This window comes from Streptomyces sp. NPDC049627 (assembly GCF_044465645.1).
Classification (GTDB): Bacteria; Actinomycetota; Actinomycetes; order Streptomycetales; family Streptomycetaceae; genus Streptomyces.
In genome coordinates this window covers 256,309-370,220 of the sequence record NZ_JBITLW010000012.1, presented here as the reverse complement: position 1 = coordinate 370,220, position 113,912 = coordinate 256,309, and the positions used below count along the sequence as shown (strand labels likewise).

The window sequence follows — 113,912 nt, the reverse complement described above, 5'->3', positions numbered from 1 at the left end:
GGGTGTGGCCGGCGCCGCCCGTCACGGAGACGGCCATGACCACGGTGCCCAGCCGGGCGACCATCCAGAGGTACTGCTGTCCTGCTCATGGGCGCGGAAGGGGGTACCCAGCGACATCAGACCCGTGATCCGCTCGTTCGACCGGGGCCGCTGCTCGGGGCAGCGCAGCACCTCCTCGACGGACTCGGACAGAGAGGCCTCGTCCGTCGAGGACTCGGGGGCGAGGGAGGCGTCGGGTGTGAGGACGGACGAAGCGGCGGACGAGCCGCTCGACGGTGTCGTCGCACTGCTCGCGCTCGGAGAGGCACCGGCCGAGGGCGAACCGCTCTGCCGGAAAGGCCCGGCGTCCGCCCCCTTGCGCCGAACACCCGGTCAGTAAGGCCCCCGCAGCCAGCAGGACCGCCCAACACCCCCTATTCCCTGGGCCTTGTCTGTCACTCGGTCCCCTCGACACCGTTCGATCCGTCCAACTCGTCGAACCTAGACGGCCGAGACGAAATGGACCTCAGTGGAAACACGTATCTGCACACTTACTCGGCTGTCGGAAGCACGGCCACGGCGACCGGCACCAGCGTGCCCGCGAAGACGCCCATCACCCGCTCGGAGAAGACGATCGGGACGTGCCTGTCGGTGACCAGCGCGGAGGCGGCGACGCCGACAAGATGGTCCTGTACCAGCGATGACGCGCCCGCCCCAGCACCCCGCACTCGCGCCACCACCCCGGCAGAGGGGCGGCGGACAGGAGCCGAGGGGAGTCGACCCTGGAGGGGCTTGCCACCGCGACCCGCAAGGGCCGGCACGGCGGTCGGTCACCGGTCGTCGTCGACGACATGCCCCACACCGTGCTTGGGCACGGCCAGGAGCTGGTCGAGGGCGATGGCGAAAGCAGTGCTCGCCACTTGCGTGGGGGCTTGTGAGCGTGCATGGCAGTGCTTCAGTGCGGACTCGATGGTGGACGAGATGTCCTCGAAGATCGACTCGTCGGAGATTTCCAGGTTGCCCTGCATCAGGAGGGCGAAGGTGCGTGCCATGCCGCAGTTGGCGATGAAGTCCGGAACGACGGCGACGCTGTGGTCCGCGTGTTCGTAGACGGGGCCGTAGAAGATCTCGGGGTCGGCAAACGGCACGTTGGCGCCGCTGGCGATGACTTCGAGGCCGTTCGCTGTCAGACGGTCGACCTGTTCGCGTGTGACCAGACGTGACGCCGCGCACGGGAGGAAGACCTCCGCGCCGGTGTCCCAGATGGTCTCGTTGACCCGGTCGAAGGGCACGAGGTCATCGGCCCGCAACGTGTTGCCCTGCTTGGCGAGGAACAGTTCGCGGACCTCGTCGGCGCTGTATCCGGCAGGGTTGATGAGTCCACCACTGCGGTCGATCACGCCGACCACTCGTGCACCGGACTGTGCCGCGTAGTAGGCGGCCGCGGCCCCGACGTTGCCCCACCCCTGGACGATGACGCGCTTGCCGGCGAAGTCACCGCCGTAGGTGGCGTAGTAGTGTCGCGCCGATTCCGTCACGCCCCATCCTGTGATCAGGTCGGCGACGGTGTACTTGCCGTTCGGGTCGGGGGTGTAGCGGGGATCTTCCACGATCTTGGACACGCCCTGCCGGAGTTGTCCGACCCGCTGGACGAGATGCTTGGCGCCGGCATCACCGTAGTGGCCGTTGACCACGCCTTCCTGCGGATGCCACAGGCCGTGGCTCTCGGTGATGGGCGCGACTTCGTGTCTGTCGTCGATGTTGAGGTCACCACCGGTGCCGTAGTAGGACTTCAGCAATGGGGTGACGGCCTTGTACCAGCGGCGCAGCACCTCGTGTTTCCGGGGATCCTGGGGGTCGAAGTCGATGCCGGACTTCGCCCCTCCGATGAGCGGGCCGGACACCGTGAACTTGATCTCCATGGTCTTCGCCAGCGACTCGACCTCGTTGCGGTCGAGTCCTTGGCGCATACGGGTTCCGCCGCCTGCGGCGCCTCCCCGCAGGGAGTTGATCACCACCCATCCCCTGGCGGACGTCTCCGTGTCGTTCCACTCGAAGACGATCTCCGGAGCCTTCTTCTCGAACTGGGCAAGCAGGGTTTTCATCACGTTCCTTGAAAGGGGTTTCGGCGCCAGGGCGACGCAAAGAGGGTTGGGCGGCCGTCAGGCGAGGTCGACGGCGAAGTCCGGTTCCGTCCTCGCCCGCACCTGCTCCAGCGTCACGTCCGGTGCTAGTTCGCGCAGGACCAGGCCCGATGCGGTGATGTCAAGGACAGCGAGGTCGGTGATGATCCGCTGGACCACTCGGCGTCCGGTGTAGGGCAGAGAGCACTTCCGCACGATCTTGCAGGCGCCGTCCTTGGCGTTGTGCTCCATGAGCACGATGACCTTCCTGGCGCCATGGACGAGGTCCATCGCCCCGCCCATTCCCTTGACCATCGAGCCGGGGATCATCCAGTTGGCGATGTCGCCATCGGCGGACACCTGCATCGCGCCGAGAATCGCCGCGTCGATCTTCCCGCCGCGGATCATCCCGAAGGACGTCGCGGAGTCGAAGAAGGAGGCGCCCTTGCGTACGGTCACGGTCTCCTTTCCGGCGTTGATGAGGTCCGGGTCCTCGTCTCCCGCGGGGGGATAGGCACCGATGCCGAGGATGCCGTTCTCGGACTGCAGCACGATCTCGACGTCGTCGGGAATGTGGTTCGGCACCAGCGTGGGCAGTCCGATGCCGAGGTTGACGTAGTCGCCGTCGCGCAGTTCCGCCGCGGCGCGGGCGGCCATCTGATCACGGGTCAGGGACATGGTTCACGCCTTCTGGTGTCAGCGGCCGCGGGGACCTTCCGGCCGTCGGCGGTTACCGCGTCAGGTCGGGGGCGGGTGGTGCGGCGTTCGATGCGCTTGGCGGCGGCCTGATCGGGCGTCAGGGGCAGCACGCGGTGGACGTAGATTCCGGGCACGTGGATCGCGTCGGGGTTGAGGTCGCCGGGCTCGACCAGGTGCTCGATCTCGGCGACCGTGATCCGCCCGGCCATGGCGCACAGGGGGTTGAAGTTCCGCGAGCTCCGGCGGAAGACCAGGTTGCCGTGCCGGTCGCCTTTCCATGCTCGGACCAAGCCGAAGTCGGCGGTGATCGCTTCCTCGAGGATGTAGGTGCGGGTGACCCCGTCGACGTGGAAGTCCCTGGTCTTCTTCGGTGGCGAGGCCACCGCGACGCTGCCGTCCGGGTGATAGCGCCATGGCAGGCCCCCTTCGGCGACCTGTGTGCCGGTGCCCGTGACGGTGTAGAAGCCCGGGATGCCGGCCCCGCCGGCCCGCAGCCGCTCGGCGAGTGTCCCCTGCGGGGTGAGCTCGACCTCCAGTTCGCCCGCCAGGTACTGCCGCGCGAACTCCTTGTTCTCACCCACGTACGAGGCGACGATCCGGCGGATCCGCCTGTCGTGCAGGAGGATTCCCAGACCCCAGTCGTCCACGCCGCAGTTGTTGGAGACGATCTCCAGATCGCTCACCCGCGCCTGGTGGAGCGCGGCGATCAGGGCACTGGGGATGCCGCAGAGCCCGAATCCGCCGACCGCCACGCGCGCCCCGTCGCCGACACCGGCGATCGCTTCGGACGCGGAGGAGACAACCTTGTCCACTACCTCTGCCTTTCACTGTGTCGTGGTTCCCGCGGCGCGGCGCCCCGGCCACCGCCCGGCGCCACCCTGCCTCTTACTTCGCCCAGACCCACGACGGTCCCGGCCGGACCCGGGGCGGTCGCCGTGATGACCACCTCGTCGCCGTCTTCGAGGAAGGTGCGCCGACCGCCGTCGATCTCCAGCGGTTCCCGGCCGTTCCACGTGAGTTCGATGAGCGATCCCCGGCTCTGCTCGGTGGGGCCGCTGATCGTTCCCGAGGCGAAGAGGTCCCCTGTTCGCAGGCTCGCGCCATTGAAGGTCATGTGGGCCAGTTGCTGGGCGGCGGTCCAGTACATGTCCGCGAAGCACGGCTCGCTGACCTTGGTGCCGTTGACGCTGACCTGGAGCCGTACATCCAGCCCCCAGGGGGCCTCACCGCTGTCGTCGAGATAGGCGACCGGGCGCGGGGAACGCGGCGGAGGCGCGGTACGTGCCTCCTGCAGGGCGGCCAGAGGCACGATCCACGGCGAGACGGAGGTTGCGAACGACTTGCCCAGGAACGGCCCGAGCGGGACGTACTCCCATGCCTGGATGTCGCGTGCGGACCAGTCGTTGACCAGGCAGACACCGAAGACGTACTGGTCGAAGGCGCTGAGGGAGACCTGCTCGCCCATGGTGGTGGGCACTCCTACGACGAAGCCGAGTTCGGCCTCGATGTCGAGCCGCAGGCTGGGGCCGACCGTGACGGCGCCTTCCGCGGTGCGCCGCTGGCCACGGGGACGGGGGACGGGGGTTCCGGAGACGACGACGGTCCCCGCGCGTCCGTGGTATCCGATCGGCATGTGCTTCCAGTTCGCCGTCAGGGGATCGGTGCCGGGCCGGAACATCCTCCCCAGGTTCGCGGCATGGTGCTCGGAGGCGTAGAAGTCGACGTAGTCGGCGACCGTGAAGGGCAGGAGCATGGCCGCTTCCGCCGCGGGCAGCAGGAAGCCGTGGACGTGCTCACGTTCGCGCTCGTCGCTGAGCCACCTGCTGACGGTGGATCGGACGCGGTCCCACGACGAGGGGCCCGCGGCGAGGAACCGGTCCAGCGATCCTGTGGAGAAGAGGTCCTCCTCAGCGGGGGCCAGCGCAGGCCAGGCCGCCGACAGGTCGAGGACGTGGTCTCCGATCGCGACACCGACCCGAGCGCGGCCGTCCGATCGCGTGAACGACCCGTAGGGCAGCGTCTGGATGCCGAAGGGGTGGTCCTGTCGCATCGGCACCCAGGACCGTGCGGGTCGCGGTATGGAGTGAGACGGCATGTCAGTTCCTTCCCAGCAACCGCAGGGCGCTGAGGTCGGCCAGGGGTTCGTCGATACTGCAGGTTCCGAAAGAGGTGAACCAGGCTCGGGCTACGGCCCGTTGGTGCGGCGTGCACCAACGCGCCACGCTCTCCGGTTCCCTGCAGGCCAATGCGGAGGCGATGGTCTCCTCGTCCGCTCCGTCGTGAGCCGCGGCGACGGCGGCCAGCACGTTGAGGAAACCGTGGTGCTCGAAGCCGCTGCCGGACGCGGTGTGGCGAACGGCGTGGTGCAGACCGGCAGTGAGCTTGAACGGGACCCGGAGCCGCATGGCGCACACCAGTCCCTCGGCGAGCCGTGTCTCGTCGGGGAAGGCATCCGCCCGCGTTCCGCCCGTCCGGAACTTGACCCGGAAACCGGCCTGGGCCACAGCCTGCACGGCCTGGTGGACACCGGGGCCGAGCCCCACCTCGGCGTAGACCGTCACGGCCCGGGGCACGGCCGCGGCGACGGTCTGGAGCAGTGCCTCCAGCCCACCGGGCGCGCTGCCTGTGACGGGCAGCTCCACCGCCCTGAGGCGAACGCGTGGGTGCGCCTGTGCGCGGGCCATGCCGGCGGCAAGAGATTCCGGACCGCCGCCGACGACCAGGGACAGGTCGAGCACGGGCCCCCCACCGTCCAGTTGGCCGATGAGCTCGTCCCAGCGCCGATCGGGGCAGACGAAGGTCCCCACCGCCGGCCCGTACCACGCGTCGAGATGCTCCCAGTGGCGGGCCACCGCCGTGGCCATGGGGGCGTTGCCCGGGGGGAACAGCGCGGCGTCGTCGAAGAATCCGCCGAACTCCTCCACCCACGGCATGCTCAGCCCGCCGGCACCTGTGCGTGACGGCAGCACGGTCACGATGCGGCCCCCCGCCCGGCCCACGACCAGGCATAGGTCCCGTCGTCGACCGCCTGTCCGCCTTCGCCGAGTTCCAGCGGCCGGAAGGTGTCGACCATCACCGCCAGCTCGTCGAAGAACTCCGCTCCCAGGCTGCGTTCGACGGCGCCCGGCTGCGGCCCGTGCGCATGACCGCCGGGGTGAAGGGAGACCGAGCCCTGAGTGATACCGGAGCCCTTGCGTGCCTCGTAGTCACCGCCGACGTAGAACATGACCTCGTCGGAGTCCACATTGGCGTGGTAGTACGGGACCGGTACGGCCAGGGGGTGGTAATCCACCTTGCGGGGAACGAAGTTGCAGATGACGAAGTTGTTGCCCTCGAACACCTGGTGCGCTGGGGGTGGTTGGTGGATACGCCCGGTGATCGGCTCGTAGTCCGAGATGTTGAAGACGTACGGGTACAGGCACCCGTCCCATGCCACCACGTCGAAGGGGTGCCGCGGCAGGACATGGACCGTACCCGCGAGCCCACCGGCACCAGGGCCGCGGTGCTTGATGTAGACCTCGACGTCCTGCTCGTCGACCACCCGAGGTGCCGTCGGCACGCGCAGGTCACGCTCACAGTAGGGGGAGTGTTCCAGGAACTGCCCGTAGCGGGACAGGAAGCGCCGGGGCGGGGTGATGTGGCTGTTCGCCTCGATGAAGTACAGCCGCAGCGGTACGTCGCCGCCCGGCACCCATCGGTGGGTGGTGGCCCGGGGCAGGACGACGTAGTCGCCCTGCCCCACTGTCAGGTCACCGAAGACCGTCTCGACGACCCCTGAGCCGGATTCGACATAGACGCACTCGTCGCCGGTGGCGTTCCGGTACAGCGGTGAGGGCCGGCCGACCGAGGCGTAGCCGAGCCGCACATCGGTGTTGCCCAGCACCAGACGCCGCCCGGTCACCGCATCGGTGGTCGTCCAGTCCTGGCTCGGGAACAGGTCGTGGAGCCTGAGATGACGGGGCTTCAGGGGGTGGTTCGCCACAGTGCTCTGGTCCGGAAGATCCCAGTTCCGCGCGCCCAGGACGGCCGACGGTATATGGGCGTGGTAGAGCAGGGAGGAGTCCGAGGAGAACCCCTCCTCGCCCATCAACTCCTCGTAGTACAACCCGCCCGTGGGAGTGCGGTGCTGGGTGTGACGCTTGGGCGGGACGTGCCCGACGCTGAGGTAGTGAGCCATCTCTCGCTCCTTCGATGATGGTGGCCCGGGCGCAGACGGCCGTCAGAGGTTCCCCCGCCGTTCCTGCTCGCGCTCCAGTGCCTCGAAGAGCGCCTTGAAGTTGCCCTTGCCGAAGCCGAGGGAGCCGTGACGTTCGATGAACTCGAAGAAGACGGTGGGACGGTCCCCGATCGGCTTGGTGAAGATCTGCAGGAGGTAGCCGTCCTCGTCACGGTCGACCAGGATGCCGCGCTTGTGCAGTTCCTCGATGGGGACGCGGACCTCGCCGATGCGGGCGCGCAGCTCCGGGTCCTCGTAGTAGGAGTCCGGGGTGGCGAGGAACTCGACGCCTTCCTCCCGGAGGCAGTCCACGGTGCGGAGGATGTCGTTCGTCGCCAGGGCCAGGTGCTGCGCCCCCGGTCCCTGGTAGAACTCGAGGTACTCGTCGATCTGCGACTTCTTCTTGGCTACGGCCGGCTCGTTGAGCGGGAACTTCACCCGGTGGTTGCCGTTGGCCACCACCTTCGACATGAGGGCCGAGTAATCGGTCGCGATGTCGTCGCCGATGAACTCCGCCATGTTCGTGAAGCCCATGACGCGGTTGTAGAAGTCCACCCATTCGTCCATGCGGCCGAGTTCCACGTTGCCCACGACGTGGTCCAGAGCCTGGAACAGGCGCTTCGGCGCGCCCGGACGCTTGACGTACGACGAGGCCAGCTCGACATAGCCGGGCCGGTACACGCCTTCGTAGCGCGAGCGGTCCACCAGGCTGTGCCGGGTCTCGCCATAGGTGGCGATGGCCGCGACGCGAAGCACCCCGTGCTCGTCCGCGACGTCGTGAGGCTCCTCCAGTACCGTCGCACCCTGGCTGCGGGCGTGCTCGATGCAGCGATCCACATCCGGCACCTCCAGAGCGATGTCGACGACGCCGTCGCCGTGCTTGCGATGGTGGTCGTGCAGCGGGCTGTTGGGGGACACGCCACCCTTGACGACGAACCGGACGGCGCCGCTCCTGAGGACGTAGGCGTGGTGATCGCGATTGCCGTGCTCGGGACCGGAGTAGGCCACAAGCTCCATTCCCAGGGCGGACTGGAAGAAGTGCGACGTCTGCTTGGCGTTGCCGACAACCCACTCGACGGCATCCCAACCGGTCACCGGAAAGGGGTCAGTGGTGTCGTCGTAGGAGACCAGGCCGACCAGCTGCTTCAGCTGGTCGAGACCGAGGTCGGCCAGTCGTTCCTGGTCGGTGAGGGAGTGCTCGAGGCTCATGGTTCTCTCCGCTGGCTCGATGTCGCCGGGCGACACGGGTTGGCAAGCGGGAGTATGAGCGGGCAGCCCCGCAACTGCGCAACATACCCAGCATTCGCTAGTCGATCTGCTAAGCCAGCCTGGCAATGGGGCACGTTTGCTATACGCTGCGCCTACTTACGGCGCTTGATCCTGGCACTGGCGAAAGGTAGCTGCATGAGCGGTCTCGACGAACTGGACGTCGCCCTGCTGAACGCCCTCCAGGGCCACCCCCGCGCGGGCCACCTGGAGCTGTCCAGACTGACCGGCGTAGCGCGAGCGACGGTCCAGTCCCGGATCGAGAAGATGGAGTCCGCCGGCGTGATCACCGGATACGGGCCCGACATCGATCTGCATGCCGCGGGCTACACCGTCCAGGCCTTTGTGACGCTTGAGATCGCACAGGGCGCGCTGCACGAGGTCCGTGACGTACTCGAGCGCCATCCAGCCGTGCTGGACGCCTTCGCGACCACCGGAACCGGCGATGTGCTCTGTCGCATGGCCGCCCGGAACCAGGAGGAACTGCAGGAGGCTCTCCTGGAAGTCACCCGTTCCCCGCACATCGCACGCTCGACCAGCGTCGTGGTCCTCTCCACGGTGGTGGAGCCCCGTACGCTGCCGCTGTTGGCGACGCACGCGCGGGGCGGCGGCAGGGCTCCGGCGTACCGCGACGGGAAGAACAGCCGGCGGAAAAGCTGACAGCCCGCTTCTGCTCGGTACAGGCCGCGGCGACGAGCCAGAGCGCTGGGCAGATGTGCAGACAGGTCGGCCCCCGTAGAGCGGCTCAGCAGCCAGACCTCCACTCCCGACTTCCCGTGCGCCACGGCCTTCACGCTACGAGGAGAGGGACCCTGGCGTTACTGCTCGACGTCGTAGTCAGGTGGGCCGACAGGGTGCCAGAGGGTGCGGACAGGCGATGACTCGCTGTTCGGCGGTCAGCTTCCGGCCCGTCGTGAGCCAGCCGACACCAGTGAGTTGTGGGCTGGCACGGCGTCGGGTCGAAAGCGACTACCGGGCGCGAAGCCCCACGAGACGCAGGCCACCTTGGGGCACAGCCACTTCGACACGGCGATGTCGGTCTACACTCATGCTGCCCTCCAGGCGCAGCGTGAGGCGTTGGACAGGGTCGGGTCGCTACTGCGAGCCGACGAAACTGATGTCTAGAATTGCTGTCACCGAGCCGTTCGAGGCCGCTGACCTGGGGAGGGCGGAGCCGCGCATGAAGATCTCCGTCTCCTCCGACATGGACGAACCCGTGGCCCGCTTCCTCGTCGCCGAGCTGCGCGAGCGCGGCCACGAGGTGGTCGCCCACGGCGCACTGAGCCCCGGCGACAACCCCCAGTGGGCGCCCTGCTCGGAGGCCGCCGCACGCGAAGTCGCCGCCGGGACGGCGGACCAGGCGGTGGTGTGCTGCTGGACCGGCACGGGCGCGTCCATCGCCGCGAACAAGGTGCCGGGCGTACGGGCGGCCCTGTGCACCGACGCCTACACCGCGGACGGCGCCCGCCGCTGGAACGACGCCAACGTGCTCGCGCTCAGCCTGCGCCTCACCTCCGAGCCGCTGCTCAAGGAGATCCTCGACGCCTGGTTCGCGGCCGAGGCGAGCACGGACGCCGAGGACCGGGGGAACGTGGCCCACATCGGACGGCTGGACGACAGCAGGCTCTAGCCATCCGCCGACTGTCTGGCTGACGTCGGACTCCAGAGGGCTCCGGCGCCGGACCGCCGGGAATCACAGCGTCGTCGACCTGGGCCCACGTCGGCGACGAGGTGTTCGACGGAGGCCCCGGATCGCTCTTCCACATCCCCGAGGGGACGCTGGAGCGGTTCGAACCCACCAGCACGGTGCGCCTCGTCGTCACCTACACGTCGGGAGGCCTGGACAAGTTCTTCGCCGAGGCCGGTGAACCGGCGCAGAGCCACGAGCTGCCGCCGAAGTCGGACACCCCACCGGACGTCGACCGCTTCATCGAGATCGCCGCACGGCACGGTGTCGACATGCGGCCCATGCCCGGCAGCTAGGACAACGCTCCGCCGGGGGCAGGGGAGTCGGCGGGGACCGGGCGCTCGGCGTACTGGGCCACTCCCTCGCCGAAGGACCAGTCGATCGGTTCGTTCTCGGTCAGCGTGACGAACACATTGCGAGGCTCGGTCCCCGCGTAGGCGTGGGCGAGTTCGGCGATCCGCCGGAACAGCGCCTGCTTCTGCGCGGGGGTCCGTCCGGAGCGCATCGTGATCGCCACGTACACGAGGTCGTCGTCCCGGCGCACGCCGAGGTAGCCGTCGTCGTAGCGCAGGGTGCTGCGGCTGCCGTCGTGCCCGACCAGCACCTGGAACCGGTCGTCGGACGGGATGCCGACGGCCTCCACGAGGGCGTCGTGCACGGCACGGCCGAGGGCGTCCAGCCGCTCGGGGTCGGAGCCGAGGGCGTCGATGCGGACGAAAGGCATGGGTGGGGTCCTCCTTGTCAGGAGCGGCGAGGTCTGGGGACCAGCTCGCCACCGCAGTTGGGACAGACGTCCCGCATCGCCTCGCTGCACGGCACACAGAAGGTGCACTCGTACGAGCAGATGCGGGCGGGCGCGTCGAGCGGCAGAGCCGCCGTCTCGCAGCGCTCACAGCGATCGCGCATCTCCAGTGCCATGTCCTCGCCTTTCGTCGTACCGGCAGACCACGGCGGTCTGTCACCTCCCATCCTCTGCATGGCCGCCGGGGCCGAAAGCGGCCGCCGGGTCAAAGATCAACACGATCGGGCCAGCCGGTCGCGCTCCGGCGCGGACATGTGCAGCACCTCGAACACATCGCCCTCGGCCTTGGGCGTGCCGTGTTCCCAGAGGGAGAAGTGGACGAGCTCCCAGCGGCCCGTGTCCACGGCGGCCGCCGCCAGCACCGCACCGTCCTCGCCGGCCAGCCGCCCGGTCTCCCGCGCCGCGTCCGCCATGACCTCGCTCAACAGCCCGCCGGCGGGAACAGGTTGACGCCGCCGCACCGCAAGCCGTGCGGAAGAGCGGGCGGCGCCGCCCTCCTCGTACGCCAGCCCGGACCACTGCCGGACCGACGGCCGCCCGAAGTCGTCGGCAACGCCCTGGAAGGGGCCTCCCCAGAGGAAGGAGTTCATGCCCGCCAAGGTGTGCCACAGATAGAACGGCGCGTACTGGTTGACCGGCGAGCCGTGCACCCCTCGCTCGCGCATCAGATACGTCTTGAGGCCCAGGCCCCGCCACTCGTCGAGCAGATGCCCCTTGTGCGCCACGCGCCGACGGATGATCTCCATGTCGTAGTCGGCGGGCAGGGTGATTTCGTACTGCATCGCGTGCATCGGGTGTCGCCTTCCTGGCGCGGAGAGGGAACCGCCTTCTCGGCGGGGTGAGATCTCAGCGAGGTGAGAGAAGAGAGAGCAGACCCCGCACGCCCGCATCGAAGGCGGCGGGCGAACCGGATGCGCGGGCTAGGACATAGCCGCCCTGGACGGTCGCGACGATCGTCGCCGCGATGGCCTCGCCGTCGAGCCCGGGCGCGAACTGGCCCTGCTCCTTGCCCTCCTCGACGATCCAGGCCAGCCGCTCCCGCAGCCAGTCCAGCGTCTCGTCGACGGGCGCGCGCAGCTCGTCGCTCGCGATGACGTCCGGGTCCATCGTCAGCCGCCCGACCGGACAGCCGCGCAGCACATCGCGCTCGCGCCGCAGATACGCCTCGATGCGCTCGTACGGTGTCCCCGGACCGTCGAGTACTCCCGCGGCGGTAGCCCGCATCTCCTCGGCGGTCCGCCGGATCGCGGCCAGTGCGAGATCCGGCTTGCCCTTGAAGTGGTGGTACATGCTGCCCTGCCCGGCGCCCGCCCGCTCCAGGATGGCCCTGGGGCTGGTCCCCACATAGCCGCGCTCCCACAACAGCTCCCGGGTGGACTCGATCAGTCGGTCCGAGGTGCTCATGCCGCTACTGTACATACTAGTAGTTACAGAAGTCGAGCCAGTCCGGAGCAGCGGAACCGGCGCTGCGTACTCCCCCCGAGGTACGCGCACTGCCGCTGGCCGTACGACGACCCGGACCCCTCCCCGGGGCGAGTCTCGAGACATCACCGAAAAGCCTCATCCGACCGACTCGGGAGATGACTCGAGATGCAGACGCTGGCACACTTCGCCGACGGCGGCCCCGGCCCGTGGATCCTCTTCTTCCCGCTCATCTGGGCGGCCGTCGTGATCGGCGGCATCACGCTGCTGCGCCGCACCGTGTGGCGCGGACGCCGTGGCCCCGGGCGGCCGGCCCCCGACGACAAATCGCCGATCACCGTGCTCGGCCACCGCTTCGCCTCCGGCGAGATCGACGAGGACGAGTACTGGCGCCGCCTGTCCGTCCTGGACGAGCAGTTCGGCCGTACGGCGGGCAAGGGCGGTGCGGCATGACCACCACCACGACCGTCACCCGTACCGCCGCCCGCGTGGTCGATGCCGTGAAGGTGTACGGCACCGGCGACACCAGCGTGAGGGCCCTGGACGGGGTGAGCGTCGACTTCCCGGTCGGCCGCTTCACCGCGATCATGGGGCCCTCGGGCTCCGGCAAATCCACCCTCATGCACTGCGCGGCAGGCCTCGACACGCTCACCTCGGGCACCGCCCACATCGGCGACACCGAGCTGAGCACCCTCGACGACCGCCGCCTGACCCTCCTGCGGCGCGACCGCGTCGGCTTCGTCTTCCAGGCGTTCAACCTGGTGCCGACGCTGACCGTCGCGGAGAACATCACGCTGCCCCTGGACCTGGCGGGCGGCAAGGGCGACGCAGGCGACAAGGAATGGATCGACGCGCTGATCGACGTCGTCGGCCTGCGCGACCGCCTCCACCACCGCCCTTCCGAACTCTCCGGCGGCCAGCAGCAACGCGTCGCCGTGGCACGGGCGTTCGCGGGGCGGCCCGACGTCGTCTTCGCCGACGAGCCCACCGGAAACCTCGACTCCCGCTCCGGCGAGGAGGTCCTCGGCCTGCTCGGCCGCGCGGTGCGCCAGACGGCCCGCACGGTGGTCATGGTCACCCACGACCCCGTGGCCGCCGCCCACGCCGACGAGGTCGTCTTCCTCGCCGACGGGCGCCTGGTGGACCGTATGACCTCCCCGACCCCCGACAAGGTCCTGGACCGCATGAAAGCCTTCGAGGTGCCGTCATGACCGCCAGGAATGCCATGAGCGCCTCCGTCCGCCTGAGCGTGTCCTCCCTGCGCGCCCACAAGCGCCGCTTCGCCGGTACGTTCCTGGCGGTCTTCCTAGGTGTCGCCTTCCTGGCCGGAACCCTGGTCATGGGCGACACGCTCCGCGCCAGCTTCGACACCATGTTCGGCAACGCGACCAGCGGCACGGACGCCGTCGTCCGCAGCGCCGACGCCATCACCACGCCCGGCGAGAGCGAGGGCGTCCGCGAACCGGTCGACACGGACCTGGCAGGCACGATCGAGAAGATCCCCGGCGTCGCGGCCGCCGCCCCCAGCATCCAGGGCGCCGGCCAACTCGTCGGCAAGAACGGCGACCCCATCGGCGGCCAGGGCCCGCCCACCCTCGCCGGCAACTGGATCACCGACCCCGACCTCAACCCCTACCGCCTGGCCGAGGGCCGCGCCCCGCAGAAGACCGGCGAGGTCGTGGTCAACCGGGGCACGGCCGAGAAGGGCCACCTGAAGATCGGCGACACCACGACCCTGCGCACACCCGACCCCGTCAAGGTCACCATCGTCGGCCTCGCGACCTTCGGCGGCGAGGACGGCATGGCCCAGGTGACCTTCACCGGCATGACCCAGGCCGACGCCGAGAAGTACCTCACCGCCCGACCGGGCGAGGCGGCGAGCATCCAGGTGCGGGCAGTCCCCGGGGTGAGCCAGCAGGAACTGGTCGACGACCTGACCCCCGCCCTTCCCAAGGGAGTTGAGGCCATCACCGGCCAGGAGTCGGCCGAGGAGAACACCGACATGATCGCCAGCCAGTTCCTGACGATCTTCACCACCTTCCTCCTCGTCTTCTCCGGCGTGGCCCTCCTGGTGGCGACCTTCTCCATCCACAACACCTTCGCGATCGTCGTGGCCCAACGCACCCGCGAGAACGCCCTGTTGCGCGCCCTCGGCGCCGCACGCCGCCAAGTGACGGCATCCGCCCTCGTCGAGGCGACCGCCGTGGCCGTCACCGCGTCGGCGGCCGGCCTCGCGGGCGGCATCGGCATCGCGGCCGGCCTTCAGGCACTCTTCCCGGCGATCGGATTCCCGTTCCCCGAGGGCGACCTGGTGGTGAAGACGCTGTCCATGGCCCTGCCCCTCGCGGTCGGCATCGTGGTCTGCCTCGGCTCCGCACTGCTGCCCGCCGTACGCGCAGGCCGCACCGCACCGCTGGCCGCCCTGCGCGAAACGGCAGTCGACACTTCCGGCGCCTCCCGCACCCGCGCCGTCACCGGCCTGAGCCTCCTCGCCCTCGCGCTCGGCGTGACCCTCACCGGCGTCCTGGCATCCCCGTCCCTCTGGTCGGCGGGCACCGGCGCCGTCCTCGCCCTGGTCGCCTTCGTGGTCCTCGGCCCGGTCGCGTCGACCACGGCCATACGCATCCTCGGCGGCCCCCTCGACCGGCTGCGCGGCGTCACCGGCGGCCTCGCCCGGCGCAACGCCCTGCGCAGCCCGAAGCGGACGGCCGCGACCGCGAGCGCCCTGATGATCGGCGTGGCAGTCGTCTCCCTCTTCACCGTCTTCGGCGCCTCGCTGAAGGCGACGATGGACCAGACGGTGTCCCGCTCGTTCGCCGGCGACGTCGCCGTGAGCACACCGTCGTTCGGCGCGGGCGGCAGCGGACTGAGCCCCCGGCTCGCCGACGCCGTACAACGGCTGCCCGAGGTGGACACGGCCGTGGGCCTGGGCCGAGGCGTCGCCCAGGTCGACGGCAAGGGACGGGCCCTGACGGTCACCGACCCGGTCGCCCTGGAACGCACCTTCGACCTCGGCGAGGTCCGGGGCTCCCTGCACGACCTGGGAACCGACGGAATCGCCATCACCGAGATGGAGGCCGACAAGCAACACCTCACCACCGGCGACAAGGCCCGCCTCACCTTCACCGACGGCCAGCAGCAGACCTTCACGATCCGCGCCGTCTATGGCCAGTCCGAACTCGCCGGCGACTACGTCATCACCCGCGACGCCTGGGCCCCGCACCGCACCCAGGACGCCGACACCCTGCTCGCCGTCTCCTTCAAGGACGGAGTGAGCACGGACGCGGGCAAGGCGGCGGTCCAGAAGATCGCGGCTCAGTACGGCAACCCGGAAGTCCAGACCCGGGACGAGTACGCGCAGTCCTCGGCCGGTGGCATCGACATGATGCTCACCCTCGTCTACGCCCTGCTCGCCCTCGCGGTACTCATCGCACTCCTCGGCATCGCCAACACCCTCACCCTGGCCATCCACGAACGCACCCGCGAACTGGGCCTCCTGCGAGCCGTCGGCCAGACGCGCTCCCAGCTGCGCGCGATGGTCCGCTGGGAGTCGGTCCTGGTCGCCGCCTTCGGCACGGCGGGCGGCCTCACCCTCGGCGCCTTCCTCGGCTGGGTACTGGTGAAGGCCTCCGACGGAGCAAGCGACAGCGCCTTCGCCTTCGCGATGCCACCCCTGCAACTCACGGTGGTGGCCCTGGTAGGCCTGACAGCAGGAGCCCTGGCGGGCCTGCGCCCGGCACGCCGCGCAGCACGCCTGGACGTGTTGAGGGCCATCGCCACGGAGTGACCTCACCGACGGGCGGCCCTTTACACCAACGGCCGCCCAAGGCCCAGCAGGGCCAAGGGCAAGTGCCCACCGACCCACACTGGGCCGACGACACCGGCCGTGAGGGAGCCGGAGGGGCGCGCCGGTGTCGAGAGGGCGAACGCGCGCAGGCGCGAAGCGCCGAGCACGATCGCCCTCTCGACACCGGCATGTGGCGCCCCGCAGGCGACCGAACCATTCAAAGCGTGAGGCCGCCTGGAGTCACCGCCCGAACCCTGGAAACGCCAACGTTTCCCGCGCCCACCACAGCCCCAGCCCCTCACCGCCCGATCAGCCGACAACGGCCGACCGGGCGGGAGCATGTTCCGGCCTGCGCAGATCAACCCGTGCCCCGACCTCAGCAAACCGCCGCACAGGCTTCTCCACGTCCACCTCAACAGCCGCCCGCTGAGGTGGCCGCGAGGCCCCGGCCACCCCGGCCCGTGCCGCGGCAACGGGCGCCGGCAGGGTGAACCACACGACCTTGCCGGAGTCGCCGTCCGGCCGCACGCCCCAGCTCTCGCTGACGGCGGCCACCATCGCCAGCCCGCGCCCGCACGTGGCGAGCGTATCGGCGTCCTTGGCGTCGGCCGCGACCGGCAGTCGCGGGTCGTGGTCGCGTACCGAGACCATGAGCCGGTCGAGCAGCAGCTCGATCTCGACGGTGCACATCTTGTCCGGCTGCGCGTGCTGGTGGACGTTGGTCAACAGCTCGGTCAGACCGAGTGCGGCGCGGTCTATCAAGGGATCCAGATGCCAGTAGCGCAACTGCGCTGAAAGGATTCTGCGGACCTGGCCGATCCGCGACGGCAGGGCTTGGAGCTCCACCGTGCAGTGCCTGCTTGGGTAACTGATCACGGCTGCGACTCCCCGACTGAAGAGGTCCGGAAGAACACGGAGTACGGATCCAGCAGGGTGCTTGAAGGAAACGGCCGCCTGCTGTCGTGGCCGGCGGGCTGGTTCGCAGCGTTATCGCCGGTAAACCCAGAGTGACGTGAGACCAGAGTGACGCAAGGGACGCGGTACCGCAACTCCCCGTCACTCAGCCCTTACGCCCCGCAGCCTTCCGTACGGCCTCGATGAACCGCCGCGCCGCAGGCGGACCCGGCTCCCCCGGAGCGGGGTCATGGTCGCCCAGCGTCAGGGAGTAGCGCTTGCCGTTGAGGTCGGCCAGCGCCTTGTCGTCCGGCGCGAACCAGGGCTTGGACGCCCGCACCGCCTGCACCGGCGCGCTGTCTATCTCGCTGCCGTAACTGGTGAGCAACTGCACCCTGCCGTCGCTGATCCGCACCTGCCCGGCCCGGGTCAGCGAGCGCAGCCGCTTCCCGATCCGCACGCCCGTGGCCGTGAACTCCGGCTCCGCCATGCCCCGCCCCCTTGTGCGCGTCGGTGTGCCGGCTCCTTCTGTGTCGGTGTGGCCGGCCCTGGTCGTGATCCAGTGTGCCCCTGTTCGGGATCGTCGTCCCGTCCGGAGCAGTGTGCCCGCGTCCCGCGTCGAGCACCAGTACACACGTCATGCCTGACCGGGGGCGCTCGGAGCACTCGCGTGAATGCGCCCCCACGGGCCGGTGAGACCAACGGTCCAGGGATGCCTTTGAGGCTCTCAAAGGTGTGTTTATGCAGGTGAGAAGCGTGCGGAAGATGTTTATGCTCGAATCGACGGCCGCGCGAGTCGCCGCTGCCGCACAGCACGAGGAGCAGCGCCGTGAGCACCATCCAGCAGACCCCGTCCGGCGTGACCCTCGACGTCGACCACAGCGACGTCGCCTACCGCGCCTGGCTGAAAGAAGCCGTGCGCAAGGTCCAGGCGGACGCGAACCGCTCGGCCGACACGCACCTGCTCCGCTTCCCCCTGCCGGAGCACTGGGGCATCGACCTGTACCTCAAGGACGAGTCGACCCACCCGACCGGCAGCCTCAAGCACCGGCTCGCACGCTCGCTCTTCCTCTACGGCCTGTGCAATGGCTGGATCCGGCCGGACCGCCCCGTGATCGAGGCGTCCAGCGGCTCGACGGCCGTGTCCGAGGCGTACTTCGCGAAGCTGATCGGCGTGCCCTTCATCGCGGTCATGCCGCGCACGACGAGCGCCGAGAAGTGCCGCCTGATCGAGTTCCACGGCGGGCAGTGCCACTTCGTGGACGACTCACGCAAGATGTACGAGGAGTCCGCCCGCCTCGCGGTGGAGACCGGCGGCCACTACATGGACCAGTTCACCTACGCCGAACGGGCCACGGACTGGCGCGGCAACAACAACATCGCCGAATCCATCTTCCGGCAGCTCCGTCTGGAACGGTTCCCGGAGCCCGCGTGGGTCGTCGCCACCGCCGGCACGGGCGGCACCTCCGCGACCATCGCCCGCTACGTCCACTACATGCAGCACGACACCCGCATCTGTGTCGCCGATCCGGAGAACTCGTGTTTCTTCGAGGGCTGGACCACCGGCGATCCGGACGTCACCTGTGACTGCGGCTCCCGCATCGAGGGCATCGGCCGGCCCCGCATGGAACCCAGCTTCGTGCCGGGCGCCGTCGACCGGATGATGAAGGTGCCGGACGCGGCGAGCGTGGCCGCCGTACGGGCCCTGGAGCAGGCCATCGGGCGCAAGGCGGGCGGCTCGACGGGCACCGGTCTGTGGAGCGCGCTGAAGATCGTCGCCGAGATGGTGGCCGAGGGACGGCGGGGGAGCGTGGTGACGCTGCTGTGCGACCCGGGGGACCGCTACCTCGACAAGTACTACTCGGACGCGTGGCTGGCGGAGCAGGGCCTGGACATCGCACCGTACGCGGCAGCCATCGAGCAGCTCCTGGCGACGGGCGTGTGGCCCGAGTGACCTGCGGGGCGTGGGCCTTGGGTCCTCTCAGCGCTCGTGATCAGTGCTCTTGAGCAGCGCTCAGTTCACCTGGCGCGTCCCGACGTCAGCCGTCGGTCCAGTGAGGTCACCGCGTCCCGGAACGCCCGGCCGAGGCCGGCCCGGGCGAGGCCGACGGTGAACCGGAAGGGTGCCGTGCCGTCCGCGGCGAACGTCCACTGCACGCGCGTGCCCGTGCCCGCCGGGGCCAGCCGCCACTCCTCGACCAGGGTTCGCGCTCCCGGCGCGTTGGTGACGTCGACACGGTAGGCGTACAGCTCGGGGCTCTTGGCCGCGAGGATCGTCTCCTCGAAGCGCGCACCGCCCTTGAGCCGGACCTCACGCCGGGCCCCGTCGTCCAGCGGCCGGGCCAGCGTCACCGCCGAGAACCACTCGGCCCAGCCGGGCACGTCCTCGGCGAGTGCCCGGAAGACCGGCTCCGGGGGAGCGGAGATCTCCCGCGCGAAGACATGCCGTACGGGCGCGCTTGCGACGAAGTCGAGCGTCACCTCACGCAACAGGTGAGCCATGGACGAAACCCCCTATGCCGACGCCGCTCCGGGCAGCGTCACCATAGCTGGCGCTCCGTCAGATGTCTGCACCGCCCGACGGCGCCGGCTCGGACGCCTGCACCGTCGACTCGGATGCCTGCACGCCGTCCGGCGCCGGACTCAGATGTCCTCGACCTCGTCGGGCTCGCCCGCCACCACCAGCCGCCGCAGGTGATCGGAGATGTCCGAGCGTGCGTCCGTCGGCAGCCCGGCGTCCGTCACCAGCGTGTCGACCTGCTCCAGCGCCGCGAACGAACTCAGCCCCACCACGCCCCACTTGGTGTGGTCGGCGACCACCACGACGCGGCGCGCCGACTGCACCAGGCGCCGGTTGGTCTCGGCCTCCGCGAGGTTCGGCGTGGACAGGCCGGCCTCGACCGATATCCCGTGCACACCGAGGAACAGCACGTCGAAGTGGAGCGTCCCGATGGCCTGGTCGGCGACCGGGCCCACCAGCGAGTCGGACGGGGTGCGCACCCCACCGGTCAGCACGACCGTGGCCGCGCCCTGCCGCGGGCCCGTCGTGCGCTGCGCGGCGTGGAAGACGTCGGCGACCCGCACCGAATTCGTGACGACGGTCAGGTCCGGCACGTCGACCAGCTGATGCGCCAGCGCGAACGTCGTGGTGCCGCCCGACAGCGCGATCGCGGAACCCGGCGCGACCAGTTCGGCCGCGGCCCGCGCGATGTCCTCCTTGGCCGTCAGCTCCAGACCCGACTTGGCCTCGAAGCCCGGCTCGTGCGTGCTCGCCTCGACCACCGGGACCGCACCGCCGTGCACCTTCTCCAGCACGCCCTGCCGAGCGAGCGCGTCCAGATCGCGGCGCACCGTCATGTCCGACACGCCGAGCTTGCGGGTCAGCTCGTTGACGCGCACCCCGCCACGGCGCCGTACCTCGTCCAGGATCAGGGCGCGCCGCTGCTCCGCGAGGAGGTTCTGATTCTCACTCACGTACGCTCCGGTCCTTTCGCCTCAAGCCGTCCGACAGGCCTGCCCACCTGCTGCGACGAGGCCATTCTCGCAGTCCCGGTGTGCGGGCGTCCCATCCTCGCACGGCTTCACCCCCCTCGTACCACCGGCCCGACGCGGGCATGTCATCCACAGGCCATGCGTTGCTCCCCCGTCACTCGCATCGGGGAGATTCGGTGAGAGGAGGTGTGCGCCGCCGCTGGAACGGAGATCCTTCCACCCGCACGGACACATATCTACCGCGCGTCACGGGGGAAGTGCGAACAGTGGAACGTGCCTCAGCCAAGAGAACGGCGCTGGAACTCCTGGTCCACGGAGTCGGCGGCACCACACCTCAAGAGATGCTCGACGATCCGCGCACCGTGCGGATCACCGGCGACGACACGGCCGCCGTCTTCCGGCGCGCCGACGACGTCGACGCCGAATCCAGACCGGACGACTACCGGGGCAAGCCGGTGCCCGAAGCGTACGTCTGGTGCAACCTGACCTCGGGAAACAGCGCCCGCGCCCTGTGGCTGCTGTTACTGCCGTTCATGGTGGTCAACCTCGCCCACTGGATGCGCCCCACCGCACCGGGCCGTGCGCGCACCGTGCGCCTCTACGGCCTGCTCGTGCGGCTGGCCGGCCTGACCCTGACGGTCCTGCTCGTCGCGGCGGCCTGCGAGGTCGCCCTGGACCTCACGGCCTGGCAGTGCGCGGGCACGCGCGCGTGCGCCGACCGGCACAGCTGGCTGGGCTTCCTGTCACCCGAGGTCTCGCACGGCGGCTGGTGGAGCCGCCCCGGCCGCAGGCTCGCTCTCGCCGCCCTGGTGCCCGCCGCACTGACCGGGCTGCTGTGGTACCTCTCGCGCCGCACTTGGAGCGCATACGAGTCCCAGCAGCCGATGTCCCGCGAGCCCGAGCCCGACGAGGAGCCCGGCCGCACTTCCCTGGGCCGCCCCGGCTTCTGGTACGGCCGTCGCCTGGTCGCCCGGCTGCGCGCCGCGCACACCGCTGCCGGCCTGCTCACGGTCGCCGCGGCGGTCGCCTCGGCCGCCGCACGCTTCGACCGCCGCTCAGGCGGACCCGTACTGCTGAACGCGCTCGGATGGCTGCTGGATGCGGCGATCGTCGCCGGGGCGGCCGTCGTGGTGTGGGTGGTCTGCCGCCGGGGCCGCAGCGAGAACCGCCTCGATCAGGAACTCGACCAGCACCTCGTACGACGCCTGCCGCTCGCCTCCCTGGCCCTGCTGGTGCTCGCCCTCGTGTACGCCGGATGGGAGCGCCCGGGCTGGCAGTCCGAGGGCCGCCTGCCGGGCGACGCGACCTTCGGCGCCATCGCCTTCCTCCAGGGCCTGCTCGTGATCGTCCTCGGCGTCGTCGCCCACGTCCTCCACCGCACCGATCCCGACCCGCGCGCCGCGATGCGGGGCCTGGGCGGACCGGCCGTGGCGATGCTGGCCTGCGCGCTCGGAGGCGTGATGTCCGGCGGGGTGTCCCAGCGGGTGGCCGACTGGCTGGACGGCACGGGCGCCTCCATCGACGGCCCACCGGTCCTGCTGACCTGGCAGGCCTCCGTCATCCCGCCGCTGCTGATCCTCCTGCTGCTGCTCTGCGGCTGGCTGGCATGGCGGGCCTGGCTGCTGCGCCGCACCGAACTCGGCACGGTGGAGCTCGACTACGCCGGAGAACCCCGGGACACGGCACGCACCCGTCGTATCGCCGGCACGCGCGCGATGGCCACGCTCACCGACCGCGCCCCTCTCGTCGTCGCCGTCACCGCCGCCGCCACCCTCCTCCTGGGCGCCGGAGCCCTGATCGGTGCCCTGACCAGCGACAAGACACCGAGCCAGGCCGCCGAGGGAACGTACGCCTTCGTCCACGGCGGCGCGCAGACCGCGCAGGCGCTGGGCTCCTGGCTGATCGGCGTCGGCTTCGTCCTGTTCGTCACCTGGGGGCGGCGCGCCTACAAGGACGCCTCCGCACGGCGCACCATCGGCATCCTCTGGGACGTCGGCACGTTCTGGCCGCGCGCCGCGCACCCCTTCGCGCCACCCTGCTACGCCGAGCGCGCCGTGCCCGACCTGACCTGGCGGATGGCGACCTGGACGCGCGCCGAGGACGGCCGCCGCCTCGTCATCTCCGGGCACTCCCAGGGCAGTGTGCTCGCGGCCGCCGCGGCCTGGCAGCTGACGCCCGCCGACCGCAAGCGCGTCGCCCTTCTGACCTACGGCTCACCCCTGGAGCGCCTCTACGGCCGCTGGTTCCCGGCCCACTTCGGCCCGGCCGCCCTCTCCTCGCTGCATGCCGAGGTCGACTGCTGGCGCAACCTGTACCGGCTCACCGACCCCATCGGCGGCCCCGTCCACCTGTCCGGCGACTGCGGTCCCGCGGTGGACCGCGCGCCGCTCAAGGATCCCCTGGCGTACGGCCGGACACCTGAACATCCTCTGCCTGCGCCGATTCTCGGCCACGGCGACTACCAGGCGGACCCGGCGTTCGCCGAGGAGCGAGCGCGGCTGCTGGCGCGGCTGCGGCCCGGGGAGGTGCCGGAGCAGCGGGCGGAGGCGGGGGTGGAGAGGTGAGGGGCACCGTCGGCTGAGCAGTGCCTTTGGCTCAGGGAAGCTCGGGGAGGTCCTCCGCGTACAGCAGGGTCAGGTCGTCGGTGCTCGGCTCGTCGAGCTGGGCGACCCGGCCCGCGTGCCGCTCCACCATCGCCTCGAAGGTCTGGCGTGCCGTGCGGCCGTTGCCGAACGCCGGGCCCTTGGGGATCGCCGTGAAGTACTTCAGCAGGGCCTCGGCGAGGCCGGGGCCGAGCTGGTACTCGTGTTCCTCGGCCTGCTGCTCGACGATGCGCAGGAGTTCCTCGGGGCCGTAGTCGCTGAAGGTGATCGTCCGTGAGAAGCGGGACGCCACACCCGGGTTGACCGACAGGAAGCGCTCCATCTCGGCGGTGTAGCCCGCGACGATCACCACGACCGCGTCCCGGTGGTCCTCCATCAGCTTCACCAGTGTGTCGATGGCCTCCTTGCCGAAGTCCCGGCCCGAGTCCTCCGGCGACAGCGCGTACGCCTCGTCGATGAACAGCACGCCGCCGCGCGCCTTGTCGAAGGCCTCCTGCGTGCGGATCGCCGTGGAGCCGATGTGCTCGCCGACCAGGTCGACGCGGGACACCTCGACCAGGTGGCCCTTCTCCAGGACGCCCAGGGAGGCGAGGATCTCGCCGTAGAGGCGGGCGACCGTCGTCTTGCCGGTGCCGGGGGAGCCGGTGAAGACCAGGTGGCGCTTGACCGAAGCCGCCTTCAGGCCCGCCTGCTGACGGCGCCGGCCCACCTCGATCATGTCGGTGAGGGCGCGCACCTCGCGCTTGACGCTCTCCAGGCCCACCAGCGCGTCCAGTTCACCGAGGACGGCCTTGGAGGTCCGCGTCGGCGTCTCGGGCTGCGTGGCGGCGATCAGCGCTTCCTGCTCGGTGGTGCGCTGGCCGGGGATCGCGCCGAGGAGGCCGGGGGACTGGCTCACTGTCTGCACGGCGGGCTCCGGCGCCGGGGTCGGCTGCCTGAGGCCCGCGCTCTCGTCGCTGGTGCAGTCCTCCACATCGGGGCCCACCCCGGAGGCTGAGTCGGGGCCGCCGTCCGCGAACTCGTACCCGCCGCGTGCGCACCGCTCCGTGCGGCACTTCTTCAGCGTCGTACGGCAGCCGTCGATCACATGGAAGCCATAACCGGAGCTGCCTCTGACCCGGCAGTTCAGGAAGGTGCCGCGGCCGCCTGCCGAGACGTAGAACCCGGCCTCCGCCGGCGACTCGACGGTGCAGCGCTCGATGGTGGGGTCGGCGCCCTTGGTGACGATCACGCCGGTCTGGGTGCCGTCCAGGGTGCAGTTGTTGAGGGTGCCGCCGCTGCCGTGGTCCCGGAACCAGGCGCCCGTCGCCGCGTCCCGGATCCGGCAGTCGTCGAGCTGTGCGGTGGCGCCGTCACTCACCGACACGGCGGTGTTGCGCACCTGGGACAGGTCGCTGTCGACGACGTCCGCGCGGGAGCCTCGGTCGAGGACGAACAGCGCGTCCGGCACGTCGTGGACCCGGCAGGAGTCCAGTACGGCGGTGGCGCCGTCACTGACCCACACCGCCGGATAGTCGCCGGTGCTGTCGAAGATCTCGCACTGGTTGGCGTCCACGCGCGTGCCCGGATCCCACACCGACAGGCCGTTGCGCCCGAACTGACGCACCGTCGTGCGGGTCAGCGTGAGCACGGAGCGCGAGCGCAGGTCGACGGCGTTCTCCGGGATGTCGTGGATACGGCAGTCGGCCAGGGTCAGCACGGCGTCCGTGTCGAGCGTGACGCCGTCGGCGGTGGTGCGGTGCACATCGCAGTCGGTGAGGTGGGCGGTGGCACGGCCGGTGACCTGGATGCCGGAGCCGCGGACCTCGTAGACCTCGCAACCCACCGCCTCCAGGGCGGAGTTCTCACCGGTCGCCGTCAGCCCGGAGCCCGCGGCATGGTGGACACGGCAGCGCTCCAGTCGGGGGTGGGCGCCGCCGCGTACGGCGATACCCGCCTGGCCGGCCGCGACGACCTCGCACTCCTCGAACACCCCGCCCCCGCCGTCGAGTACGGCGATGCCGATGCCCGCGGGATTGTCGACGGTGCACCGCCGCACGGTCGGCCGCGCGCCTCCGCGTACCTCGATGCCGGTCGCGGACCGTGTGACGATCCGGACGTCCGACAGCTCCGGGGCGCCCTCCTCGACCAGCAGCGCGGGCGCCGCCGCGTCCTGGCCCTCGACATGCAGGTCCTGAACCACCGCCGACGCGCGCACCGTCAGCGGCACACCGTCCACGGGCGCGATGCGCACCGAGCCCGGTGAGCCCTCGGGGCCGCGCAGGGTCACCGCCCGCTGGACGACGAGGTTCTCCCGGTAGGTGCCGGGCGCGACGGTGAGGACGTCACCGTCGGCCGCGGCCTCCAGGGCGGCGGCGAGCGATGCGTACTCACCCGTGCGGCGCCGCCACCGCGACGTGCCGGTGTGCGTCACCTGGACCGTGCCCTGTGCCATGGCGTTGATGTGCCCCCACCTCGTCGTACGCGGGTTGTGCTGCCGAAGAGTTCGGCCGGTCCACCGTAGCGTGCGCGCGCTCGGTGGGTTGACCAGAGCCGGAAGGCCGTCAACTGCCGGTGCCGGTCCGGCCCCAGTCCGGACCCGCCTTGTCCCACGCCTGGTCCCAACGCGCGTACCGGCGGAGGACCATGCGCCAGACGATCAGCCGTCTGCTGCCCTCGACGAGCCCGGCGGCGATCACTGCCGCGCCGAAGCCGGCGAGCACGGCGTGCGTGGCCGCGGTGGCGGAGTCCAACGGGCGGGCCACCGTGCGGCCCTGGCGGTCCGTCCATATCGTGAAGCGGTCGCCGGGATGGGGGGTGTCGATGCTCGTCATGACCGGCGCGCGGTGCGTGGTGCCGTCCGGTGCGGTCCAGTCGGCCACGACCCGGGTGCGCATGTCCCGGCCGGTGGAGGTCTCGGGGTCGGCGTCCAGCGGGGAGCCGTCCGCCTTGCGGACCACGGTCGCGGTCACCAGGTGCCGGGACGCCCGCTGTTCACGCACGGACTCCTGCAGGGCGTCCTGGGCCAGGCCGCCGGTCAGGGACCCAACCAAGGGCGTGACGACCAGGATCAGCAGCAGGGCCGCGAGAGCGAGCCAGGCCTCGACCAGATCGGTCGGACGGCGCAGCGGGTTGTGCCGCCAGCGCCAGAGTCCGCTGATCGCCCGCATCGAACTGCCACCCCCTTCCCGCTCCGTGATAACCCCTCGCAGAGCCGCTCACCCGCGGGCCCGGCGAAGAGAGAGCGAAATCACCTGCGCCCAGGGCCTTTCATGAACTTCTCACGAACACCCCAACGCGCGGACCCCGGCCCCGGTTCCCCTACGCCGTCCTCCGGCGGGATCTTTTCCGGCCGGGCTTCCCGGCCTGGCTCGACCGCGGGTCCACAGCGGGCTCAGTCGAGGACGGTGACCGGGTCACCGACTCGGATCGTGCCACGGGACAGGGGCACGAGGTTCTGGCCGAACACCAGCTTGCCGTCGAGGCGTCGGTGCCTGCCCAGGGTGTGCAGGGGCTCCCTGCCGCGCTCGGCGGTGGCCTGGTCGGTCGTGGTCACCACGCAGCGCCCGCACTTCTTCGGGACGCGGAAGGTGACGTCGCCGATGGCGAGGTGCGACCAGTCGTCCTCCGCCCAGGCCGCGGTGCCCGACACGACCACGTTGGGCCGGAAGCGGTTCATGGGCAGCGGACCCTCGTCGGCGTGCTCGCCCTGCGCGATCAGGGAGTTGAGGGCGTCGAGCGAGGCAGCGGTGGTGAGCAGCAGCGGGTAGCCGTCGGCGAAGGAGACCGTCTCGCCCGGCAGCGCGTGCTCCGGGTCGACGGGGCGGCGTGTGGCGGGGTCGTCCATGTGCGCGAGGCGTATGTCGGCGCCGAGATAGGCGCTGCACCAGGCGTGGGCGGCATCGTCCTCGGCGAGCACCGCCTCGACCTTGTCCCGGAAGATCTCCACCGGCACCGTGTCGGCCGGCCGGGGCACGGGCACCGTCAGCGGATCCATGCCGGGCGCGGACAGCCGGACGCCGCCGCCGGGCAGCAGCTCGGCGGCGACCAGCGCGAGGCGCGCTCGCTGGCGCTGCGTGACGACCTTTCCCCCGTCGTCGATCAGTACCCAGCGTCGGTCTCCGGCCAGCCCCCAGGGCTCCACGACGGCCTCCCGGGGCGCGAGGCCCCGGCATGCCTTGACCGGATGCAGGTGAATCGACTGCAACTGCGCATACCCCATGGGGCCATCGTGCCAGGTGGCACCGACAGCCCTGGGGGACGGGTCAGTAGCCGCGGTACTGCTGGTTGTTGTACGGGTCCTGGTAGGGAGCCGGGGCGGGACGCGGAGCCGCGGGGCGCATCGCCTCGTAGCCCATGCCGCCGGGCGCCACCGGACGAGGCTGCTGCGCCTGCGGACCCGGGTAGCCACGCGGCGCGGCCGCCTGCTGAGGGATGTACGCCGCGGGCGCCTGCTGCAGCGGAGCGGGCTGCTGCGCCTGCGGATAACCGTAGGAGGGCTGGGACGGTCCCGACGGGAGGGCGGGCAGTGCCGAAGGCAGCGCGGGCAGGTTGCTGCCCGGCATGTCGTACGCGGCGGGGACCCGGATCGGGGCGATCTGCGGGGTGCCCCGCTCGGCCACGAGCGAGTCGTAGATCGGAGTGTCCGGGAAGGAGGCGGAGTAGTAGCCGCCGCCATAAGTGGAGCGGGGGGAGGTCATGGCGCATACGTTAAGCCCACGATGTGCTGGTTGGGGAGACCGATAAGAGGGTTGTTTTATGTGTCCGCAGTGACGCCGGATCCCCAATGCGAGCGAACTTGGCAAAAAGGGACGCCAATCCGCGTGCGGATCGTGTAAATGCCGAGTTCCGAGCGGGTTACCGGGGGTTGGCCCCCACGTTCCTGTGCTCCACGTGGGAGTTCGGCGGCGCGGAGAATAGGTTGGTCCTGTAGAAGAACCCGATGAGCTGCCGGGACATGCCTGGCGCGGTGACCCGTGATGGGGGCGGACATGTCAATGCCGAAAGGATCGAATGCTCCGGTGCCGACGACGGCGCTGCGGGTCGAATTGGGCTGGCGCTCCGGGCCGGGCGTGCCCGACGCGGACGCCTCGGCGCTGCTGCTGGTCGGCGGGAAGGTCCGCTCCGACGGCGACTTCGTCTTCTACAACCAGCCCGAGCACTCCTCCGGCGCCGTCCGGCACGAGGGCAAGCGGGACGCCGGCGGGCGGGTGACCGACAGCCTGCTCGTCGACCTCGCGCGCGTGGAGCCCGCGATCGAGACCGTGATCCTCGCCGCCTCCGCGGACGGCGGTGCGTTCGGCCAGGTGCCGGACCTCGCCATCGAGGTCAAGGACGCCGCCCAGGGCACGGTCGTCGCCCGTTTCGACAGCATGGGGGCCACCGTCGAAACCGCTTTCGTCCTGGGTGAGTTCTACCGCCGACAGGGCGCCTGGAAGTTCCGCGCCGTCGGCCAGGGCTACAGCAGCGGCCTGGAGGGCCTGGCCACCGACTACGGCATCACGGTCGACGAACCCCAGCAGCCGGCCCCCGCCGCGCCACCCGCGGCCCCGCCGCTCGCGCCGTCGGTGACCGCGCCCGCTACCGTGGCGCCGCCCGCCATGCCGCCGGTTCCCCCGCCCACGCCCCCGACGGCACCGATCAGCCTGAGCAAGGTGACGCTGACCAAGGCGTCGCCCTCGGTCTCGCTGACGAAGCAGGGCGGCACCTCGGGCGCCATGCGCGTGAACCTCAACTGGCAGGTGCGCAAGCAGTTCTCCGGCTGGGCGAGCAAACTGGGCCGCCCCGTCGCCATGCACAACGACCTCGACCTCGACCTGTGCGCCCTGTACGAGCTCACCGACGGCAGGAAGGGAGTCATCCAGTCCCTCGGCAACGCCTACGGCGCCCTGCACCAGCCGCCGTACATCCACCTCGACGGCGACGACCGCACCGGCGCCGTGGCCAGCGGCGAGAACCTCACCATCAACCTCGATCACCAGCGGGACTTCCGGCGCATCCTGGTCTTCGTGACCATCTACGAAGGGGCACGCTCCTTCGCCGACCTGCACGCCACGGTCACCCTCACGCCCCAGCACGGAGCCTCGGTCGACTTCTCGCTCGACGAGTGCACGGTCCCCTCGACCGTGTGCGCGCTCGCCCTGATCACCAACACCGGCAGCGACCTGATCGTCCAGCGCGAGGCCCGTTACCTCGTGCCCGAGCGCGGAGTGAGCCCGCAGCGCACGGTCGACTACGCCTACGGATGGGGCATGAACTGGACGCCCGGCCGCAAGTAGTCAGCCCTCGTCGGGCACGGCGTCGGGCCGCGCATAAGTGCGCCCCTTCCAGGCCGCGCCGCGCCCCCGGTAGTGCTGCACCGCGGAATCGACTGTCATCAGGAGGTAGAGGAACGCGGTGAACGGCAGCAGTGGAGCGAGCCACAGTGGCTGGCGGTAGTAGCGGAGCATCGGCACATAGGTTCCAGTCATCACCAGCCACGCGAGACCGCCGGAGGCCGCCGTCGCCGTATCCCCGACGACCGCGCCCGCGACCACGGCCACGGGCGGCGTGAGATACACCAGCGCGAGCCCGGCGACCGTCCCGGCCAGCACCAGCGGGTTGTGCCGCAACTGTGCGTACGCGCTGCGCGAGACCATCCGCCACAGGTCGCGCAGCCGCGGATACGGGCGCACGCTGTCCACTCGCTCGGCCAGGCCCAGCCAGATGTGGCCGCCGCCGGCCTTGACGGCCCGCGCGAGCGCCACGTCGTCGATGACGGCGTGCCGGATGGCGTCCGGGATCCGTGCCCGCTCGGCGGCCTCGGCGCGCATCAGGACGCAGCCGCCCGCCGCGGCCGCCGTCCGTGCCCCCCTCCTGCCGATCCGGCGGAACGGATACAGCTGCGAGAAGAAGTACACGAAGGCCGGCACGACCAGCCGCTCCCACAGGCTCTCCACCCGCAGCCGGGCCATCTGCGAGACGACGTCGAAGCCTCCCGTGCGCGCCGCCGCGACCAGCTCGCGCAGGCTGTCGGGCGCATGCGCGATGTCGGCGTCCGTCAGCAACAGATACTCGGGGGCACGCACGCGTGCCAGGCCGATGCCGTGCCGCACCGCCCAGAGCTTGCCGGTCCAGCCCGCGGGCGGCTCGCCGGGGGAGTCCACGGTCAGCGGGAGCCCACCGTGCCGCCGTGCGAGCTCGCGCGCCAGGTCTCCGGTGCCGTCCGAACTGCCGTCGTCGACCAGGAAGACCTCCGCGTGCCCCGGGTAGTCCTGGGCGAGCAGGGACGGCAGGCTCGAGCCGAGCACCGCGGCCTCGTCGCGTGCCGGTACGACGACGCAGACGGACGGCCACGCGTCCGGTTCGAGGCGCTGCGGAAGTCTGACGTCGGTGCGCCAGAAGAAGCCCTGGCAGAGCAGCAGCCACAGCCAGGCGGCGAGTGATCCGGCAGCGGTCCACGCGAAGGCGCTCACGCGCGCAGTCTGCCCCACCCGACCGGCCCGTAAGGGGCCATCGTCTATCGTGGCCGGGTGAAGATCGCGCTGATGGACTCCGGAATCGGCTTGCTCGCGGCCACCGCCACGGTACGGCGACTGCGGCCCGACGCAGATCTCGTGCTCTCCCTCGACCCGGACGGCATGCCCTGGGGCCCGAGGACTCCCGAGGACCTCACACAGCGCGCACTGGCCGTGGCGCAGGCCGCCGCCGCGCACCGCCCCGACGCGCTGATCGTCGGCTGCAACACCGCGAGCGTGCACGCCCTGCCCACTCTGCGCGCCCATCTCGAGCCCGGCATTCCGGTCATCGGCACGGTACCGGCGATCAAGCCGGCCGCGGCCGGCGGCGGCCCCTTCGCGATCTGGGCCACGCCCGCCACCACCGGCAGTCCCTACCAGAGGGGCCTCATAAAGGACTTCGCCGACGGTGTGTCGGTCACCGAAGTGCCGTGTTTCGGGCTGGCCGAAGCGGTCGAGCACGCGGACGAGGCGGCGATCGAGGCCGCCGTCGCCGCGGCCGCGGCGCTGACCCCCAAGGACGTCACGACCGTCGTCCTGGGCTGCACGCACTACGAGCTCGTCGCCGAGCGCATCCGCACCGCCGTCCAGCGCCCCGGCTTCCCGCCCCTCGTTCTGCACGGCTCCGCCGGAGCCGTCGCCGCACAGGCGCTGCGCCGGCTCGGCGAGCAGCCCGCCCCCGAGGCCGAGGCGAGCGGCACCCTGACCGTGCTGCTCAGCGGACGCGAGGGCCCGCTCCCCGAGCCCGCCCTCGCCTACGACGAAGGCCGTCTCCTGCAGGAGGTCAGCCCCGCACGGTGACCGCCGGTCACCGACAGAGGCTTTCGCGAGGACCCGGTCCGGTCGGCGCAGTCACCCTCCGCAGCGCAGTACCAGCGCAGCGAAACCTGAGTAACCTCATAGGCATGAGGGACCACCCCCACGGCAGGAAGTCGCACCCCGATGTCTGGACCGGGCGGGCGACCAACCGGGTCCAGTGGCTGCTGGCACTCGCCGGTGCCGCCTGCATGGCGCTCGGGGTCGAGCTGGCCGTCGACTCACCGTGGACGGACGGCGTCGCCCCGCTCGTCATGGCCGTCGTCGGCTGCATCGCCGCCGGGCTGCTGGTCCTGTTCGGCACGCTGGCGTTCGTGCACGTCGCCCTGAAGGTCGACCAGGAGTGCCTCGAGGTGCGCTGCGGCCACATCGGTGTTCCGCGCCGGCGCATTCCCCTGTCCGAGGTCGTGGGCGCCGACTTCGTCCCGCACGTCACTCCGCGTCACTGGGGCGGCTGGGGCTACCGGTGGCGGCCCGAGAAGGGCACTGCGGTCGTCGTACGGCGCGGCGAGGGCCTCATCCTGCGGATGTGGGACGGTCATACGTTCACGATCACCGTGGACGACGCGGAGGCGGCCGTAGGGGTCATCAGGGACCGGCTGCGGACACGGGCGCCCGGCACGGCGCGCTGACCGGCATCGCCCGGCCCGGCGGATCCAGGGCGATGCCGGTCCGGCCGGTCGACGCGGGGGAGGGCTTTCGGAATCATGGGTGGGTTCGAAACCCGTACGCCGCGCGTCGGATCATGGGACCTTCCGCTCGCCACGCGCGCGTACGTCGATCTCGCGCTCCGCTGATCCACCGGCCAGCGGGCGTGCCGTGGCCAGACCCGCCAGAAGGCCCGCGCCCACCGACACCGAGGTGAAGCTGAGCGCGTTGCCGACCGCCGCGATCGCCGCCACCGCGGTCAGGGCAGCACCCGCGGTCAGCGCGACGGGAGTGGGGCGGGCGGTGCGCCACAGTGCGAACAGGATCCAGCAGAACGCCGCCGCCAGCAGGATCACCCCCGTGACTCCCTGTTCCGCCGCCTGCTGCAGGGGCGCCGAATGCGGCTTGCCGTCGGACAGCAGCGTCCCGGTCGCCGTGGTGCTGAGTTCGCCGAACCGTTCCGGTCCCACGCCCAGGGCCAGGTCGTCGTGCGCCAGGTGCAGGGCGTCCTGCCACAGCTCGATGCGGTGCTCGGTCAGCCGGCCTTCGAGCCAGGACGCGACACCGTCGGGCAGTACGTTCCCGGCGGCCGCCCAGATCAGGCCGGTGACCGCGGTGGCGGTCAGGGCCAGGGCGGCGATGCCCACGCCGCGACGGCGGAGGTGGCCGGCGGCGAGCGAGCACAGCACGACGGCGGTGCAGGTGACGAAGCCCGTCGTCGAGCCGAGGGCGGCCGCTGTCCCCGCGATACCGGCGGCCAGCGCACGCAGGGCCAGTCGCAGGGCGGGTGCCGAGGCGGCCCAGGCGGCGCAGCACGCGGCGCCCGCGGAGAGGGTCAGCACGGCGGCGGTGGCCCCGGCATGGCCCAGCGGGGTGACGATCTGCGGCCCGGGGGCCAGGTGCGGGACGGTCAGCGTCAGGCTCACTCCGCCGAGTGCTCCGGCGCAGGGGGCGGCGACCGGCAGGAGCGCCCCGCCGATCCGCCCTGCGGCATAGCCGGCGGCCACGGCGAGGATCGCGAGCAGCACACCCTCGGGGCGGCCGGCGTGCACGGCGGCCGAGATCAGCGACCAGGCGGCGCAGGATCCCAGCACCACCACACCCGCAGCATCAGAAACGTTTCGTCTGTCGCCGGTCTCATCCGCACCCACCGCAGACGCCATCCCCGTGACACCCACCCCGCCCCCCGAACCCGGTCCCCCGACCTTGTGACGGACCTCGCGCCCGGACCTGACCGGCCACTACGACTGAGGCTCGGGCATACCGTAACGGCTGATGGCCGATTTGTGGACGTCTTGTGCGGGAGGGGTGCGTCACCTGCGCGCGGAGGGGCCGGCCAGGCCATCCGCGCAAATTCGGGGCCGGCGGGGTGTCGCTGCGCCCGCCCGTACGGTCGCGCCGCGGCCGGTACGCCGAGGTCGCCGCGGACCGGACCGCGCTGTCAGTGCCGAGGTCAACCGCCGTACACTCCCGGAGTGACCGTCACCGCAACGTCCGCCGGCGAGTCGGACCAGCTGCAGCCGCAGATCGCGCCCGCCTCGCGCACGGCACGGCTCCTGCGCCTGGTTCCGGCCCTCGCCGCGGCGCTCTCCGGAGTCCTGCTCTACATCAGCTTCCCGCCGCGCACCCTGTGGTGGCTGGCCCTGCCGGCCTTCGCCGTCCTCGGCTGGGCGCTGCGCGGCCGCAGCTGGAAGGCGGGCCTCGGCCTCGGCTACCTCTTCGGCCTCGGGTTCCTGCTGCCCCTGCTGGTGTGGACCGGAGTGGAGGTCGGGCCCGGACCTTGGATCGCGCTCGTCGCGATCGAGGCGGTCTTCGTCGCGCTGGTCGGTGCCGGAATCGCCGCCGTGTCGAAGCTGCCCGGCTCGCCGGTGTGGGCGGCGGCCCTGTGGGTCGCCGGAGAGGCGGCACGCGCGCGTGCGCCCTTCAACGGTTTCCCCTGGGGAAAGATCGCTTTCGGTCAGGCCGACGGTGTCTTCCTGCCCCTGGCCGCGGTGGGCGGCACGCCGGTGCTGGGCTTCGCGGTCGTCCTGTGCGGCTTCGGCCTGTACGAGGTCGTACGCCTGGCCGTGGAGGGGCGCCGCACCCGGGCCGTCCAGCGGTCCGCCGCGACCGTGGCCCTGCTGAGCGTGGCCGTGCCGGTCGTGGCCGCCGTGGCCGCCCGGCCGCTGGTCAGCGACAAGGCCGAGAACGGCACCGCCACCGTCGCCGTCATCCAGGGCAACGTTCCGCGCGCGGGGCTGGACTTCAACGCCCAGCGGCGCGCCGTGCTGGACTACCACGCGCGTGAAACCGAGCGCCTGGCCGCCCAGGTCAAGGCGGGCAAGGTGGCACAGCCCGACTTCGTGCTGTGGCCCGAGAACTCCTCCGACATCGACCCCTTCGCCAACGCCGACGCCCGTGCCGTCATCGACGGGGCCGCCAAGGCGATCGGCGTGCCCATCTCCGTCGGTGGTGTCGTCGCGCGCGACGGCAAGCTGTTCAACGAGCAGATCCTGTGGGACCCCGCCAAGGGGCCGGTCGACGCCTACGACAAGCGGCAGATCCAGCCCTTCGGCGAGTATCTTCCGCTGCGCTCGCTCGTCGGGGCGATCAACGAGAACTGGACCTCGATGGTCCGCCAGGACTTCAGCCGGGGTACCGAGCCGGGCGTGTTCACCATGGACGGCGCCAAGGTCGGCCTTGTCACCTGTTATGAGGCGGCCTTCGACTGGACGGTGCGCTCCGAGGTCACCGACGGTGCGCAGATGATCTCCGTACCGAGCAACAACGCCACCTTCGACCGCAGCGAGATGACCTACCAGCAGCTCGCCATGTCCCGCATCCGTGCCGTGGAGCACAGCAGGACCGTCACCGTGCCGGTGACCAGCGGCGTGAGCGCGATCATCATGCCGGACGGCAGGATCACGCAGAAGACCGGCATGTTCGTCGCCGACTCGCTGGTCCAGAAGGTGCCGCTGCGTTCCAGCGAGACCCCCGCCACGCGGCTCGGCATCCTGCCGGAGATCGCCCTGGTGCTGGTCGCCGCGAGCGGTCTGGGCTGGGCCATCGGGGCGGGGATGCGCGGGCGGCGCGCCGCTGAGGTGTAGCCGTCACCGGTCGCACGCCCCCGGAATTCCGCCGGGGGCGCCGCCATGCGCCCGTTAGGGTCGGGGCCATGGCTACTCCTGACTTCATCCGTACGATCCGGGCCTCCGCCGGCCACCAGCTCCTGTGGCTTCCCGGGGTCAGCGCCGTCGTCTTCGACGACGAGGGGCGGGTCCTGCTGGGGCAGCGTGCGGACAACCGCAAGTGGACCGTCATCAACGGCATCCCGGACCCGGGGGAGCAGCCGGCGGCCTGCGCCGTGCGGGAGGTGTACGAGGAGACGGGCGTCCGCTGTGTCGCCGAACGGGTCGTCCTCGTCCGGTCCGGCCATGAGGTCACCTATCCCAACGGCGACATGTGCCAGTTCATGGACATCACCTTCCGCTGCCGGGCCGTCGGCGGCGAGGCGCGGGTGAACGACGACGAGTCCCTGCAGGTGGGCTGGTTCGAGGTGGACGCGCTGCCCGTGATGGACGAACGCCAGCTGTTCCGGATCAAGCAGGCCCTGTCCGATGAACCCACGTGGTTCGAACCTATGAGTTCGCACTGAACTATGGGCCGTGACCATATGTGGGCCGGCGAGGCTGCTGCCTAGGGTCGAGCCATGACCCCGCCCAGCGCTCTCCCGGCCCACGCCTCCTCCCGGCCCTCCTCGCTCGACCTCGGCGGCCGCACCGCCCTCGTCACCGGCGCCGCCGGTGGCATCGGCCGTACCTGTGTGCTGAGGCTCGCCGCCGCGGGGGCCAAGGTGAGAGCGGTCGACCGGGACGGCGCGGGCCTGGAGGCGCTCGCCGAGGAGGCGCGAACCCTCCCGGGAGCGGTCGAGCCGCACGTCCTCGACCTCACCGATCTGGACGCCGCCGAACTCGCCGCCGCCGGCACCGACGTCCTCGTCAACAACGCCGGGCTGCAGCTGGTGCGTCCCCTCGAGGAGTTCCCACCCGACGTCTTCCACACGGTGCTCACCGTGATGCTGGAGGCGCCCTTCCGGCTCATCCGTGGCGCCCTGCCCCATATGTACGGGCAGGGCTGGGGCCGGATCGTCAATGTGTCCTCCGTCCATGGGCTGCGCGCATCTGCGTTCAAGTCGGCCTATGTGGCCGCGAAACATGGACTCGAAGGACTCTCCAAGACCGCCGCCCTGGAGGGCGCACCCCATGGCGTCACCTCGAACTGTGTGAACCCCGCCTATGTGCGCACCCCACTGGTCGAGAAGCAGCTCGCCGACCAGGCCCGGGCCCACGGCATACCGGAGGAGCGGGTGCTGTCCGAGGTGCTGCTGCAGGACAGTGCGGTCAAGCGGCTCATCGAACCGGAGGAGGTCGCGGAGGCCGTCGCGTATCTGTGCAGCCCGCACGCATCCTTCGTGACCGGTACGTCGCTCGTGCTCGACGGTGGCTGGACCGCGCACTGATCGGTGCGGGCTGGCGGGATTCCGAGTTATCCACAGGGCTGACGGAGTGGCAGTGCGATGAGCAATCCTGTGGGCATGTCCCGCGATCACGTGCAGTCCGCCGAGCGATCCGCCACCGCTGCCGGAGCGCCCCTGAACAGCACCGAGACGCCGTTCCTCGAGCTGCTGGCCCGGGGCGCGTCCGCCGACGCCTACGAGCAGCCGGCGCTGCTCGCCCGCGCCGAGGGCAGACCGACCGAGCAGATCGTCGCCCTGGAGCAGGCCAGGCTGCTCGCGCTGCGTGTGCGCTCCGAGCTGGAAGGACGGCGCAGACGCGAGGCCGAGCTGTCGGCCCTCTTCGAGACGGCCCACGACCTGGCCGGCCTTCGGGACCTGGACGCCGTACTGCAGGCGATCGTGCAGCGCGCCCGGTCGCTGCTCGGCACGGACGTCGCCTATCTCAGCCTGAACGACCCGGCCAGGGGCGACACCTACATGCGGGTGACCGAGGGCTCGGTCGCCGCGCGGTTCCAGCAGCTGCGGCTCGGCATGGGCGAGGGCCTCGGCGGCCTCGTCGCGCAGACCGCCCGCCCCTATGTCACCGACGACTACTTCAAGGACGACCGCTTCCAGCACACCCTCGCCATCGACGCCGGAGTGCGCGACGAGGGGCTGGTCGCCATCCTCGGCGTCCCCCTGATGCTGGGACACCACGTGATCGGGGTCCTCTTCGCGGCGGACCGGCGTGCCCGGGTCTTCGAGCGGGAGCAGATCGCGCTGCTCGGCTCCTTCGCCGCTCTGGCCGCGGCCGCCATCGACACCGCCAACCTGCTCACCGAGACCCGTTCGGCACTCGCCGACCTGGAGCGCGCCAACGAGATCATCCGGGACCGCAGCGGAGTCATCGAGCGGGCCTCGGACGTGCACGACCGGCTCGCCGAACTCGTGCTGCGCGGCGGCGGGGTGCACGACGTGGCCGCCGCGGTCTCCGAAGTCCTGGACGGTACGGTCGAGTTCGCGGAGGCCGCGGACACACCGGCCAGGGCCCTGGAGGCCTCCCGCGCCGAAGGCCACGCGGTACGGCACGCCGACGACTGGATCGCCGCGGTGGCCGCGGGCGGCGAACTGCTCGGCGCGCTCGTGCTCCGGGGCCACCCCGGCCTCGACCCCGTCGACCAGCGCACGCTGGAGCGGGCCGCGATGGTCACCTCCCTGCTGCTCCTCGCCCGGCGCTCCGCCGCCGAGGCCGAACAGCGTGTGAGGGGCGAGCTGCTGGACGACCTGCTCGACGCCCGCGACCGCGACCCGCGTCTGCTGCGCGAGCGCGCCTCACGGCTGGACGCCGACCTCGACGCCACCCACGTCGTCCTCGCCGCTCGCCTCGGCGCCGCCGCTGCCGACGCCGACCAGGAGGCGGCCGCCCGCCGACGCCTGTGGTCCGCCGCGTCCCACCTCGCCGCGACCCGGCACGGGCTGGCCGCCGCCCGCGACGGCGGCACGGTGCTGCTCCTGCCCCTCGAAACGGGCGACACGGCCACCGCCCTCGCCCGCCGGACCGCCCGGCACCTCGGCACGGCCGTCCACGAAGCGGTCACCGTCGGCGCCTCCGCCCCGGTCGAGGACCTGGCCGCCCACCCCGACGCCGTGGCCGCCGCCTACGAGGAGGGCCGGCGCTGCCTCGACGCCCTGCGTCTGCTCGGCCGCTCCGGAGACGGGGCCGCCGCCGAGGACTTCGGGTTCCTGGGACTGCTGCTGGCAGGCGACCGGGACATCGCGGGCTTCGTCGGCCGTACGATCGGCCAGGTCGTCGCGTACGACGAACGCCGCGGCACCGACCTGCTGCGCACGCTCGACGCGTACTTCGCCTGCGGAATGAGTCCGGCCCGCACCAAGGACGAACTGCACGTCCATGTGAACACGGTTGCCCAGCGCCTCGAGCGCGTCGGTCGACTCCTCGGCGACGACTGGCAGAGCCCCGCCCGCGCGCTGGAGATCCAACTGGCCCTGCGGCTGCACCGCTTGTCGGCACCGGCACAACCCTGACCCCCGTACGCACGGGGCATACGGGGGCGGGTTGCACAGGGCTCGGCCGTGACGGCCAGGGGCCGGTCAGACGGTGTGCGCGTCCGCCGCACGGGCCGTAGCGGTCTCCGCGTCGTCGGGCGACTCGATGTCGGCCAGATCCCGGTGGCGGGTCTCCTTGGCGGCGCCCACCGCGATCACCGTGAGGAGGGCCGCGGCGATGACGTAGAGGGCGATCGGGGTGGAGCTGCCGTAGTCGGACAGCAGCGCCGTGGCGATCAACGGCGCGGGGGCGCCCGCCGCGACCGAGGCGAACTGGGCGCCGATCGAGGCACCGGAGTAGCGCATCCGGGTCGCGAACATCTCGGAGAAGAAGGCGGCCTGCGGCGCGTACATGGCACCGTGCAGCACCAGGCCCACGGTCACGGCGAGGATCAGGTTGCCGAAGCCGCCTGTGTCGATCAGTGAGAAGAACGGGAACATCCACAGTCCGACGCCGGCCGCGCCCAGCAGGTAGACGGGACGCCGGCCGACGCGGTCGGACAGCGCGCCCCAGGCAGGGATGACGGCGAAGTGCACGGCGGAGGCGATCAGCACGGCGTTGAGGGCGGTCTGCTTGGAGACGCCGACCGAGGTGGTGGCGTAGACGAGGATGAACGCGGTGATGACGTAGTAACTGATGTTCTCCGCCATACGCGCACCCATCGCCACCAGGACGTCCCGCCAGTGGTGCCGCAGCACGGAGACCAGCGGCAGCCGCTCCGCAGCGCCCTTGCGCGCCGCCTTTCGGGCCTCGGCCTGCGCCAACGCCTGCCGGAAGACGGGCGATTCATCGACAGACAGACGAATCCACAAACCGACGATCACCAGCACACCGGAGAGCAGGAACGGGATCCGCCAGCCCCATGCGCCGAACGCGCTGTCCGACAGCACGGCCGTCAGCAGCGACAGCACACCGGTCGCCAGCAGCTGCCCAGCGGGCGCGCCGGTCTGCGGCCACGAGGCCCAGAAGCCGCGCCGCCGCGCGTCCCCGTGCTCGGACACGAGCAGTACGGCCCCGCCCCACTCGCCGCCCAGCGCGAAGCCCTGCACCAGACGCAGCACGGTCAGCAGCACGGGCGCCGCGGACCCGATCGTCGTGTACGTCGGCAGCAGCCCGATCGCGAAGGTCGCCCCGCCCATCATCAGCAGGCTCAGCACCAGCAGCTTCTTGCGGCCGAGCCGGTCACCGTAGTGCCCGAACACCAGCGCGCCCAGCGGCCGGGCGGCGAAACCGACGGCGTACGTCAGGAAGGACAGGAGGGTGCCGACGAGCGGGTCGGTGTTCGGGAAGAACAGCTTGTTGAAGACGAGGGCGGCGGCGGAGCCGTAGAGGAAGAAGTCGTACCACTCGATGGTGGTGCCGATGAGGCTGGCGGCGACGATGCGACGGAGGTTCGCGGGTGGTGGGGGAGCGGTTGCTGCGGAGGCCATGTGCGCCACTTCCTCGTGTGCGGTGGGGACGGGTACGTGTTGGCACACCGTAGAAACGTGCAGGTCAGGCGCACATGTGGTGGGGCAACATAGTTCGGGGCGCGGCTATGCGTGCGGCCACCATGCGACCCAGCGGAGCAGCGGCTCGGAGGCTCGATGAGAGGCGTGCTGACTCCCGTGCTGACTTGGTGCTGACTACGCTCCGTAGGAAGTCGGGCTCGGTCTCTGTTCAGGTGAGCCCGTGCCTCGGGGGGCCTTACCGGTCGGCTTGGGTGCCGAGTTCCGCGAGGCGGGTCAGGGCGGGGAGAGCCGCGGCGATCGCCTGTCGTTCCGCGGGCGTCAGCTGGGTGATCAGCGGGCGCAGGTGACGGCCCCGGTCCTCGAGGCGGGCCTGGCCGATCTTTCGCCCGTTGTCGGTGATGTGGACGAGGACGGCGCGTCCATCCGCCGGGTCGGGGCGGCGTTCCACGAGACCGTCGCGCTCCAGTCGGGTGACCAGCTGAGTGAGCCCCGGCTGGCTGATCTGCTCGGTCTTGACGAGTTCGGTCAGCCGTTTCGGACCGCTGACGGCCAGTGTGTCCAGCACGGACAGCGTCGTGAACGACAGCTTCTGCACCACGGAAAGCCGGATGTAGTAGCGGTTGAAGTTCTCGATCGCCTTGGTGAAGTCACCGACATCCAAGTCGGTGTTGCTGTCGGCAGGCTGAGCAGATGTCACCCTGGAAGTGTATCGCAGATTTATATAAGCTTGTGATTGATTGCTCGCCGGCGCCTCGTCCAGGCGCACGGTTTGCATTGCACCTGGGCGCAACGGCGCGTCAATGGACTTGTAGAGCGCTAGGTGAGGAGCACACCAATGACTGTGCGAATCGGCATCAACGGCTTCGGGCGCATCGGTCGCAACGTCTTCCGTGCGGCGGCCGCGCGGACTTCGGAGCTGGAGATCGTCGCCGTCAACGACCTGGGTGACGTGCCCACGATGGCCCACCTGCTCGCTTATGACTCGATTCTGGGGCGCTTCCCCGAGGAGATCACCGCCGAGCCGGGCGCGATCCGCGTGGGTGACCGGACGATCAAGGTCCTCGCCGAGCGCGACCCCGGCGCGCTGCCCTGGGGCGACCTTGGAGTGGACATCGTGATCGAGTCCACCGGCATCTTCACCGACGCCGCGAAGGCGCGCTCACACGTCGAAGGCGGAGCGAAGAAGGTCATCATCGCCGCTCCGGCCAGCGGCGAGGACATCACGGTGGTGCTGGGCGTCAACGACGGTGCCTACGATCCCGAGCACCACACGATCATCTCCAATGCCTCCTGCACCACCAACTGTCTCGCCGTACTCGCCAAGGTGCTGCACGACGCCGTCGGCATCGACTCCGGCATGATGACCACGGTCCACGCCTACACACAGGACCAGAACCTCCAGGACGCCCCGCACAAGGACCTGCGCCGGGCCAGGGCCGCGGGCCTGAACATCGTGCCCACCTCCAGCGGCGCCGCCAAGGCCATCGGCCTCGTCCTGCCGGAACTCGCCGGCCGCCTGGACGCCTTCGCCCTGCGGGTGCCCGTTCCCACCGGCTCGGTCACCGACCTCACGGTCACCACCCGCCGCGGCACCACGGTGGACGAGGTGAAGGAGGCGTACGCAGCGGCGGCATCGGGACCGTACAAGGGCCTGCTGTCCTATGTGGACGCGCCGTTGGTCAGCACCGACATCGTGGGTGACCCGGCCTCCTGTGTCTTCGACGCCGGGCTCACCCGGGTGTCCGGCCCGCAGGTCAAGGTCGTCGGCTGGTACGACAACGAGTGGGGCTACTCCAACCGCCTCATCGACCTGGCACTGCTCGTCGGGTCGTCCCTGTAGGTTTCGCCGACCCGGCGTCTGCTCCACCCGCACGTCAACAACGGTCGTCCGCCGAAGCGGTGGCCGCCACCGATGTCGACGTCACCGTTCGACAACCCACCACCTGAGCCCGGCAGTGGCGTACGCAGTCGGCACGCTCGCCTACGCCGACCCTCACTACCTTCCTCTGCCGTCGCGCCGGCCGGTTGACGCGCTCCCCGCTCGGCGACGGCGAACTCCTCCGACTCGGAGCGCACCTTCCGGAGCTGTCGGCTCAACTGGGGGCCCGGATCCGCACGCCGAGGGTGCCGACGACGCCGTGCCCCCGCCCGCCTGACCCACGCTGAAGGACCGGCGAAGAGCGGTATTCCGCTGACGCCACTTCGAACGCGTGGGGCAGGTTCTGTGAAGTCGGTTGCGGCAGTGGTGATGCCGGGCGATGTTGACCGACATGGTGGTTGATGGGCGGTTACTGCGCGGGTTGCCCGCGTTGGCGGGGGAATCGCTGAGCTCACTGGAGCTGGCCGAAGCCGTGTCTCAGGCGGTCGCACCGGTCGTGGCGCACGACGCCCTGCGGTTGATGGGCAACAACCCGGACGGTGCCGGGCACACCGTGTTCAGTTTCTGGCACAACTTCGAAGAGGAGTTCGGGTGCCAGTTCATGCGGGGCTACCTGGCCGGCGACGATCCGTGCCTGCCGACCGATCTGGCCAGGCAGCCGATGCCGGCCGGTCTGGTGGGCACAGGCCGTGGCCCGCGGGATCGGTCGGTCCGGCGGTTGTTCGACGACCACGGGGTCGGTGGTGAACTGCGGGTGCTGCTGCGAGACGCGCACGGCGTGTGGGGTTCGCTGGCCCTGCTGCGATCGGCCGGTGGCCGAGCCTTCGACCGAGCGGATGCCGAGCGGCTGCTGGAGCTGACACCCGTGCTGATCGCGGCGTTGTGGCAGTACGTACTCAGCGGCCCGGTGCAGCCGGTCGCGCCGGAGCAGGCGCCAGGCGTGTTCGTTGTGGACGCGGCCGGCAAGGTCACCGGCGCCACGCCGATGGCCGCGTGGTGGGCGGAGCGGCTGCGCGAGCATCACCCGGCAAGCTGGGTGGACGCGCTGGTGTCCGGCATCGCCGCCCAGACGCGGCTGACCCTGCGTGAGCCCGGGATCCCGGCGCCGGTGATGCACTGCCCGGCGGCCCGGTTCGGCCGGTGGATCTCGGCGGAAGGCCAGCCTCTGGACCAGGACGGGGCGGTGGCCGTGCTGGTACGGGCCGTGCCGGCACGCGAGTTGCTGGTCTCCCTCGGCTCCTGGTACGGCGTCACCGCCCGCGAGCGACAGGTGATCGAGCACCTGCTGGACGGGGCGGCGGCCAAGCAGATCGCCCGCGGCCTCGACATGTCGGTCCACACCGTCAACGGTCACCTCAAGGCCGTCTACCGCAAGCTCGGCGTCAATGGCCGGGCGGAGCTGCTCACGGCCCTGAACACCTAGCCGCGGCCCGTCATCACACGGGCCGACCGCACAAGCGCAATCACCAATTCTAGGGATATCCGGTTCGATCACCTGATTCCTACTCTGATCAGCGGTGCGCGACGGCGCATGTGTCACCAGCCGGACCAGCTGGTGGGCGCCCCATTGATCCGCGAACCGAACACACATCGGCTGCAATACATGAACGGGGAACAGGCATGGCTGACGACGTGGTGGTGTGGCAGCAGCGGGTCGCCGAGGCCCGGGCGCGACTGGCCGAGAAGCCGGACGATCCCGAGCGGCAGAACGCGCTGGGGTCGGCGTTGTGCGACGGGCTCGCTCCTCGGCTGAAGGCCGCCGCGCGGGACGGTGAGGCGGCCGAGGCCGCCCGGGAGGGCATCGCGCTCACCCGGGTTCTGCTGGCAGACACCGGGCGGGCCGACCGACAGGGGCTCGCCAAACGGATCGCCGAGGCCGCCGAGTACCTGCCCGGCGAGGAGTCCGTCACCGAGACCGAGGTGGCGGTCGCCGTGTACCGGGAGTTCGTGGCGGCCGCCCCGGACTCCACCGACGCGCTCGGCTGGCTGGCCTGGGCGCTGTCCGACCGGCTGGCCCACCGGCAGTGGCGGGTGGGGCGCCAGGAGCACACCCGGGACACCGTCCGGGAGTCCCTGACCATCACCGCCACACTCGTCGAGCGGTCGCCGCTCGATCTGCTCCCCGGCCTCGCCCGCCGCTACCTCGTCGCCTCGGTCTATCTGCCGCTCGACGAGATGCTCACGCACACCCGGACCGCCATCGAGCTGTACCGCCGTGTCGCCGCCGCCGATCCCGCGAACGAGGGCAGGCGCAACAACCTGGTGTGGGCGATGACCACCCTGGCCAAGCGTCTGACGCAGGGCGGACGGACGGTCGAGGGCGAGGCCGCACAGGCCGAGGCCGATCGTGTCACCCGGTACGGCGCTCTGTCGCTCTTCGGCCGGGACTACCGGTTCCCGCGGCAGGCGCCGATCGCCTGCGTGTCCCGTAACCCGTCGCAGCTCGACCTCTTCGCCGTCGGCGAGGACGGGCGGGCCTACAGCGTGTGGCGCAACCAGCGGTGGGAGGACTACTTCCAGGTCGGCACCAAGAGCTTCCCCCCGCTCACACCGATCGCCGGCCAGTCCCGCAACGACGACCAGTTGGACCTCTTCGCGGTCGGTGAGGACGGCGGCCTGTGGAGCGCCTGGTGGCACGGTGAGTGGCACGACTGGTTCCGGATCGGCCAGGAGGTCCTGCCGGCCCGCGCCCATGTCGCCACCCTCACCCGCAGCCCGGACTACATGGACGTGTTCGTGGTCGGTCACGACGGCGTCGTACGCAGTGTGTGGTGGCACGGTGAGTGGCGGGACTGGTTCGCGCTGCCCGGGGCCGTGTTCCCCAAGGGCGCGCCGCTCGCGGCGCTGTGCCGGAACTCGGACCACATGGAGGTGTGGGCCGTCGGCGGGGACGGCGTGGTGCGGGGCGCGTGGTGGAACGGCGAGTGGCACAACTGGTACGAGCTGCCCGGCAAGACGTTCCCGCCCGGCACCCGGATCACCGCCGTCAGCCGCAACGACGACGCGATGGAGATCTGGGCCGTGGACGGCGACGGCCAGGTGTGGGGCGCCTGGTGGGACGGCGACTGGCACGACTGGTACCACCTGGAGGGCCACACCTTCCCGGGCGGCGCGCCCGTCACGGCGGTCTCCCGCGAGTCCTCGCACATGGAGGTCTTCGGAGTCGACACGAACGGCGAACTGTGGGGCCGGTGGTGGGACGGCCAGTGGCGGGACTGGTTCCGGATCGGTGACGGCACACTGCCGCAGGGCACGCCGCTTGCCGCGGTCGCCCGGGCCCCCTTCCCGATCGGCGGGGTGTACTTCATGGACGTCTTCGGCGTGGGCGCCGACGCGGGGATCCACACCGCCCAGTGGGTGCCCGGCGGTTGGCGGCGGTGGCATCGCATCCCGGTCGCCGTCCTGAAGTTCCAGCAGCCCATCGAGAGCGGCGGTGCGGCCGCGCTCGGCGGCTGGGCCGGCGTCAACATCAGCTACGACGGGCAGATCCAGTGGTACGGCCACGCCCATGACAGCGGCGCGGACGGCTACGACTTCGGTGTCGCCTTCTACGTACGCTCCGGCGACCAGCTGATCGCGCTGTCGCACAACGGCAGCGTCGGCGGCACCGTCACTTCGGGCAGCCGCGACCACGACTGGGAGGAGATCCACCCCCGCAACGACCTGGTGCTGTCCCACCTGGCGAACTTCGCCACCGCCCAGGCCTCGATGAACATGCAGTACACCAGCCACATCGGCCAGACCCTGGAAGGCGTTGTCTCTCTCGCGCTGAAGTGGTTCATCGGCGGCTCGGTCGCCGGGTCCGTCACCGGCGTGGTCGTGTTCATCGGCGTCGAGATCGGCTCCCTCATCGCCACCGGCTCCCTCGAACCCGGCGCCGTCGCACTGGAGGGAATCCTGTGGATGGCCGGGCCCAGCAACTCCCTGCTCGCCATCGCCGCGGGCGCCATCGCCGAGGTGGGCCACCGCTACCGCGAACTGCACCAGGAGGAGTACGACTTCGCCAACGCGACCGTCTTCGGCGGCACGCTGCCGCCGCGCGAGGACATCCTGCTCACCGACACCGTCGGCACGCGGGGCAGCTCCGGCTACCCCAGGCCCTTCACCGTGCCCGGAGTACACGGCAAGGTCCTCGTCAACATGGGCGAGGAGGGCTTCGACGACCCGCTCTCCTTCGGCGTCGGCAAGGTCGCGCACGACCAGGGCCGGCCGAACGCGAGCGTCCCCCGCGGCGAGATCTTCATCCACGAACTCGTGCACGCCTGGCAGATCCACCACAGCGCGTTCTCGGTCTCCCTGCTCCTCGACGCCCTGTCCGCCCAGTGGTCCAACGAGACCGGCGGCCACCCGTACCAATACGGCCCCGCCGGACCCGCTTTCGCCGACCTCGGCATCGAGCAGCAGGCCCAGATCGTCTGCGACTGGTACGGCCGCAACGTCACCTGGGCCCAACCCTCCGGCTACCAGGCAACCGGCCTCGACTCACAGAGCGCCCTCAACGACCCCTACTTCCGCTACATCGCCGGCAACATCCGCATCGGGAAGTTCTGAAACCGGTCGACGGACAACTTCCTGGTCGGCGACAACTACCGACCACCTCGGCGTCGGCCCGGAGGAACGCCTCGTCTTCCGGGCCGTAACCAGGTCACAGGCGTACGGCGTGAGCGCACGTGGGCACCTTGGACGTGGCCGAAGGTGGTCCGGCGTTCGGCGCACTCCCGCTGATATCCGGCCGGTCTTCAGTCCACTCCCAGGTAGTGGTACTGCGGTCGCCCTTGTGGCCTTGCCGAGGCGGACTCGCTCCTCCGCCGCCCCACTCCTGCCTCAAGGCCTCGCGCACGCCGACGCGGCGCCCTCGTGCCGGTACCAGACGCTGTCCAGCTCACGGCCGTCCGGCAGGGTGTGGCGGGCCGGGCCGGGGGCCGGGACGAAGCCGGCGCGTTCCAGGGCGCGGCGGCACGCGAGGTTCTCCGTCGCCGTGCCCGCCCGTACCGTCGGCAGACCGGCGTGGCCATGGGCGAACTCCACGCCCGCCAGGAACAGTTCAGCGCCGAGGCCCTGGCCTCGATGGTCGGGGGCGAGAGTGCCGCCGATCTCACCCCTGTCGTGGTCGAGTTCGAGGTAGCCGGCGTAGCGCCCGGTGTCGCGGCGTACACAGACCAGGAACCCGGGCATCTCGGGGCTGGGTTCGAAGGGCTCGGCCAGCTCGGGGTTGGACCGGATGAACCAGCGGGGGGTGGCGCCGGTGGGGCCGATGCGCAGCAGGGTCCGTCTGGTGTCGGCGTCCGGTACGACCTTGTCGGCCTGGTTCCCCTGCCACCGCTGGGCATCTGGGTCCGCGCCCGCGGCGATGGCCGCCAACGCGTCCAGCTTGGTCACCGGGGTGTAGAACAGCAGGTGCCGGGTGGCGAGGGCGTGCCGGCCGGGGCTGCACGCGTCCGGGACCGGGAGGCCCGAGGCCGCCCGGCGACGTCGTAGGAGCGACCGGATCATGGAACCCCCCGCTGTATTCGTCCTGATGTGTCCGGCCGCACGTACCGGGTGTGCGCGGCCCAACGTACCGGCATGGGAGAGCGCCTGGTCCGGCGGCCGTGAGTGCGGTCGGCCTGCCAGGCGCTCGACAGGGAGGTGCGGAGCCCTCCTTGAGGGCTGGGGAACTCCTGCCGAGTCTCTCGGCGAGATTCACTGCACTATGGGCAACCGGGGATCGGCACGCGCCCGGCGTGGTCGAAGGATGCGCTTCCGCGGCCTGTTCACCGACCTGGAGCGGGAGTGGGCGACGTGGCAGCCCGCCGACCCGGACTCGCCGGGCCGGATAGACTCCTCGTGCGTGCTGATCTACGGCCTGATCCCCGTGGCGAACCAGGGCGCCCCTGTGCACCCGCCGCTGCCGCAGGCCCCGCAGCCGGGGCAGGCCAGCCGGCCCAGCTCGGCGAGCAGTGCGTCAGCCGCCCATGGGCGGAGGACCGGAACGTAGGCAGAAACCGGAAGAAGCTCAGCCACGTCTCCCTTCCGGATGGCGACGGGGAGGCCCATGACCGATAACCAGCGACGCCGAGCGCGCGTACACCTGGCGCAGCGCAGGCCGTCGTCCCGACGTGTCCGCCCACGAATGGGGCTCGCTCGTGGGCGAGTGCGGCGTCTGCGGCGGTTGCCGTGGACCACGATCGGGACGGGCGTTGGGGCGGTGGCTGCCATCGGCGGCCTCGTCTTCACGGGTGTGGCCACCTACTACGGCGCCGTCGTCTCCCGGCAGCAGCTCGACCAGGTGAAGGAGGACCGGGAGCGGGAAAGCCGCGAGCAGGCGTCCCGGATAACCATGTGGGCGGACCCTTACGGCCGGGACGGCGGTGCGCTCCACATTGCGAACCGGTCGCCCGATGCCGCTACCGGTGCAAGCGCGGTCGTCGTGGGGAAGCGCCCACAGGCGCATACGCACGAACTCCCGGTCTACGTCATTCAGGGGCTGACGCTGCCGCCGTGCTCCGAACTAGTGCTCCAGGCAGCGGACATCACGACTACCCGGAGCGGAAGCCGCCAGTACTCCCTTGCAGACGACGGGTGGTTTGCGGACCTCCTGCTGTTCACTGACGCCTCAGGGCAAACGTGGAGGCGGACAGCCGATCAGCTCATGGAGTCGCCGGCATACTCGGTCACCGCGGACGGTCCTGGGGGAACCCTCGACAGGGTGTTCCCGAAGTTCAAGGTGACATCCCTCGAAGGCGAGTGCGGATACGCGTGAGTTTCTTACGAGTCGGGGACCGACGGTGCTCGGGGCAGGCCGGCCTGAGGGTTCCGGCTGGGGTGATCACCAGGGCGCCGGGCCCTCGTCGTCGGTGAAGGTGCCGGTCGGTCCGTCGGCGCCGATGGTGGCCATCCGGACGGCGGCCACCGCGCCTTCGGCCGGCGTGCGGTGGCCGCGGTGGCCGTTCAGGTCGGTGGCGACGTAGCCGGGGCAGACGGCGTTGACCTTGATGTCCTCGGCCAGCAGGTCCCAGGCGTATTGCAGGGTGAGCGCCGTCAGCGCCGTCTTCGACGTGGCGTACCCGGCGGAGACCGGCATCAGCGGCGGTCCGTCGGTGCCTTTCAGGTCTGCGTTGATGTTGAGCGAGCCCACCGAACTGGACACGTTGACGATCCGCGGCGAGGCTGATCGGCGCAGCAGCGGCAGCATCGCATTGGTGACGGCGATCACCCCGAAGTAGTTGGTCTCGAAGACGGCGCGCAGGACGTCCATGTTCGCCGTGCTCGGGCGCTGGTCGCCCAAGTCGCTGCCCGGAGGGACGCTGATACCGGCGTTGTTGACCAGGGCGTCGAGTCTGCCGTAGCGGGATTCGATCTCGGCGGCGGCTGCGGCGGCCGAGTCCGGGTCTGTCACGTCGAGCATGACCGAAGTCGCGTCAGCGCCGCTCTCCCGCAGCTCGGTGGCGGCCTGCTGGCCGAGTTCGGTATTGCGGGCGCCGACGACGACGCTGTGGCCCAGGGCTCCGAGCTGGGCGGCGATCTGGCGGCCGATGCCCTTGTTCGCGCCGGTCACCAAGGTGATCATGGTTTCGTTCATGGGTCCAGCACACCACCGCACCGAGCGCGCAGGCCAACACCTGTAGCGTCTCGAACGATACCCTGCGGGTATGGATGTGCCGGAGACGCGTGAGCTCGCCTACTTCGTCGCCGTCGCCGAGGAACTGCACTTCGGCCGCGCCGCACAGCGCCTGGGCATGGCACAGCCGCCGCTGTCCCGCGCCATCGCCCGGCTGGAGCGACGCATGGGCGTGCAACTGCTGGAACGCACCAGCCGATCGGTGAACCTCACCGGCGCCGGCCAGGTCTTCCTGACCGAAAGCCGCAAGGCACTGGACGCGGTCACGGCGTCGGTCCGGCGCGCGCAACGGGCGGGACGGACCGATCCGAAGCTCACGCTGGCGATGAAGCCCCACGGGGATGCGGGACTGCTGGAGTCGATCCTGCAGTGCTACCGCCGCGATCCGGACGCCGTCGACATCGAGGTGATCGTCTGCGGCATCGGGGAGCAGGCTCCGATGCTGCGCGACGGCAGGGCCGACGTCGCGTTCCTGACCGCGCCTTACGACGACCTCGCGGGCTTCGACACCGAACCACTGCTGACCCAGGGCCAGATGGCCATGCTCCCCCGGGCCCACCGTCTCGCCGGCCGCGCCGCCTTGACGCTCGCCGACCTGGCCGGCGAACAGCAGCCCCGATGGCCTGGTGACGATCTGGACGCCACCGATGGCCGTCCGCCCGAGGTGCGTGACATCTCGCAGGTGATGCAGCTGGTCGCACTGGGCCAACTGGTCGCGGTCCTGCCCGAGTCGGTGCGCCGGCACGCGTGGCCCGACGTGGCGTGCGTGCCGCTGCTCGACGCACCGCCCACCACGGTCGTCGTCGCCTGGCCGGAGCGGACGACATCACGGGCGGTGGCCGCGCTGATCCGCGTCAGTGCGGAGGCGGCGGAGGCGGCAGGAGCGGGCGCGCTGCGTCGAGGTGAGATCAGGTATCAGGACACGCTGACGTGAACAGGGCACGCTGCTGACCGGGCCGATGTCACCGGTCTTCCGCGGCAGACCCCGGTGTGGTGGAGAGCACGCGGACGTCCCAGGCGCCGAGCCGCACGGGCGCACCCGCCGGGACCGCGCTGCCGTCCAGGGCGTCGGTCAGGTCCACCGGGGCCTGGGCGGTGGCCGGCTGCCAGCTCCAGTTGTGGACGACGTGGACGCGCCGGCCGTCGGGAGCGTCACCGGTGGCGACGGTCACCGAGTCCGGCAGGCCCTGCCAGCCGCTGCGCGGAGAGGGTGCGAGCCAGACGGCGAGCGCGCGGGCCAGGTCGCGGCCGGGCACGGTGCCGACACAGGTGACGCGGCCCGCGCCGTGGCGGTGGGTGGTGACGGCGGGCCAGCGCCCGAAGTGCGGGTGGTCGTACGCGGCCAGGACGTCGGCGTCGTCGACGGCCAGGCCCTCCACCCAGCGGGTCGCCACCGCGCCGTCCGGCAGGTGGAGGGGGCTGTCCGGCGTGCTGCGCAGCGGCAGGTCGGCGTGGAGGTTGCTGAACTCGTCGTGCCGGACGCCCGCGGCCTGAACCAGCCGCGCCGGTGTCACCTCGTGGCGCGCCCGCGCCTCGTGGTCGCCGTAACCTGTGCGGGGGCCGAGGACGAGGTGGCCGCCCGCCTGGGCGTAGGCGCCGAGCCAGTCGAGCATCGCGTCGGCCGCCACGTACAGCGCGGGGGCGATGAGGACGGGGTGCAGCTCGGCCGCCGACTCCGGTGACAGTCCCGGGCGTTCGCCGCGCGGATCGTGCAACTGGCGGGCATGCAGGATCCGTACCTGGCGCCCCGCCTCGAACGCACCCCGGTAGAACGGGTCGAAGATGCCCTCGTACGCACCCGCGTCCGGACCGCCGTCGGGACCGGCGAGCGGCGGGTGCCTGCGCATCAGCCACTTGCTGGGCGCCGAGTACACCATCGCGATGTCGGCGTCCGGTGTGATCCCGGCGACCAGGTCACCGGCTCGCTCGAACTCGGCGCCCAGCCGGGCGAGTTCACCGTAGGCGCGCCCCGGTCGTCCGCTGTGCGGGAGGATTCCGCCCCAGTACGTCTCGGCGCCGAAGTGCAGGGTGTGCCAGTGCCAGTACTCGATCATGCGGGCCCCGCGCGCGACCAGCGCCCACGCGGCCTGCCGCCACTGGCCGTCGAAAGGGGGTCGGTTGTCCGAAGTGCCGCCGATGGCCTGGGCGTTGGTTTCCGTGATCAGGAACGGCTCCTGGCGGGAGGAGTAGATCCGGTCCGCGCTCTGGTGCAGGGCCCACGCCCCGTACGCCATCCACTGCTGCGGCAGCTTCTCGCGCGGCGGCTCGGGCATCGTGAGGCTGTCCTGCATGTCGTAGTACGGGTTGCCCGCGGTGACGTCCAGGCTGTCGGTGAGCTCGTCGTCCTCCAGGCCGGGAGAGCCGTAGGCGAGGCAGGTGGTGACGAACTGGCCGGGCCTCGCGTACTCGCGCACGATGCCGGCCTGCCACGCGATGAACTCGGTGGTCTGGCGCGCCTGGAACGCCTGCCAGGCCAGGTCGTACTGCGGCTGCGCGTTGCCCTCCGGCTTCCACAGGTCGGCCCAGGTGGACAGCCGGTGCGACCAGTACACCAGCCCCCACTCGCGGTTGAGGGTCTCGACGTCGCCGTACCGCTGCCGCAGGTCGTCGACGAAGCGCTGGAAGACACCGTGGTTGTGCGGCAGTCGGGGACCCGGCTCGTTGTCGACCTGGAAGCCGATCACCGCGGGGTGGGCGGCGTAACGGGCCGCGATCGCGCGGATCACCCGCTCCGCGTGGAAACGGAAGGCCGGGTGCGTGATGTCGACCTCCTGCCGGGCGCCCCACGCGGCGCGGCGCCCGGTGGCGTCCTCGGCCGCGATCTCCGGGTACTGCCGGGCCAGCCACGGCGGCACCGCGTAGGTGGGAGTGCCGAGGACGACCGAGATGCCGCGCTCATGGGCGCCGTCGAGGACGGGTTGCAGCCAGTCGAGCTCGAATCGGCCGTTCTCCGGCTCCCAGGTGGACCACACCGACTCGCCGACCCGGATGACGGTGAACTTCGCCTCCGCCATGAGATCGAGGTCGGTCCTCAGCCGCTCGTACGGCTGGTACTCGTGGTAGTAGGCAGCGCCGAACAACACGCGCGCGGGCAGATGAGTCATGCGGAGTCCTCGCGGAGACGGATGTCCTCGGGGCTTGTTTCCTTGTCGGCTGCCGTTGCAGCGCAAGAGTTGTCGAAGCGCTTCACCTAGGGAAGCAAGGTAGTGAGATGTTTCCAGCGAAACAAGGGGACCCGACAAAGGAAACGTTCTCCTTTCCGGGCATTGACAGCGGATCCAGTGCGGTGGCAGCGTCGAAGCGCTTCACCAATTCCTTCCGTCGACTCATGTCACTCCCGTTCGTCGAGGGGTTCCTCCCGTGGGTTCTGCTTTCCCGTCCGAAGCCGACCGGCTGCCGTTCCGCGATCCCGCGCTCCCTTGGGGCAAGCGCGTCGACGACCTGCTGCAACGGCTCACGCTCGACGAGCGGATCGCCCTGCTGCACCAGTACGCGCCGTCCGTCGAGCGCCTGGGCGTAGCCTCCTTCCGCACCGGCACGGAGGCACTGCACGGCGTGGCCTGGCTCGGCGAGGCCACCGTCTTTCCGCAAGCGGTGGGGCTCGGCGCCACCTGGGACGAGGACCTCGTGCACGAGGTCGCCACGGCCGTGTCGGTGGAGATGCGCGCCTTCCACCGGCACCGCCCGACGGCCTCTGGATCCGGCGCCAACAGCCTTCAGGCGTGGGCGCCCGTGGTGAACCTGCTGCGCGATCCGCGGTGGGGCCGCAACGAGGAGGGCTACTCCGAGGACCCGCTGCACACCGCGCGGCTGGCGACGGCCTACTGCCGGGGCCTGGCCGGGGACCACCCGGATTACCTGCGCGCCGCGCCGGTGCTCAAGCACTTCCTCGCCTACAACAACGAGGACGACCGCTGTGTCACCTCCTCCGGAGTCCGGCCCCGCGTGCTGCAGGAGTACGACCTGGCGGCGTTCCGCCCGGTCGTCGCCGACGGCGCGGCCACCGGCGCGATGGCGGCGTACAACCTCGTCAACGGCCGCCCCTGCCATGTCAGCCCGCTCATCGAGGCGGAACTGCGGCGCTGGGCACAGCCGACCGGTCACGAGCTGTTCGTGGTCAGCGATGCCGAGGCCCCCTCCAATCTGGTCGACCCGGAGCACTACTTCGACGACCACGCCTCGGGCCACGCCGCCGCCCTGAAGGCCGGGATCGACAGCTTCACCGACCAGAACGAGGACAGCACGACCGTGATCGGCCGGCTGCGCGAGGCGCTGGACCGCGGCCTGATCGACGAGGCCGACATCGACCGCGCCGCCCGGCGCCACCTGCAACTGCGCTTCCGGCTCGGTGAGTTCGACCCCGACCTCGACCCGTACGCGACCATAGGGCCCGAGGTGATCGACTGTCCCGAACACCGCGGCCTCGCGCGGCGCGCCGCGGTCGAGTCGGTGGTGCTGCTCAAGAACGCGGGACTGCTGCCCATGGCCCCGCGCAGCGCACCCCGCGTCGCGGTCATCGGTCCGCTCGCGGACATGCTCTGCGAGGACTGGTACAGCGGCACCCTCCCCTACGGAGTCACGGTCGCGGCCGGGTTGCGTGCGGCCCTGACGGAGCACGGCGGCGAGGTGGTGTGCGTCGAGGGCGTCGACCGTATCGGACTGCGCTCGCGCACCGACGGCCGTCTGCTGTGCGGGACTTCCTTCGACGTCGCCGAGTGGGGCGGCGGTGCGCTCACCCTCCGGGACGCCGGCACCGGCCGCTTCCTCAGCCTCAAGGACGACGGTTCACTCGCGGCGGACCAGGAACGGATCAAGAGCTGGTTCGTGCACGAAGCCTTCCTCCTGGAGCCCGCCCCCGGTGGCGATCCGGACACCGTGCTGCTGCGCAACCGCCATACGGGCCGCTATGCCGCCGTCGACCCCGCCGACGGCCGGGTGACGGTGACGGCCGAAAGCGCCGAAAGCGCCGAGCACTGGCGACGTGAGCTGGTGCGCGACGGCCTGGCCGAGGCCCGCGCCGCCGCCGAACAGGCCGACATCGCGGTCGTCGTCCTCGGCAACCACCCGCTGATCAACGGCCGCGAGACAGAGGACCGCGCGGACACCGCCCTGCCCGAGGCGCAGGAGGCGCTGCTGCGCACGGTGTTCGCGGTTCGCCCGCAGACGGCGCTGGTGGTGATGAGCAGTTACCCGTACGCCGTCGACTGGGCCGATGAGCACCTGCCCGCCGTGGTGTGGACCTCCCACGGGGGGCAGGAAACAGGCCACGCACTGGCAGCCGTACTGCTCGGCGACGCCGAGCCCGCCGGCCGTCTGCCGCAGACCTGGTACCGGGGAGACGACCCGCTGCCGAAGCCGCTCGACTACGACATCATCAAGGCCGGCTGGACCTACCAGTACCACCGGGCCGCACCGCTCTACCCCTTCGGCCACGGGCTGTCCTACACCGACTTCACCCACCGTGACCTGCGGCTGTCCGACGCGTCGATCTCCCAGGACGGCGAGGCCCGGATCACGGTGACGGTGGCCAACACCGGCGCACGGTCCGGCAGCGAACTGGTCCAGCTCTACGTCCGCGCCCTGGACGCCCGTTACGAGGCACCCCGCCGGCGCCTCGCCGACTTCCGCAAGATTCGCCTGGAGCCGGGCGAGAGCCGGGAGCTGACCTTCCGGCTGCCGGCCGAACGGCTCGCCCACTGGGACGTCGCCACCGGCGCTTTCACCGTCGACCCCGGCGACTACGAGATCATCATCGCCCGTTCTGCCGAGCACCCGGTCCTGACCGCGCCGCTCACCGTGACCGGTATGGCTCCCGCGCCCCGCACGGTCCTCGGCCGGCGCACCCTGGCCGTCGACTTCGACGATCACACGGACATCGGGATCGTCGACGCCACCCGTACCAGCGGTGACGCCGTCACCGCGGCCCACCCGGACCGGCCCGCGACGCTGCTCTTCCGTGGCGTCGAGCTCACCGGCGCCGTCCGGGTGGAGGCCGAGACCGCCCGCGAGGCGGAGGCCGGTGAGGTCCGGCTGGAACTGCGGGCCGGAGACCGGCTGCTGGCCGGGATCGGCGTGCCCGTCACCGGCGACCGCCACACCTGGACGACCACCACGGCCGAGCTCGCCACCCCGCCCGACGGCGTCCACGACCTCACACTGACGCTGCACGGCGCTTTCCGGCTGGCGGCCTTCAGCCTCGTCACATCCGACTGAGACCGCGTCCCTGACCCAGACACCACCACCCAGACACCGCCACACCCGGAGGAAGCCCCCATGCCGCTCACGGACTTCGGTCTGGACGAACTCGACGGCTACCGGCCCGAGTCGCCTGCCCCGAAGGACTTCGACGCCTTCTGGCAGCGAACCCTCGCGGAAGCCCGGTCGCACGACGAGGCGGTCAAGGTCGAGCGGGTCACCTCCCAGCACCTGCTGCGCACCGTCGAGGTCGACGACGTGCGCTTTCCCGGCTGGCGGGGCGAACCGGTGGCCGCCTGGCTGCTGCGCCCGCGTGACGCGGCCGGACCGCTGCCGGTCGTCGTCACCTACATCGGCTACTGCGGCGGACGCGGACTGCCCACCGAGCACCTGTTCTGGCCCTCCGCAGGCTACGCACAGCTCGTCGTCGACAGCCGCGGCCAGGGCCACGACACCCCGGACCGGGGTGAGGGCGACGGCACCCAGTGGGTGAAGGGCTTCATGACCCGTGGCATCGACTCGCCCGACCACTACTACTACCGGCGGCTGATGACCGACTGTGTGCGCGCCGTGGACGCGGTAGCGCAACTGCCCGGACTCGACACCCAGCGGATCGTGCTGGCCGGCGGCAGCCAGGGGGGCGGCCTGGCACTCGCCGTCGCCGGCCTCACCGGGGACCGTGTCGCGGCGGTGATGCCGGACGTGCCGTTCCTTTGCCACTTCCGGCGCGCCGTGCAGATCAGCGGTGAGGGCCCGTACCCGGAGATCACCGAATACCTGCGCTGGCACAGCCGCCACCGGGTGGAGGATACCTTCGCCACCCTCGACTACTTCGACGGCGTCCACTTCGCCGGGCGGGCCACCGCCCCGGCACTGTTCAGCGTCGGCCTGATGGACCCGGTCTGCCCGCCCTCCACGGTCTACGCCGCCTTCAACCACTACGCGGGCCAGGACCGCACCATGACCGTGTGGCCGTTCGCCGACCACAGCGGCGGCTGCGGCTCCACCCCGCCCACCCAGCTGGCCTGGCTGCACCAGCGCGGCCTGGCACCGGAGCTGTGAGCACCATGTCCTCCGCGGCCGCGCCCGCCGAAGAGGGGTGCGGCGCGCCGGCCGCTGCCCACCACCTGCTGGTCGTCCACGGCCTCGCGGTACGGGACCCGGAACTGATCGGCGCTCCCTGGGGTTCCTGGGCGTCAACTTCCAACGCCCCCTTACGGTCGCCGCCGTCCCGCACCGCGTGCGGCCCGACGTAACGGCTCCGCCGAGACCGACACCGTCGGCCCGGACTTCCAAGGACAGTCACCACTGGTTCCGGGCCCTGATCACCGCGCACCGCGCGCGGACGGAGGAATCCACCCGATGAAGTTCACCGACGGCTACTGGCTGCTGCGTCCGGGCGTCACCGCGCGCTACGCCACCGAGGTCGCCGACGTCCGGGCCGGCGAGCACCGGATGACCCTCTACGCGCCGGTGAAACAGGTGCTCAGCCGCGGCGGCACGCTCAACAGCCCCCTGCTGACCGTCGAGTGCTGGTCGCCGGCCGAGGGCGTGATCGGGGTGCGCGCCACCCACCACGCCGGTTCGGTGCGGCACGGGCCCGAGTTCGCGCTGCCGGGCGCCCAGCCCGACGCCGGAAAGGTACGCCGGGACGGCGCGGTGGTCGAGCTCAGCGCCGGTGAGCTGTCGCTCCGGGTGGATACCTCCCAGCCCTGGCACCTGGAGTTCACCGCCGGCGGGCGGGTGCTGACCTCCGTGGGCGAGCGCGGCACCGGCTTCGTCACCGACGCCGGCGGCCGGCACTTCATGCTCGGGCAACTCTCCCTGGACGTGGGGGAGTTGGTGTACGGGCTGGGGGAGCGGTTCACCCCCTTCGTCAAGAACGGGCAGGTGGTGGACATCTGGCAGGCCGACGGCGGCACCAGCAGCGAGCAGGCGTACAAGAACATCCCCTTCCACCTGACCAACCGCGGCTACGGCGTCTTCGTCAACCACCCGGGCAAGGTCAGTTACGAGGTCGGCTCCGAGTCGGTCGGCCAGGTCCAGTTCAGCGTCGAGGACCAGTCGCTGGAGTTCTTCGTCGTCCACGGCCCGACCCCGAAGCAGATCCTGGAGCGCTACACCGCGCTGACCGGACGCCCTGCCCTGCCCCCGGCCTGGTCCCTCGGCCTGTGGCTGACCACGTCCTTCACCACCGACTACGACGAGGCCACCGTCAGCCGCTTCGTCGACGGCATGGCCGAGCGCGGCATCCCGCTGAGCGTCTTCCACTTCGACTGCTTCTGGATGCGCGCCTACCAGTGGTGCGACTTCGACTGGGCCGACGAGACATTCCCCGACCCGACCGCCATGCTGAGCAGGCTCAAGGAGCGGGGGCTGAAGATCTCGGCCTGGATCAACCCTTACATCGCGCAGAAGTCGGCGCTGTTCGAGGAAGGCATGCGCGAGGGCCACCTGGTGCGGCGTCCGGACGGCAGCGTGTGGCAGTGGGACCTGTGGCAGCCCGGCATGGCACTGGTGGACTTCACCGACCCGGCCGCGCGCGACTGGTACCTCGGCAAACTCAAGACGCTGCTCGACCAGGGCGTGGACTGCTTCAAGACCGACTTCGGCGAGCGCATCCCGACCGACGTCGTCTGGCATGACGGCTCCGACCCGGAGCGGATGCACAACTACTACACCCACCTCTACAACCAGGCCGTCTTCGACCTGCTGCGTGAGGAGCGCGGCGAGGGCGAGGCGCTGCTGTTCGCCCGCTGCGCCACGGCGGGCGGTCAGCAGTACCCGGTCCACTGGGGCGGCGACTGCGAGTCCCACTTCAAGGCCATGGCCGAGTCCCTGCGCGGCGGGCTCTCCCTCGGCCTGTCCGGGTTCGGCTTCTGGAGCCACGACATCGGCGGCTTCGAGGGCACCCCGACCCCGGCCGTGTTCAAGCGCTGGGTGCAGTTCGGCCTGCTCTCCTCGCACAGCCGCCTGCACGGCAGCAAGTCGTACCGAGTGCCGTGGGACTACGGCGAGGAGGCCGTCGAGGTCACCCGCGAGTTCACCCTCCTCAAGCACCGTCTCGCCCCGTACCTCCAGCGCGCGGCGCAGCAGGCGCACACCACCGGTGTCCCGGTGATGCGCGCCATGGTGCTGGAGTTCCCCGACGACCCCGCCGCCGCCACTCTCGACCGGCAGTACATGCTCGGCGACGACCTGCTCGTCGCCCCGGTCTTCACCGACGACGGCACGGTCGAGTACTACGTGCCGGAAGGCACCTGGACCAATGTGCTGACGGGCGCTCAGGTCACCGGTCCGCGCTGGGTCCGCGAGCAGCACGGCTTCCACACCCTGCCGCTGCTGGCCCGCCCGGACTCGGTCGTCCCGCTGGCCGCCGACGACCAGCACCCGGTCTCCGCATGGGCGGACGGCGTCGAACTGCGGGTGCACGCCTTCGCCGACGGCGCCGAGCGCACGGTCGTGATCCCACGCCCGGACGGCCCCGGAGAGATGGCCCGCTTCGACATCCGCCGCGAGGGAGACCACCTCCGCGTCACGACCGACAGCCCGCACCCCTGGCGACTGCGGATCGGAGGCCCTGACGGCACCGTGCACACCAACGCCGCGGGGCGGGCGACGACCGAGTTGCGCTACGACGTCTGAGTGTCCCTCCCCCTGCCCTCAGCCGCACCGGGACTCCGCGTCAGTCGGCTCGCAGCGCATCGAGCGCCGTGAGGGCCACGTGCCCCGGCGGGGAGACGCGTCTGCGATGGCGCTGTCCGGATCTTCGGGCTGGGGCGAGCTGTCTTGCGCGTTGAACTCGTCGGCTCGGGCCGCTCCTTCGCCCGTCTCGAGCAGTCTTCAGGTCCGTGTTGCGCTGGGTAAGCGCGCTGCGGGGACATGCGCCCTGCGCGCGCTTCCACGTCGCCGCTGTCGGTTCAGTCCGCGTCGGCGACGATGGAGCCGACGCGTTCGGCCAGGGTCGGGTCCCGGCGGACCAGGAGGGTGGCGTAGACGACGGCGGCGAGCAGGGCGGCGACCGCCGCGTAGGGGAACCAGTTGTACGGCGCGGGCTGGCCGGGCTTGGTGAGGTAGTACAGCGGGACCAGGATGGCCACCGTGCCGAGCGCGGGCAGGAGGAGGTGCCGGACCAGCCGGAATTCTTGCGGGCGGTATCTGCGGTAGTACAGCGGCAGGGCGATGTTGGAGGCGAGGTAGACCAGCAGGATCAGGATGGCGCCGAGCGTGGAGGACTCGGTGAAGAAGACCACCGGGTTCATCGAGCGGCCGTCCGAGCCCAGCAGGTGGCCCAGGCCCCAGCCTCCGATGATGAGCAGGGCGGTGGCGGTGAAGGTGACGATCGCCTTGTTCGGCGTGCGGCGGATGGGGTGGACGTAGCCGAAGAAGGACGGGAGCAGCCCCTCGCGTCCGGCGTTGAAGACCAGGCGGGCCTGGGAGTTGATGCCGGCGATCAGCACGCCGAGGGTGGACGTGAGACCGCCGAGGTAGGCGACGAAGGCCAGCGCGCCGAGGGTGTCGTGGGCGACGTCGATGAAGGGGATGCGGGAGTCACCGAGGCGTTGCACGTCGTAGCCGAAGCCGGTCACCGTGGCGTACGCGAAGAGGATGTAGCTCACCGTCATGATCGCGACGGAGGAGAACACCGCGCGTCCGACGTTGCGCCGCGGATTCTCCGTCTCCTCGGCGAGCGCCGCCGAGTTCTCCCAGCCGATGAACAGGTACACCCCCAGGGGGAAGCCCGCCGCCAGGCCCTTGAAGCCGTGGCTGATGTGGCTGGGCAGGAACGGGTCGAAGGACAGCCGGCCGTGGTGTTCCACGAGCGCCGCGACCGACACCACGACCAGTACCAGCATCTCCGCGCCGAAGAAGTAGCCGGCCCACTTGGTGGAGACCACGACCCCGCGCAGCATCAGGACCACGGCCAGCCCGGTGAGCAGCAGCGTCCAGATGATCCACGGAAGGTCCACGCCGGTGTAGTGGTGCAGGGTGATCTGCACGAACCCGCCGGAGATCGAGATGACGCCGGCCATCGCGACGATGTAGCCCAGCGCCGCCAGCAGTGCCGTGGTCACCGCGCTGACCGGGCCGAAGGTCTTGCCCACGAAGGTGATGAAGCTGCCCGCCGAGGGGTGGGCCCGGGAGAACTCCGCCAGCGTGTTGCCGAGGAGCGCGACCGCGATGCCCGCGGCGAGGATGGTCAGGGGAGAAGCCTCACCCGCGGTGGTGGCCAGGAAGGCGAAACCGAAGAAGAAGCTCATGGCCGGTCCGACGTTGGCCATCGTTGCGGCGGCGATGTCCGCCATGCCGAGGACGCCGCCGCGCAGCCGCTGCGGCGTGCTGCCGACGGGACCCGGCGGGGACAGCGGACCGGCTCCGGGGCTGGACATGGCGGCAACTCCTCGTGCGGTGTGGTGGCGTGTCGGGTGCGCGGGATGTCGAGGGTCGGGCGGGCGGGGACCGGGCGTCAGTGGAGCCAAGAACGCTTCAGTGGTGCCGAACGGCTTCAGTGGTGCCGGGAACGCTGGTGTGCCTTCACCGCCTGCACGGCCCGATCGGTCGCCCCCCGCCCGAGTTCGGCGAGCAGTTCGGCGTGGCGGCGGTTCTGCGCCCGTACCACCTCGGGCTGCGGTGCGGGCAGCAGCAGGCACAGACGGCCGAGCAGATCGGCGGCGAACTCGCGGATCCCGGGGCCGCCGAGCGCCTCCGCGAGGTCCAGGTGGAAGCGGGTCTCCAGCTCGGCCAGATGTGCCGGGTCGTCCGCCAGTTCCATCTCCTCGACCAGCGCGCGGAGCCCGTCCAGCCGTTCGGCAGGGACCTCGCCCGAACCGTGCGCCACCAGTCCGCATTCGAGCAGCAGATGGAAGGCGTCCAGGGAGGCCGCCTCCTCGGCGTCGTGCATGAGGGCGACGACGGTGTCCCAGCCCTGCACCAGGAAGGTTCCGCCCGCCCGGCCGCGCCGACGGTCGAGCAGGCCGTCCTGGCACATGCCCTCCAGGGCGCGGCGCACGGTGATCTCGCCGATCCCGAGCTCCTCGGCGAGGACGCCGGCATCCGGCAACCGGTCCCCGGGCTGTACGGCTCGCAGGCGTACCCGCAGTGCGATCCGCGACCGGACGAGGTCGGATCCGCTCTGGCCCCCGAAGGGGAGCGCGCGGACGTGCCCCACACCGGTGACCGAGGCGTCAGGAGCCGGGCCCGGCTGGTTGTACGGCCCGAACTTGCCCGCTGCATTCACCACGGCGCAACCCTAACGGCCTGCTGATCGCGGTAGCGGCCCGGCACGTGACGTCGTCCGGCCGGCCGGGGCCGGCCTCGCGGGTTCGATGTCACGCCGGACGGCATCCCGTGTCGGCTGCCCCGCGTGCGCCGCCCCGCGGGCGGGCTCGTGCTCGGTGCGTGGGCAGGACCGCGGGTGGTTCCCGCGACGACGCCACGGTGTAGTGCATGGGGACTCCCAGGGGGAGGGGGACCTCGCAAGGAGGTTCCGAATCAGCCCGGAAGAGCCGGAGGACGGCGCTGTGCGGGCGTCGCGAGGGGGCTGGCGGATCGCGATGGAGGAAAAATTAGAGCAAGGTGAACAGTTAAACAAGACCCCGGTCCGACCGGGCCCGAAGTGGGTGCGAGGGTCGGGTCGTCGGCTCGTCCGTCAGGGGACTGACCTGGGGTTTCGCGTCTCTGCTGGCCGGTCGGTGCGGTCCGTCGCCGCGGCGCTGGAGGGCGCGTGCGAGACGTGGATTCCCGTGGGGGGACGGCGCGCTGAGGCCGTGGCGGGCGTCAGGCCCCCTTGTTTTTTTAGATCGCCCTGAACTATTTTCCTGGCCACCGCCGAGCGACCGGTCCGACAGGCACCGCCTCGGAGGTCGCGGTCCACCATGCCCTTTCCGCGACCGTGATCGCCACCCGTCCCTGACCCGGCACCCCCGCACGCTCCGCCCAGTGGATCCACACGGCCACCCCGCTCGATCCCGCCGGACCCTTCCCGTCCCCACCTGCTCCCTGGATGCCGAGATGACAACACGCCCTCCTGTTTCCGCCCCAGATCCGGTGACCACCACCGAGAGCACCTCAGAACGATCCGGCCTGCAGGCCGGGCTGAGGAGCCGTCACCTGTCGATGATCGCGATCGGTGGTGTCATCGGCGCCGGCCTGTTCGTCGGCTCCGGCTCCGGCATCGCCGCAGCCGGTCCCGGCATCCTGGTCTCCTACCTGCTCGTCGGCATCCTCGTCGTCCTCGTCATGCGGATGCTCGGCGAGATGGCCGCGGCCAATCCCACCTCCGGGTCGTTCTCCGCCTACGCCGACCGCGCGCTGGGCCGCTGGGCCGGCTTCACCATCGGCTGGCTGTACTGGTTCTTCTGGGTCGTGGTACTCGCGGTCGAGGCCACCGCAGGGGCCAAGATCCTCGCCGGCTGGATCCCGGCGGTCCCGCAGTGGGGCTGGGCCCTGATCGTCATGGTGGTCCTGACCGCCACCAACCTCGCCTCGGTCAGCTCCTACGGCGAGTTCGAGTTCTGGTTCGCCGGCATCAAGGTCGTCGCCATCGCCGCGTTCATCGTGATCGGCGGACTGGCGATCTTCGGCCTGCTGCCGGGTTCGGACCACCCGGCGTCCGGGTTCTCCAACCTGACCGCGCACGGCGGTTTCCTGCCCAACGGACCCGGCGCGATCCTCACCGGCATCCTGATGGTCGTCTTCTCCTTCATGGGCAGCGAGATCGTCACCCTGGCGGCGGGCGAGACCGCCGACCCGCGGGGCGCGGTCACCAAGGCCACCAACAGCGTCATCTGGCGGATCGCGGTGTTCTACCTGGGCTCGATCCTGGTCGTGGTGTCGCTGCTGCGCTGGGACGATCCGGCGATCCTCAAGGACGGCTCGTACGTCGCCGCACTGGACTCCATCGGGATCCCGCACGCCGGCCAGATCATGAACGCCATCGTGCTCACGTCCGTGCTGTCCTGCCTCAACTCCGGTCTCTACACCGCATCCCGGATGGCGTTCTCGCTGGGCCGGCGTAACGACGCACCGGCCTCCTTCGCCCGCACCACCGGACGCGGAGTCCCGCAGGCGGCCATTCTGGCCTCGGTGGTCTTCGGCTTCATCGCCGTCGGCTTCAACTACCTCTGGCCGGACACGGTCTTCCAGTTCCTGCTGAACTCCTCCGGTGCGATCGCCCTGTTCGTCTGGCTGGTGATCTGCTTCTCCCAGCTGCGGATGCGCAAGACCCTGCAGCGGGAGTCGCCGGAGAAGCTGGTCGTCAGGATGTGGCTCTACCCGTACCTGACGTGGCTCACCATCGCGATGATCACGTTCGTGCTGGGCTACATGCTCACCGACACCGCCGAGGGCGGCGGCCGTGACCAGGTGGTCCTGTCCACCCTGGTGGCCGCGGGTGTGGTGGCCTTCGCACTGGTCCGCGCACGGCTGGCGCGGAAGGTACGGCAGGACGACGTCGTCCCGTCGTAGGACCAGAGGCGGTACATGGCCGTCCCAACCGGCCGGTGACGCGGCTCTGCAGCCGCGTCACCGGCTTTCCGGCTGCGCGGGCCCTGTGCGGCCGGTACGCCTTGCGGCGCCGGCAGTTCCTGCGGGGCGGCATGTCCCAGAGGGATCACGTGTCGGGCTCCCGTCACCGCCCCGCGTCAGGACGGGGCGAGGACGCAGAACTCGTGGCCCTCCGGGTCGACCAGGCAGGTCCATGGGACGTCGCCCTGGCCGATGTCGAGGTCGGTGGCGCCGAGGTCCCGCAGCCGGGCCACCTCGGCTTCCTTGTCGTCACCGGGGTGCGGCAGCAGGTCGAGATGGACGCGGTCCGGCGCGGTCTTCACGCCGGATGTGCGCAGGAAGACGAGATACGGTCCGACCCCCTTGGCGGAGCGCAACACCGCGTGTTCGTCGGCCACCTCGTGCAGGGCCCAGTCGATCGCCTCGCCCCAGAACCGGGCCATGGCCCGCGGATCCGCACAGTCGACCACCACCCGGGCGATCGGTCCGGTGTCCCGGTGGATCGTCCGAGGCTCCAGCACGCAGAACTCGTTGCCCTCGGGATCGGCGAGGACCGTCCACGGCACTGCGCCCCGGCCCCCGTGGGCCGGCGTCGCACCCAGACCCTTCAGACGCGCGACCAGCTCCGTCCGATGGGCTGCCGAGGTGGTGGCGAGATCGATGTGCACACGGTTCTTCGCTGTCGTCCTGGGCCCAGGGACGGGTACGACGTCGATGCCGAGGTGGACCGGGTCCGGCCAGACGAGGCCGCCGGGAGGTCCGACGTACGTGGTCACGCCGGCGCTGTAAGCACTCCAGCCGAGCGCCTCGGCCCAGAACCGGCCGACCGAGGCGGCATCAAGAGCCTTGACGTTCAGCATCACAGGTCGCAGCGCCATGCCGGCGATCCTATTTCTCGTCTGCCGTCCGGGGTGAGCCGCGTCGCATCGGAGTGGGGGAGGGTTGCTATGCAACGAGTTGCATAGAAAGATCGGCGTCATGGCGCTCGAACACGCGATCTTGGTGTCGCTCTTGGAGAAGCCGGGGTCCGGATATGAGCTGGCCCGGCGCTTCGAGCGGTCCATCGGCTACTTCTGGACCGCGACCCACCAGCAGATCTATCGCGTGCTCAAGCGCATGGAGAACGACGGCTGGATCGACGTCAGGGATGTCCCGCAGCAGGGCCGGCCGGACAAGAAGGAGTACAGCGTCGCCGACCTCGGCCGGGCCGCGCTGTCCTCCTGGCTGCATGATCCGATCGAGCCGGAGAGCGTCCGCCACGACCTCGCCGTGAAGATCCGGGGCGCCGCCTTCGACGACCCGGCCGCCCTGATCCGCGAGGTGGAGCGGCACCGGCAGGCGCACCGGGACCGGCTGGAGCACTATCTCGCAGGAGAGGCGCGGGACTTCACGGGGCCGGAGGCGCGCGCGGCCGCTGCGCAGGCGCCGCTCGACGCGGAGCGGGAGCTCCAGCACGTCGTACTGCGCGGCGGCATCGCGTACGAGCGGATGATGATCGACTGGCTGGACGACGTGCTGGTCACGCTGGGCCGGTTCGGTCCGGGCCGCTGACCGGCGCCGAACCCTGCGCCGCCCTCCCGGTCCGGCCGTCGGACCTCCCGATTCCCACCCCTCAACCAGCCGAAAGGCGTCCTCACCATGGCTGACCAGCTGCTGTTCAACCCGCGCACGTACGACCCCGCACACTTCGACCCCGAAACGCGCCGCCTGCTGCGTGCCACCGTCGACTGGTTCGAGGAGCGCGGGAAGAGGCGGCTGATCGAGGACTACCGGACCCGCGCGTGGCTCGGCGACTTCCTGGCCTTCGCGGCGAAGGAGAACCTGTTCGCCACCTTCCTGACGCCGTCGTCCGCCGCGGGGGAGGGGGAACCGGACAAGAGGTGGGACACCGCCCGCATCGCCGCGCTCAACGAGATCCTCGGCTTCTACGGCCTGGACTACTGGTACGCCTGGCAGGTCACGATCCTCGGCCTCGGCCCGGTCTGGCAGAGCGACAACGCCGCGGCCCGCGCCCGCGCCGCCGAACTCCTCGCCCAGGGGGAGGTGTTCGCCTTCGGCCTCTCCGAGAAGGCCCACGGCGCCGACATCTACTCCACCGACATGCTGCTCGAACCCGACGGCAACGGGGGCTTCCGCGCCACCGGCTCCAAGTACTACATCGGCAACGGCAACGCCGCGGGACTCGTCTCCGTCTTCGGCCGCCGTACCGATGTCGAGGGCCCCGACGGCTACGTGTTCTTCGCCGCCGACAGCCGTCACCCGGCCTACCACCTGATCAAGAACGTCGTCGACTCCTCCAAGTTCGTGAGTGAGTTCCGCCTGGAGGACTACCCGGTGGCGGCCGAGGACGTCCTGCACACCGGCCGCGCCGCCTTCGACGCCGCGCTCAACACCGTCAACGTCGGCAAGTTCAACCTGTGCACCGCCTCGATCGGCATCTGCGAGCACGCCATGTACGAGGCCGTCACCCACGCCCACAACCGCATCCTCTACGGCCGCCCCGTCACCGCCTTCCCGCATGTGCGGCGCGAGTTGACCGACGCGTACGTCAGGCTCGTCGGCATGAAGTACTTCAGCGACCGCGCTGTCGACTACTTCCGCTGCGCCGGCCCCGACGACCGCCGCTACCTGCTCTTCAACCCGATGACGAAGATGAAGGTGACCACGGAGGGCGAGAAGGTCATCGACCTGATGTGGGACGTCCTCGCGGCCAAGGGCTTCGAGAAGGACAACTACTTCGCCCAGGCGGCCGTGGAGATCCGCGGCCTTCCGAAGCTCGAAGGCACGGTCCATGTCAACCTCGCGCTGATCCTCAAGTTCATGCGCAGCCACCTCCTCGACCCGGTCGACCACCCCGCCGTACCGACCCGCCTCGACGCGGCCGACGACGACTTCCTGTTCCGCCAGGGACCGGCCCGCGGACTCGGCTCCGTCCGCTTCCACGACTGGCGGCCCGCCTTCGACGCGTACGCGCACCTGCCCAACGTGACCCGCTTCCGCGAACAGGCCGACGCGCTCTGCGAGTTCGTCGCGACGGCCGCCCCCGACGCGGAGCAGAGCCGCGACCTCGACCTCCTCCTCGCGGTCGGTCAGCTCTTCGCCCTCGTCGTGCACGCGCAGCTCGTCCTGGAGCAGGCCGCACTGGCCGGACTCGACGAGGACGTGCTCGACGAACTCTTCGCCGTCCTCGTGCGGGATTTCTCCGCCCACGCCGTCGAACTGCACGGCAAGGACTCGGCGACCGAACAGCAGCAGGAGTGGGCGCTGGGTGCGGTCCGCCGGCCGGTCGTCGACGAGTCGCGCACGGAGCGGGTCTGGCAGCGGGTCGAGGCACTGTCCGGCGCGTACGAGATGGCGCCGTAGGCGCGGCTACGGCGCCTGCGCAGCACCGGTGGCCGGGCTGTGCGGGCCCGGCCGGCGGTCGGTCGGCGGGTGTGAGATAGCTTGCCCGCCATGGCTGAACTCGGAACCGTGGCCTGGCCGCCTGCCCCGATCAGGACCGAACGGCTCGTGCTGCGCGAGTCCGAGGCCCGGGACCGTGCCGCGTTCATCGGGCTGTTCGCGTCGCCGGAGGTGGGCACCTACATCGGTGGCTCTCGGCCGCGCGACGAGCTCGAACGTGCGGTGCCCGAGGTGCCCGGGCGGCGCCCCGGCGTGTTCGTGGTCGACCTCGACGGAGCGATGATCGGCATGGTCACGCTCGACCGGCGCGACGCCGAGCGCCCGGGGCAGGTCCGTCCGGATGGCGGGGAGGCCGAGCTCGGTTACCTGTTCCTGCCGGAGGTGTGGGGACGCGGGTACGCCGCCGAGGCGTGCGCAGCGGCCCTCGGCTGGTTCGCCGACGCGCTTCCCGGAGAGCCGGTGGTGCTCTGCACCCGGACCGCCAACGACCGCGCGATGCGCCTCGCGGCGAAGCTGGGGTTCACGGAGGTGGAGCGGTTCGAGGAGTACGGCGCCGAACAGTGTTTCGGAGAGGTGTGCGAGTTCGGGAGTGCGGGACACCTGGAGCAGCAGGTCCTCCCGCCACGGCGCGGCGACGATCTCGGCGAACTCAACGGCGGTCGATGACCTCGGGCAGGGCCTGTTCGGCCCAGATCACCTTGCCCTGCGGTGTGTACCGGGTGCCCCAGCGCTCAGCCATCTGCGACACCAGGAACAGGCCCCGGCCGCCCTCGTCCGTCGTCGCGGCGTACCGCAGATGCGGTGAGGTGCTGCTGGCGTCGGCGACCTCGCAGATCAGCGTACGGTCGCGGATCAGCCGTACGTGGATCGGCCCGGCGCCGTAGCGGATGGCGTTGGTGATGAGCTCGCTCAGGATCAGCTCCATGGTGAAGCCGAGCTCCGACAGGTCCCACGCCTCGAGCTGTCGGGACACGGCGTCGCGCATCCCCGCGACGGCGGACGGGTCCGACGGCACGTCCCAGTCGGCGATGCGGTCGGGCGGCAGTTCCCGCGTGCGGGCGACGAGCAGGGCGACGTCGTCCTTGGGACGCTCGGGGAGCAGACCCTCCAGCACGTCCTGGCAGGTCTGCTCGGGCGGGCGGCCGGGATGGCCCGTCAGCGCGTCACGCAGCAGTCCCAGTCCCACATCCAGGTCGCGCCGGCGGTCCTCGATGAGGCCGTCGGTGTACAGGACCAGCTGGGTTCCCTCCGCCAGGCACAGCTCCGCGGTCTTGAACGGCATGCCGCCGAGGCCCAGGGGCGGACCGGCCGGCACGTCCGGGAAGGTGACGGTTCCGTCGGGCTGGACCAGCGCGGGCGCCAGGTGCCCGGCACGCGCCACGACGTAGCGGCGCGTCACGGGGTCGTAGATCCCGTACAGGCAGGTGGCGCCCACGACACCCGCCGCGCTCTCCGCCGCCTCGTTCTGGTCGATGCGCCCGACCAGGTCGTCCAGATGGCTCAGCAGCTCGTCGGGCGGCAGATCGAGGGCGGAGAAGTTGTGCACCGCGGTCCGCAGCCGTCCCATCGTGGCGGCGGCGTGCAGGCCGTGGCCGACCACATCGCCGACGGCCAGAGCCACGCGGCTCCCCGGCAGGGGGATCACGTCGAACCAGTCCCCGCCCACGCCCGACTGGGCGGGGAGGTAGCGGTAGGCGATGTCGAGGGCGCTCTGCTCGGGCATGGCCTGGGGCAGCAGGCTGCGCTGGAGGGTGACGGCCAGGGTGTGCTCGCGGGTGTAGCGGCGGGCATTGTCGATGCTGATCGCGGCACGGGCCACCAGCTCCTCCGCCAGCGACAGGTCCTCCTCGTCGAAGGGCTCATGCTCCCGCGCGCGCCAGAAGCTGGCCATGCCCAGCACGACGCCACGGGCCCGGATCGGTGCCGTGATGAGGGAGTGGATGCCGTAGTCGATGATCGCCTGGGCGCGCTCCGGGTCCTGCACGCGCCAGTCCGTGGCGGCCGGCACATCGCTCACCAACTGGGAACGCCCGCTGCCGTAGCCGCGCGCCTGGGGTGTGGCGGGGAGATAGTCGAAAAGCCGGCCCAGTTCGGAGAGGGGATGGTCGTCGCGGATGCCGCTCATGGCCGCGCGGCGCATGTCCGTCGCCGTGGGGCCCGGCTCCTCGCCGCGCAGGACGGCGTCGGCCAGGTCCACGGTGACGAAGTCCGCGAAACGAGGGATGGGGACGCGTGCCAACTCGTCGGCGGTGCGCAGCACGTCCAGGCTCGTACCGATGCGGAGTCCGGCGTCGTACAGCAGCCTGAGCCGCTCCCGTGCCACCTCCGCCCGGCCGGTCACCGTCTGCAGCTCGGTGGAGTCACGCAGCGTCACGACCGTTCCCTTGGGGCCTCCCCTGCGGTCCGTGGGCCGCTGGTTGACGGCGAGCAGCCGCTCTCCGGCGAGGTGCACCTCATCGGTGGCCTCGCGTCCGGAGGCGAGCAGTGCCTTCGTCTCGGGGTCGAGGCCCGGCAGGTCCGAGACCAGCCGTCCCTCGACGTCCGGGGGCAGCTCCAGCAGTCGTCTGGCCTCGTCGTTCGCCAGGATCAGCCGCCCGTCGGAGGCCACGATCAGCACACCTTCCCGAACGGAGTGGAGCACCGTGTCGTGGTGCTCGTACATCAGGGTCATCTCCTCCGGGCCCATCCGGTGCGTCTGCCGTCGCAGCCGTCTGCCCACCAGTGCCGTCACGCCGGTGGACAACGCGAGCGCTCCGGCCCCGGCACCCAGGATGATCGGTAGTTGCCGGTCCACCTGACTTTCGACGTTCTTGACCTTCAGCCCGGCCGAGACGAGGGCCACCACCTTGCCGTCGTTGTCCTTGATCGGAACCGTGGACTGCACCTCGCGACCGAGCGGGCCGTTGACGCTCTCCACGTAGACCTTCCCCGCCAGCGACGGCCCGATCTCGCCCACGAACCGCTTTCCGATCCGGTCCGGCAAGGGGTGCGTGTACCGGATGCCCTTGGTGTCCATGACCACGATGAAGTCGACGCCGGCGGCGCGGCGCGCCGCCTCGGTGAGCGGCTGGAGAATCTTGCTCGGATCCGGGGTCTGCAGTGCCTCCAGGACGCCTGGTGAGTGCGCGAAGGTCTGTGCCACGGCCGTGGAGCGGCGCCTGGCCTCGGCGCTGGTGTCCCGCTGCGACTGCAGGACGAGAGCGAAGACGGCGCAGGCGACGAGCAGCACGACCAGGGCCACCTGGAAGACCAGCACCTGCCCGGCCACGCTCCGCGTGCTCTTGCTGATCAGGTGCTTGACCGAGAGGTGACGAAAACGGGCGAAGCGATTCGCCATGCGACCTTTCTAACACCGGTGATCCCGAGCGGCCAGGGCCCGACCGATCCTGGCCGGGCTGAGCTCGGTGATCCTTTCGTGCTTGATGCCTGCTTAGCCCGATATGATGCATTTTGTGATCATGTCTGCACGGCTGTGGCGCCGTCGCCCCGCCTACAGCGGCCGATGGGAAGCTGCCCGGCTGTCGCCCGTGGTCCTGACCGTCCTCATCGCCGGCCTGGCGTTCGCGACCCCCAGGGAGATCGCCGTCAGCCGGCTGCTGCCCGCCGCGCCCGCGCTCGCCGCCGCGATGTGGCCCGTGCTCCCCACGATGCTGCTGGGCGCGTTCTGCCTGCTGACCATGATCGTCCTCAGTTTCTTCTACACCGACCTGGGGACGCAGTACACCTCGGCCGCGATCGTCGCGGTCACCTTGGCGGCCGCCTACGCGAGTCATGTCCGGCACCAGCGAGAGGAAATACTCTTCCAGGTCCGGCTCGTGGCAGACGCGGCCCAGAAGGTGCTGCTGCGCCCGCTGCCCCGCCGCATCGACGACATCGAGATCGAGTCGCTGTATCTGGCGGCCCAGGAGCAGGCACGCATCGGCGGCGATTTCTATGAGGCGATCGGTACGCCGCACGGGGTCCGGCTGCTCATCGGCGACGTACGGGGCAAGGGCCTGTCCGCGGTGGGGGCGGCCTCGGCGGTGATCGGCTGCTTCCGGGAGGCCGCGTACGACGAGCCCGACCTGCAGGGCGTCATCCAGCGCCTGGAGACCACCGTCACGCGCCACAGCACCGCGTTTCCCGTCCCGGACCAGCCCGAGCACTTCGCCACCGCCCTCCTCGCCGAGATCCCGTACGGCGGCGGGCATGTACGCCTTCTCAACTGCGGGCACCCCCCGCCGCTGATCGCGCACTGCGGGAAGGTCCGGGTCCTGGAGCCCGCCGTCGCATCCCCGCCCCTCAACCTCGCGGCGCTCATCGGCCACCGCTACTGGGTCGACATGGTCGCCTTCGCCCCGGGGGACCAGTTGCTGCTCTACACGGACGGCGTATCGGAGACCCGGGACCACGCGGGACAGTTCTTCCCGCTGTCGGACTGGATGCGACGGCAGGCCCTGGAGCAGCCCCGCGAGCTGCTCGACCAGCTGCACCGGGATCTGCTCCAGCACAGCGGCGGACGACTCGACGACGACATCGCGGCCCTCGCACTGAGGTGCTCGACGCGCAGGACGGGGGAGCCGCCGCCATAGCGGCACCCGTACGGCGCGCCTTGTGCGGCGGTGCGGCAGGAGAAGGAGGTGGCCCAGCGTCGCGCCGGCGGTGCTGTTGACCGCTCGCCGGGGTGCCCGAGTCGGCGGTGCGGGTGAAGGTGCCGTTGGCGGAACCGGCCGGCCGCCGCCCGGCCGGGTGCGACCGGCTGTCGTATCCGCGCTACCGCGCCGCCCACGGGCCGGACGCCGACTCCGGCGGGGACCGGATCCTCGTCGCCCAGACGATCCGTGAGCGGATGGAGCAGACCCGGACCGGCCCGGGCCGGCTGTCCGTCGAGGAGCGCGCCGAGCTCTTCCGACTGCTGACGTTCGTCTTTCCGCGCCGGCATGTCCCCCGGGCAGGGCTGCCCGAGTGCCGGGGACGCATCAGGCATGGCCACGCGTCACCCGGCCGACTCGATCACATCGGCGTCACCCCGCGGGCGCGCTGATCTCCCTCTTGAGGATCTTGCCGCTGGGGCCGGTCGGCAGTGCGTCCACGAGCCACACCTCGCGCGGGTACTTGTACGCCGCCACCCGCTCCTTGACGAACTGCCGCAGCTCGTCGGGCGTGGCCTGGGCCTTCGGGCGCAGCACCACCGCGGCGGCGATCTCCTCGCCCAGGTGCGCGTCGGCCACGCCCACCACCGCGGCCAGCGCCACGGCCGGGTGCTCGTGGAGCACCTCCTCGATCTCGCGCGGGTAGACGTTGTAGCCGCCGCGGATGATCATGTCCTTCTTGCGGTCGACGATGTAGAAGTAACCGTCCTCGTCCTGGCGCGCGAGGTCGCCGCTGCGCAGCCAGCCGTCCTGGATGGTGGCCGCCGTCTCCTCGGGGCGGTTCCAGTACCCCTTCATCACGTTCGGCCCGCGGACGGCCAGTTCGCCGATCTCGCCCTGGGCCACGTCCTGGCCCTTGTCGTCGAGGAGCCGTACCTCCACGTCCTTGATCGGGGTGCCGATGGAGCCTGCCTTGCGCGGCCGGTCGGGGTGGTTGAACGTCACCACCGGACTGGTCTCGGACATGCCGAAGCCCTCAAGGATCATGCAGCCGAAGCGACGCTCGAAGCCGTGCAGGATCTCCACCGGCAGCGAGGCTCCGCCGGAGACACACATCCGCAGCGTGGACACGTCGGCCTCGGACGGGTGCTGGAGCAGCGCGGCGTACATCGTCGGTACGCCCTCGAAGATCGTCGCCCGGTCGCGGGCGATGGCGTCGAGCACGGTCTGCGGGTCGAAGCGGGGGATCAGGGTGAGCGACGCACCGGCACGGACGGTCACGCTCATCGTGCAGATCTGGCCGAAGATGTGGAACAGCGGCAGACAGCCCACGACCACGTCCTGCGCCGTCACCCGCTGCACCTCGACCGCGTTGACCTCGGTGTTGTGCCGCAGCCCGGTGTGGGTGAGCGTGGCGCCCTTGGGGCGGCCGGTGGTGCCGGAGGTGTACAGCAGCACGGCCACGTCCTCGCCGTCCGGCTCGCTCACCTCCGGCAGCGGCTCATGACCGGCCAGCAGGCCCGCGAAGGCGGTCGGCTCGACGGCCATGTGCCGCACTCCGGCGGCGGCCGCGCCCTGCGCGCCCTCGCCCGGCGCCTGGTGCCACTCGAAGAGCATCCGTGCGCCCGAGTCACGCAGGTGGTACTCGGTCTCCCGGGTCTTCAGCAGCGGGTTCATCGGTACGACGACCGCTCCCGCACGCAGCGCGCCGTAGTACAGGACGACGAACTCGGGAACGTTCGGCAGCATCAGAGCGACCCGGTCTCCCGGCCGTACGCCCTCGGCCCGCAGCAGCGCGGCGGCGCGGGCGCTGCGCTCGTCGAGCTCCGCGTAACTGGTGACCTGGTCCCCCAGCCGCAGCGCGGGGCGTTCCGGCTGCCGCCGTGCCGTCTCCACCAGGAACTGAGCCAGATTGGCCATGACCGCCTCCACGAACTCACCGTCGAAATCCGCCGTTCACGTTGACGACATCGTGCAGAGGTCCGTGGCGACGTCCTATGTGCGGCGGGACAGCGTCTGCCCACCCGGATTGTTCCCGAGAACAAAAAAGGGGCGTTACGCTGCGGGAATGAACCTCTCAGGGGTGATCGCGGCGCTTCATGCGCGGCTGCCGGAACTGGGCGAGCGGATGGCGCAGCGCATCCGCTCGGACGTCGACGCCTACAAGGACGAGTCGCTGATCCCCTTCGACTCGCTGCGCCGCTCGTGCACCGCCAACGCGGATCTGCTCCTGAAGCAGCTCGGCCGCGCGGGCGCGCAGGATCCGAGCCCGGCCCGGGAGACCGGCCGCATCCGCGCCGAGCAGGGCGTGCCACTGGCGGACACCCTGCACGCGTACCGGATCGGCTTCGAGCTCCTGTGGACGGACATCCTCGCCGAGGCACGCAACCGTCCCGAGGTCACCGACGCCCAGCTGGTCTCCCAGTCCGCGGAGATCTGGGCCCTGTTCGGCCGCTACGCGGAGGCGGTGGCGGCGGCCTACCGGGAGACGACCGCCGAGCTGACGTCGCGCCGTGAGGCGCGCCGCTCGGCCCTGGTGGAGGCGCTGTTCGCCGGCGTCGTCGCCGACCGCACGCTGTGGGAGGCCGCCCGAGAGCTGGGTCTGCCCGACCGCGGACCCTACGTGGTCGTCGCGGCGGCCGCCGACGCTCCCGGCGAGGAGCCGCTGGCGGGCACGGAAGCGGCGCTGCGCCAGGCCCAGGTCCACTTCGCCTGGCGGCTGCTGCCCGACCAGCAGATCGGCTTGGCCGCCCTGCCCACGGCGACGGCGGAGAGCACCTGTCTGCGCGTCCTGCACCGTGCGGGCGCCCGGGTAGGCGTCAGCCCGTGCTTCCACTCGCTGCGGGACACCCCCCAGGCGCTGCGCTTCGCCCGACTCGCTCTGGCCGGCCTGCAGGGCACCGGCCCCGGCGTCGCGCGGTTCGACGACCACCCGCTGGCCATGGTCCTGGCCGCCGCCCCGGCCGAGGCGGCGCACCTCGTCGAGGTGGTCCTGCAGCCCCTGCTCGACCTCCCGGCCGCGGAGCGTGCCCGTCTCCTGGAGACCCTGGAGCACTGGTATGCCGCAGCCGGTTCCGCCACGGACGCGGCCCGTAGTCTCTTCGTCCACCCCAACACCGTCCGCTACCGCCTGCGCCGGGTCGAGGAACTGACGGGCCGCTCCCTGTCCGATCCACGAGCGGCGGCGGACATCGGCGCGGCGCTCCTCGCGGTCCGCCGGGCGGGCGCGTCATTCGGCGACGCCGTCCAGTGAGCCTGTTCAGCCGTGCCGCTCCTCCTGACGCACCGATTGGTTAGGGTGGCCGGCAGAGACTGATTCCGATGCGGCCTCGGCCAGGGGGACGGACAGGCCGGCGAGTTCGGGATGCACAGGCTGATGGCTCCCGCGCGGGCCAAGCCGGATACGACGGGGGGCCGTTGGTGGGAGTTGGCGTCGGCAGGCGTGTCCGCAATCTCAGCAACCACGGGTCGGCGCCCGCCGTGCTGCCCCCGTCGCTGCGCGTGTGGCTCGGACTGACCGCGACCCTCGCCGCGCTGGTGGTCGTCCTGCTCGGGGTGCTGTACGCCGGCCACGGCGAACCCGGCAGGGTGGACAGGTGGGTCGTCCGGCCGACGGCGGACAGCGTGCGGCCGCCGTGGCGGTACGTCGCTCTGGCCACGGACTTCTTGGGGGAGCCCGTGGGAGCGGCGGCGCTGGTCGTGGCCGCCGTGACGGGCTGCCTGCTGCTTCGGCGTCCTCGGGCGGCGGTGTTCATCGTGGCCGGCGTCGCCATGGCGGTGGTGACGGCGACGCTGCTCAAGCACCTGGTGGGACGCACCATCCACGGCGCCGACAACCTGTCCTACCCGAGCGGCCACACCGCCTTCCTCACCGCGCTCGCCCTCATGGGGGCGCTGCTCGCGGCAGGCCGGCTCGGCCTCGGCAGGACGGCCGGCCTGTCACTCGTGCTCGCGGCGGCGCTGGCCGGCGGCGCTGCCATGGGCTGGGCGCAGGTCGCCCTGGGCGCCCACTACCCGACCGACGTCCTCGGCGGCTGGTGCACCGCGCTGGCGGTGATACCGGCGACCGCTTGGCTGGTCGACCGGACGGCCGACCGGCTGGTTGACCGGAGGGACGATCGGACGGCCGACGCCGGTCGGGCAGAGGGTCGCTGACGTCACGTCACCTCACGCCGAGCGGCGGAACACGGGCTTCACCGGTCGTCCGCCCAGCCAGGGCGTCGGGTCGGCGGCGTCCAGTGCCTTCCGGTACACCGCACACGCCTGAGCCACCACGTCGACGGTGTGGTCGATGTCGGCGTCGCTGAGCGCGCTGCTCACCACGAACGACGGGGCCAGCACCCCGCCCGCGAGGAGCCGCCGCAGGAACAGGGTCCGGTACTCCTGCGAGGGCTGCCCGTTCTCGTCGAGGGTGGCGAAGACCAGGTTGCTGGCCCGGCCCCGTACGACGACGTGGTCGCCGACGCCCATGCTCGCCGCGGCGTCCCGGACACCGGTGGCCAACCGCTCGCCCAGGGCGTGCAGCCGTGCGGTGACGCCCTCCTCGACGTAGGTGGCCTGCACGGCCATCGCGGCGGCCAAGGAGTGCGTTTCCGCGCCGTGCGTGGTGGAGAGCAGGAACACCCGGTCCCCGGAGTGCCGCAGTCCGCCCCGCTCCATCAGCTCGCGGCGCCCGGCCAGCGCGGAGACGGCGAACCCGTTGCCCAGCGCCTTGCCGAACGTGGAGAGGTCGGGGACGACGCCGTACAGGCCCTGGGCACCCGCCTCGGACCAGCGGAAGCCGGTGATCATCTCGTCGAAGATCAGGACGCAGCCGTGCCGGTCGGCCAGCTCGCGCAGACCGGCGAGGTACCCGGGCGGCGGCTCGGTGTGGGTGGCGGGTTCGAGGATCAGGCAGGCGACCTCGTCCTGGTACCGGGTGAGGAGCTCCTCCGTGGCGGCCAGGTCGCCGTAGGGGAACGCCACGGTGAGGTCGGTGGTCGCCGCCGGGATGCCGGCGGACATCGGCGTGGTGCCGATGAACCAGTCGTCGGTGGAGAAGAACGGGTGGTCGGCGCAGAGGGCCACCCGCGGGCGCCCGGTGGCCGCGCGGGCGAGGCGTACCGCGGCCGTGGTGGCGTCGGAGCCGTTCTTCGCGAACTTCACCATCTCGGCGGTCGGGACCGTCGCCAGGAAGCGTTCCGCGGCCTCGACCTCCACGATGGACGGCCGGACGAAGTTGCTGCCGCGGTCGAGTTCGCGCCGCACCGCCTCGGTCACGCGGGGGTGGGCGTGGCCGAGGCTGACCGACCGCAGGCCGGAGCCGTACTCGATGTAGCGGTTGCCGTCGACGTCCCATACATGGGCACCGCGGCCGTGGCTGATGACCGGGGCCAGGTTCTCGGGGTACTGGTCGTCGCCCTTGGCGTAGGTGTGCGCGCCTCCGGGGACCAACGCGTGCAGCCGCTCGTTCGCCGTCCGCGACCGGGAAAGGGCGAACTCCTCGGTGTTCTCGGTGTGTTCGGTGTCCACGCCGGCCTCAGCTCTCCTTCTGCTTCAGGACCTCGGCGAGGCTCGGCGCCTCCCGGTCCCGCTGGGACATCGATGTGACCGGCAGCGGCCAGGGAATGGCGAGCTCCGGGTCGTCGTGGGCGATCGTCACGTCCTCGGCCGGATCGTGCGGGCGGTCGATCCGGTACGAGGTGTCGGCGGTCTCGGTGAGCGACTGGAAGCCGTGCGCGCACCCCGCCGGGATGTACAGGGTCGCCTGTGTCTCGCCGGACAGCTCGAAGAAGGCGCGGCCCAGGTACGTCGGCGAGTCCGGGCGCAGGTCCACGACCACGTCGAAGATCTGCCCGTACGAGCACCTCACCAGCTTGGCCTCGCCGGCGCCGGAGCGCAGGTGCAGGCCGCGCAGCACGCCCCGGACCGAGCGGGACACGCTGTCCTGGACGAAGGCGTTCGGGTCGAGGCCCACCGAGCGGACCACGTCCGCGTCGAAGGTGCGGCAGAAGAAGCCGCGTTCGTCGGCGTACGGCGTCGGCTCGAACAGGTACGCGCCGGCGATCTCCGGCACTTCGGTCGCTTTCATGGAGCCTTCCGCAGGGTGTGGGGGTGGTCGGTGGCCGGGAACAGGGCCGCGGTCAAGGCCGTGAACTGCTCCTTGAGTTGCCGGGCGGCGGTCCGGTTCCGCTCGGTGAGGGTCTGCCTCAGCTCCGCCGAGCGCTTCTCCAGCTCCCGGAACTGCTCCAGCAGCCGGTCGGCGTCGACCTCGCGAGCCGGGTGGCAGAACGCGCCGAGGCCCATCCGGTCCATCAGCGCGTCGCTCTTCGCCGCATAGCTGACCGCGAGCGTCGGTGTGCCGGCCTTCAGCGCGCAGATCAGGTTGTGGTACCGGATCGCCACCACGGTGTCGGCAGCCGACGTCTCCTTCATCAGGTCGGCCAGCGAGACCGCCTCGGCAGCGGTGACCAGCGGCGAGTTCACCGCGTCGAGGATCGCGGCGACCACCGGCGCGTCGCACTGGTCGCCGGTGAGCAGCCGGACCGGCCTGCCCTCCTCGACCAGCGCACGGACGAACCGGATCGTCCCGTCGAGGTAGCGCCGGTATATCTCCTCGGCCCGGGCTCGGTCGTCGTTGCCGCCGTGGAAGTCCATGACGCCGACGCAGACTCGACCCGGCGGGCCCGAGGGGGCGTTCGTCGGCCGGGCAGGCGCCGGCAGGGCGAGGGCCAGGTCCGGGTAGACCTCGTCGCGCGCGGTGTCCACGCCCATCGCCCGCATCGCGTCGCGGGACTGGGCATCCCGGTAGGACCGGTACGCGGCCAGCCGCGCCGACCAGCGCACCAGGGCCCGGGTCGGCCGGTTGCCGATCTCGGCGGCGCCGACGCCGACCAGCGCGACCGGGGTGCCGAGCAGCCGGCCGCTCGCGCAGAGCAGGAACAGTGAGTACGGGAAGCCCCACGGCCGCAGCGGCAGCGTCGCCTCCAGGACGCCCATGCCCGGCACGATCACCACGTCGTGTCGGCGCACCCAGGCGGCCGTGCGGAAGACGTCGACGAGTTTGCCGAGGCCCTTCCCTGCGATCGCGCCGGCACGCGACGCGGTCCGGTACTCCCCGCGGTACCAGTGCAGCCGCGTCGCGGGGATGCCGAACCGGGCCGTGACGGCCTCGGGCCCGCCGCACAGCGCGTCCACGGCGGCCTCCGGGTGCTCGGCGCGCAGGTACCCGAGCACGGCCTCGAGCGACCCGTCGTTGCCGAGGTTGCCGGAGCCGAGGAGGCCGAACACCCCCACACGTGTCGCCGTCTTCATGCCCGCCGCCCCTCACGGCCCGCGACGAGGGCGTCCACGGAGACGGTGAGCTTGGCCGGATCGACCGGAGCGCGGTCCTCGACCCGCTCGCCGGCGCCCGGCCGGACCCGGCTGGTCATCCACGCGGCCAGATGGCGGAAGCACGCCCGCTGGTCGGCCGCGGACAGCGGCGCCCGCCGGATCGCCGAGGCGAAGCCCCAGACGTACTCGGCCAGCAGCCGGGGCGTCGGATGCAGCAGGCCCGCCCGACGCGGGTCCAGGTTGACGCACCGGGAGCGCTTGGACGGGTTCGCCCGCTCGGCGCGGGTGGGGTGGTCGCGGCGGAAGTACAGCAGCTCCGGCACCTGGTGGAAGCGCCCGTGCAGGGTGATCTCGGCGACGTAGGTGCGGTCCGCGTGATGGTAGCTGTCCATCGGCTTCACCCGGCGCAGCACGTCGGTCCGCATCACCCCGTAGAAGTCGTCGCCCCCGGGCTCGAACAGCAGACTGCGGAAGCGGTCCGGAGCGTGCGGCGAGTCGGTGGCGAGCGTGTACTCGTAGGGGACCTTCACCTGGCCGTCGCCGTCGATGACCGCCTGGTCGGTGTGGGCGAGGATGACGTCCGGCCGCTCGTCCAGCGCCTCGACGCACCGCCGCAGCAGGTCGCGGCCGTAGAGGTCGTCGTGCGAGGCCCACTTGAACAGCTCGCCGCGAGCCTCGTCGAGCACACGGTTGTGGTTCGGTGTGGCGCCGATGTTCCGGGACAGGCGGAGGTACCGGATGCGTGAGTCCTGCGCGGCGTACTTCCGGCAGATGTCCTGGGTCCCGTCGGTCGAGGCGTTGTCGGAGATGACCAGCTCGAAGTCCTCGTAGGTCTGGCCGAGCAGGGCGTCGAGCGACTCGGCGAGGTACTCCTCGCCGTTGTACACGGGCAGGCCGATGCTCAGCCTGGGTCGGTCGGTCATGAAGTCCTCACTTCGGGAACGGAGTTGTGCCCGCGCTCGCGCAGGGCGGACCGCAGGTGCAGCCACCACACCGCCGAGCCGCCGACGGTCGCGGCGGCGACGCCCCAGGCCGAGCCGACCGTGCCGGCGAGGGCCGCTCCGCCGAGCCCGCCGCCGACGTAACAGACGGAGGCGAACAGCTGGCAGCGCAGGCTGCGCCGGGCCGCGCCGAGCGCACGCAGTCCGGCCGCCGCGCCGGTGCCGAGGCCGGCGCCCGCGACGCCGAGGGTGATCGGCACGATGAGCTGAGAGGCGGAGTGCCAGACGTCGCCGAGCACGAACCGGCCGAGCCGGTCCGGCATCAGCAGCAGCGGCCCGCCCCACAGCAGCGCGGCGGCGGCCTGCCCGCCGCCCAGCAGGAGGCAGAACCTGCCGAGCCGGTGCGGGGCCTGGCGCAGCACCCGTGCCGCCTCGGGGACGGTGACCAGCGACAGGCCCATCAGTACGGCGAGGAACGGGCCCATCAGGAGCTCGGCGCCCCGCACCGCGCCCACCGCGCCGACCCCGACGATCGCGCCGAGCCCGTACGCCCGCAGCTGGCTCGCGCCGCTGAGACTGACGTTCTCGACCAGATACCGGTAGCCGAGATCGCGCTGCTCGCGGAGCCACCCACGCGCCTCGGTCACCCGGGGCCGGATGCCGGACTGGACGTAGCCGTATGCCGCCGCCACCGTGGCAGACGCGCCCCAGGCGAGCACGAAAGCGGCCACGGTGCCCACACGGGCCGCCACGACCATGGCGGGGACGAGCGCGAGACCCCACACGACGTCGTTGACGAACGCCTTCCGCCCGGCGCCGGCGGCGAAGAACGAGAACCGCCAGGCGTCCTGGAGCAGCAGTCCCGGCATCATGACGCCGAGGCAGGCGAACGCGGGCCCCACACGGCCGCCGAGGCCGAGCCCGACCACCAGGGACACCGCGCCGATGACGGCACCGACGCCGAGCGCGGTACCCGTCGACCGGGCCACCGCCCCGCGCCAGGACGCCTCCGGCACGCCGCTGAAGCGCACCGTGAGCGGGTCGGTGGCCAGCCCGCGGGAGACGTTGAGCACCACGCCGTAGGTCACCCAGGCGAGGCTGAACACGCCGAACGCGGTCACGCCCAGCGAGCGGGCCACGTAGATGCCCACCGCGAAGTTGCTGATGCTGGAGGCCGCCTGGTCGGCGAGCCCCCAGGACAGCCGGCCGGCGAGGGCCCGCTTGGCGGATCCGGCCGGCGGCGCCGTCGTCCGCGGATTCTCCTTCTCGGTGGTCATCGGCGTCACGCCTTGATCAGTCCGGCGCCGTGCAGGGCGCCGGCCGCGGTGGCGACGGTGTCGAACGGCAGCCCGGACCGTTCGGCGATGTCCAGCAGACTGTGCTCGCCGTCGGAGAGGTTGAGCACCCAGAGCATGGCCATCTGGGCCTGTTTGGTGTCGCTGCGGCCACCGAGCGCGTCGTACAAACCGCGTCGGCCGAGCTGTGGTTCGCCGTAGGGGCTGAGGTTGAGATACCGCCGGTTGCGGTCGAGCACGGCGAACGCCTCGCGGCAGACCGCGAGCGTGTCCGCCATCGCCTCCGGGGAGACGAAGTCCAGGTTGTCCGCCGACGTGTGGTACTCGGGGTAGCCCGCGTACGGGGTCCGGGTGAGCGAGCCCACGCCGAGATTGAAACCGGGGGAGCAGTACTGCCGCTCGTCGTAGCCGTACGGCGTGAACTCGGCGACGCGGTGCGGGCGTTCGGATGCGGTCAGCACGTGCTGCATCACCCGGTCGATCTCCGCGTCGCCGCGCCTGCTCTGCTTGTACGTCAGCGAGCCCGGGTCCCCGGCACAGGCCAGCACCAGGCCGTGCTTGACCCGCTCCACCCGCTCCGCGTTGCGGGCCAGCCAGGTGATCGCCCCGATGGTGCCGGGCGCGAAGATGAACCGGTAGGTGTAGTACGGGGTTTGCTCGGCCAGCGCCCGGGCCAGGAACGTCGCCACCGCCACGCCGGCCATGTTGTCGTTGGCCAGTGACGGGTGGCAGACGTGGCAGGAGACGATCACCTCGTCGGGCACCTGCCCCGGGACCACGTGCTCGGCGTAGGTGAGGTGGCCGTCGGCGAGCGTGGAGTCGATGAGGACCTCGTAGTCGCCGTCCGGCATCGCGTCCAGGGTGTCCTGGGCCAGGCAGAACCCCCATTCCGGCTTGTAGTAGCTGGTGCGGTACGGCACCCAGGACGGGTGGTCCGGCAGGGTGTGCAGGTGTTCACGCAGCTCGGCCAGTGGCATGGTCGCCGACACCGGCACGCTGTAGCCGAGCACGTGGAGACTGGACGCGGCGAAGTCGACGACCCGGTGGCCGTCGGCGTCGGCGATGTACGCGTCGCGGATGTTCCACTCCTGCGGCACCGTCCAGTCGAGCACCTGCGTCCCGGTCGGCACCTCGTGCACCTGCAGCGGGATGTACTCCCCGACGATGTCCAGGGTGGCGCGCACACCGTCGCCGGTGATGCTGCGGCACAGCGGGTACAGCCGCTCGACCAGCGCGTACATCTCGTCGCCGGTCGAGGTCGTCGGCTGTTCGCCGGCCGCGGTCATCCGCGCCACCGCAGGGTGTCGTCGACGGTGCCGGCGTCGGAGGCCGCGCGCAGCACGGCGAGGCGGGTGAAGCGCCGGTCGAAGTCCTCCTGGGTCAGCCCGTGTTTCCGGTAGGCGTCGGCGAGGTCGAGGGCGCCCTGCTTCACCGTCCACTCGCAGTCGAAGCCGGGGATCGCGGCGCGGAACCGGGAGAAGTCCACCCGGTACGACCGCGGGTCGGCACCGGTCTCCCCGGTGATCACGACCTCGGAGCCGGGTACCGCCTCGGCGACCTGCTCGGCGATCTCGGCGACCGTGACGTTGTTGAACTCGCTGCCGATGTTGAACGCCCGGTCGTGGACCGCTTCCCGCGGCGCGGTCAGCGCGGCCGTGAAGGCCCGTGCGATGTCGACGGCGTGCACCAGCGGGCGCCAGGGCGTGCCGTCGGACATCACCAGCACCTGGCCGGACAACAGCGCGTGGCCGACCAGGTTGTTCAGCACGATGTCGGCGCGCAGCCGGGGCGAGTAGCCGAAGGCGGTGGCGTTGCGCATGAACACCGGGGTGAAGTCTTCGTCGGCCAGCTCGTGCAGGTCGTCCTCGACCCGCACCTTGGACTCCGCGTACGGCGTCACCGGGCGCAGGGGGGCGTCCTCGGCCACCAGGTCGTCGCCGCCGGCGGCGCCGTAGACCGAGCAGGTGGACGCGTACAGGAAGCGCCGCACTCCGGCGTCGTGGGCCAGCCGGGCCAGCCGTACGGACGCGTGGTGGTTGATGTCGTAGGTGAGTTCCGGCGCCAGCGAGCCCAGCGGGTCGTTGGAGAGCGCGGCCAGGTGGATCACGGCGTCGACCCCGGCCACGTGCTCGGCCGTGACGTCGCGCAGGTCCACCCGGTGCCCCCGCGGGTCGGCGGGCGTCGGGCCGAGGACGCAGTCGGCGAACAGGCCGGAGTCGAGGCCGACGACCTCGTGTCCGGCGGCCTTGAGGACCGGGGCCATCACGGTGCCCAGGTAGCCCTGGTGTCCGGTCAGGAGTACGCGCATGGTTCAACCCCCCAGGTTGAGCGTGAGTTTGGTGACGGCGAACGCCTCGGCGTATCGCTCGTGGCATTCGATGCCGCGGATCCGTGCCAGCCCGAGGAAGGCTTCGCGGTCGTACCAGGGCCGGTGCCGCTGCGAGGGGTAGTGCTCCTGCAGCAGCCGTACCTTCTGTTCGGCGATCTCCGGCGTCAGCGGCTGGTAGGCGGCCATCCGGCCGAGGTCGCCGTCCCACTTGACGATCTCGTAGCCGAGGACCAGGTGGTCGCGGAACGCGGTGGGTATCAGCTGCGCCAGGCCGCGGTGGTCCTGGTGGGCGTCGTCGGTGCGCGGGGCCAGGACCAGGTCCGGGTCGGTCTGCGCGCGCAGTTCCTCGACCGCGGCCTTGGCCTCGTCCCAGTGCACGGGCAGTCGGCCGTCCGGCAGCTTGTGCACGGTCAGCCGCAGGTCGGCGCCCGGGCAGAAGGCGGCGAGGGCGGCCTCCTCCTCCTGCTCCCGCTCGGTGCCGCCGCCGGAGAGCACCAGCGCGTCGACGCGGAGGCCCGGCCGGGCGTGGCACAGCGTCAGGAGGGTGCCGCCGGCGCCGATGGCGATGTCGTCGCAGTGCGCGCCCACCGCGACGATCCGGTCCGGGCGCTGCCCGGCTCCGAGCCGGATCACGCGCTCACCGCCGCGCTGTCGTGTTCCCACACGGCCCACGGGCGGTCGCCCCGGGCGTAGGCCTCGTCGAGCGCGGCCCGTTCCTTCACGGTGTCGGTCGGCTTCCAGAAGCCGCGGTGCTGGTGCGCCACCAGGCGGCCCCGCTTGGCCAGTTGGGCGCATCCGTCGGCGACCAGGTCCCCGTTCTCCGGGATGTGGTCGAAGACCTCCTGGCGGAGCACGAAGTAGCCGCCGTTCTCCCACAGCGGCATGTCGCTCACCGCGGTGATGCCCCCCACCAGGCCGTCCTCGCCCAGGTCCACGCAGTGGAACGACGACTGCGGCGGCACCACCATCATCGACGCCCCGGCGTCACGCCGCGCGAAGTTCTCGATCATCTCGGGCAGCGGGGCGTCGGTGAGGACGTCGGCATAGTTGGCGAGGAACATCTCGTCGCCGTCCAGGTGGTGGCGCACCCGGCGCAGCCGCTCGCCGATCGGGGACTCGATGCCGGTCTGCGCGAACGTGATGGTCCAGTCGGCGATGTCGGTGGACAGCAGCTCGGTCTGCCCCTTGCGCAGCACGAAGTCGTTGGACGTCGTCTCCTCGTAGTTGAGGAAGAAGTCCTTGATGTGGTGGGCGCCGTAGCCGAGGCACAGGATGAACTCCTTGTGCCCGAAGTGCGCGTAGTAGCGCATGACATGCCAGATCAGCGGCCTGGGGCCGACCATCGCCATCGGCTTGGGCACGTCGTCCGCGGCGCCGCTGCGCATCCGCATTCCGTAACCGCCGCAGAACAGGACGACCTTCATCGCGTGACCTCGACAATGCTCAGTTCCGGGATGGGGAAGACCAGCCGGCCGCCCCACTCGTGCACGAAGGAGAGCTGCTCGGTCAGCTCGGCCCGCAGGTTCCACGGGAGGACGAGGACGTAGTCCGGTTTGTCGGCGGCGATCTGCTCGGGCGGCAGGATCGGGATGCGGGTGCCCGGGGTGAACCTGCCGTGCTTGTACGGGTTGCGGTCGACCGTGTACGCGAGCAGGTCGGGCCGGATGCCGCAGTGGTTGAGCAGGGTGTTGCCCTTGCCGGGGGCGCCGTAGCCGACGACCGTCTCGCCGCGCTCGGCCGCCTCGATGAGGAACTTGAGGAGGTCCCGGCGCACCTTGGCCACCCGCGCGGAGAACTCGGTGTACCCGGACAGCTCCTGCAGCCCGGCCGCCTTCTCCCGGGCCAGTACGTCGGTCACCCGCTGCGTCGGCTCGCCGGCCACCTCGGCCGGCCGGGCCCACAGCCGGATGGAGCCGCCGTGCGTGGGCAGCAACTCGACGTCCACGAGCGTCAGTCCGCCGCTCGCCAGCGCCCGGATCGCGGAGGCGACCGTGTAGTACTGGAAGTGCTCGTGGTAGATCGTGTCGTACTGGTTCTCCTCGATCAGGGTCAGCAGGTGCTGCACCTCGATGGAGACCCAGCCGTCGTCGGCGACCAGGGCGCGCAGCCCCTGGGTGAACCCGATCACGTCGGGGATGTGCGCGTACACGTTGTTGGCCACGACCAGGTTCGCCGGGCCGTGCTCGGCGCGGACGGCCGCGCCGGTCTGAGGGCTCAGGAACTCCGTGAGTGTGGGCACGCCCTTGTCCCGTGCCGCCGCGCCGACGTTCACCGACGGCTCGATGCCCAGGCAGCGGATTCCCCGGTCCACCACGTGCTTCAGCAGGTACCCGTCGTTGCTCGCGACCTCGACCACGAAGGCGTCGGAGCCGTCGGTGCCGAGTCCCACCCGCTCCACGGCGTCGGCGACGAACGTGCGCGCGTGCTCCACCCAGGAGGTCGAGTAGGAGGAGAAGTACGCGTACTCCGTGAACGTCTCCTCCGGCTTGATCAGCGGCGGGATCTGCGCCAGCCAGCAGTCGGTGCAGACCCGCAGGTGCAGCGGGTACGCGGGCTCCGGCTGGTCCAGTTGGTCCGCGGCGAGAAAGCTCTCACATGGTGGCGTCGCCCCGAGGTCGACGACGCTCGCCATCGCCTCCGAGCCGCACAGTCGGCATCGTGTCATCTACTGTCCCCATCCCCCCTGCTCGCGCGGGTGTCCCCGCCGCGAGCCAGTGCTGACCGCCCCGCGATCGCGGTGCGGTACTCGTCAACCAGGCGGTCGAGGCCGACCGCCGGGCTGAAACCCTGTTCGTAACGGAGCCGGGCCGCCCGGCCCATCTCCCGGTTGCGGTCCGGCTCGGCCGCGATCCCGCGAAGGCAGGACGCGAGCGAGGCGGCCTCGCCCGGCCGGTGCAGCAGCCCGGTCACGCCGTCCTCGACGAGCTCGACGAAGGCACCGTGACCGGCGGCGACGACCGGGACCCCCGCCGCCATCGCCTCCACGACCACCAGCCCGAACGCCTCCAGCCACGTCGACGGAGCCACCACGGCGACCGATCGGGCGAGGGCCTTCCGGCACTCCGCCGTGTCCAGCAGGCCGACGTAGCGCACGTCGTCCCGGCCCGCCGCCCAGGCGGTCACCTCCGCCTCCAGTGGCCCCGTGCCGGCGATCACCAGCGGCACACCCACCCCGCCGCTCGCCGCGAGCTCGTCCCACGCGGCCATGAGGAGCCGTACGCCCTTGGCCTCCGCGAGCCGGCCGAGGTAGAGCAGGTGCTCGCCTTCGCCCTCCCGGCGGTCGTCCGGGTCGGGCACGAAGTTGTGCTTCACCGCCAGCCGTTCGGCCGGCATGCCGGCCCGCACCAGGACGTCGCGCTGCGCCGCGGAGATGCAGAGGAACCGCTCCACGCCCGACCACCACCGCCGCCGGTTGACCGACATGCTGACCGCGAGCGGCACCGTCGCGAGGCGGGAGCCGCGGTAGCAGCCGTGCCGGACGGCGGGCAGCGGCACCGTGGATCCGACGCACTCGGTGCACGGCCGGCCGTCCCGCTGGAGTGTGCCGGGCGGGCAGACCTGGGTGTAGTTGTGCAGGGTGGCGACGGCGGGCACACCGGCGTCGGCGCAGGCGGCGAGGACCGCGGGCGACAGGAGCGGGAAGACGTTGTGGACGTGGACGATGTCCGGCCGCTCGCTGCGCAGCCTGGCGGCGAGCTCCGTGCGGACCGCCGCGTTCCACGGCACCCGCAGCGGCACCGCGACCTTGTCGAGGAGGGACATGGTGGCGATGTCGTCGCTGCGCCGCTCGAACACCTCGACCCGGTGGCCGGCCGCGCGCAGCAGCTCCACCTCCTGGTCGACGACCTTGTTCTCCCCGCTCGGCTGCGCCGAGGCGTAGCGGTTGTGCACCACGAGGACGTGCATGCTCAGGTCACCTCCGATCTACGGGCCCAGCGCGGGATGCGTTGGCGAGGTACTTCGGGCGTCGAGAGTCGAGGGACTCCGGGCGTCGTCGTAGGGACGGAAGTCGCCGTAGCGGGCGCCGCCAACAGCGAGGCGGCCAGGGCGAGATGCAGCAGATACGGCGAGGCGTCGCCGAGACCGGCCTCGGTGTACGACGCGATCGCGCAGTAGCTGATCAGGAAGATCGCGCAGGCCCGCTGCAGCGACGGCGGCCGCAGCAGCGCGACGCCGCCCAGCACGACGATGAACGCCGCGACGAGGCTGACGCCGATCAGACCCTGCTCGTTGTAGACGGCCAGCCAGCTGTTGTCGATCGGGAGCCCGCCGAACGACTTGTCGCCCAGGCCCGTGCCGAACAACTGCTCCCCGGTCGTCCGCGGTGCCGCCAGCAGGGCGTCCCAGACCTTGGCCCGACCGGTGAGGCTGGAGAAGTTCTCCTTGCTCTGTCCGCGCAGGAACCACGCCTGCAGCACGGAGCCGAGCGCGACCGCGGCCACGGCGGCGCACAGCACCGACCAGGCGAAGAACCGGCGGGCGGCGGCGCTGGTCAGGATGAGCGAGCCGATCGCCAGCGCCAGGCCGATGAGCAGGCCGAGCGTGGCCGTCCGGGTATGGGTGAGCGCGAGCAGGACGAGCGACGGCACGATGACCACCGCCGCGCCGGTCCGATCCGTCCGGCGGCCCAGGAGGAGCAGCACGGTGAGCCCGGTGATCACCGCGGCGTACTGTCCGATCTGCGGCGGGGTGAGCGGCCACAACGCGCCGACCAGCCGCCCGCCGTAGAGCTCGGGCAGGGCGGCGCCCGGTGAGACGACCAGGCCGGCGGCCACCGACCCGAGCACCGCGAAGTACATCCGGATGTGGTGCCGCACGAACGTCAGGCCGCCGTCCCACCAGCGGCTGAGCAGCCACAGCGTGCCGACGAAGAGAGCCAGCCGGGCGCAGCGGAACAGCGCGCCGAACCCGGACTCCAGATCCGCGCTGGAGACGACGCTCGGCACCAGCAGCAGAGTGAGCAGCAACAAGTAGGCGCTGGGTCGGATGCGCAGCCGGAGATTGAGCGCGAGCGCCAGCGTGAACGCGGCGACCAGCGAGCCCATGGTGACCATCTGGATGAGGGACCGGGGCAGCGGGACGATGGTCTTCGCCCCGGCGGAGCCGAGCGTGTTGAGGACCAGCAGTCCCCAGACCGTCCCGACGATCTTCGGCGTGTGGTCCGCCGTCATCTCAACCACCGTCCCGTGCGCGGAAGGTGCTGCCCGCGTCCTGCTGGTACGGCGCGCCCTGCCACTGGCCGGGGTCGAGCGTCCGGCTCGCGTCGTGGACGACGAACTCCCACGGTCCGATGTAGACGTTGTCGTGCCAGCGGTTGTGCTGCTTGCCGGTGATCGCCTCGGCCACCCGCTCGCCCTTGTACGGCGACCAGTCCGGATAGGTGCCGTAGTTGGCCAGCACCGCCATCCGGTCGCACTTGACCGTGCAGTCGACGACGGACTTGTCCAGCACGAAGCGGTTGTTGTGGATGTCCACCCGCTGGGTCTTCCACCGGCAGTCGGCGTAGAGCGGTGCTTCGGCGATCGCCGGCCGGGCGCAGCGGGCGGTCTTCTTCACCAGCAACGTGCAGTCACCGGACGAGGTGTTGGCCGGGCTGTTGCAGAACCGGTCGGCGTTCTCCCACAGCGTGATTCCGGACCAGTTGTTCTCCAGCACGTTCCCGTAGATCTCGATCTTGTCCGTGCGGGCCCGGATCCGTGGTTCGCCGCCGGACTCGGACACATAGACGGTCGCGAACGGGAAGGTGTCGCCGCGGTCGGCCTGCCTGCGGCCCTCGACCCAGTTGTTCCGCCGGATCGTGTTGTTCCGGATGACCGCGTTGTAGCTGGTCTCGTAGATCAGCGCGGCACCGTCGTTGGCCTCGAGCACGTTGTCCTCGAAGCGGAAGTCGTTGTTGTTGGTGTCGGCCCACAACCCGGTTCCGCGGTTGTCGTGCACCCAGTTGCCGCGCACGTCGGCGCCGTTCACGGCCCAGAACTTCACGCCTCCGGTGCAGCCGCAGCCCTCCCGCCGCCGCTCCCAGTCGCCGGTGTTGTTGCCCACGATCTCGTTGCCCTCGACCACCAGATCGCTGATACGGCCGGTGGGCTTGTATGCGTTCAGCCCGTACTGCCCGTTCTCGCGCAGACAGTTGGCACGGACCCGCTGGTGGGCACCGGCCATCAGTCCGGCGCCGGAGTTGTTCTGGATCGTCGCGTGCTCGATCACCCACCCGTCGGCCGAGTCATGGTTGACCACGCCCTCGTCATGGGGCGCCACGAAACGCTGCACGGTCAGATAGCGGATCGTGACGTCGCGGGCGGTGCCGCCGAACGCGTACTGGTTCTTCTTCCGGCCGTCGAGCACCGCGCCCGGCGCGCCGAGGTAGCGGTTCCCCTGCTTGGGGATGACCTGGGCGTAGCGGTCCGGGTCGAGTCTGTGCGTGCCCGGCCGGAGCCAGAACGTGGTGTTCGGGGGGTTGCTCTTGGTCTTCGCCGCCAGGTCACCGACCTTCGCGGGGTCGACCGTCACCGCGCCCGCCGGCGCCTTCGCCGGCCCGGCCGCGGGCTTGGCGCACACCCGGGCCACGGACCGGGCCGCGGAGTCGGACGTGGACGGCGCAGCGGTCGGCTCCGCCGCCCGGGCGCCCGGCATGCTGTCACAGCCGGTCGCCGCCAGCAGGGCCAGCGCCAGCGGTGCCGCCGTCAATGCCCAGTGCCGTCTGTTGAACACCACGTGCCCTCCTAGCCGCGGAACCCGAGCACGGTCGTGAAGCCCTCCGTGCCGTCGGTGAAACCGGTGCCGATCAGCGTGGTGGAGGGTTCCTTGCGCCCGAAGCCTGCCGAATACCAGCCCAGCGGAGGGGCGGTCTCGCCACGATGCGCCCGCCAGGACAGCTGCCCGGGCAGGTCGAGCACGGCGGAGCGGTCCTCGCCGTCCCGGGTCCAGGTGAGCACGGCCCGATGGCCCGTCAGGTCCGCGGTGATCGCCGGGCCGAGGTGGAACGCCAGCTGCACGGCCCGACGCGGGCCGCGCACCTCGTCGACCACCCTCAGCTCCTGGCTCGCGGCGGTCAGCTCCACCCGGCGGCGGTGCACGGAGCCCTGGTAGCCGTCGTGCTCGGCACACCAGCGGGCCACCCCCGCGTCGGAGGTGTCCGCGACCAGGACGCGGCTCTCGGCATGCCGGGTCCACAGGAACGGGCCGCCGGAGACGGACTGGTCGGCGCCGTCCAGCTGAAGGGTGTTGTGGCCGAGGGTCGACCGGAAGTACTGCCGCCACTCGGGCTGCCCGTGGTAGCAGTACGTCCCCGGGTCGGCGAGCACGTCGACCCCGTCGTGCCTGACCTCCACGGACAGCGCGTCCGCGTGGGCGTGCGCGGCGATGGACAGGAAGCCGTGCGGACCCCCGTCGCAGCGGCACCAGATCTCTCCCGGGCCGCGCAGGATGGTCATGCCCGCATCGGCGAAGTGGCCCGGTCGGCTCGCCGGGCGGGCCACGGCCGGTGCGGTGCCCTCTTTCCCGTACGGCCGGATGAGCGCGGCCAGCAGCGGGGTGCGCACGTCGGTGCCGGTCACCGCCGGCCACCAGGGGAGCCGGCCGAACACGGCGTCCCCGGTGGCCAGCAGCGAGGCCCAGCGGTCGGTGCCCGCACCGTCGACGACCAGACCGTGACCGTCGTCCGCGTCACCCTGACGCGGCGGCCGCAGCCGGTTGTCCACGATGGCCGCGAGCGCGTCGGTCATCCGCAGCAGCACCAGCCGGACCGTCGCGGGGACCGGCACGCCTGCGGCATCGGCCTCGGCCACCGCGGCCAGGCCGAGCTCCAGCACCAGCCCGTGGTACTCGGTGGCCAGCTCACGGTTGAGGCCGGAGAGGAAGGTGTTGCCGCGCAGATGCCGCTCGAGCGACCGCAGGGCGTCGGCCCGCCAGCGCTCCGAGGAGGGGAACCAGCCGAATGCGCAGGCCGCGGCGAACTGCCCGGCGGCCTCGGCGATGACGTGGTTGTTCGCCGAAGATCCCCGGCTGGGGAAGGCGGCCAGCCAGCGCTGGTGGTGCCAGATCTGGTTCAGCGCCACCGGGTTGTCCTCGAACAGCCCGGCCGCGCCCGGCCAGCCGTCGAGCAGTCGGCGGATCCACACCCAGGACAGCAGCCGGATGCCCAGCTCGATGCCGCTGATCCAGTGCACGCCGCGCAGCGGCGGGTTGGCCGCCCACCACGACCGCAGGTGCTCTGCCACACGCTCGGCGTACCGCTCGTCCCCGGTGATCGCGTAGGCGGCGGCGAGCTGGGTGAGGTACTGGTGCCGGGACGGTTCCCAGATCTGCTTGATGTCCCCGGCCGTGTCCTCGTTGCGGTACGGCACGTCGATGGCGTAGCCGAACGGAGCCCGGCGCCCGGTCTTCGGGTCGTACCACCAGTCGGGATCGGTGAGGTCGTCGCGGATCACGCCGAAAAACTCGGCGTGCCCGTACATCAGCCGGTCCGCCTCGGCGATGAGCCGTTTCGCGGCCTCCGGAGGCACCGCGGCGATCGTCCCGGCGGGCAGTACCGCCGTGAACCGGGCGCCGGTCACGCTCGGGCAGGTGGGCCGCGCCGACCGCCACCGCCGTCTGCGCACCGTGTCGGCCACCCGGCCCGCGACCTCCTGCGGCCCCATCCGGGACAGCCGCCGCAGGTACCAGCCCGCGCTCATGGTCATCGTGCCTGCTCCAAGTTCACCGGCGTACCACTGGCCAGCCCGGCCGGCACGGCGAGGGTGGCCGCCGTGGTGGCGACCAGCGACTGAAGCGGCACCGGCATCGGCCCGCCGGTCCGCACGGCCTTGACGAACGCGGCCAGCTCGGCGTTCTGGCCCTTGTCCCGGGCCTTGGGCAGCCGCGAACTGACCCACTTCTTACGGCCGTACACCGAGGCACGGACGAAGTCGTCGAGGCGCAGTGCCTTGCCGTCCGCGACCAGGTCCAGCGTCTCCTTGGGGAAGCTGGACGGGCCGCTGGTGACGTAGCTGACAGTGGCGGTGGAACCGTCCGGATAGCGCAGCACGACCTGCAGGTCCTCGTTGCCGGACGGGGCGACCGCGTACACCGAGACCGGGTCGGCGTCGAGCAGCCAGCTCGCCGTGTCGATGAAGTGCCCGCCCTCGCCGGCGAACCGCGAGCCCTCGGTGCCCTGTTGGAGGTACCAGCTGCCGTGGTCGAGGCGGCCCGCGTTGACCAGGTAGCGCAGGTTCGCCGGACCGGTCCGGGCGCCGAACCGCTGCTTGGCTTCCTGCAGCAGCGGCGCGAACCGGCGGTTGAAGCCCACCTGCAACCGGTCGTTGCCGGACTCCTCCACCGCAGCGAGGACGCCGGCCAGCTCGTCCTCGGTGAGGGCCAGGGGCTTCTCCACGAAGACGGTCTTGCCGGCCAGCAGTGCCTTCCGGGTCAGTTCGGCGTGCGAGCTGTGCCGGGTGACGACGAACACCGCGTCGATGGACTTGTCGCCGAGCACGGCGTCGAGGTCGGTGGTCGCCTCCGCGAAGCCGAACTTCCGCTGCGCGTTGGCCGCGGAGAGCGCCGTGGTGGTGACGACGGTCGACAGCTGGACGCCCTCGCGCTGGGTGAGGTGCGGCAGCAGCATCGACGTCGCGTAGTTCCCGGCGCCGATGAATGCGAGCCGCACCGGCGTCCCGGCGGCCCGGGCCGGCGCCCGCCTCACGTTCACCGCGGGCACGGCCACCGCCGGGGCAGCCGCTTCCTCCGCTTGGCCCTCCTGCTGGGGGTACCGGAACAGCACGGCCACGGCCTTGAGTTCGCCGTCCTTCAGGCGCCGGTACGTCTCGACGGCGTCGTCGAAGTCGGCGATGTGGGAGATCAGGGGCTCCACGTCGACGCGGCCGCGGGCGGCGAGGTCGAGGAAGCACGCGAGGTTGCGGCGCTCGGTCCAGCGGACGTAGCCGATCGGGTAGTCGCGCCCCTCCAGCTCGTACTCCGGGTCGTAGCGCCCGGGGCCGTACGACCGGGAGAACCGGACGTCGAGCTCCTTCTCGTAGTACGCGTTCCACGGCAGGTCGAGGCGGCACTTGCCGATGTCGACGACCCGGCCGCGGTCCCGGCACAGCTTGGCGGCCAGCTCGACGGGCTGGTTGCTGCCGCCGCCGGCGGCCAGGTACACCTGGTCCACGCCGTGACCGCCGGTGAGTTCGGCGACGGCGGTCTCCACGGCCGCTGACGCGGGATCGCCGCAGGCCGCGGCGCCCAGGCGCTCGGCGAGTTCGCAGCGCACCGGGTCGGGGTCTGCGCCGACGACGCGGACGCCCGAGGCGGCGAGGAGCTGCACCACCAGCTGCCCGATCAGCCCGAGGCCGATGACGAGAGCCACCTCGCCGAGCTGCGGCTCGCCCTGGCGGACGCCCTGCATCGCGATCGACCCGACGGTGCCGAAGGCCGCGTGCCGCGGTGCGAGGCCGTCCGGCACCGGGGTGTAGAGGTTCTTCGGCACCCAGTTCAGCTCGGCGTGCAACGCGTGCTCGTTGCCGGCGCAGGCCACGAGGTCGCCGGCCTTCACATCGTCGATCCCGGCGCCGACCTGCTCGACCACCCCGCACAGCGAGTAGCCCAGCGGCGTGTAGGAGTCCAGCTTGCCCATCACCTTGCGGTACGTGGCGGGCACCCCGTTGGTGGCCACGCTCTGCATGACCTTGGCCACCTGGTCCGGCCGTGAGCGGGCCTTGCCGAGCATCGACATGCCGGCCTCGGAGACCTTCATCATCTCGGTGCCGGTGGAGATCAGCGAGAAGGCACTGCGGACCAGCACACCGCCCGGCTTGCACCCCGGCACCGGAACGTCGAGCACCGCCAGCTCGCCGCTCTTGTAGTTCTGTACAACCTGCTTCACTCGAACTCCCCTGATTCCTAAGCCGTTTGCCGAGTGCTCTGGCCGGACCCAGAGGTCGCGTCGCGATACCAGTACTCGAGGGTCAGCACATGCCACAGATGCTTCGAGAAGTCCTGCTGCCCGGTGGCGTCCTCGGCGACCATCCGCTTCAGCGCGTCGCGGCGCAGGAACCCGGAACGGACCAGCTCGCCGTCGTTGACCACCTCACGCACCAGCGGCGCCAGATCCCGGCTCATCCAGGCCCGCAGCGGGGCGCTGAACAGGCCCTTGGGCCGGTACACGATCTCCCGGGGCAGGATCGAGGTGGCCGCCTCCTTGAGGACCGCCTTGCCCTGCCGTCCGACGATCTTGCGGTCGCCGGGCACGGCGAACGCCGCCTTGACCACCTCGACGTCCACGTACGGCACCCGGACCTCGGTCGACGCGGCCATGCTGGAGCGGTCCGTGTACGTGAGGTTCAGACCCGGCAGGAACATCCGGGCGTCGGTCAGGCACATGCGGTTGACGAAGTCGTCGAGGTCGTTGTCCTGGTAGGTGTCCGCGTGCTCGGTCAGCACGTCGCCGACCGTCCCCGCCAGGTCCGGATCGACCAGGGCGAGCAGCTCGTCCCGGTCGTACATGGTGTAGCTGCGCCGGAACGCGGTCTCCTCCGGCAGATCGGCGAAGGAGAGGAACCGCTTCGCGAAGCGCACCGACCGGTACCCCCGGCGGCTCGTTGCGACCGGCAGCCGGTCCACGGCCGCGGACACCCCGCGCCGCAGGGGCCGCGGGACGCGCTGGTAGCGCAGTGCGATCAGGTTGGCCAGGTGCTTGCGGTAACCGGCGAACAACTCGTCGGCGCCCATCCCCGAGAGCATGACCTTGACCCCGGCCTCCCGGGCGGCCGAGCAGATCAGGAAGGTGTTGATCGCGGCGGGGTCGCCGATCGGCTCGTCCAGGTGGTACGTCATCTGGGGCAGCAGGTCGAGCACGTTCGGGGCGATCTCGATCTCGTGCAGATCGACACCGAACCGCTGGGCCACCTGCCGGGCGTAGCGCAGGTCGTCCGGCATCGCCTCGAACCTGGCGTCCTCGGCGCGGAAGCCGATCGTGTAGGCGGAGATGCCTGGTTGGTGGCGCGCCGCCAGCGCGGTCAGGTAGCTGGAGTCGAGGCCGCCGGACAGGAAGGTCGCCACCGGTACGTCGGAGAGCAGGTGGCGCCGGGTCGACTCCTCGACGATGGCGGCCAGGTCCGGCTGTTCGCCGGCCCGGGCCCGCTCCCGGCCCTCGGCGGCGACGTCCTTCAGGTTCCAGAACCGGCCGCGCTCCACCCGGCCGTCGGGCCGGCACCGCAGCCAGCTCCCCGGCGGCAGCTTCTCCGCCTCGCGGAACGCGCACCGCGAGTCCGGCACCCAGTAGTACAGCAGCGAGGCCACCAGCGCCGCGTCGTCCACCTCCAGCTTGCCGCCGGTGGCGGTGGCGAGTGCCTTCAGCTCGGAGGCGAAGACCAGGCCCTCCCCGCGCCGGAGCAGGAACAGCGGCTTGATGCCCAGCTGGTCGCGGGCCAGGACCAGTTCACCGGTTCGCTCGTCGAAGATCCCGAAGGCGAACATGCCGCGCAGCCGGGGCAGACAGTCGGTGCCCCAGCGCCGCCAGGCCTCGAGGAGTACCTCGGTGTCGGACGTGCCGCGGAAGCGCACGCCTGCCGCCTCCAACTCGTCCCGCAGTTCGGGCGCGTTGTAGAGCTCGCCGTTGTACGTCAGGACGAGGTGGTCCTTGACCATCGGCTGGGCGCCGGTCTCGGACAGGTCGATGATGGACAGCCGGCGGTGCCCGAGCTGCACTTCGCCGTCACCGACGGGGTGGCCGTACCGGCCTGCCCCGTCCGGACCGCGGTGGGCGAGGGTGTCGGTGAGCCGGTCGGTCACGACCTTGCCGTCCGGCCATCGGTAAGTGCCTGCGATGCCACACATGTCCTACCGTGCCTCCTGGTCGCTGTCCGGGACCCGTGCGGCCCACATCGGCTGCCGCTCCGTCCGCCGCCGGCCGTCCCCCACTGCCTGAACGGCGTGGGAGGTACCCCCACCGTTCTGCCGGGCCAGCCGCTCGCTCTGGCCCCGCAGCGCGATGTGCAGCCCGTCCCACAGCGTGCCGTCGGTCCGGTCCCGCGGATCGGGGTCGATCAGCACCACACCGATCACCGGGATGCGCTGGTCCGCGAGTTGCCGTGCCACGGTGTGCAGCCATGCGGCGCTGCCGTGCCCGGCCCGCACGACGAGCACGGTCTGCGTGCCGAGGTACTGCAGGTCGGTCCATGCCGTGCCGGGCGCGACCGAGCCGACGCCGAGCCGGAACCCCTCCTGCGGCACGGCCTCGGCACTCTCGCCGCTGACCACGGCCGGGTCTCCCGGTTTCTGACGGCGGCCCGCGAGCTGCCCGCCGGGCAGACCGTCGACGACGACCACCGGCCCTTCCGCCGCCAGGGACCTGGCGACGTTCAGGGCGATCACACTCGTGCTGCGCGCACAGCCCAGTTCCAGCAGCGACACCGGTTCCGCGGAGCCGCGCACGGCGCGGGCCAGGGTCGTGGTGAGCCGTTCGCGTGCCGCCCGGGTCCTGCGGCGCTGCCACAGCCCGGCGGGCCGGCGGGGCGTACGGGGCAGCTCCGCGATGACCGAGGCGCCGAGATGCGCCGCGATCTCCCGGCGCAGCACGGGGCGGTCCGCCACCACCGCGCCGACCGCGGCCAGCGCGAGCCCCAGGACGAGCCCGAGGACGAGCCCTATCCCGGCGTCGGTGACGGCGGCCTTGGGCAGGGAGTGCCGCACCGCGCGCGGGGCGTCCACGATCTGCGTGCCGGCGATGAGCTGGGGCGTGCCCATGCGCGCCTCCTCGGCGCGCTGGTCGAAGTCGGCGACTCGTGAGGTGAGTTCGGCCCGGCGGGCGAAGAGCGACTCCATGCTCGCCGACGCCTCCGGACCGCTCTGCGGCGGTCCGTCCCCGATCGCCTCGTTGACCTCGGCGAGTTCCTTCCGCATGCGGTCACGCTGGTCGAGCAGGGCCTGGGTTTCCGCCTTCGCGGTCTCCCGCATCCGGCGCACATGGTCCGCGACGAACGCGTCCGCCAGGGCCTTGGCCCGCGCGACCGCTTCCGCGTCGCTGTCACCCGTCACATCGATCTGCAGCAGGTTGTTGGTCACGCCGGTACCCCGGTAGTCCCGCATGAAGTCCTCCGGTTTCTCGGAGGAGTCGAGCGACTTCAGGGCCTTGTCGGCGATCCGCGTGGTCTGCAGCAGCGCGACGTCGGTGCGGATCAGCGTGCCGGTGTCGTTCGGCTGGTCCTCCTTGTGCGCGACCAGCACCTTGGTCACCGCGGCCGGCGCCGGCGGCAGCAGGACCGCCACCGCCCCGCCCGCCAGCAGCCCGAGCAGCGCCAAGGAGCACCACAGGCGGCGGCGTCTGCGCACCGCCACCACCAGCGCCTGCAGATCCAGCAGCGGAACGGAGGCCGACGACTCCGCAGTCTCGTTCGTCGTCACACTGAACCTCCCGTCGCGTGGCCGCGAACGGCGAGCGCCAAAGTGGCCTCGTCCGAAGGGCGGTCGGCAGACCGCGTCGGACGGGCCCGGACCGTGCCGGCGACGACGATGCCGACGACCTCATGTCCCGCGTCCGCACACGCCTCGGCGATGCCCGCGAGTTCCCCCGCGGTCCAGCTGCCCGCGCTGAGCACCACCAGGGCACCGGACTCGGTGTCCCGGTCCGGCACCAGCGGCCGGGACACCGAAACGTCCACCACCCGCAGCAGCGGATCGCTCCCGGCCTCGACGACGAGCTGCCCCGCGGCCCGGCGGGCTGTCTCGTCTCCGTCCGGTACGACAACCAGCAGCCGCCGTGGGGCCGGCAGCTGGTCCCGGAGACGGCCGCACACCCGCCGGTAGCGGATCCGCCGTTCGGCCTCGTCGCCGGACGTCTGCGGGTTCGGCAGGTCCCATCGCGTGTCGAGGCCCAGGAGCCGGCGGATCCGGGCCCGCGAGCCAAGTTCCTTCGGCCGGTGCGCGGCCGGTTCACCAGGTACGTCGACGGTGCCCAGCAGCGCGGAGCCCAGCGCCGCGGCGATCTCCGGTTCGGTGCGCAGCCGGCGACTCATCCGTGCGGCGGTGAGATGGCCGATGACCGCGAGCAGGAAGAACAGCAGCGCCCCGGCGACGATGAGCTGCACCCTCGTCGGCGCCGCCTCGCCGGTCGGCCGGGCCGCCGGCCCCATGACGACCATGTTGGCCTTGTTGGACGCCGGGTCGGCCTCGTCCAGCTTCTTCATGGCCTCCTGCAGCGCGGTACGCAGCTTCTCGAGCTCGGTTCGGGCCTGCACGCTCTCCACGGTCCGCCCCGGGTCGGCCGCCTCGGCCAGGTCGGTGATGCGACGGTTGGTCTGCTCCACCTTCCGCCGCAGTGCCTCGGGGCCGGCCGCCGATTCGGGGTCGGCGGTGTCGCCGGCGAGCCGCGCGGCGAAGGTGACGAACTGCTGGGCCACCTGGTCGGAGAGCCGCTGCGCACGCTCCGGGGTGTCGGCCGTACCCGAGATCTTGATGATGTTGCCGTCGGCGGCGGTGGCGCTCACTTGATCCTGCAGCTCGCGGCCGCTGACCCCGGGCCAGTCGAGTGCGGCGGCCGCGCGGTCGACCACCACCGAACTGGTCGCGATCTCCGCCTGGGTCAGCAGCTCGCGCTCCTCCCACTGCCCCGGCAGCAGGACCGATGCCGACGTCGTGTACCGCGGCGGGAACACCACTGACGCGCCGTAGCCGACCAGCGCGCCCACCAGGGCGAGGACGGCGAGAAAACGCCGCCTTCGCCGGAGAATCCGCCCGATCGTGACCAGGCGTATCGTGTCATCGCTCAACTGCGCGGCCTCTTCCCTGTGCGGACCGGGTTGCCCGCCGACACCGCGGTGCGGTCACGGCAGGCGGCGGCGTAGGCGGCGAGCAGCGATGCTTGCGAGTTCTGCCAGGAGAGCGGTCCGCTGATCCGCTCCTGGCCGATCTTGCCCATCCGGGCCCGCTTCTCCGGATCGTCCATCAGCAGCGTGATGAGCTCGGCGAATGCGGCCTCGTCGTTGGCGGGCGCGTAGACGGCGGCGTCACCGGCGGAGACGCGGGCCTCGCGCAGGTCGAACGAGACGATCGGCCGGCCCATCGCCATGTACTCCAGGACCTTGTTCATGGTCGACACGTCGTTGAGCGGATTGCGCGGGTCGGGGGAGAGGCACACGTCCGCGGTGGACAGGTAGCGCACCAGGTCGGCGTCCGGGATGCGCCCGGTGAACTGCACCTGATCGGAGAGCCCGAGCCGCCGGGACAGTTCCACCATCGCGTCGAAGGCGTCGCCGGCGCCGACGAACACCGCGTGCCAGTCGGTCCGCCCGACCTCGTCGCGCAGCTTCGCGAGGGCGCGCAAGGCGTAGTCGACGCCGTCCTGCGGGCCCATGACGCCGAGGTAGCACAGCAGATGAGGCTTGCCGCGCTTCAACTCCGGCTCCGGCGGCACCGGTTGGAACCGGTCGACCTGGGGCGCGCTGCGCACCACGAACACGTCCTCCGGCCGCTGACCACCGCGGCGTATCGCGACGTCCCGGTAGCTCTCGTTGGTGGCGAGCACGATGTCCGCGGCCCGGTAGGTCCGCCGTTCCAGCGCGCACACGGCGCGGTAGAGCAGATCCTTGCCGCGGTCGAACCGGGACAGGTACAGCTCGGGTACCAGGTCGTGCTGGTCGAAGACGAACCGCGCCCCGCGCCGCTTCAGCCACAGGGCCGGCAGGAACAGCAGGTCGGGCGGGTTGCAGGCGTGGACCACGTGGACCGGGCCGACCTTGCGGGCCAGCCGGAGCGTGTGCCACAGGGCCGTTCCGTACTCCCGCAGATAGCCGGCCGGCCCTCCGGTGGCGGCGCGCAACGGGTAGCGGTGGATCCGCACCCCGTCGATCACCGCCTCCGGTTCCGTGTCCCGTTTTTCCCCCTGGGGGCAGATGACGTGCACGTCCCAGCCCGCGTCGCGCAGCGTCGTGCACTCCTGCCACACCCGCCGGTCGAACGGCACCGACAGGTTCTCCACCAGGATCAGCGCGCGGCGGTTCGGCCCGTCGCCGCTGGTTGTTGCGTTACCAAGCAAGGCCCACGTACCCCGGTTCGGTCCGGCGCGTCTCGGCGTCGGGAAGGCGGATGAGGTCGACGATCACCGGGGCGTCGCCATGGGGCAGCGCCGACAGCACGGCCGGGTCCTTGGTCCCGACCAGGCACACCTCGGCGTGCTCCAGGACCTCGTCCACGGAGTCGGCGAGGAGCTGCGCGAGGTGCGGCAGCCGGCTCTCGATGTACTCGCGGTTCGCGCCGAGGAGTCGGGAGAGGCTCACATTGGCGTCGTAGATCTTGAGGTCGTAGCCCTTGCCGAAGAGCCGCTCCGCCAGCTCGACGAGCGGGCTTTCGCGGAGGTCGTCGGTGCCGGGTTTGAAGGACAGCCCGAACATCCCGATCCGGCGCTTGCCGGTGCGCTCGACCAGGTCCACCGCGCGTTGCAGATGGTCGGAGTTGGAGGGCAGCACATGGGAGAGGATGGGCACCGAGACATCGGCCCGCTGCGCCGCGTGGACCAGGCTGCGCAGGTCCTTGGGCAGGCAGGAGCCGCCGAAGGCGAAGCCGGGCCGCAGGTAGGCGGGGCTGATGTTCAGCTTGCGGTCGGCCAGGAACACGTCCATCACCTGGTGCGAGTCGACCCCGAGGGCCTGGCACACCGCGCCCAGTTCGTTCGCGAAGCCGATCTTGAGGCCGTGGAACGCGTTGTCCGCGTACTTGATCGCCTCGGCCGTCGGGACCGGCACCCGGAACACCTCGCCGGGCAGGCCGTCGTACAGCGCCAACACCGCGTCGCCGCTTGCCTGGTCGAGTTCGCCGATGACGGTCTTGGGCGGGTCGAAGAAGTCCCGCACGCTCGTGCCCTCGCGCAGGAACTCCGGGTTGACCGCGACCCCGACGTCCACTCCGGCCGTGCCGCCGACGTACTTCTCCAGGATCGGCACCAGCAGGTTCAGGCAGGTGCCCGGGAGCATGGTGCTGCGGAACACGACCGTGTGCCGGCCCCCCTGTTTGGCCCCCTCGGCCAGTGCCGCGCCGATCTGCTCGGTGACCCGCTCCAGGTACGTGGTGCACAGGCTGCCGTTGGGCTCCGACGGCGTGCCCACGCAGACCAGCGATATCTCGCTGTCCATGATCGCCTCGCGGACGTCGACGGTGGCGCGCAGCGCTCCCGTCCGCACGACGTCGGCGATGAGTTCGCCGATCCGCTCCTCGACCACCGGGGCCTTGCCGTCGTTGACCAGGTCGACCTTCACCTGGTTGACGTCGACGCCGATGACCTCGTGACCCATGCTGGCCAGGCACGCGGCCGACACGCAGCCCACGTAGCCGAGCCCGAAAACGCTGACTCTCATGCCGTGTTCCTCCCCCCAGACAGACCCTTGTGGCCTGCGGTCCCCCCAGGCAGGCCCTTGTGGCCTGCGTTCCGCGCGCCGGCCGGGCGCCGGACCCCGCGCATCAGTACGCCCCCTGTCCGTGAAGCACCGCACGCAGCGTCTTCCACAAGATCACTGTGTCCAGGGCGAGCGACCAGTCCTCCACGTACCGCAGGTCGAGGCGGACCGCCTCCTCCCACGGCAGATCGCTGCGTCCGCTGATCTGCCACAGCCCGGTGAGCCCGGGCTTGACCAGCAGCCGCCGCCGGATGTCCGGGTCGTACGCGGCGCACTCCTCCGGCAACGGAGGCCGCGGGCCGACGAGCGACATCGATCCGGTGAGCACGTTGAACAGTTGCGGGAGCTCGTCGAGCGAGTACCGGCGCAGCACCGTCCCCACCCGGGTCACCCGCGGGTCCCGGCGGAGCTTGAACAGCAGGCCGGCGCCCTCGTTGCGGTCGGCCAGGCCGGCACGTGCCCCATGGGCCCCGGCGACCATGGTGCGGAACTTGAGCATGGTGAACTCGCGCCCGTCCTTGCCGACCCTGCGCTGGCGGTAGAACACCCCACCCCGGCTGTCCAGGGCCACGAGCAGCCCGACGAGCACCATCAGCGGCGCGAACAGCACCAGGAGGACCGCCGCACCCACCCGGTCGACGACCCCTTTGATCGCCCGGCGGCCGCCGGTGAAGGTCGGCATGCTGACCCGCAGCAGCGGGATCCCGAGCACCGCGTCGACGTGCAGCCGCGGGCCGGCCACCTCCATCAGCACGGGCGCCACGACCATCTCGGCGTCGCTGCCCTCGAGGTTCCAGGCCAGCCGCTGCAGCCGGTCCGGTGACCAGTGCGGGTCCGGGGTGACCGCGACGACGCGGTAACCGTCGTGGCCGACGTGCTTGGCGACGTCCGTGAGCCGGCCGACGACCGGTACTCCGTCCAGTTGGTCGCCGTCGAGCCCGCGACCGTCCGGCGTGCACACCGCTTCCACCCGCCAGCCGATGTGCGGGAACTTGCGGGTTCGGTTGATCAGGTCGCGCACGGTGTCCGGGCTGCCGGCGGCGAGCACCGGTCTCAGGCACCGTCCCTCCTTGCGCTGTTTGTGCAGCCAGAGGCGCAGCAGATACCGCGTGGGCATGGTGATCAGCGCGATCGCGGGTATCGCGACGAAGATCCAGAGTTTGATGTTGCGTGAAGTGAGGGCGATCCCGCCCAGTGCCAGTACGACGGTCGCCATGAACAGTGAGCGTCCGAGCCGGCGGAATTCCTCGGCGCCCTGGCCGAGTACGGCCGGAGCCCACGAACGGCTCACCGCAAGCGATCCCAGCACCAGCAGTTCGGTGCCGAATGCGAGTATTCCCCACTTCTCGTGCCAGTTGGCCGCGTCCCGGGCCCCGAAGAATTCGCCGATGGCCGCCACCACGAAGGCGGTGGCCACGGTATCGCTGATGATCACAGCACGTCGATACCGCTGCTCCCAGTCATTCGTGGGCCGGCTGATTGCCTCGTTCGCCAGACTCCCGCCCGCCGACGGAAATGGGCTGACTAGTCCCCCTCGCCGCACAGAACCCCCCAAGGTCCCCAGTGGTTCGACGTGTTCGCCGCACACTGATTCGCCCCCCGGGAGGCCCCCGCCCCCCGGTACTGTTCCTCCCCCGCCGGAGGCCCCCGCCTCCCGCGCACGACACCCTGGCGTCCAGGGCTACTTGAACGACCCACCCAGGCGGCAGCAGACGCGCGTGTCTGCCCGGCTCTCGAGGTGGGCGGAACCCGTGGGAACCTCGGGTGCTCCCCGCACCCAAGAGCCCCTCCCGGGCGCCAAGAATCGATCACCCCCACGTCCGGCGCCGGGGACGCGGCTCCTGGCTTTCCGGAGCGCCGGACCTATAGATCATTGCTGTTCGTCCAGTGCCCGAACAGCTGAAGCACGGTCAATCTAGACCATCGGGGCCAGCTGTGTAGAGGGGATGTGTGTAATTTGTGTTCAAGCTTTGAGGCTTGATCCATCGATGGTTGAGCCTGCTACGGATGCCTTCACGCCACCGCCCGTTCCGGGCCTTCCGCGGCGCCAGTTGGGCAACCGAACAGTCGGTGCTCGAAGTGCGGGGGTGAGCCTGACCAAAATCGTTCGCTCATTCGACGCTCATCGACTCACAGAGCCTGGCTGGAAAACCCGAGAACATGGCCTGAACTGGCGGTTTACCGCTGACGAGGTCACTTGCGCATATCCGGGAGGTGTTCCGCGCTCGATACGACGTACCACGCATTTATGCAGGTGCGGTGAGGGGCCGATTCGGCGGGTTTCTCGTGTTCGAACGCGATGCCTACGGCGTGCCGGGAAGCCGGACCGTGACGAGGAGACCGCCGGCCGGGCGGGGCGCGAGGTCGAGGGTCCCGGCGTGGGCGCGAACGATGCTGTGCACGATGGCCAGACCGAGGCCGACACCGGCGTGCTCGTCGGTGCGTACCCGTTCCGTTCCGCGCTGGAAGGGCTCGGTGAGGGTCGGTACCAGTTCCGGTGGGAGCCGGCGGCCCGTGTTCTCGACTCGCAGCACGCTCGTGCCGCCGTGCGCCTCGGTGTGGACCGTCACGGTGCCGCCGGTGGGGAGGTTGTGGACGAGGGCGTTCTGGACGAGGTTCGTCACCATCCGCAGCAGGAGCTCCACCGAACCGCTGGTCCGGGCCGGCCCGCCGGTGACGTCGAGCGTGATCCTGCGCTGTTCGGCGAGGGGGAGCAGTGTTTCCGCGGCTTCTTCGGCGAGGAGGGAGAGGTCGACGCCCTCGCGGGTGAAGTTTCCGCCGTCGCCGCGGCTGAGCAGCAGGAGGGCATCGGTGAGGTCGATCGCCCGCGTAGTGACAGCGTGCAGGCGTTCGACGAGTTCGCCCCGGTCCCGCGTGGGGTCCGTGCGGGCGACGTCGAGGAGCGTCCGCGAGATCGCCAGCGGGGTGCGCAGTTCGTGGGAGGCGTTGGCGGCGAATCTCCGCTGCTCGGCGACGTGGGACTCGAGTTGTTCGAGCATCGAGTCGAACGCGTCCGACAGTTCACGGAATTCGTCCTGGCGGCCTTTCATGCGGATCCGGTGGGACAGCGATCCGTTCCCGGCCATCCGTGCCGCGTGGGCGATCCGTGTGAGTGGTGCGAGCATCCGGCCGGCGAGGATCCATCCCCCCAGCAGGCCGAACATGAGCAGGAAGGCCACTGCTCCGGCCGCGGCGGGGGCGAAGCCGCGCAGGAGTTCGGAGCGGTCGGGTCCGGTGACGACGATCGCGTCGGGGAACGCCTGCTTGATGGATACGGGGTCGTTGGTCGGTAGCCAGCGCAGCACGAACACCCAGACCACGGCCAGCAGGAGACTGCCGGCGAGGAGGAGGAACCCGGCATAGCTGAGGGTGAGCTTCAGCCGGGCGCTGAGCCCTGGGCGCCTATCCACGAGTGCCGCCGGGATGGGGGGTGCCGGGGCCGGTGTCGATCCGGTAGCCGACGCCGGGCACCGTGGCGATGATCCATGGCTCGCCGAGCCGTTTGCGCAGTGCGGAGACGGTGATGCGCACGGCGTTGGTGAGGGGGTCGGCGTTCTCGTCCCAGGCCCGCTCCAGCAGGTGTTCGGCGCTGACGACCCCGCCCTCGGCGGCGACGAGGACTTCCAGCACGGCGAACTGTTTGCGGGTGAGCGCGACGAAGCGTCCGTCGCGGAAGACCTCCCGGCGGAAGGGATCGAGCCGCAGGCCCGCGATCTCGCGGACCGGGGGCCGGGCATACGCGCGTCTGCGGTCGAGCGCCCTCAGCCGCAGGACGAGCTCCCGCAGCTCGAACGGCTTGGTGAGGTAGTCGTCGGCGCCGAGCTCGAACCCGGAAGCCTTGTCGTCGATCCGGTCGGCGGCGGTGAGCATGAGGATCGGGATGCCGCTGCCGGAGGCGACGATGCGCCGGGCGACCTCGTCGCCGGAGGGGCCGGGGATGTCGCGGTCGAGGACCGCGAGGTCGTAGGAGTTGACGCTGAGCAGCTCCAGGGCGGAGTCGCCGTCGCCGGCGATGTCGGCGGCGATCGCCTCCAGCCGCAGCCCGTCACGGACGGCTTCGGCCAGGTAGGGCTCGTCCTCCACGATCAGTACACGCATGGCTGCAGCCTAAGCAGCACGCCATATCGCCGACGTATGCAACGACGTGTGCCCGACGTCCCAAGACGGGCACCGGCCGCCGGCCGGAGTGGGCGCACCGGGCACGCGACTCAGCCTGCCGGTGCCGGCGCGGGACGAGACCGGTCCGACGGCACCTGTGCCGTGGTGCGCCACCAGCGGCGCGACGCCAGCGCGGCCAGCACGGCCCCGGTGGCGTTGACCAGGACGTCGTCCACGGAGGACACCCGGTCGAGGCGCAGGACGTACTGCGCGGTCTCGACCAGGACCGAGCAGCCCACCCCGAGCGCCAGGATCCGCGGCACGGACGCGAGCGCCGCGAACCGCATCGGGGCGAAGAAACCCAGCGCTGCGAAGACCAGCAGGTTGCCGACGATCCCGAGCGGCCCCATCGTGACCAGGTCCCGCAGCGGCACCAGGCTCACCCGGGCGGGCACGGTGCCGGCCCCGGCGCCCGGCATCATGGTCAGCCACAGGAACGGCACCGTCCCGTGGACCATGCCCACCTCGGCCAGCGACGTCCGCCACGCCGCGGTGGCGCCGACGGCACGCCGACGGTACGCCAGAGCCCACACCACCAGCATGGACACCGGCACCGCGACCAACGTCATGAGCACCACACCGTTGAACGTGTCGAAGCAGCCGTGCCACCGTCCGGCCATGCACGTCGGTGCGGACATCATCAGCGGCCGCCGCACCAAGAACACGGCGCTCGCCATGGCGAGGAGCGCCAGGCCGAGGAACACGATGCTGCGCGTGCGGCGCGGCGGTGCTGACAGGGATGCGTCGGGAGTCATGCCCTCATTGGAGAGGGAGGGCCGTTGCGGCGGCGTATGCGATTTTCGATACGCCCGCGATACGTCGATCAGCAGGAGGTCCTGGCCGGTCAGTCCGCGCTGAGCGGAATCCGCAGCCGCACCCGGTAGCCGCCCTCCGCGTTCGGCCCCGCCTCCAGGGTGCCGTGCAGGATCTCGGCCCGCTCCCGCAGGCCGACCAAGCCCTGCCGCGAACCGGGCAGCGACAGGGAGGGACGCGTGGGCGCGGTGTTGGTGACGGTCACTCCGACGTCGTCGCCGTCCTGCCACAGCTCTACGAGGGCCGTGGCGCCGGGGGCGTGCTTGCGGACGTTGGTCAACGCCTCCTGGACCGTGCGATAGACGGCCCGCTGGGCGGGCGTGCCCACGGCGGGCGGGAGCTCGCCCGTCAGCTCCGCGTGAGTGCCGCTGGACTCCACCAGTTTGCGCAGGTCGGCCAGGGTGGGCTGAGGGGTCAGCTCGGTGGCGTGGCCGCCGGAGGCGCGCAGCAGCGTCACCATGGTGCGCAGTTCGTCGAGCGTGGTGACGCTCAGCGAACGGATCGTGCGGGCGGCCTCTTTGGCGTCCGCGTCCTTGGCGGCGACCTGCAGGGCTCCGGCTCGTACGGCGATCAGACTGACCTGGTGCGACACCACGTCGTGCATCTCACGGGCCAGCTGGGCGCGCTCACGGGCGAGCACGGCCTGGGCGTGGAGGGCCCGCTCGTGTTCTCTGGCCTCCTCGATCTCGACCAGCCGCCGCGCCAAGTCCCGGTGAGCCTGGAGAAGTTGTCCGATGAGGACCGGCGCGGCGGCGGTCGCCAGGCTGTACACGAAGGTGACCAGCGTCATGGTCCGGCCGACCTCGGTGAGGCCGGCCAGGGGCCACGGAGTGCTGTTGGCAACGGCGGTCAGGGCGACGCACGCCGTGAGGAGAGGGCGGTTGCGGGAGCGCTCGGCGAGGGTGAACAGCGCCGCAGCCGGAGCGACGGCGACGGGCTGTGTCAGCGCGATGGGCAGGGTGAGCAGGAAGACGATGAGCGGGAACCTGCGCCGGAAGGCCAGCGCGGCGCAGCCGAGCGTGGCCAGCGCGATACCGAGGCGGGTGTCGTCCCACAGGTTCGCCCATACGTCCACGGCGGCTGCCGCCACCAGGGCGAGGTCGACGACCGGCGCGGGTACACGCTTCCGCAGCACGCCTGCGCGGCTCATCGTCCGGCTTCCGACCGCGGGCGCTCGTCGAGCAGCCCGGCCCGCTGCGCCAGCAGCGCGGCCTGCACCCGGCTCGTCACCCGCAGTTTTGTGAGGATCGCGCTCACGTGGTCCTTCACCGTGCCGGCACCCAGGTGGATGCGCGCCCCGATGTCGGCGTTCGACAACCCCTCCGCCACCAGGACGAGGACGTCGCGCTCTCGGGAGGTGAGCAGCCGGACGCGGGCCGCGTCCTCGTCCACGGCCGCCTCGGTGCCGGGGTGGCCGCGCAGCAGAGTCCGCGACGCCTTGGGGGAGAGGACCACGCCGCCGGCCGCCAGGGTGCGCACCAGGTGGGCGAGTTGCTCCGGCTCGGTGTCCTTGAGCAGGAAACCGGCCGCGCCGGAGTTCAACGCGGTCAGGATGTACTCGTCGGCGTCGAACGTCGTCAGCATCGCCACCACCGGAGCGTCCGGCATCGTCCGCAGCTCGCGCAGCACGGTCAGCCCGTCGACGTCCGGCATCCGGATGTCCAGCAGCACCACGTCGGGCCGCTCCCGCCGGACGGTTTCGACGGCGTCGCCGCCGCTCGCGGTCGCGACGACCTCGATGTCCTCCGAGGCACCCAGGATGAGCCCGAACCCCGAGCGGACCAGTGCCTCGTCGTCCACCACCACCACCCGCACCACCCGGTTCACGCTCGTTCCGCCTCACCTTCGTCCATGCCGTCCGGCCCCTTGCCACCTCGACCCTAAGGCCCCGGAGAGCCCCGGCGACCCGGCGAGCGGTGGCTCCAGCCACACGGCGGGGGAACAACCTCCGGTCGGCGGGGGACACCGCAGCCTCCTGCCGGATACTCCATGATCGGCCCGGTCTCCGGCCTGAGTGGCATGACGCGGCTCGCGCAGCCCTCACTGCTCCCGGCCGGGGCGGAGCGAGCGGCTTCCTGATGGAGTCGACCCACGGCCGCTCCTGCGCCCTCTTCGCCTTCCTGGCGGGCTTCGCCGTCGTGCTCGTCACCGGGCGCGGCACGCCGAGGACGGGCCGGGCCGGACGCCAGGCCGTCGCCAGGGTGACCATCCGGGCTGATCCTCGCTTCTACTGCGTGTACTTCCTGCTCGTCCTGCCGCTGCACCGGCTCAGCGCCGGACCCCTGGCGGCGACGGCGGCGGGAACGGTGTCGCACGCGGCCCGCTGGAATGGCTGATGTCGAAGGCGACCCGCATCGCCCGCCACGTCCGGTGAGCGCAGCGCCGGACCGCGCTTCCCGGCTCGGTCACGGGGTGCGTCGCCGCGCATGACCGCCGCGGTGGCGGGTACGACCCCTCCCGTACCGGGCGTTGCGGAAGCGAGCGAAGAGCGAAGGGTGTCGGAAGTGATTCGAAAGCTGCAGGCGGTCGCGTTGGACTGTGCCGATCCGGTACGGCTCGCAGAGTTCTACGCGGATCTGCTCGGCGGCCGGGTGGTCGCGGACTCCGAGGATGCCGACTGGGTCGAGGTGCACGGGTTCGAGGGGACACCGCTGGCCTGCCAGCGGGTGGACGGCTACCAGCCGCCCGAGTGGCCCGGCCAGGACCGCCCGCAGCAGCTCCACCTGGACTTCGACGTGGACGACCTCGACGGAGAGGAGAAGCGGGCGCTCGCCCTCGGCGCGACGGTGCTGGAGCGGACGGACCAGCTCCGCCCGGGGGCCAACTGGCGGATCTACGCGGACCCGGCCGGCCATCCGTTCTGCCTCTGCTTCCACTGAGCCCCCCTCATATTTGTTTGCCGCAGGCAGCCCGGTCGGATAGGAAGCTTGCATGCTGAAGGGCGACAAGGTCGGGCTGAGGGCCCGGCACGAGGACGACATCCCGGTTCTGCAGGCCGAGCTCGCCGACGACGTGGTCAACGCCTCTCGGGCCGCAGGCCGTGCGTGGCGGCCGATCACGCCGGGCTCACAGGAAGCGCCGTTCGTCGTGGACGACAAGGAGCAGGGGGTCGTCCCGTTCTCCGTGGTGGAGTTGGACGGCGGCACGCTGATCGGCGCCGCCACACTGTGGGGCATCGACAACCACAACCGGTCCGCGCACGTCGGCCTTGGACTGCTGCCGTCCTCCCGCGGCAAGGGCTACGGCACCGATGTCGTCGGGGTGCTGTGCCACTACGGTTTCGTGGTGCGCGGCCTGCAGCGGCTGCAGGTCGAAACGCTGTCGGACAATGCCGCGATGCTGCGCTCCGCCGAGCGCAACGGCTTCGTCCGCGAGGGCGTACTGCGCTCCTCGGCCTGGGTGATGGGCGAGTTCCTGGACGAGGTGCTGCTCGGACTCCTCGCCGACGAGTGGAAGCGGGACTCGAAGGGCTAGGCAGCCGCCCGACGGTCGAGGGCCGAGGGGGGACGGGGGGATGCGGATCAGCGGGTCTTGTGACGCATCTCGCGGGGGCTCACCCCGAAGCGCCTGCGGAAGGCCGTGCTCATGGCACTGCCCGAGGTGAAGCCCGAGGCGTACGCCAGGTCCGTGATCGTCATGTGCTCGCAGTCGGCGCACAGGAGACGCTCGCGGATCAGACGCAGGCGCTCCTCGCGGATCAGGTCGCGGGGCGTGGTGCCCGCGTGCTGGAGCGCGAGCTGGATCTGGCGCAGCGACCAGCCGAGGGCGCGGGCCATGGAGGTGCCGGACAGGTCGGGGTCGGCCGCGTGCTCGCGCACGTAGCGCCGGACCACCGCCTCGACCTCGCTCAGATGGCCTGGTGCGTCGGGACGGTCGTCGCCGCAGGCGAGCATGCAGAGCAGTTCGACGACCCGGTCGCAGACGGCGTCGAACTGCGCGGTGTTGAGGTGGTCGCGCTCCTCGTCCAGGCTGCGCACCACGGAGTGCACCACGCGGCCCAGCCCCTTGGTCAGATCGAGCCCGGTGGCCAGCGGTGCCTTCCGGTTCAGCGGGCCGTCGATCTCCTGCGCCGGGATCGACATGATGACACCGCGCAGGGACGCGCCGTGCAGGATCTCGAACGGCGCACCCAGTGTGATCAGGCTGCCCGTGCCCGGCGTGAGCCGCACCTCCTGGCCGTCCTGCCGCAGCTGCAGTTCGCCGGAGAGCGGGAAGAGCAGCCGGTAGTCGGGGTCCGGCATCTGGCGGATCAGGCCCGGTGTGCGGGCGTACTCGATCTGGTCGCTGTCCCACGTGACGACCTGGTAGGTGTCGCTGCGCTGCCGGACCATCTCGCCGCGGAAGACCTCGGCGCGGGCGTACCGGTAGTCCATCCGCGTCTGGTACGCCGCGACGCGCTCACTCCACAGGTCGGTCTGCTCGCGGGCTTCGACCTCGGCGGTCCTCGTCGTCTCCACGACGTAGCTTCCCGTGGGCAACGGATCCCCTTCACTGCGACGTGTCCCGACGGCCGTGAGAGCAGCCCGGAACTCTTGTGCGCTCGCGGGCTGTCACTCGGCGCAGACTAGGGACCAGCAATCGGTTTCCGGAACTCGTCCCGGCCTCATTGGCCTACGCCAGGGGCAAGATCGTCGCGATCTGCCCGTCCGGCGTGCGCGCCTGCGTCCCACAGCAACTTCTCTGCGCGTACGGACAAGTGGGCAAGCGGAAGCGGCACTACCGTCGTGCGCTCGTCGACCGCCACCTGCTGTGAGGATTTGATGACGGAACGGATACCGGAGGCGGTGTTCTGGTGCCTGGCCGTGGGCCTGTTCGCCGTCGCTGTGCTGCTCGTGCGCGAACGCGGCATCAACACACGGCAGCGCAGACGGAACGCCGAACTGAGGGACGGTCTGCGCGCGAGGGACGAGGAACTCCGCCACTTCGTCTCGGCCCGACTGCCGGCCGTGGCGGACGCGCCCCACCAGCAGGTCCCGGCCGTCGGCCTGCTCGACGACCGGCTTGCCGACACGGAGTTCGCGAAAGGCCTCGACGCGGTCCTGGAGCGGTTCGGCGGCGCGGTCGAGCACGCCCGGTCGCGTGCCGACCAGTCGGCGAAGGCCGCCCTGAAGGCCTCGATGCGCTCCATCCAGGCCCTGGCCAACGAACAGCAGGTGTCCATCGCCGAGATGCAGGACCGGCACGACAACCCCGGCGTGCTGCGCGATCTGCTCGAAATCGACCACACCAACGCCCAGTTCGGCCGCCGTGCCCAGGCCATCGCCGTACTGTGCGGCTCGTGGCCGGGCCGCCAGCGCGCCACCTCCGCGCTCGTCGAGGTCGTACGCGGCGCCACCTCCCGCATCCGCGACTACCGGCGCATCCGCATCAACGGCGAGGTCGACATCGCCGTACGGAGCCGGGCGGTCGAACCGGTGGTGCTCGCGGTCGCCGAACTCCTCGACAACGCGGCACGTCACTCGCAGCCGGGCACGACCGTCGAGGTCACCGTCCAGACGGTGCACAACGGCGCCTGCGTGGTGATCGACGACGCCGGAGTCGGCATGGACGGCCGGGCGGCCGAGCACGCCGCCGAACTGCTGGCCGGCGCCCACGCGGTGGACATCACCCGGCTCGGCGACCCGCCCCGCTTCGGCTTCGCCGTCATCGGGGCGCTCACCGAGCGCTACGGGTTCAGCGTCTCCGTGGACACGCTCTCTCCGTACGGCGGTGTACGCGCCGTGGTGTTTCTGCCGACCGCCCTGCTCACCCACCTGGACGCCGTCCCGTCGCCCGCGCCCGCGCCGCCCGCCGAAGTGCCCGCGCCCACGAACGCGCCTGCACCCGCGAACACCACCGCGCCCGCGCACCCTCCTGCGCCGGCGCCCGCGCCCGGCACCACCCTCACCGCCGATCCGGCCGCGCCTGCACTGACCTCCGAGCCCGCCCCCGACCCCGGCCCCACCGAGGCGACCACGCCAGGAGGCCTGCCCAGGCGCCGCCGTCGCTCCGCACGGCGACCGGCCGCGGAGCAGCCCGCACCGGCCGACGAGGTCGGCGGCCGCTCGGCCGAGGAGAACGCCCGGCGCATGGGCGCCTTCGCACGCGGCACCCGCTCCGGCAGGGCCGTCCAGCACTCGCTCCACGACGACGAAGGGAACAGCCACGAATGACCGGGCCCACCAACAACACGTTGGGCTGGATGCTGGACGAGGTGCTGAAGGTCCCGCAGGCGCGGCACGCGATCCTGCTCTCCGCCGACGGCATGCTCCGCGCCTTCTCCAAGGACATCGGCCGCGACGACGCCGAACGGCTGGCCGCGGGCCTGTCCGGCGTCCAGTCGATCAGCCGCAGCACGGCCGAGTTCTGCGGCACCCCGCACACCCCGTGGCGGCAGACCCTGATCGAGTTCGCGGACGGCTACGTCTTCCTGGTCGCCGCGGGTGAGGGCGCCTACCTCGCGGTCTCCACCGGGGAGGACGTCGACATGGAGGCGGTCACCTACCGTATGCACAAACTCGTCGACCGGCTCGGCAAGGAGCTGACCAGCCCCGCCCGGCAGGACACCGGCAGCCCGGCATGACGCCCCGGCGCCGTCCCGCAGACAGGCTGGTGCGGTCGTACGTCGTCACGGACGGCCGCGCCCATCCCACCCGCAACACCCTGGACC

Annotated in this window: 98 protein-coding genes and 1 pseudogene (1 of these 99 running past the window's edge); 40 read left to right on the top strand and 59 right to left on the bottom strand. The window is 71.2% G+C overall.

Annotation, left to right across the window (positions count from 1 at the left end):
• Window positions 1-238 precede the first annotated feature (238 nt).
• Window positions 239-379, top strand: a complete 141-nt coding sequence (locus ACIBU0_RS31565; RefSeq protein WP_398825217.1) for a hypothetical protein — start codon at window positions 239-241, stop codon at window positions 377-379.
• A 151-nt stretch (window positions 380-530) separates the two neighbouring features.
• Here the strand turns inward: ACIBU0_RS31565 and ACIBU0_RS31560 are convergent, their stop codons facing one another.
• From ACIBU0_RS31560 to hppD, 8 genes are all read right to left on the bottom strand, one after another.
• Entirely contained in the window at window positions 531-707 is a 177-nt protein-coding gene (locus ACIBU0_RS31560; RefSeq protein ID WP_398825215.1) for a hypothetical protein, read from the bottom strand.
• A 102-nt stretch (window positions 708-809) separates the two neighbouring features.
• Complete coding sequence (locus ACIBU0_RS31555) at window positions 810-2,084, bottom strand: Glu/Leu/Phe/Val dehydrogenase dimerization domain-containing protein (RefSeq protein WP_398825213.1); 1,275 nt, start codon at window positions 2,082-2,084, stop codon at window positions 810-812.
• 57 nt (window positions 2,085-2,141) lie between these two features.
• Window positions 2,142-2,780 carry a CoA transferase subunit B gene (locus ACIBU0_RS31550; RefSeq protein ID WP_398825211.1) on the bottom strand — a complete coding sequence of 213 codons (639 nt, stop codon included), beginning with the start codon at window positions 2,778-2,780 and terminating at the stop codon, window positions 2,142-2,144.
• Window positions 2,771-3,613 (bottom strand): CoA transferase subunit A, encoded by an 843-nt coding sequence (locus ACIBU0_RS31545; protein ID WP_398825209.1) that lies wholly within the window; start codon window positions 3,611-3,613, stop codon window positions 2,771-2,773. Before ACIBU0_RS31545 ends, ACIBU0_RS31550 begins: the two co-directional genes overlap by 10 nt.
• Window positions 3,613-4,896: a fumarylacetoacetase gene (gene fahA, locus ACIBU0_RS31540; RefSeq protein WP_398825207.1), complete on the bottom strand. Its 1,284-nt coding sequence runs from the start codon at window positions 4,894-4,896 to the stop codon at window positions 3,613-3,615. Before fahA ends, ACIBU0_RS31545 begins: the two co-directional genes overlap by 1 nt.
• A 1-nt stretch (window position 4,897) precedes the next feature.
• Window positions 4,898-5,776: a hypothetical protein gene (locus ACIBU0_RS31535; RefSeq protein WP_398825205.1), complete on the bottom strand. Its 879-nt coding sequence runs from the start codon at window positions 5,774-5,776 to the stop codon at window positions 4,898-4,900.
• Window positions 5,773-6,978, bottom strand: a complete 1,206-nt coding sequence (locus ACIBU0_RS31530) for a homogentisate 1,2-dioxygenase (RefSeq protein ID WP_398825203.1) — start codon at window positions 6,976-6,978, stop codon at window positions 5,773-5,775. The genes ACIBU0_RS31535 and ACIBU0_RS31530 overlap by 4 nt, the downstream gene beginning before the upstream one ends.
• A gap of 42 nt (window positions 6,979-7,020) precedes the next feature.
• On the bottom strand, window positions 7,021-8,226 hold the full coding sequence (hppD, locus tag ACIBU0_RS31525) for a 4-hydroxyphenylpyruvate dioxygenase (protein WP_398825201.1): 1,206 nt from the start codon (window positions 8,224-8,226) through the stop codon (window positions 7,021-7,023).
• 195 nt (window positions 8,227-8,421) lie between these two features.
• Here hppD and ACIBU0_RS31520 point away from each other — a divergent pair, with 195 nt between their 5' ends.
• The 3 genes from ACIBU0_RS31520 (at window position 8,422) to ACIBU0_RS31510 (ending at window position 10,266) form a co-directional block, all read left to right on the top strand.
• A complete protein-coding gene (locus ACIBU0_RS31520; RefSeq protein WP_398825199.1) occupies window positions 8,422-8,943 on the top strand; it encodes an Lrp/AsnC family transcriptional regulator in 522 nt (173 codons plus the stop codon).
• A gap of 520 nt (window positions 8,944-9,463) precedes the next feature.
• Window positions 9,464-9,913: an RpiB/LacA/LacB family sugar-phosphate isomerase gene (locus ACIBU0_RS31515; RefSeq protein WP_398825197.1), complete on the top strand. Its 450-nt coding sequence runs from the start codon at window positions 9,464-9,466 to the stop codon at window positions 9,911-9,913.
• Window positions 9,914-10,014: 101 nt separating this feature from the next.
• On the top strand, window positions 10,015-10,266 hold the full coding sequence (locus ACIBU0_RS31510) for a hypothetical protein (RefSeq protein ID WP_398825195.1): 252 nt from the start codon (window positions 10,015-10,017) through the stop codon (window positions 10,264-10,266).
• Here ACIBU0_RS31510 and ACIBU0_RS31505 read toward each other — a convergent pair.
• The 4 genes from ACIBU0_RS31505 to ACIBU0_RS31490 form a co-directional block, all read right to left on the bottom strand.
• Window positions 10,263-10,694: a tautomerase family protein gene (locus ACIBU0_RS31505; RefSeq protein ID WP_398825193.1), complete on the bottom strand. Its 432-nt coding sequence runs from the start codon at window positions 10,692-10,694 to the stop codon at window positions 10,263-10,265. The genes ACIBU0_RS31510 and ACIBU0_RS31505 overlap by 4 nt on opposite strands.
• Window positions 10,695-10,711: 17 nt before the next feature.
• A complete protein-coding gene (locus ACIBU0_RS31500) occupies window positions 10,712-10,888 on the bottom strand; it encodes a DUF1272 domain-containing protein (protein WP_129798371.1) in 177 nt (58 codons plus the stop codon).
• Between the two features lie 96 nt (window positions 10,889-10,984).
• On the bottom strand, window positions 10,985-11,563 hold the full coding sequence (locus tag ACIBU0_RS31495) for a DUF4865 family protein (protein WP_398825191.1): 579 nt from the start codon (window positions 11,561-11,563) through the stop codon (window positions 10,985-10,987).
• A gap of 55 nt (window positions 11,564-11,618) precedes the next feature.
• A complete protein-coding gene (locus ACIBU0_RS31490; protein ID WP_398825189.1) occupies window positions 11,619-12,191 on the bottom strand; it encodes a TetR/AcrR family transcriptional regulator in 573 nt (190 codons plus the stop codon).
• A gap of 171 nt (window positions 12,192-12,362) precedes the next feature.
• Here ACIBU0_RS31490 and ACIBU0_RS31485 point away from each other — a divergent pair, with 171 nt between their 5' ends.
• The 3 genes from ACIBU0_RS31485 to ACIBU0_RS31475 are packed head-to-tail and all read left to right on the top strand — an operon-like array spanning window position 12,363 to window position 15,981.
• Window positions 12,363-12,647, top strand: coding sequence for an SHOCT domain-containing protein (locus tag ACIBU0_RS31485; RefSeq protein WP_398825187.1), 285 nt, complete (start codon window positions 12,363-12,365; stop codon window positions 12,645-12,647).
• Window positions 12,644-13,405 (top strand): ABC transporter ATP-binding protein, encoded by a 762-nt coding sequence (locus ACIBU0_RS31480; RefSeq protein WP_398825185.1) that lies wholly within the window; start codon window positions 12,644-12,646, stop codon window positions 13,403-13,405. The genes ACIBU0_RS31485 and ACIBU0_RS31480 overlap by 4 nt, the downstream gene beginning before the upstream one ends.
• 14 nt (window positions 13,406-13,419) lie before the next feature.
• Window positions 13,420-15,981 (top strand): ABC transporter permease, encoded by a 2,562-nt coding sequence (locus ACIBU0_RS31475; RefSeq protein ID WP_398825255.1) that lies wholly within the window; start codon window positions 13,420-13,422, stop codon window positions 15,979-15,981.
• 309 nt (window positions 15,982-16,290) lie between these two features.
• Here the strand turns inward: ACIBU0_RS31475 and ACIBU0_RS31470 are convergent, their stop codons facing one another.
• Window positions 16,291-16,857, bottom strand: coding sequence for an ATP-binding protein (locus ACIBU0_RS31470; RefSeq protein WP_398825183.1), 567 nt, complete (start codon window positions 16,855-16,857; stop codon window positions 16,291-16,293).
• A gap of 184 nt (window positions 16,858-17,041) precedes the next feature.
• Window positions 17,042-17,365, bottom strand: coding sequence for a hypothetical protein (locus tag ACIBU0_RS31465; RefSeq protein WP_398825181.1), 324 nt, complete (start codon window positions 17,363-17,365; stop codon window positions 17,042-17,044).
• Window positions 17,366-17,704: 339 nt separating this feature from the next.
• Between ACIBU0_RS31465 and ACIBU0_RS31460 the strand changes: the two genes are divergently transcribed.
• Window positions 17,705-18,829, top strand: a complete 1,125-nt coding sequence (locus tag ACIBU0_RS31460) for a PLP-dependent cysteine synthase family protein (protein WP_398825179.1) — start codon at window positions 17,705-17,707, stop codon at window positions 18,827-18,829.
• A gap of 65 nt (window positions 18,830-18,894) precedes the next feature.
• Here ACIBU0_RS31460 and ACIBU0_RS31455 read toward each other — a convergent pair whose 3' ends face one another.
• Both ACIBU0_RS31455 and ACIBU0_RS31450 read right to left on the bottom strand, forming a co-directional pair.
• Window positions 18,895-19,377: an SRPBCC family protein gene (locus tag ACIBU0_RS31455; protein ID WP_398825177.1), complete on the bottom strand. Its 483-nt coding sequence runs from the start codon at window positions 19,375-19,377 to the stop codon at window positions 18,895-18,897.
• A gap of 141 nt (window positions 19,378-19,518) precedes the next feature.
• A complete protein-coding gene (locus ACIBU0_RS31450; RefSeq protein ID WP_398825175.1) occupies window positions 19,519-20,349 on the bottom strand; it encodes a DeoR/GlpR family DNA-binding transcription regulator in 831 nt (276 codons plus the stop codon).
• Between the two features lie 140 nt (window positions 20,350-20,489).
• On the opposite strand from ACIBU0_RS31450, the gene ACIBU0_RS31445 reads away from it, so the two are divergent.
• Window positions 20,490-22,931, top strand: coding sequence for a hypothetical protein (locus ACIBU0_RS31445; protein ID WP_398825173.1), 2,442 nt, complete (start codon window positions 20,490-20,492; stop codon window positions 22,929-22,931).
• Window positions 22,932-22,962: 31 nt separating this feature from the next.
• Here ACIBU0_RS31445 and ACIBU0_RS31440 read toward each other — a convergent pair whose 3' ends face one another.
• From ACIBU0_RS31440 to ACIBU0_RS31425, 4 genes are all read right to left on the bottom strand, one after another.
• Entirely contained in the window at window positions 22,963-25,404 is a 2,442-nt protein-coding gene (locus ACIBU0_RS31440; protein ID WP_398825171.1) for a right-handed parallel beta-helix repeat-containing protein, read from the bottom strand.
• A 109-nt stretch (window positions 25,405-25,513) separates the two neighbouring features.
• Window positions 25,514-26,119 (bottom strand): hypothetical protein, encoded by a 606-nt coding sequence (locus ACIBU0_RS31435; RefSeq protein WP_398825169.1) that lies wholly within the window; start codon window positions 26,117-26,119, stop codon window positions 25,514-25,516.
• A gap of 224 nt (window positions 26,120-26,343) precedes the next feature.
• On the bottom strand, window positions 26,344-27,171 hold the full coding sequence (locus ACIBU0_RS31430) for an MOSC domain-containing protein (protein ID WP_398825167.1): 828 nt from the start codon (window positions 27,169-27,171) through the stop codon (window positions 26,344-26,346).
• Between the two features lie 43 nt (window positions 27,172-27,214).
• Window positions 27,215-27,649: a DUF6643 family protein gene (locus ACIBU0_RS31425; RefSeq protein WP_398825165.1), complete on the bottom strand. Its 435-nt coding sequence runs from the start codon at window positions 27,647-27,649 to the stop codon at window positions 27,215-27,217.
• Between the two features lie 297 nt (window positions 27,650-27,946).
• Between ACIBU0_RS31425 and ACIBU0_RS31420 the strand changes: the two genes are divergently transcribed.
• Window positions 27,947-29,227 carry a TerD family protein gene (locus ACIBU0_RS31420; RefSeq protein ID WP_398825253.1) on the top strand — a complete coding sequence of 427 codons (1,281 nt, stop codon included), beginning with the start codon at window positions 27,947-27,949 and terminating at the stop codon, window positions 29,225-29,227.
• On the opposite strand, the gene ACIBU0_RS31415 is transcribed toward ACIBU0_RS31420, so the two are convergent.
• Window positions 29,228-30,403 (bottom strand): glycosyltransferase, encoded by a 1,176-nt coding sequence (locus tag ACIBU0_RS31415; protein WP_398825163.1) that lies wholly within the window; start codon window positions 30,401-30,403, stop codon window positions 29,228-29,230.
• Window positions 30,404-30,460: 57 nt separating this feature from the next.
• Between ACIBU0_RS31415 and ACIBU0_RS31410 the strand changes: the two genes are divergently transcribed.
• Complete coding sequence (locus ACIBU0_RS31410) at window positions 30,461-31,246, top strand: glutamate racemase (protein ID WP_398825161.1); 786 nt, start codon at window positions 30,461-30,463, stop codon at window positions 31,244-31,246.
• Between the two features lie 104 nt (window positions 31,247-31,350).
• Window positions 31,351-31,893 (top strand): hypothetical protein, encoded by a 543-nt coding sequence (locus ACIBU0_RS31405; RefSeq protein WP_398825159.1) that lies wholly within the window; start codon window positions 31,351-31,353, stop codon window positions 31,891-31,893.
• A 111-nt stretch (window positions 31,894-32,004) separates the two neighbouring features.
• Here the strand turns inward: ACIBU0_RS31405 and ACIBU0_RS31400 are convergent, their stop codons facing one another.
• Entirely contained in the window at window positions 32,005-33,072 is a 1,068-nt protein-coding gene (locus tag ACIBU0_RS31400; protein ID WP_398825157.1) for an O-antigen ligase family protein, read from the bottom strand.
• A 312-nt stretch (window positions 33,073-33,384) separates the two neighbouring features.
• Between ACIBU0_RS31400 and lnt the strand changes: the two genes are divergently transcribed.
• The 4 genes from lnt to ACIBU0_RS31380 all read left to right on the top strand — a co-directional run bounded on the left by lnt (window position 33,385) and on the right by ACIBU0_RS31380 (window position 38,429).
• A complete protein-coding gene (gene lnt, locus ACIBU0_RS31395) occupies window positions 33,385-34,995 on the top strand; it encodes an apolipoprotein N-acyltransferase (RefSeq protein WP_398825155.1) in 1,611 nt (536 codons plus the stop codon).
• Window positions 34,996-35,063: 68 nt separating this feature from the next.
• Window positions 35,064-35,543 (top strand): NUDIX hydrolase, encoded by a 480-nt coding sequence (locus ACIBU0_RS31390; protein WP_398825153.1) that lies wholly within the window; start codon window positions 35,064-35,066, stop codon window positions 35,541-35,543.
• Between the two features lie 54 nt (window positions 35,544-35,597).
• Window positions 35,598-36,407 carry a 3-hydroxybutyrate dehydrogenase gene (locus ACIBU0_RS31385; protein WP_398825151.1) on the top strand — a complete coding sequence of 270 codons (810 nt, stop codon included), beginning with the start codon at window positions 35,598-35,600 and terminating at the stop codon, window positions 36,405-36,407.
• 75 nt (window positions 36,408-36,482) lie between these two features.
• Window positions 36,483-38,429 (top strand): helix-turn-helix domain-containing protein, encoded by a 1,947-nt coding sequence (locus tag ACIBU0_RS31380; RefSeq protein WP_398825251.1) that lies wholly within the window; start codon window positions 36,483-36,485, stop codon window positions 38,427-38,429.
• 66 nt (window positions 38,430-38,495) lie between these two features.
• Here the strand turns inward: ACIBU0_RS31380 and ACIBU0_RS31375 are convergent, their stop codons facing one another.
• Window positions 38,496-39,881 (bottom strand): MFS transporter, encoded by a 1,386-nt coding sequence (locus tag ACIBU0_RS31375; protein WP_398825149.1) that lies wholly within the window; start codon window positions 39,879-39,881, stop codon window positions 38,496-38,498.
• A gap of 256 nt (window positions 39,882-40,137) precedes the next feature.
• Entirely contained in the window at window positions 40,138-40,599 is a 462-nt protein-coding gene (locus ACIBU0_RS31370; protein WP_398825147.1) for a MarR family winged helix-turn-helix transcriptional regulator, read from the bottom strand.
• Window positions 40,600-40,737: 138 nt separating this feature from the next.
• Between ACIBU0_RS31370 and gap the strand changes: the two genes are divergently transcribed.
• The 3 genes from gap to ACIBU0_RS31355 all read left to right on the top strand — a co-directional run bounded on the left by gap (window position 40,738) and on the right by ACIBU0_RS31355 (window position 46,332).
• A complete protein-coding gene (gene gap / locus ACIBU0_RS31365) occupies window positions 40,738-41,742 on the top strand; it encodes a type I glyceraldehyde-3-phosphate dehydrogenase (RefSeq protein WP_398825145.1) in 1,005 nt (334 codons plus the stop codon).
• A 430-nt stretch (window positions 41,743-42,172) separates the two neighbouring features.
• A complete protein-coding gene (locus ACIBU0_RS31360; RefSeq protein WP_398825143.1) occupies window positions 42,173-43,204 on the top strand; it encodes a helix-turn-helix transcriptional regulator in 1,032 nt (343 codons plus the stop codon).
• 197 nt (window positions 43,205-43,401) lie between these two features.
• A complete protein-coding gene (locus tag ACIBU0_RS31355; RefSeq protein ID WP_398825141.1) occupies window positions 43,402-46,332 on the top strand; it encodes a hypothetical protein in 2,931 nt (976 codons plus the stop codon).
• Between the two features lie 273 nt (window positions 46,333-46,605).
• Here the strand turns inward: ACIBU0_RS31355 and ACIBU0_RS31350 are convergent, their stop codons facing one another.
• On the bottom strand, window positions 46,606-47,274 hold the full coding sequence (locus ACIBU0_RS31350; RefSeq protein ID WP_398825139.1) for a GNAT family N-acetyltransferase: 669 nt from the start codon (window positions 47,272-47,274) through the stop codon (window positions 46,606-46,608).
• A gap of 241 nt (window positions 47,275-47,515) precedes the next feature.
• On the opposite strand from ACIBU0_RS31350, the gene ACIBU0_RS31345 reads away from it, so the two are divergent.
• Both ACIBU0_RS31345 and ACIBU0_RS31340 read left to right on the top strand, forming a co-directional pair.
• Complete coding sequence (locus tag ACIBU0_RS31345) at window positions 47,516-47,758, top strand: hypothetical protein (protein WP_398825137.1); 243 nt, start codon at window positions 47,516-47,518, stop codon at window positions 47,756-47,758.
• A gap of 210 nt (window positions 47,759-47,968) precedes the next feature.
• Entirely contained in the window at window positions 47,969-48,523 is a 555-nt protein-coding gene (locus ACIBU0_RS31340) for a hypothetical protein (RefSeq protein ID WP_398825135.1), read from the top strand.
• A 66-nt stretch (window positions 48,524-48,589) separates the two neighbouring features.
• On the opposite strand, the gene ACIBU0_RS31335 is transcribed toward ACIBU0_RS31340, so the two are convergent.
• Window positions 48,590-49,342: an SDR family oxidoreductase gene (locus tag ACIBU0_RS31335; RefSeq protein ID WP_398825133.1), complete on the bottom strand. Its 753-nt coding sequence runs from the start codon at window positions 49,340-49,342 to the stop codon at window positions 48,590-48,592.
• 70 nt (window positions 49,343-49,412) lie between these two features.
• Between ACIBU0_RS31335 and ACIBU0_RS31330 the strand changes: the two genes are divergently transcribed.
• A complete protein-coding gene (locus ACIBU0_RS31330; protein WP_398825131.1) occupies window positions 49,413-50,315 on the top strand; it encodes a LysR family transcriptional regulator in 903 nt (300 codons plus the stop codon).
• Between the two features lie 28 nt (window positions 50,316-50,343).
• Here ACIBU0_RS31330 and ACIBU0_RS31325 read toward each other — a convergent pair whose 3' ends face one another.
• Window positions 50,344-52,485 carry a beta-galactosidase gene (locus ACIBU0_RS31325; protein WP_398825129.1) on the bottom strand — a complete coding sequence of 714 codons (2,142 nt, stop codon included), beginning with the start codon at window positions 52,483-52,485 and terminating at the stop codon, window positions 50,344-50,346.
• Window positions 52,486-52,741: 256 nt separating this feature from the next.
• On the opposite strand from ACIBU0_RS31325, the gene ACIBU0_RS31320 reads away from it, so the two are divergent.
• From ACIBU0_RS31320 to yicI, 4 genes are all read left to right on the top strand, one after another.
• Window positions 52,742-55,594: a glycoside hydrolase family 3 C-terminal domain-containing protein gene (locus tag ACIBU0_RS31320; protein ID WP_398825127.1), complete on the top strand. Its 2,853-nt coding sequence runs from the start codon at window positions 52,742-52,744 to the stop codon at window positions 55,592-55,594.
• Between the two features lie 60 nt (window positions 55,595-55,654).
• Window positions 55,655-56,638, top strand: a complete 984-nt coding sequence (locus ACIBU0_RS31315) for an acetylxylan esterase (RefSeq protein WP_398825125.1) — start codon at window positions 55,655-55,657, stop codon at window positions 56,636-56,638.
• On the top strand, window positions 56,635-56,832 hold the full coding sequence (locus ACIBU0_RS31310) for a hypothetical protein (RefSeq protein ID WP_398825123.1): 198 nt from the start codon (window positions 56,635-56,637) through the stop codon (window positions 56,830-56,832). The genes ACIBU0_RS31315 and ACIBU0_RS31310 overlap by 4 nt, the downstream gene beginning before the upstream one ends.
• Before the next feature lie 106 nt (window positions 56,833-56,938).
• Window positions 56,939-59,221, top strand: coding sequence for an alpha-xylosidase (gene yicI, locus ACIBU0_RS31305; RefSeq protein WP_398825121.1), 2,283 nt, complete (start codon window positions 56,939-56,941; stop codon window positions 59,219-59,221).
• Window positions 59,222-59,496: 275 nt separating this feature from the next.
• Here the strand turns inward: yicI and ACIBU0_RS31300 are convergent, their stop codons facing one another.
• Both ACIBU0_RS31300 and ACIBU0_RS31295 read right to left on the bottom strand, forming a co-directional pair.
• Window positions 59,497-60,966 (bottom strand): APC family permease, encoded by a 1,470-nt coding sequence (locus ACIBU0_RS31300; RefSeq protein WP_398825119.1) that lies wholly within the window; start codon window positions 60,964-60,966, stop codon window positions 59,497-59,499.
• Window positions 60,967-61,082: 116 nt separating this feature from the next.
• Window positions 61,083-61,817, bottom strand: a complete 735-nt coding sequence (locus tag ACIBU0_RS31295; protein WP_398825117.1) for a FadR/GntR family transcriptional regulator — start codon at window positions 61,815-61,817, stop codon at window positions 61,083-61,085.
• 770 nt (window positions 61,818-62,587) lie between these two features.
• Here ACIBU0_RS31295 and ACIBU0_RS31290 point away from each other — a divergent pair.
• Window positions 62,588-64,042, top strand: coding sequence for an amino acid permease (locus ACIBU0_RS31290; RefSeq protein WP_398825115.1), 1,455 nt, complete (start codon window positions 62,588-62,590; stop codon window positions 64,040-64,042).
• Window positions 64,043-64,218: 176 nt separating this feature from the next.
• On the opposite strand, the gene ACIBU0_RS31285 is transcribed toward ACIBU0_RS31290, so the two are convergent.
• Window positions 64,219-64,959, bottom strand: coding sequence for a VOC family protein (locus ACIBU0_RS31285; RefSeq protein ID WP_398825113.1), 741 nt, complete (start codon window positions 64,957-64,959; stop codon window positions 64,219-64,221).
• A 100-nt stretch (window positions 64,960-65,059) separates the two neighbouring features.
• On the opposite strand from ACIBU0_RS31285, the gene ACIBU0_RS31280 reads away from it, so the two are divergent.
• The 3 genes from ACIBU0_RS31280 to ACIBU0_RS31270 all read left to right on the top strand — a co-directional run bounded on the left by ACIBU0_RS31280 (window position 65,060) and on the right by ACIBU0_RS31270 (window position 68,149).
• Window positions 65,060-65,632, top strand: coding sequence for a PadR family transcriptional regulator (locus ACIBU0_RS31280; RefSeq protein WP_398825111.1), 573 nt, complete (start codon window positions 65,060-65,062; stop codon window positions 65,630-65,632).
• Window positions 65,633-65,719: 87 nt separating this feature from the next.
• Window positions 65,720-67,444, top strand: a complete 1,725-nt coding sequence (locus ACIBU0_RS31275) for an acyl-CoA dehydrogenase family protein (protein WP_398825109.1) — start codon at window positions 65,720-65,722, stop codon at window positions 67,442-67,444.
• Between the two features lie 90 nt (window positions 67,445-67,534).
• Window positions 67,535-68,149, top strand: coding sequence for a GNAT family N-acetyltransferase (locus ACIBU0_RS31270; protein ID WP_398825107.1), 615 nt, complete (start codon window positions 67,535-67,537; stop codon window positions 68,147-68,149).
• On the opposite strand, the gene ACIBU0_RS31265 is transcribed toward ACIBU0_RS31270, so the two are convergent.
• A complete protein-coding gene (locus ACIBU0_RS31265) occupies window positions 68,133-70,820 on the bottom strand; it encodes a SpoIIE family protein phosphatase (protein ID WP_398825105.1) in 2,688 nt (895 codons plus the stop codon). The genes ACIBU0_RS31270 and ACIBU0_RS31265 overlap by 17 nt on opposite strands.
• A gap of 121 nt (window positions 70,821-70,941) precedes the next feature.
• Here ACIBU0_RS31265 and ACIBU0_RS31260 point away from each other — a divergent pair, with 121 nt between their 5' ends.
• The gene (locus ACIBU0_RS31260) at window positions 70,942-72,054 is read left to right on the top strand and encodes a PP2C family protein-serine/threonine phosphatase (RefSeq protein WP_398825103.1); all 1,113 of its coding nucleotides are present in this window, start codon (window positions 70,942-70,944) and stop codon (window positions 72,052-72,054) included.
• Window positions 72,055-72,146: 92 nt separating this feature from the next.
• Window positions 72,147-72,506 (top strand): hypothetical protein, encoded by a 360-nt coding sequence (locus ACIBU0_RS31255; RefSeq protein ID WP_398825101.1) that lies wholly within the window; start codon window positions 72,147-72,149, stop codon window positions 72,504-72,506.
• Here ACIBU0_RS31255 and ACIBU0_RS31250 read toward each other — a convergent pair.
• Entirely contained in the window at window positions 72,487-73,974 is a 1,488-nt protein-coding gene (locus ACIBU0_RS31250) for a long-chain fatty acid--CoA ligase (protein ID WP_398825099.1), read from the bottom strand. The genes ACIBU0_RS31255 and ACIBU0_RS31250 overlap by 20 nt on opposite strands.
• Before the next feature lie 163 nt (window positions 73,975-74,137).
• Between ACIBU0_RS31250 and ACIBU0_RS31245 the strand changes: the two genes are divergently transcribed.
• Window positions 74,138-75,307, top strand: coding sequence for a PucR family transcriptional regulator (locus ACIBU0_RS31245; protein ID WP_398825249.1), 1,170 nt, complete (start codon window positions 74,138-74,140; stop codon window positions 75,305-75,307).
• A 167-nt stretch (window positions 75,308-75,474) separates the two neighbouring features.
• The gene (locus ACIBU0_RS31240) at window positions 75,475-76,209 is read left to right on the top strand and encodes a phosphatase PAP2 family protein (protein WP_398825097.1); all 735 of its coding nucleotides are present in this window, start codon (window positions 75,475-75,477) and stop codon (window positions 76,207-76,209) included.
• 12 nt (window positions 76,210-76,221) lie between these two features.
• Here the strand turns inward: ACIBU0_RS31240 and ACIBU0_RS31235 are convergent, their stop codons facing one another.
• The 26 genes from ACIBU0_RS31235 to ACIBU0_RS31110 form a co-directional block, all read right to left on the bottom strand.
• Window positions 76,222-77,565 (bottom strand): glutamate-1-semialdehyde 2,1-aminomutase, encoded by a 1,344-nt coding sequence (locus ACIBU0_RS31235; protein WP_398825095.1) that lies wholly within the window; start codon window positions 77,563-77,565, stop codon window positions 76,222-76,224.
• Between the two features lie 7 nt (window positions 77,566-77,572).
• Window positions 77,573-78,124: a dTDP-4-dehydrorhamnose 3,5-epimerase family protein gene (locus ACIBU0_RS31230; protein ID WP_398825093.1), complete on the bottom strand. Its 552-nt coding sequence runs from the start codon at window positions 78,122-78,124 to the stop codon at window positions 77,573-77,575.
• Complete coding sequence (locus tag ACIBU0_RS31225; RefSeq protein ID WP_398825091.1) at window positions 78,121-79,347, bottom strand: polysaccharide pyruvyl transferase family protein; 1,227 nt, start codon at window positions 79,345-79,347, stop codon at window positions 78,121-78,123. Before ACIBU0_RS31225 ends, ACIBU0_RS31230 begins: the two co-directional genes overlap by 4 nt.
• Complete coding sequence (locus tag ACIBU0_RS31220) at window positions 79,344-80,291, bottom strand: glycosyltransferase family 2 protein (protein WP_398825089.1); 948 nt, start codon at window positions 80,289-80,291, stop codon at window positions 79,344-79,346. Before ACIBU0_RS31220 ends, ACIBU0_RS31225 begins: the two co-directional genes overlap by 4 nt.
• Entirely contained in the window at window positions 80,288-81,586 is a 1,299-nt protein-coding gene (locus ACIBU0_RS31215; protein WP_398825087.1) for a hypothetical protein, read from the bottom strand. Before ACIBU0_RS31215 ends, ACIBU0_RS31220 begins: the two co-directional genes overlap by 4 nt.
• A 5-nt stretch (window positions 81,587-81,591) precedes the next feature.
• Complete coding sequence (locus tag ACIBU0_RS31210; protein WP_398825085.1) at window positions 81,592-82,890, bottom strand: DUF4910 domain-containing protein; 1,299 nt, start codon at window positions 82,888-82,890, stop codon at window positions 81,592-81,594.
• Complete coding sequence (locus ACIBU0_RS31205) at window positions 82,887-83,912, bottom strand: NAD-dependent epimerase/dehydratase family protein (protein WP_398825083.1); 1,026 nt, start codon at window positions 83,910-83,912, stop codon at window positions 82,887-82,889. Before ACIBU0_RS31205 ends, ACIBU0_RS31210 begins: the two co-directional genes overlap by 4 nt.
• Window positions 83,913-83,915: 3 nt before the next feature.
• Window positions 83,916-84,566, bottom strand: coding sequence for a PIG-L deacetylase family protein (locus tag ACIBU0_RS31200; RefSeq protein ID WP_398825081.1), 651 nt, complete (start codon window positions 84,564-84,566; stop codon window positions 83,916-83,918).
• Window positions 84,563-85,357 (bottom strand): glucose-1-phosphate cytidylyltransferase, encoded by a 795-nt coding sequence (locus ACIBU0_RS31195; RefSeq protein WP_398825079.1) that lies wholly within the window; start codon window positions 85,355-85,357, stop codon window positions 84,563-84,565. Before ACIBU0_RS31195 ends, ACIBU0_RS31200 begins: the two co-directional genes overlap by 4 nt.
• Complete coding sequence (locus tag ACIBU0_RS31190; protein ID WP_398825077.1) at window positions 85,354-86,598, bottom strand: class I SAM-dependent methyltransferase; 1,245 nt, start codon at window positions 86,596-86,598, stop codon at window positions 85,354-85,356. The genes ACIBU0_RS31195 and ACIBU0_RS31190 overlap by 4 nt, the downstream gene beginning before the upstream one ends.
• Window positions 86,595-87,839, bottom strand: a complete 1,245-nt coding sequence (locus ACIBU0_RS31185) for a glycosyltransferase (RefSeq protein ID WP_398825075.1) — start codon at window positions 87,837-87,839, stop codon at window positions 86,595-86,597. Before ACIBU0_RS31185 ends, ACIBU0_RS31190 begins: the two co-directional genes overlap by 4 nt.
• A 2-nt stretch (window positions 87,840-87,841) precedes the next feature.
• Window positions 87,842-89,104 (bottom strand): O-antigen ligase domain-containing protein, encoded by a 1,263-nt coding sequence (locus ACIBU0_RS31180; protein ID WP_398825073.1) that lies wholly within the window; start codon window positions 89,102-89,104, stop codon window positions 87,842-87,844.
• A gap of 1 nt (window position 89,105) precedes the next feature.
• Window positions 89,106-90,647: a right-handed parallel beta-helix repeat-containing protein gene (locus tag ACIBU0_RS31175; RefSeq protein WP_398825071.1), complete on the bottom strand. Its 1,542-nt coding sequence runs from the start codon at window positions 90,645-90,647 to the stop codon at window positions 89,106-89,108.
• Window positions 90,648-90,655: 8 nt separating this feature from the next.
• Complete coding sequence (locus ACIBU0_RS31170) at window positions 90,656-92,614, bottom strand: alginate lyase family protein (protein ID WP_398825069.1); 1,959 nt, start codon at window positions 92,612-92,614, stop codon at window positions 90,656-90,658.
• Window positions 92,611-94,791, bottom strand: a complete 2,181-nt coding sequence (locus ACIBU0_RS31165) for a bi-domain-containing oxidoreductase (protein WP_398825067.1) — start codon at window positions 94,789-94,791, stop codon at window positions 92,611-92,613. Before ACIBU0_RS31165 ends, ACIBU0_RS31170 begins: the two co-directional genes overlap by 4 nt.
• Window positions 94,792-94,808: 17 nt before the next feature.
• Window positions 94,809-96,743 (bottom strand): asparagine synthase (glutamine-hydrolyzing), encoded by a 1,935-nt coding sequence (gene asnB / locus ACIBU0_RS31160; protein ID WP_398825065.1) that lies wholly within the window; start codon window positions 96,741-96,743, stop codon window positions 94,809-94,811.
• Between the two features lie 3 nt (window positions 96,744-96,746).
• Window positions 96,747-98,309 carry a Wzz/FepE/Etk N-terminal domain-containing protein gene (locus ACIBU0_RS31155; RefSeq protein ID WP_398825063.1) on the bottom strand — a complete coding sequence of 521 codons (1,563 nt, stop codon included), beginning with the start codon at window positions 98,307-98,309 and terminating at the stop codon, window positions 96,747-96,749.
• The gene (locus ACIBU0_RS31150; protein WP_398825061.1) at window positions 98,306-99,673 is read right to left on the bottom strand and encodes a Wzz/FepE/Etk N-terminal domain-containing protein; all 1,368 of its coding nucleotides are present in this window, start codon (window positions 99,671-99,673) and stop codon (window positions 98,306-98,308) included. The genes ACIBU0_RS31155 and ACIBU0_RS31150 overlap by 4 nt, the downstream gene beginning before the upstream one ends.
• The gene (locus ACIBU0_RS31145; RefSeq protein ID WP_398825059.1) at window positions 99,670-100,938 is read right to left on the bottom strand and encodes a glycosyltransferase family 4 protein; all 1,269 of its coding nucleotides are present in this window, start codon (window positions 100,936-100,938) and stop codon (window positions 99,670-99,672) included. Before ACIBU0_RS31145 ends, ACIBU0_RS31150 begins: the two co-directional genes overlap by 4 nt.
• Complete coding sequence (locus ACIBU0_RS31140; RefSeq protein WP_398825057.1) at window positions 100,928-102,253, bottom strand: nucleotide sugar dehydrogenase; 1,326 nt, start codon at window positions 102,251-102,253, stop codon at window positions 100,928-100,930. Before ACIBU0_RS31140 ends, ACIBU0_RS31145 begins: the two co-directional genes overlap by 11 nt.
• Window positions 102,254-102,356: 103 nt before the next feature.
• Window positions 102,357-103,835, bottom strand: coding sequence for a sugar transferase (locus tag ACIBU0_RS31135; protein ID WP_398825055.1), 1,479 nt, complete (start codon window positions 103,833-103,835; stop codon window positions 102,357-102,359).
• 760 nt (window positions 103,836-104,595) lie between these two features.
• Complete coding sequence (locus ACIBU0_RS31130; RefSeq protein WP_398825053.1) at window positions 104,596-105,702, bottom strand: sensor histidine kinase; 1,107 nt, start codon at window positions 105,700-105,702, stop codon at window positions 104,596-104,598.
• Window positions 105,695-106,390: a response regulator transcription factor gene (locus tag ACIBU0_RS31125; RefSeq protein ID WP_398825051.1), complete on the bottom strand. Its 696-nt coding sequence runs from the start codon at window positions 106,388-106,390 to the stop codon at window positions 105,695-105,697. Before ACIBU0_RS31125 ends, ACIBU0_RS31130 begins: the two co-directional genes overlap by 8 nt.
• A gap of 110 nt (window positions 106,391-106,500) precedes the next feature.
• The gene (locus ACIBU0_RS31120; RefSeq protein ID WP_398825049.1) at window positions 106,501-107,205 is read right to left on the bottom strand and encodes a VanZ family protein; all 705 of its coding nucleotides are present in this window, start codon (window positions 107,203-107,205) and stop codon (window positions 106,501-106,503) included.
• Between the two features lie 89 nt (window positions 107,206-107,294).
• Window positions 107,295-108,413 carry a sensor histidine kinase gene (locus ACIBU0_RS31115; RefSeq protein ID WP_398825047.1) on the bottom strand — a complete coding sequence of 373 codons (1,119 nt, stop codon included), beginning with the start codon at window positions 108,411-108,413 and terminating at the stop codon, window positions 107,295-107,297.
• Window positions 108,410-109,081 carry a response regulator gene (locus ACIBU0_RS31110; RefSeq protein WP_398825247.1) on the bottom strand — a complete coding sequence of 224 codons (672 nt, stop codon included), beginning with the start codon at window positions 109,079-109,081 and terminating at the stop codon, window positions 108,410-108,412. The genes ACIBU0_RS31115 and ACIBU0_RS31110 overlap by 4 nt, the downstream gene beginning before the upstream one ends.
• Before the next feature lie 260 nt (window positions 109,082-109,341).
• Between ACIBU0_RS31110 and ACIBU0_RS31105 the strand changes: the two are divergent.
• The 3 genes and pseudogenes from ACIBU0_RS31105 to ACIBU0_RS31095 form a co-directional block, all read left to right on the top strand.
• A pseudogene (locus tag ACIBU0_RS31105) lies at window positions 109,342-109,566 on the top strand (hypothetical protein); the annotation flags it as partial.
• 201 nt (window positions 109,567-109,767) lie between these two features.
• On the top strand, window positions 109,768-110,142 hold the full coding sequence (locus ACIBU0_RS31100; protein ID WP_398825045.1) for a VOC family protein: 375 nt from the start codon (window positions 109,768-109,770) through the stop codon (window positions 110,140-110,142).
• A 52-nt stretch (window positions 110,143-110,194) separates the two neighbouring features.
• Window positions 110,195-110,737 (top strand): GNAT family N-acetyltransferase, encoded by a 543-nt coding sequence (locus ACIBU0_RS31095; RefSeq protein WP_398825043.1) that lies wholly within the window; start codon window positions 110,195-110,197, stop codon window positions 110,735-110,737.
• A gap of 47 nt (window positions 110,738-110,784) precedes the next feature.
• Here the strand turns inward: ACIBU0_RS31095 and ACIBU0_RS31090 are convergent, their stop codons facing one another.
• Window positions 110,785-111,741, bottom strand: coding sequence for a helix-turn-helix domain-containing protein (locus ACIBU0_RS31090; RefSeq protein WP_398825041.1), 957 nt, complete (start codon window positions 111,739-111,741; stop codon window positions 110,785-110,787).
• Window positions 111,742-112,023: 282 nt separating this feature from the next.
• Here ACIBU0_RS31090 and ACIBU0_RS31085 point away from each other — a divergent pair, with 282 nt between their 5' ends.
• The 3 genes in view from ACIBU0_RS31085 to ACIBU0_RS31075 are tightly spaced (each overlapping or abutting the next) and all read left to right on the top strand, a layout consistent with a single transcriptional unit that may run on beyond the window.
• Window positions 112,024-113,415, top strand: coding sequence for an ATP-binding protein (locus ACIBU0_RS31085; protein ID WP_398825039.1), 1,392 nt, complete (start codon window positions 112,024-112,026; stop codon window positions 113,413-113,415).
• Window positions 113,412-113,825 carry a roadblock/LC7 domain-containing protein gene (locus ACIBU0_RS31080; protein WP_398825037.1) on the top strand — a complete coding sequence of 138 codons (414 nt, stop codon included), beginning with the start codon at window positions 113,412-113,414 and terminating at the stop codon, window positions 113,823-113,825. The genes ACIBU0_RS31085 and ACIBU0_RS31080 overlap by 4 nt, the downstream gene beginning before the upstream one ends.
• A protein-coding gene (locus ACIBU0_RS31075) for a DUF742 domain-containing protein (RefSeq protein ID WP_398825035.1) crosses the window boundary here: on the top strand, window positions 113,822-113,912 show its start. Its footprint extends 269 nt past the window's final position; 91 of the gene's 360 nt are visible here — the first part of the coding sequence; it begins with the start codon at window positions 113,822-113,824; the stop codon falls past the right edge of the window. Before ACIBU0_RS31080 ends, ACIBU0_RS31075 begins: the two co-directional genes overlap by 4 nt.

Coding starts and splice junctions, on each gene's coding strand:
- ACIBU0_RS31480 (WP_398825185.1), top strand. CDS start 12,644: ATGACCACCACCACGACCGTCACCCGTACCGCCGCCCGCGTGGTCGAT.
- ACIBU0_RS31385 (WP_398825151.1), top strand. CDS start 35,598: ATGACCCCGCCCAGCGCTCTCCCGGCCCACGCCTCCTCCCGGCCCTCC.
- ACIBU0_RS31085 (WP_398825039.1), top strand. CDS start 112,024: ATGACGGAACGGATACCGGAGGCGGTGTTCTGGTGCCTGGCCGTGGGC.
- ACIBU0_RS31355 (WP_398825141.1), top strand. CDS start 43,402: ATGGCTGACGACGTGGTGGTGTGGCAGCAGCGGGTCGCCGAGGCCCGG.
- ACIBU0_RS31115 (WP_398825047.1), bottom strand. CDS start 108,413: ATGAGCCGCGCAGGCGTGCTGCGGAAGCGTGTACCCGCGCCGGTCGTC.
- ACIBU0_RS31080 (WP_398825037.1), top strand. CDS start 113,412: ATGACCGGGCCCACCAACAACACGTTGGGCTGGATGCTGGACGAGGTG.
- ACIBU0_RS31300 (WP_398825119.1), bottom strand. CDS start 60,966: ATGTCCAGCCCCGGAGCCGGTCCGCTGTCCCCGCCGGGTCCCGTCGGC.
- ACIBU0_RS31140 (WP_398825057.1), bottom strand. CDS start 102,253: ATGAGAGTCAGCGTTTTCGGGCTCGGCTACGTGGGCTGCGTGTCGGCC.
- ACIBU0_RS31230 (WP_398825093.1), bottom strand. CDS start 78,124: ATGAAAGCGACCGAAGTGCCGGAGATCGCCGGCGCGTACCTGTTCGAG.
- ACIBU0_RS31350 (WP_398825139.1), bottom strand. CDS start 47,274: ATGATCCGGTCGCTCCTACGACGTCGCCGGGCGGCCTCGGGCCTCCCG.
- ACIBU0_RS31500 (WP_129798371.1), bottom strand. CDS start 10,888: ATGGCACTGGAGATGCGCGATCGCTGTGAGCGCTGCGAGACGGCGGCT.
- ACIBU0_RS31275 (WP_398825109.1), top strand. CDS start 65,720: ATGGCTGACCAGCTGCTGTTCAACCCGCGCACGTACGACCCCGCACAC.
- ACIBU0_RS31315 (WP_398825125.1), top strand. CDS start 55,655: ATGCCGCTCACGGACTTCGGTCTGGACGAACTCGACGGCTACCGGCCC.
- ACIBU0_RS31210 (WP_398825085.1), bottom strand. CDS start 82,890: ATGACCGCGGCCGGCGAACAGCCGACGACCTCGACCGGCGACGAGATG.
- ACIBU0_RS31495 (WP_398825191.1), bottom strand. CDS start 11,563: ATGCACGCGATGCAGTACGAAATCACCCTGCCCGCCGACTACGACATG.
- ACIBU0_RS31120 (WP_398825049.1), bottom strand. CDS start 107,205: ATGACTCCCGACGCATCCCTGTCAGCACCGCCGCGCCGCACGCGCAGC.
- ACIBU0_RS31125 (WP_398825051.1), bottom strand. CDS start 106,390: ATGCGTGTACTGATCGTGGAGGACGAGCCCTACCTGGCCGAAGCCGTC.
- ACIBU0_RS31445 (WP_398825173.1), top strand. CDS start 20,490: ATGTCATCCACAGGCCATGCGTTGCTCCCCCGTCACTCGCATCGGGGA.
- ACIBU0_RS31555 (WP_398825213.1), bottom strand. CDS start 2,084: ATGAAAACCCTGCTTGCCCAGTTCGAGAAGAAGGCTCCGGAGATCGTC.
- ACIBU0_RS31280 (WP_398825111.1), top strand. CDS start 65,060: ATGGCGCTCGAACACGCGATCTTGGTGTCGCTCTTGGAGAAGCCGGGG.
- ACIBU0_RS31345 (WP_398825137.1), top strand. CDS start 47,516: ATGCGCTTCCGCGGCCTGTTCACCGACCTGGAGCGGGAGTGGGCGACG.
- ACIBU0_RS31400 (WP_398825157.1), bottom strand. CDS start 33,072: ATGGCGTCTGCGGTGGGTGCGGATGAGACCGGCGACAGACGAAACGTT.
- ACIBU0_RS31550 (WP_398825211.1), bottom strand. CDS start 2,780: ATGTCCCTGACCCGTGATCAGATGGCCGCCCGCGCCGCGGCGGAACTG.
- ACIBU0_RS31475 (WP_398825255.1), top strand. CDS start 13,420: ATGAGCGCCTCCGTCCGCCTGAGCGTGTCCTCCCTGCGCGCCCACAAG.
- ACIBU0_RS31335 (WP_398825133.1), bottom strand. CDS start 49,342: ATGAACGAAACCATGATCACCTTGGTGACCGGCGCGAACAAGGGCATC.
- ACIBU0_RS31380 (WP_398825251.1), top strand. CDS start 36,483: ATGTCCCGCGATCACGTGCAGTCCGCCGAGCGATCCGCCACCGCTGCC.
- hppD (WP_398825201.1), bottom strand. CDS start 8,226: ATGAGCCTCGAGCACTCCCTCACCGACCAGGAACGACTGGCCGACCTC.
- ACIBU0_RS31455 (WP_398825177.1), bottom strand. CDS start 19,377: ATGGCTCACCTGTTGCGTGAGGTGACGCTCGACTTCGTCGCAAGCGCG.
- ACIBU0_RS31270 (WP_398825107.1), top strand. CDS start 67,535: ATGGCTGAACTCGGAACCGTGGCCTGGCCGCCTGCCCCGATCAGGACC.
- ACIBU0_RS31180 (WP_398825073.1), bottom strand. CDS start 89,104: ATGACGGCGGACCACACGCCGAAGATCGTCGGGACGGTCTGGGGACTG.
- yicI (WP_398825121.1), top strand. CDS start 56,939: ATGAAGTTCACCGACGGCTACTGGCTGCTGCGTCCGGGCGTCACCGCG.
- ACIBU0_RS31265 (WP_398825105.1), bottom strand. CDS start 70,820: ATGGCGAATCGCTTCGCCCGTTTTCGTCACCTCTCGGTCAAGCACCTG.
- ACIBU0_RS31360 (WP_398825143.1), top strand. CDS start 42,173: ATGGTGGTTGATGGGCGGTTACTGCGCGGGTTGCCCGCGTTGGCGGGG.
- ACIBU0_RS31515 (WP_398825197.1), top strand. CDS start 9,464: ATGAAGATCTCCGTCTCCTCCGACATGGACGAACCCGTGGCCCGCTTC.
- ACIBU0_RS31220 (WP_398825089.1), bottom strand. CDS start 80,291: ATGACCGACCGACCCAGGCTGAGCATCGGCCTGCCCGTGTACAACGGC.
- ACIBU0_RS31260 (WP_398825103.1), top strand. CDS start 70,942: ATGTCTGCACGGCTGTGGCGCCGTCGCCCCGCCTACAGCGGCCGATGG.
- ACIBU0_RS31420 (WP_398825253.1), top strand. CDS start 27,947: ATGCCGAAAGGATCGAATGCTCCGGTGCCGACGACGGCGCTGCGGGTC.
- ACIBU0_RS31190 (WP_398825077.1), bottom strand. CDS start 86,598: ATGACACGATGCCGACTGTGCGGCTCGGAGGCGATGGCGAGCGTCGTC.
- ACIBU0_RS31215 (WP_398825087.1), bottom strand. CDS start 81,586: ATGACCACCGAGAAGGAGAATCCGCGGACGACGGCGCCGCCGGCCGGA.
- ACIBU0_RS31530 (WP_398825203.1), bottom strand. CDS start 6,978: ATGGCTCACTACCTCAGCGTCGGGCACGTCCCGCCCAAGCGTCACACC.
- asnB (WP_398825065.1), bottom strand. CDS start 96,743: ATGTGTGGCATCGCAGGCACTTACCGATGGCCGGACGGCAAGGTCGTG.
- ACIBU0_RS31205 (WP_398825083.1), bottom strand. CDS start 83,912: ATGCGCGTACTCCTGACCGGACACCAGGGCTACCTGGGCACCGTGATG.
- ACIBU0_RS31405 (WP_398825159.1), top strand. CDS start 31,351: ATGAGGGACCACCCCCACGGCAGGAAGTCGCACCCCGATGTCTGGACC.
- ACIBU0_RS31250 (WP_398825099.1), bottom strand. CDS start 73,974: ATGGCCAATCTGGCTCAGTTCCTGGTGGAGACGGCACGGCGGCAGCCG.
- ACIBU0_RS31465 (WP_398825181.1), bottom strand. CDS start 17,365: ATGGCGGAGCCGGAGTTCACGGCCACGGGCGTGCGGATCGGGAAGCGG.
- ACIBU0_RS31390 (WP_398825153.1), top strand. CDS start 35,064: ATGGCTACTCCTGACTTCATCCGTACGATCCGGGCCTCCGCCGGCCAC.
- ACIBU0_RS31485 (WP_398825187.1), top strand. CDS start 12,363: ATGCAGACGCTGGCACACTTCGCCGACGGCGGCCCCGGCCCGTGGATC.
- ACIBU0_RS31430 (WP_398825167.1), bottom strand. CDS start 27,171: ATGGGGTATGCGCAGTTGCAGTCGATTCACCTGCATCCGGTCAAGGCA.
- ACIBU0_RS31195 (WP_398825079.1), bottom strand. CDS start 85,357: ATGAAGGTCGTCCTGTTCTGCGGCGGTTACGGAATGCGGATGCGCAGC.
- ACIBU0_RS31290 (WP_398825115.1), top strand. CDS start 62,588: ATGACAACACGCCCTCCTGTTTCCGCCCCAGATCCGGTGACCACCACC.
- ACIBU0_RS31505 (WP_398825193.1), bottom strand. CDS start 10,694: ATGCCTTTCGTCCGCATCGACGCCCTCGGCTCCGACCCCGAGCGGCTG.
- ACIBU0_RS31435 (WP_398825169.1), bottom strand. CDS start 26,119: ATGCGGGCGATCAGCGGACTCTGGCGCTGGCGGCACAACCCGCTGCGC.
- ACIBU0_RS31225 (WP_398825091.1), bottom strand. CDS start 79,347: ATGAAGACGGCGACACGTGTGGGGGTGTTCGGCCTCCTCGGCTCCGGC.
- ACIBU0_RS31095 (WP_398825043.1), top strand. CDS start 110,195: ATGCTGAAGGGCGACAAGGTCGGGCTGAGGGCCCGGCACGAGGACGAC.
- ACIBU0_RS31185 (WP_398825075.1), bottom strand. CDS start 87,839: ATGCACGTCCTCGTGGTGCACAACCGCTACGCCTCGGCGCAGCCGAGC.
- ACIBU0_RS31520 (WP_398825199.1), top strand. CDS start 8,422: ATGAGCGGTCTCGACGAACTGGACGTCGCCCTGCTGAACGCCCTCCAG.
- ACIBU0_RS31490 (WP_398825189.1), bottom strand. CDS start 12,191: ATGTACAGTAGCGGCATGAGCACCTCGGACCGACTGATCGAGTCCACC.
- ACIBU0_RS31285 (WP_398825113.1), bottom strand. CDS start 64,959: ATGGCGCTGCGACCTGTGATGCTGAACGTCAAGGCTCTTGATGCCGCC.
- ACIBU0_RS31375 (WP_398825149.1), bottom strand. CDS start 39,881: ATGGCCTCCGCAGCAACCGCTCCCCCACCACCCGCGAACCTCCGTCGC.
- gap (WP_398825145.1), top strand. CDS start 40,738: ATGACTGTGCGAATCGGCATCAACGGCTTCGGGCGCATCGGTCGCAAC.
- ACIBU0_RS31170 (WP_398825069.1), bottom strand. CDS start 92,614: ATGACCATGAGCGCGGGCTGGTACCTGCGGCGGCTGTCCCGGATGGGG.
- ACIBU0_RS31325 (WP_398825129.1), bottom strand. CDS start 52,485: ATGACTCATCTGCCCGCGCGCGTGTTGTTCGGCGCTGCCTACTACCAC.
- ACIBU0_RS31330 (WP_398825131.1), top strand. CDS start 49,413: ATGGATGTGCCGGAGACGCGTGAGCTCGCCTACTTCGTCGCCGTCGCC.
- ACIBU0_RS31425 (WP_398825165.1), bottom strand. CDS start 27,649: ATGACCTCCCCCCGCTCCACTTATGGCGGCGGCTACTACTCCGCCTCC.
- ACIBU0_RS31440 (WP_398825171.1), bottom strand. CDS start 25,404: ATGGCACAGGGCACGGTCCAGGTGACGCACACCGGCACGTCGCGGTGG.
- fahA (WP_398825207.1), bottom strand. CDS start 4,896: ATGCCGTCTCACTCCATACCGCGACCCGCACGGTCCTGGGTGCCGATG.